This window comes from Photobacterium alginatilyticum (assembly GCF_009910675.1).
GTDB lineage: Bacteria > Pseudomonadota > Gammaproteobacteria > Enterobacterales > Vibrionaceae > Photobacterium > Photobacterium alginatilyticum.
On the sequence record NZ_RSEJ01000004.1, the window covers coordinates 114314 to 229656 of the forward strand.

At 45.1% G+C, this 115343-nt stretch carries 109 protein-coding genes, 1 pseudogene and 1 riboswitch (2 of these 111 running past the window's edge); of the genes and pseudogenes, 47 read left to right on the forward strand and 63 right to left on the reverse strand.

Translation table 11 applies throughout. The annotated features are described in order from the left end of the window. Positions 1 to 108, forward strand: partial view of a cation-transporting P-type ATPase gene (locus EIZ48_RS05760; protein WP_160649175.1) — the 3' end only. 2610 nt of this gene lie to the left of the window's left edge; 108 of the gene's 2718 nt are visible here — the last part of the coding sequence; its start codon lies beyond the left edge, outside the window; its stop codon occupies positions 106 to 108. A 156-nt stretch (positions 109 to 264) separates the two neighbouring features. Then, on the forward strand, positions 265 to 486 hold the full coding sequence (locus EIZ48_RS05765; RefSeq protein ID WP_160649176.1) for a hypothetical protein: 222 nt from the start codon (positions 265 to 267) through the stop codon (positions 484 to 486). 92 nt (positions 487 to 578) lie between these two features. Here the strand turns inward: EIZ48_RS05765 and EIZ48_RS05770 are convergent, their stop codons facing one another. The 4 genes from EIZ48_RS05770 to EIZ48_RS05785 form a co-directional block, all read right to left on the reverse strand. Then, positions 579 to 1523 (reverse strand): YeiH family protein, encoded by a 945-nt coding sequence (locus tag EIZ48_RS05770; RefSeq protein ID WP_205298576.1) that lies wholly within the window; start codon positions 1521 to 1523, stop codon positions 579 to 581. 117 nt (positions 1524 to 1640) lie between these two features. Next, positions 1641 to 1964: a YdbL family probable chaperone protein gene (locus tag EIZ48_RS05775; RefSeq protein ID WP_160649180.1), complete on the reverse strand. Its 324-nt coding sequence runs from the start codon at positions 1962 to 1964 to the stop codon at positions 1641 to 1643. An 18-nt stretch (positions 1965 to 1982) separates the two neighbouring features. Next, complete coding sequence (locus EIZ48_RS05780) at positions 1983 to 2198, reverse strand: YnbE family lipoprotein (RefSeq protein WP_160649182.1); 216 nt, start codon at positions 2196 to 2198, stop codon at positions 1983 to 1985. Positions 2199 to 2246: 48 nt separating this feature from the next. Further along, positions 2247 to 5525, reverse strand: a complete 3279-nt coding sequence (locus EIZ48_RS05785) for an intermembrane phospholipid transport protein YdbH family protein (protein ID WP_160649184.1) — start codon at positions 5523 to 5525, stop codon at positions 2247 to 2249. A gap of 454 nt (positions 5526 to 5979) precedes the next feature. On the opposite strand from EIZ48_RS05785, the gene EIZ48_RS05790 reads away from it, so the two are divergent. Continuing rightward, positions 5980 to 7257, forward strand: a complete 1278-nt coding sequence (locus EIZ48_RS05790) for an NRAMP family divalent metal transporter (protein ID WP_160649186.1) — start codon at positions 5980 to 5982, stop codon at positions 7255 to 7257. Positions 7258 to 7335: 78 nt separating this feature from the next. Here the strand turns inward: EIZ48_RS05790 and EIZ48_RS05795 are convergent, their stop codons facing one another. Beyond that, a complete protein-coding gene (locus EIZ48_RS05795) occupies positions 7336 to 7683 on the reverse strand; it encodes a hypothetical protein (protein ID WP_160649188.1) in 348 nt (115 codons plus the stop codon). Positions 7684 to 8004: 321 nt separating this feature from the next. Here EIZ48_RS05795 and EIZ48_RS05800 point away from each other — a divergent pair, with 321 nt between their 5' ends. Together EIZ48_RS05800 and EIZ48_RS05805 are read left to right on the forward strand one after the other, a co-directional pair. Beyond that, positions 8005 to 8658 carry a hypothetical protein gene (locus tag EIZ48_RS05800; protein WP_160649190.1) on the forward strand — a complete coding sequence of 218 codons (654 nt, stop codon included), beginning with the start codon at positions 8005 to 8007 and terminating at the stop codon, positions 8656 to 8658. A 261-nt stretch (positions 8659 to 8919) separates the two neighbouring features. Then, a complete protein-coding gene (locus tag EIZ48_RS05805) occupies positions 8920 to 9813 on the forward strand; it encodes a LysR substrate-binding domain-containing protein (RefSeq protein WP_160649192.1) in 894 nt (297 codons plus the stop codon). A 66-nt stretch (positions 9814 to 9879) separates the two neighbouring features. Here EIZ48_RS05805 and EIZ48_RS05810 read toward each other — a convergent pair whose 3' ends face one another. Further along, positions 9880 to 12582 carry a bifunctional acetate--CoA ligase family protein/GNAT family N-acetyltransferase gene (locus EIZ48_RS05810; protein WP_160649194.1) on the reverse strand — a complete coding sequence of 901 codons (2703 nt, stop codon included), beginning with the start codon at positions 12580 to 12582 and terminating at the stop codon, positions 9880 to 9882. Between the two features lie 168 nt (positions 12583 to 12750). Further along, positions 12751 to 13260: a DUF2301 domain-containing membrane protein gene (locus tag EIZ48_RS05815; RefSeq protein WP_160649196.1), complete on the reverse strand. Its 510-nt coding sequence runs from the start codon at positions 13258 to 13260 to the stop codon at positions 12751 to 12753. 150 nt (positions 13261 to 13410) lie between these two features. Between EIZ48_RS05815 and EIZ48_RS05820 the strand changes: the two genes are divergently transcribed. The 4 genes from EIZ48_RS05820 (at position 13411) to EIZ48_RS05835 (ending at position 16209) form a co-directional block, all read left to right on the forward strand. Next, the gene (locus tag EIZ48_RS05820; RefSeq protein WP_160649197.1) at positions 13411 to 13992 is read left to right on the forward strand and encodes an SPOR domain-containing protein; all 582 of its coding nucleotides are present in this window, start codon (positions 13411 to 13413) and stop codon (positions 13990 to 13992) included. Between the two features lie 326 nt (positions 13993 to 14318). Further along, positions 14319 to 15311 carry a D-alanine--D-alanine ligase gene (locus tag EIZ48_RS05825; protein ID WP_160649199.1) on the forward strand — a complete coding sequence of 331 codons (993 nt, stop codon included), beginning with the start codon at positions 14319 to 14321 and terminating at the stop codon, positions 15309 to 15311. Between the two features lie 93 nt (positions 15312 to 15404). Continuing rightward, complete coding sequence (locus tag EIZ48_RS30065) at positions 15405 to 15578, forward strand: YhfG family protein (RefSeq protein ID WP_160649201.1); 174 nt, start codon at positions 15405 to 15407, stop codon at positions 15576 to 15578. Beyond that, positions 15568 to 16209, forward strand: coding sequence for a putative adenosine monophosphate-protein transferase Fic (locus EIZ48_RS05835; protein ID WP_160649203.1), 642 nt, complete (start codon positions 15568 to 15570; stop codon positions 16207 to 16209). Before EIZ48_RS30065 ends, EIZ48_RS05835 begins: the two co-directional genes overlap by 11 nt. A 65-nt stretch (positions 16210 to 16274) precedes the next feature. Here the strand turns inward: EIZ48_RS05835 and EIZ48_RS05840 are convergent, their stop codons facing one another. Then, a complete protein-coding gene (locus tag EIZ48_RS05840; protein WP_160649204.1) occupies positions 16275 to 17246 on the reverse strand; it encodes a tyrosine-type recombinase/integrase in 972 nt (323 codons plus the stop codon). 250 nt (positions 17247 to 17496) lie between these two features. Between EIZ48_RS05840 and EIZ48_RS05845 the strand changes: the two genes are divergently transcribed. Next, the gene (locus EIZ48_RS05845) at positions 17497 to 17862 is read left to right on the forward strand and encodes a DUF3319 domain-containing protein (RefSeq protein ID WP_075767478.1); all 366 of its coding nucleotides are present in this window, start codon (positions 17497 to 17499) and stop codon (positions 17860 to 17862) included. Between the two features lie 63 nt (positions 17863 to 17925). On the opposite strand, the gene EIZ48_RS05850 is transcribed toward EIZ48_RS05845, so the two are convergent. Both EIZ48_RS05850 and EIZ48_RS05855 read right to left on the reverse strand, forming a co-directional pair. After that, on the reverse strand, positions 17926 to 18441 hold the full coding sequence (locus tag EIZ48_RS05850; protein WP_160649206.1) for a putative ATP-dependent zinc protease: 516 nt from the start codon (positions 18439 to 18441) through the stop codon (positions 17926 to 17928). 108 nt (positions 18442 to 18549) lie between these two features. Further along, positions 18550 to 19155 carry an HAD family hydrolase gene (locus EIZ48_RS05855; RefSeq protein WP_160649208.1) on the reverse strand — a complete coding sequence of 202 codons (606 nt, stop codon included), beginning with the start codon at positions 19153 to 19155 and terminating at the stop codon, positions 18550 to 18552. Positions 19156 to 19275: 120 nt separating this feature from the next. Between EIZ48_RS05855 and yciH the strand changes: the two genes are divergently transcribed. The 3 genes from yciH (at position 19276) to EIZ48_RS05865 (ending at position 20509) form a co-directional block, all read left to right on the forward strand. After that, positions 19276 to 19599 carry a stress response translation initiation inhibitor YciH gene (yciH, locus tag EIZ48_RS05860; RefSeq protein WP_160649210.1) on the forward strand — a complete coding sequence of 108 codons (324 nt, stop codon included), beginning with the start codon at positions 19276 to 19278 and terminating at the stop codon, positions 19597 to 19599. A 417-nt stretch (positions 19600 to 20016) separates the two neighbouring features. Beyond that, positions 20017 to 20199 (forward strand): hypothetical protein, encoded by a 183-nt coding sequence (locus EIZ48_RS29905; protein ID WP_338046899.1) that lies wholly within the window; start codon positions 20017 to 20019, stop codon positions 20197 to 20199. A 7-nt stretch (positions 20200 to 20206) separates the two neighbouring features. Further along, positions 20207 to 20509 (forward strand): phage protein, encoded by a 303-nt coding sequence (locus tag EIZ48_RS05865; protein ID WP_338046900.1) that lies wholly within the window; start codon positions 20207 to 20209, stop codon positions 20507 to 20509. Between the two features lie 37 nt (positions 20510 to 20546). On the opposite strand, the gene EIZ48_RS05870 is transcribed toward EIZ48_RS05865, so the two are convergent. The 3 genes from EIZ48_RS05870 to EIZ48_RS05880 form a co-directional block, all read right to left on the reverse strand. Continuing rightward, a complete protein-coding gene (locus tag EIZ48_RS05870) occupies positions 20547 to 21125 on the reverse strand; it encodes a hypothetical protein (RefSeq protein WP_160649212.1) in 579 nt (192 codons plus the stop codon). Further along, positions 21122 to 22198 (reverse strand): hypothetical protein, encoded by a 1077-nt coding sequence (locus EIZ48_RS05875; protein WP_160649213.1) that lies wholly within the window; start codon positions 22196 to 22198, stop codon positions 21122 to 21124. Before EIZ48_RS05875 ends, EIZ48_RS05870 begins: the two co-directional genes overlap by 4 nt. A 283-nt stretch (positions 22199 to 22481) precedes the next feature. Continuing rightward, positions 22482 to 22679: a hypothetical protein gene (locus EIZ48_RS05880; protein ID WP_160649230.1), complete on the reverse strand. Its 198-nt coding sequence runs from the start codon at positions 22677 to 22679 to the stop codon at positions 22482 to 22484. Positions 22680 to 22818: 139 nt separating this feature from the next. Here EIZ48_RS05880 and EIZ48_RS05885 point away from each other — a divergent pair, with 139 nt between their 5' ends. Continuing rightward, positions 22819 to 23034 carry a hypothetical protein gene (locus EIZ48_RS05885; protein WP_160649231.1) on the forward strand — a complete coding sequence of 72 codons (216 nt, stop codon included), beginning with the start codon at positions 22819 to 22821 and terminating at the stop codon, positions 23032 to 23034. 338 nt (positions 23035 to 23372) lie between these two features. Then, the gene (locus EIZ48_RS05890) at positions 23373 to 24071 is read left to right on the forward strand and encodes a hypothetical protein (RefSeq protein ID WP_160649233.1); all 699 of its coding nucleotides are present in this window, start codon (positions 23373 to 23375) and stop codon (positions 24069 to 24071) included. Positions 24072 to 24094: 23 nt separating this feature from the next. Here the strand turns inward: EIZ48_RS05890 and EIZ48_RS05895 are convergent, their stop codons facing one another. Beyond that, the gene (locus EIZ48_RS05895; RefSeq protein ID WP_160649235.1) at positions 24095 to 24682 is read right to left on the reverse strand and encodes a GNAT family N-acetyltransferase; all 588 of its coding nucleotides are present in this window, start codon (positions 24680 to 24682) and stop codon (positions 24095 to 24097) included. A gap of 745 nt (positions 24683 to 25427) precedes the next feature. Here EIZ48_RS05895 and rpoS point away from each other — a divergent pair. Together rpoS and EIZ48_RS05905 are read left to right on the forward strand one after the other, a co-directional pair. After that, complete coding sequence (gene rpoS / locus EIZ48_RS05900) at positions 25428 to 26303, forward strand: RNA polymerase sigma factor RpoS (RefSeq protein ID WP_075767512.1); 876 nt, start codon at positions 25428 to 25430, stop codon at positions 26301 to 26303. A 492-nt stretch (positions 26304 to 26795) separates the two neighbouring features. Further along, positions 26796 to 27335 carry a DUF1439 domain-containing protein gene (locus EIZ48_RS05905; RefSeq protein ID WP_160649236.1) on the forward strand — a complete coding sequence of 180 codons (540 nt, stop codon included), beginning with the start codon at positions 26796 to 26798 and terminating at the stop codon, positions 27333 to 27335. Between the two features lie 75 nt (positions 27336 to 27410). Here the strand turns inward: EIZ48_RS05905 and EIZ48_RS05910 are convergent, their stop codons facing one another. Then, positions 27411 to 27710 carry a hypothetical protein gene (locus tag EIZ48_RS05910; protein ID WP_160649238.1) on the reverse strand — a complete coding sequence of 100 codons (300 nt, stop codon included), beginning with the start codon at positions 27708 to 27710 and terminating at the stop codon, positions 27411 to 27413. Positions 27711 to 27940: 230 nt separating this feature from the next. Beyond that, positions 27941 to 29089, reverse strand: a complete 1149-nt coding sequence (chrA, locus tag EIZ48_RS05915) for a chromate efflux transporter (RefSeq protein ID WP_160649240.1) — start codon at positions 29087 to 29089, stop codon at positions 27941 to 27943. Positions 29090 to 29580: 491 nt separating this feature from the next. Here chrA and EIZ48_RS05920 point away from each other — a divergent pair, with 491 nt between their 5' ends. Together EIZ48_RS05920 and EIZ48_RS05925 are read left to right on the forward strand one after the other, a co-directional pair. Further along, positions 29581 to 30510, forward strand: a complete 930-nt coding sequence (locus EIZ48_RS05920) for a LysR family transcriptional regulator (RefSeq protein ID WP_160649242.1) — start codon at positions 29581 to 29583, stop codon at positions 30508 to 30510. An 88-nt stretch (positions 30511 to 30598) separates the two neighbouring features. Next, positions 30599 to 31147 carry an OmpA family protein gene (locus tag EIZ48_RS05925; protein ID WP_160649243.1) on the forward strand — a complete coding sequence of 183 codons (549 nt, stop codon included), beginning with the start codon at positions 30599 to 30601 and terminating at the stop codon, positions 31145 to 31147. A gap of 38 nt (positions 31148 to 31185) precedes the next feature. Here the strand turns inward: EIZ48_RS05925 and EIZ48_RS05930 are convergent, their stop codons facing one another. Continuing rightward, the gene (locus tag EIZ48_RS05930; RefSeq protein WP_160649245.1) at positions 31186 to 32295 is read right to left on the reverse strand and encodes a 1-acyl-sn-glycerol-3-phosphate acyltransferase; all 1110 of its coding nucleotides are present in this window, start codon (positions 32293 to 32295) and stop codon (positions 31186 to 31188) included. 273 nt (positions 32296 to 32568) lie between these two features. On the opposite strand from EIZ48_RS05930, the gene EIZ48_RS05935 reads away from it, so the two are divergent. Then, the gene (locus EIZ48_RS05935) at positions 32569 to 33255 is read left to right on the forward strand and encodes an AraC family ligand binding domain-containing protein (protein WP_160649247.1); all 687 of its coding nucleotides are present in this window, start codon (positions 32569 to 32571) and stop codon (positions 33253 to 33255) included. 95 nt (positions 33256 to 33350) lie between these two features. Here the strand turns inward: EIZ48_RS05935 and EIZ48_RS05940 are convergent, their stop codons facing one another. Next, positions 33351 to 33809, reverse strand: a complete 459-nt coding sequence (locus EIZ48_RS05940) for a hypothetical protein (RefSeq protein ID WP_160649249.1) — start codon at positions 33807 to 33809, stop codon at positions 33351 to 33353. Between the two features lie 130 nt (positions 33810 to 33939). Continuing rightward, a complete protein-coding gene (locus EIZ48_RS05945; protein ID WP_160649251.1) occupies positions 33940 to 34485 on the reverse strand; it encodes a nicotinate-nicotinamide nucleotide adenylyltransferase in 546 nt (181 codons plus the stop codon). A gap of 183 nt (positions 34486 to 34668) precedes the next feature. On the opposite strand from EIZ48_RS05945, the gene nadE reads away from it, so the two are divergent. Continuing rightward, entirely contained in the window at positions 34669 to 35505 is an 837-nt protein-coding gene (gene nadE, locus EIZ48_RS05950; protein WP_160649253.1) for an NAD(+) synthase, read from the forward strand. An 85-nt stretch (positions 35506 to 35590) separates the two neighbouring features. Here nadE and EIZ48_RS05955 read toward each other — a convergent pair whose 3' ends face one another. The 10 genes from EIZ48_RS05955 to EIZ48_RS06000 all read right to left on the reverse strand — a co-directional run bounded on the left by EIZ48_RS05955 (position 35591) and on the right by EIZ48_RS06000 (position 45093). Further along, the gene (locus tag EIZ48_RS05955; RefSeq protein ID WP_160649255.1) at positions 35591 to 36106 is read right to left on the reverse strand and encodes an HD domain-containing protein; all 516 of its coding nucleotides are present in this window, start codon (positions 36104 to 36106) and stop codon (positions 35591 to 35593) included. A gap of 171 nt (positions 36107 to 36277) precedes the next feature. Further along, entirely contained in the window at positions 36278 to 36451 is a 174-nt protein-coding gene (locus EIZ48_RS05960; RefSeq protein WP_160649257.1) for a YoaH family protein, read from the reverse strand. Between the two features lie 67 nt (positions 36452 to 36518). After that, complete coding sequence (locus tag EIZ48_RS05965; RefSeq protein ID WP_192928472.1) at positions 36519 to 37724, reverse strand: NnrS family protein; 1206 nt, start codon at positions 37722 to 37724, stop codon at positions 36519 to 36521. A 158-nt stretch (positions 37725 to 37882) separates the two neighbouring features. Continuing rightward, positions 37883 to 38749: a DUF2861 family protein gene (locus EIZ48_RS05970; protein WP_160649259.1), complete on the reverse strand. Its 867-nt coding sequence runs from the start codon at positions 38747 to 38749 to the stop codon at positions 37883 to 37885. Then, on the reverse strand, positions 38749 to 39420 hold the full coding sequence (locus tag EIZ48_RS05975; RefSeq protein WP_160649261.1) for a winged helix-turn-helix domain-containing protein: 672 nt from the start codon (positions 39418 to 39420) through the stop codon (positions 38749 to 38751). The genes EIZ48_RS05970 and EIZ48_RS05975 overlap by 1 nt, the downstream gene beginning before the upstream one ends. Continuing rightward, entirely contained in the window at positions 39395 to 40837 is a 1443-nt protein-coding gene (gene vxrA / locus EIZ48_RS05980; protein ID WP_160649263.1) for a sensor histidine kinase VxrA, read from the reverse strand. Before vxrA ends, EIZ48_RS05975 begins: the two co-directional genes overlap by 26 nt. Before the next feature lie 177 nt (positions 40838 to 41014). After that, positions 41015 to 42388 (reverse strand): Re/Si-specific NAD(P)(+) transhydrogenase subunit beta, encoded by a 1374-nt coding sequence (gene pntB / locus EIZ48_RS05985; protein WP_160649265.1) that lies wholly within the window; start codon positions 42386 to 42388, stop codon positions 41015 to 41017. Between the two features lie 10 nt (positions 42389 to 42398). Continuing rightward, positions 42399 to 43955 carry a Re/Si-specific NAD(P)(+) transhydrogenase subunit alpha gene (gene pntA, locus EIZ48_RS05990; protein ID WP_075767528.1) on the reverse strand — a complete coding sequence of 519 codons (1557 nt, stop codon included), beginning with the start codon at positions 43953 to 43955 and terminating at the stop codon, positions 42399 to 42401. A 453-nt stretch (positions 43956 to 44408) separates the two neighbouring features. Next, complete coding sequence (locus EIZ48_RS05995) at positions 44409 to 44687, reverse strand: HlyU family transcriptional regulator (RefSeq protein ID WP_160649478.1); 279 nt, start codon at positions 44685 to 44687, stop codon at positions 44409 to 44411. A gap of 214 nt (positions 44688 to 44901) precedes the next feature. Further along, a complete protein-coding gene (locus EIZ48_RS06000) occupies positions 44902 to 45093 on the reverse strand; it encodes a hypothetical protein (protein ID WP_160649267.1) in 192 nt (63 codons plus the stop codon). A 268-nt stretch (positions 45094 to 45361) separates the two neighbouring features. Here EIZ48_RS06000 and EIZ48_RS06005 point away from each other — a divergent pair, with 268 nt between their 5' ends. Next, positions 45362 to 46315 carry a hypothetical protein gene (locus EIZ48_RS06005; RefSeq protein ID WP_160649269.1) on the forward strand — a complete coding sequence of 318 codons (954 nt, stop codon included), beginning with the start codon at positions 45362 to 45364 and terminating at the stop codon, positions 46313 to 46315. A 131-nt stretch (positions 46316 to 46446) separates the two neighbouring features. Further along, positions 46447 to 46640: riboswitch (FMN riboswitch) on the forward strand. Positions 46641 to 46789: 149 nt separating this feature from the next. Further along, complete coding sequence (ribB, locus tag EIZ48_RS06010) at positions 46790 to 47467, forward strand: 3,4-dihydroxy-2-butanone-4-phosphate synthase (RefSeq protein ID WP_160649271.1); 678 nt, start codon at positions 46790 to 46792, stop codon at positions 47465 to 47467. Between the two features lie 442 nt (positions 47468 to 47909). On the opposite strand, the gene EIZ48_RS06015 is transcribed toward ribB, so the two are convergent. Together EIZ48_RS06015 and EIZ48_RS06020 are read right to left on the reverse strand one after the other, a co-directional pair. Continuing rightward, the gene (locus tag EIZ48_RS06015; protein ID WP_160649480.1) at positions 47910 to 48551 is read right to left on the reverse strand and encodes a CatB-related O-acetyltransferase; all 642 of its coding nucleotides are present in this window, start codon (positions 48549 to 48551) and stop codon (positions 47910 to 47912) included. Positions 48552 to 48754: 203 nt separating this feature from the next. After that, positions 48755 to 50512, reverse strand: a complete 1758-nt coding sequence (locus tag EIZ48_RS06020) for a bifunctional metallophosphatase/5'-nucleotidase (protein WP_160649274.1) — start codon at positions 50510 to 50512, stop codon at positions 48755 to 48757. A gap of 262 nt (positions 50513 to 50774) precedes the next feature. Between EIZ48_RS06020 and EIZ48_RS06025 the strand changes: the two genes are divergently transcribed. After that, positions 50775 to 51713 carry a YeeE/YedE thiosulfate transporter family protein gene (locus EIZ48_RS06025; protein WP_240152885.1) on the forward strand — a complete coding sequence of 313 codons (939 nt, stop codon included), beginning with the start codon at positions 50775 to 50777 and terminating at the stop codon, positions 51711 to 51713. A 43-nt stretch (positions 51714 to 51756) separates the two neighbouring features. On the opposite strand, the gene EIZ48_RS06030 is transcribed toward EIZ48_RS06025, so the two are convergent. Then, positions 51757 to 52152 (reverse strand): VOC family protein, encoded by a 396-nt coding sequence (locus tag EIZ48_RS06030; RefSeq protein WP_160649276.1) that lies wholly within the window; start codon positions 52150 to 52152, stop codon positions 51757 to 51759. A 232-nt stretch (positions 52153 to 52384) separates the two neighbouring features. On the opposite strand from EIZ48_RS06030, the gene EIZ48_RS06035 reads away from it, so the two are divergent. Beyond that, the gene (locus tag EIZ48_RS06035) at positions 52385 to 54052 is read left to right on the forward strand and encodes an ATP-dependent endonuclease (protein WP_160649278.1); all 1668 of its coding nucleotides are present in this window, start codon (positions 52385 to 52387) and stop codon (positions 54050 to 54052) included. Between the two features lie 153 nt (positions 54053 to 54205). Continuing rightward, entirely contained in the window at positions 54206 to 55231 is a 1026-nt protein-coding gene (locus EIZ48_RS06040; protein WP_160649280.1) for a sensor domain-containing diguanylate cyclase, read from the forward strand. Positions 55232 to 55244: 13 nt separating this feature from the next. Here the strand turns inward: EIZ48_RS06040 and EIZ48_RS06045 are convergent, their stop codons facing one another. The 12 genes from EIZ48_RS06045 to rlmF all read right to left on the reverse strand — a co-directional run bounded on the left by EIZ48_RS06045 (position 55245) and on the right by rlmF (position 65939). Then, entirely contained in the window at positions 55245 to 55775 is a 531-nt protein-coding gene (locus EIZ48_RS06045) for a DUF3833 domain-containing protein (RefSeq protein ID WP_160649282.1), read from the reverse strand. Between the two features lie 97 nt (positions 55776 to 55872). Further along, on the reverse strand, positions 55873 to 56367 hold the full coding sequence (locus tag EIZ48_RS06050) for a chalcone isomerase family protein (RefSeq protein WP_160649284.1): 495 nt from the start codon (positions 56365 to 56367) through the stop codon (positions 55873 to 55875). Further along, the gene (locus EIZ48_RS06055) at positions 56364 to 56864 is read right to left on the reverse strand and encodes a DUF2878 domain-containing protein (protein WP_160649285.1); all 501 of its coding nucleotides are present in this window, start codon (positions 56862 to 56864) and stop codon (positions 56364 to 56366) included. The genes EIZ48_RS06050 and EIZ48_RS06055 overlap by 4 nt, the downstream gene beginning before the upstream one ends. A gap of 20 nt (positions 56865 to 56884) precedes the next feature. Continuing rightward, a complete protein-coding gene (locus EIZ48_RS06060) occupies positions 56885 to 58123 on the reverse strand; it encodes an SAM-dependent methyltransferase (protein WP_160649287.1) in 1239 nt (412 codons plus the stop codon). Between the two features lie 10 nt (positions 58124 to 58133). Then, entirely contained in the window at positions 58134 to 58928 is a 795-nt protein-coding gene (locus EIZ48_RS06065) for a DUF1365 domain-containing protein (protein ID WP_160649289.1), read from the reverse strand. Further along, on the reverse strand, positions 58921 to 60261 hold the full coding sequence (locus EIZ48_RS06070; RefSeq protein WP_160649291.1) for an NAD(P)/FAD-dependent oxidoreductase: 1341 nt from the start codon (positions 60259 to 60261) through the stop codon (positions 58921 to 58923). The genes EIZ48_RS06065 and EIZ48_RS06070 overlap by 8 nt, the downstream gene beginning before the upstream one ends. Continuing rightward, positions 60258 to 60989: an SDR family NAD(P)-dependent oxidoreductase gene (locus EIZ48_RS06075; RefSeq protein WP_160649484.1), complete on the reverse strand. Its 732-nt coding sequence runs from the start codon at positions 60987 to 60989 to the stop codon at positions 60258 to 60260. Before EIZ48_RS06075 ends, EIZ48_RS06070 begins: the two co-directional genes overlap by 4 nt. 2 nt (positions 60990 to 60991) lie before the next feature. Then, positions 60992 to 61423, reverse strand: a complete 432-nt coding sequence (locus EIZ48_RS06080) for a nuclear transport factor 2 family protein (protein WP_160649293.1) — start codon at positions 61421 to 61423, stop codon at positions 60992 to 60994. Positions 61424 to 61469: 46 nt separating this feature from the next. Then, positions 61470 to 62954 (reverse strand): deoxyribodipyrimidine photo-lyase, encoded by a 1485-nt coding sequence (gene phrB / locus EIZ48_RS06085; protein ID WP_160649295.1) that lies wholly within the window; start codon positions 62952 to 62954, stop codon positions 61470 to 61472. A gap of 31 nt (positions 62955 to 62985) precedes the next feature. After that, the gene (locus EIZ48_RS06090) at positions 62986 to 63798 is read right to left on the reverse strand and encodes a MerR family transcriptional regulator (protein ID WP_160649296.1); all 813 of its coding nucleotides are present in this window, start codon (positions 63796 to 63798) and stop codon (positions 62986 to 62988) included. After that, positions 63788 to 64735: a YbgA family protein gene (locus EIZ48_RS06095; RefSeq protein WP_160649298.1), complete on the reverse strand. Its 948-nt coding sequence runs from the start codon at positions 64733 to 64735 to the stop codon at positions 63788 to 63790. Before EIZ48_RS06095 ends, EIZ48_RS06090 begins: the two co-directional genes overlap by 11 nt. A gap of 199 nt (positions 64736 to 64934) precedes the next feature. Then, positions 64935 to 65939 (reverse strand): 23S rRNA (adenine(1618)-N(6))-methyltransferase RlmF, encoded by a 1005-nt coding sequence (gene rlmF / locus EIZ48_RS06100; protein WP_160649300.1) that lies wholly within the window; start codon positions 65937 to 65939, stop codon positions 64935 to 64937. 317 nt (positions 65940 to 66256) lie between these two features. Between rlmF and EIZ48_RS06105 the strand changes: the two genes are divergently transcribed. The 7 genes from EIZ48_RS06105 to pelG are packed head-to-tail and all read left to right on the forward strand — an operon-like array spanning position 66257 to position 78243. Further along, positions 66257 to 69007 (forward strand): endo alpha-1,4 polygalactosaminidase, encoded by a 2751-nt coding sequence (locus EIZ48_RS06105; protein ID WP_160649302.1) that lies wholly within the window; start codon positions 66257 to 66259, stop codon positions 69005 to 69007. Between the two features lie 13 nt (positions 69008 to 69020). Then, entirely contained in the window at positions 69021 to 72545 is a 3525-nt protein-coding gene (locus EIZ48_RS06110) for a tetratricopeptide repeat protein (protein WP_160649304.1), read from the forward strand. Positions 72546 to 72554: 9 nt separating this feature from the next. Next, on the forward strand, positions 72555 to 73076 hold the full coding sequence (locus tag EIZ48_RS06115) for a hypothetical protein (protein WP_160649306.1): 522 nt from the start codon (positions 72555 to 72557) through the stop codon (positions 73074 to 73076). Between the two features lie 27 nt (positions 73077 to 73103). Further along, positions 73104 to 74447 (forward strand): PelD GGDEF domain-containing protein, encoded by a 1344-nt coding sequence (locus tag EIZ48_RS06120; protein WP_160649308.1) that lies wholly within the window; start codon positions 73104 to 73106, stop codon positions 74445 to 74447. Next, positions 74410 to 75378 (forward strand): HEAT repeat domain-containing protein, encoded by a 969-nt coding sequence (locus EIZ48_RS06125; protein WP_160649310.1) that lies wholly within the window; start codon positions 74410 to 74412, stop codon positions 75376 to 75378. The genes EIZ48_RS06120 and EIZ48_RS06125 overlap by 38 nt, the downstream gene beginning before the upstream one ends. Next, positions 75375 to 76889: a GT4 family glycosyltransferase PelF gene (gene pelF / locus EIZ48_RS06130; RefSeq protein ID WP_160649312.1), complete on the forward strand. Its 1515-nt coding sequence runs from the start codon at positions 75375 to 75377 to the stop codon at positions 76887 to 76889. The genes EIZ48_RS06125 and pelF overlap by 4 nt, the downstream gene beginning before the upstream one ends. Next, the gene (gene pelG, locus EIZ48_RS06135; protein WP_160649314.1) at positions 76870 to 78243 is read left to right on the forward strand and encodes an exopolysaccharide Pel transporter PelG; all 1374 of its coding nucleotides are present in this window, start codon (positions 76870 to 76872) and stop codon (positions 78241 to 78243) included. Before pelF ends, pelG begins: the two co-directional genes overlap by 20 nt. A gap of 99 nt (positions 78244 to 78342) precedes the next feature. Here pelG and EIZ48_RS06140 read toward each other — a convergent pair whose 3' ends face one another. Beyond that, positions 78343 to 79137, reverse strand: coding sequence for a slipin family protein (locus tag EIZ48_RS06140; RefSeq protein WP_160649316.1), 795 nt, complete (start codon positions 79135 to 79137; stop codon positions 78343 to 78345). A gap of 3 nt (positions 79138 to 79140) precedes the next feature. Further along, complete coding sequence (locus EIZ48_RS06145; RefSeq protein ID WP_160649318.1) at positions 79141 to 80568, reverse strand: NfeD family protein; 1428 nt, start codon at positions 80566 to 80568, stop codon at positions 79141 to 79143. A 198-nt stretch (positions 80569 to 80766) separates the two neighbouring features. On the opposite strand from EIZ48_RS06145, the pseudogene EIZ48_RS06150 reads away from it, so the two are divergent. Then, positions 80767 to 81865 (forward strand): annotated as a pseudogene (locus EIZ48_RS06150) (substrate-binding periplasmic protein). A 94-nt stretch (positions 81866 to 81959) separates the two neighbouring features. On the opposite strand, the gene viaA reads toward EIZ48_RS06150, so the two are convergent. Both viaA and EIZ48_RS06160 read right to left on the reverse strand, forming a co-directional pair. After that, positions 81960 to 83408: an ATPase RavA stimulator ViaA gene (gene viaA, locus EIZ48_RS06155; RefSeq protein ID WP_160649320.1), complete on the reverse strand. Its 1449-nt coding sequence runs from the start codon at positions 83406 to 83408 to the stop codon at positions 81960 to 81962. Between the two features lie 14 nt (positions 83409 to 83422). Continuing rightward, positions 83423 to 85078 carry an ATPase RavA domain-containing protein gene (locus EIZ48_RS06160; protein WP_160649322.1) on the reverse strand — a complete coding sequence of 552 codons (1656 nt, stop codon included), beginning with the start codon at positions 85076 to 85078 and terminating at the stop codon, positions 83423 to 83425. Between the two features lie 579 nt (positions 85079 to 85657). Between EIZ48_RS06160 and EIZ48_RS06165 the strand changes: the two genes are divergently transcribed. Together EIZ48_RS06165 and EIZ48_RS06170 are read left to right on the forward strand one after the other, a co-directional pair. Further along, complete coding sequence (locus EIZ48_RS06165; protein WP_160649324.1) at positions 85658 to 86545, forward strand: GGDEF domain-containing protein; 888 nt, start codon at positions 85658 to 85660, stop codon at positions 86543 to 86545. A gap of 80 nt (positions 86546 to 86625) precedes the next feature. Then, positions 86626 to 87450 carry a phosphate ABC transporter substrate-binding protein gene (locus EIZ48_RS06170; RefSeq protein WP_160649326.1) on the forward strand — a complete coding sequence of 275 codons (825 nt, stop codon included), beginning with the start codon at positions 86626 to 86628 and terminating at the stop codon, positions 87448 to 87450. Between the two features lie 51 nt (positions 87451 to 87501). On the opposite strand, the gene EIZ48_RS06175 is transcribed toward EIZ48_RS06170, so the two are convergent. Continuing rightward, on the reverse strand, positions 87502 to 88353 hold the full coding sequence (locus EIZ48_RS06175) for a sulfurtransferase (RefSeq protein WP_160649328.1): 852 nt from the start codon (positions 88351 to 88353) through the stop codon (positions 87502 to 87504). Between the two features lie 205 nt (positions 88354 to 88558). On the opposite strand from EIZ48_RS06175, the gene EIZ48_RS06180 reads away from it, so the two are divergent. Continuing rightward, entirely contained in the window at positions 88559 to 89563 is a 1005-nt protein-coding gene (locus EIZ48_RS06180) for a lipid A deacylase LpxR family protein (protein WP_160649330.1), read from the forward strand. A 78-nt stretch (positions 89564 to 89641) separates the two neighbouring features. Here EIZ48_RS06180 and EIZ48_RS06185 read toward each other — a convergent pair whose 3' ends face one another. Further along, positions 89642 to 90190 carry a nucleotidyltransferase family protein gene (locus EIZ48_RS06185; protein ID WP_338046902.1) on the reverse strand — a complete coding sequence of 183 codons (549 nt, stop codon included), beginning with the start codon at positions 90188 to 90190 and terminating at the stop codon, positions 89642 to 89644. Between the two features lie 77 nt (positions 90191 to 90267). After that, the gene (locus EIZ48_RS06190) at positions 90268 to 91092 is read right to left on the reverse strand and encodes a DUF5718 family protein (RefSeq protein ID WP_160649332.1); all 825 of its coding nucleotides are present in this window, start codon (positions 91090 to 91092) and stop codon (positions 90268 to 90270) included. 266 nt (positions 91093 to 91358) lie between these two features. On the opposite strand from EIZ48_RS06190, the gene EIZ48_RS06195 reads away from it, so the two are divergent. Next, positions 91359 to 92429, forward strand: a complete 1071-nt coding sequence (locus EIZ48_RS06195; protein ID WP_160649334.1) for a serine protease — start codon at positions 91359 to 91361, stop codon at positions 92427 to 92429. 65 nt (positions 92430 to 92494) lie between these two features. On the opposite strand, the gene EIZ48_RS06200 is transcribed toward EIZ48_RS06195, so the two are convergent. Further along, positions 92495 to 95647 (reverse strand): efflux RND transporter permease subunit, encoded by a 3153-nt coding sequence (locus EIZ48_RS06200; protein ID WP_160649336.1) that lies wholly within the window; start codon positions 95645 to 95647, stop codon positions 92495 to 92497. A gap of 9 nt (positions 95648 to 95656) precedes the next feature. Beyond that, positions 95657 to 96772: an efflux RND transporter periplasmic adaptor subunit gene (locus EIZ48_RS06205; protein WP_160649338.1), complete on the reverse strand. Its 1116-nt coding sequence runs from the start codon at positions 96770 to 96772 to the stop codon at positions 95657 to 95659. 274 nt (positions 96773 to 97046) lie between these two features. Here EIZ48_RS06205 and EIZ48_RS06210 point away from each other — a divergent pair, with 274 nt between their 5' ends. Further along, complete coding sequence (locus EIZ48_RS06210; protein WP_160649340.1) at positions 97047 to 97985, forward strand: precorrin-2 dehydrogenase/sirohydrochlorin ferrochelatase family protein; 939 nt, start codon at positions 97047 to 97049, stop codon at positions 97983 to 97985. Between the two features lie 57 nt (positions 97986 to 98042). On the opposite strand, the gene EIZ48_RS06215 is transcribed toward EIZ48_RS06210, so the two are convergent. After that, positions 98043 to 98528 (reverse strand): DUF1097 domain-containing protein, encoded by a 486-nt coding sequence (locus tag EIZ48_RS06215; RefSeq protein WP_160649343.1) that lies wholly within the window; start codon positions 98526 to 98528, stop codon positions 98043 to 98045. A 355-nt stretch (positions 98529 to 98883) separates the two neighbouring features. On the opposite strand from EIZ48_RS06215, the gene nagZ reads away from it, so the two are divergent. After that, positions 98884 to 99888 (forward strand): beta-N-acetylhexosaminidase, encoded by a 1005-nt coding sequence (gene nagZ / locus EIZ48_RS06220; RefSeq protein WP_160649344.1) that lies wholly within the window; start codon positions 98884 to 98886, stop codon positions 99886 to 99888. Positions 99889 to 99926: 38 nt separating this feature from the next. Here nagZ and EIZ48_RS06225 read toward each other — a convergent pair whose 3' ends face one another. From EIZ48_RS06225 to EIZ48_RS06240, 4 genes are all read right to left on the reverse strand, one after another. Continuing rightward, positions 99927 to 101447, reverse strand: coding sequence for an EAL domain-containing protein (locus tag EIZ48_RS06225; protein ID WP_500690605.1), 1521 nt, complete (start codon positions 101445 to 101447; stop codon positions 99927 to 99929). 968 nt (positions 101448 to 102415) lie between these two features. Next, positions 102416 to 103330, reverse strand: a complete 915-nt coding sequence (locus tag EIZ48_RS06230; RefSeq protein WP_160649348.1) for a cation diffusion facilitator family transporter — start codon at positions 103328 to 103330, stop codon at positions 102416 to 102418. A gap of 138 nt (positions 103331 to 103468) precedes the next feature. Beyond that, positions 103469 to 103903 (reverse strand): thioredoxin TrxC, encoded by a 435-nt coding sequence (trxC, locus tag EIZ48_RS06235; protein ID WP_160649350.1) that lies wholly within the window; start codon positions 103901 to 103903, stop codon positions 103469 to 103471. A 93-nt stretch (positions 103904 to 103996) separates the two neighbouring features. Further along, positions 103997 to 104458: a hypothetical protein gene (locus tag EIZ48_RS06240; RefSeq protein ID WP_160649352.1), complete on the reverse strand. Its 462-nt coding sequence runs from the start codon at positions 104456 to 104458 to the stop codon at positions 103997 to 103999. A 423-nt stretch (positions 104459 to 104881) separates the two neighbouring features. Here EIZ48_RS06240 and pdhA point away from each other — a divergent pair, with 423 nt between their 5' ends. Genes pdhA through EIZ48_RS06255 form a run of 3 tightly spaced genes read left to right on the forward strand, consistent with a single transcriptional unit; the run spans position 104882 to position 108115 of the window. Beyond that, entirely contained in the window at positions 104882 to 105970 is a 1089-nt protein-coding gene (pdhA, locus tag EIZ48_RS06245; protein WP_160649353.1) for a pyruvate dehydrogenase (acetyl-transferring) E1 component subunit alpha, read from the forward strand. Then, positions 105963 to 106946, forward strand: a complete 984-nt coding sequence (locus EIZ48_RS06250) for a transketolase C-terminal domain-containing protein (RefSeq protein ID WP_160649356.1) — start codon at positions 105963 to 105965, stop codon at positions 106944 to 106946. Before pdhA ends, EIZ48_RS06250 begins: the two co-directional genes overlap by 8 nt. Beyond that, positions 106943 to 108115 carry a dihydrolipoamide acetyltransferase family protein gene (locus EIZ48_RS06255; RefSeq protein ID WP_160649358.1) on the forward strand — a complete coding sequence of 391 codons (1173 nt, stop codon included), beginning with the start codon at positions 106943 to 106945 and terminating at the stop codon, positions 108113 to 108115. Before EIZ48_RS06250 ends, EIZ48_RS06255 begins: the two co-directional genes overlap by 4 nt. An 89-nt stretch (positions 108116 to 108204) precedes the next feature. Here the strand turns inward: EIZ48_RS06255 and EIZ48_RS06260 are convergent, their stop codons facing one another. Next, positions 108205 to 109542, reverse strand: a complete 1338-nt coding sequence (locus tag EIZ48_RS06260; RefSeq protein WP_160649360.1) for a DEAD/DEAH box helicase — start codon at positions 109540 to 109542, stop codon at positions 108205 to 108207. Positions 109543 to 109717: 175 nt separating this feature from the next. After that, a complete protein-coding gene (locus EIZ48_RS06265) occupies positions 109718 to 110029 on the reverse strand; it encodes a hypothetical protein (RefSeq protein ID WP_160649361.1) in 312 nt (103 codons plus the stop codon). A gap of 234 nt (positions 110030 to 110263) precedes the next feature. On the opposite strand from EIZ48_RS06265, the gene EIZ48_RS06270 reads away from it, so the two are divergent. Then, on the forward strand, positions 110264 to 110875 hold the full coding sequence (locus EIZ48_RS06270) for a DUF2238 domain-containing protein (protein ID WP_160649363.1): 612 nt from the start codon (positions 110264 to 110266) through the stop codon (positions 110873 to 110875). A 69-nt stretch (positions 110876 to 110944) separates the two neighbouring features. On the opposite strand, the gene galE is transcribed toward EIZ48_RS06270, so the two are convergent. Beyond that, positions 110945 to 111961 (reverse strand): UDP-glucose 4-epimerase GalE, encoded by a 1017-nt coding sequence (gene galE, locus EIZ48_RS06275; RefSeq protein ID WP_160649365.1) that lies wholly within the window; start codon positions 111959 to 111961, stop codon positions 110945 to 110947. A 248-nt stretch (positions 111962 to 112209) separates the two neighbouring features. On the opposite strand from galE, the gene EIZ48_RS06280 reads away from it, so the two are divergent. The 3 genes from EIZ48_RS06280 to EIZ48_RS06290 all read left to right on the forward strand — a co-directional run bounded on the left by EIZ48_RS06280 (position 112210) and on the right by EIZ48_RS06290 (position 113934). Beyond that, the gene (locus EIZ48_RS06280; RefSeq protein ID WP_240152887.1) at positions 112210 to 113145 is read left to right on the forward strand and encodes an alpha/beta fold hydrolase; all 936 of its coding nucleotides are present in this window, start codon (positions 112210 to 112212) and stop codon (positions 113143 to 113145) included. A 41-nt stretch (positions 113146 to 113186) separates the two neighbouring features. Then, positions 113187 to 113702: an NUDIX hydrolase gene (locus EIZ48_RS06285; RefSeq protein WP_160649367.1), complete on the forward strand. Its 516-nt coding sequence runs from the start codon at positions 113187 to 113189 to the stop codon at positions 113700 to 113702. 124 nt (positions 113703 to 113826) lie between these two features. Then, positions 113827 to 113934 (forward strand): 3-ketoacyl-ACP reductase, encoded by a 108-nt coding sequence (locus tag EIZ48_RS06290; protein ID WP_160649368.1) that lies wholly within the window; start codon positions 113827 to 113829, stop codon positions 113932 to 113934. Positions 113935 to 114054: 120 nt separating this feature from the next. Here the strand turns inward: EIZ48_RS06290 and EIZ48_RS06295 are convergent, their stop codons facing one another. Then, complete coding sequence (locus EIZ48_RS06295) at positions 114055 to 114813, reverse strand: SDR family oxidoreductase (protein ID WP_160649370.1); 759 nt, start codon at positions 114811 to 114813, stop codon at positions 114055 to 114057. Positions 114814 to 114836: 23 nt separating this feature from the next. Continuing rightward, positions 114837 to 115343, reverse strand: the 3' portion of a protein-coding gene (gene mmsB, locus EIZ48_RS06300) for a 3-hydroxyisobutyrate dehydrogenase (RefSeq protein WP_160649372.1). The gene runs 411 nt beyond the window's last position; 507 of the gene's 918 nt are visible here — the last part of the coding sequence; its start codon lies beyond the right edge, outside the window; it ends in the stop codon at positions 114837 to 114839.

Below are 115343 nucleotides of genomic sequence, written 5' to 3' on the forward strand. Positions count from 1 at the left end.
CCTTTTTTCGACGGAGTGCTTATCGTTGGCGTGGGTGTCATGCTGTTCGCGATCATAGAAACCGAAAAGCAGCTTCGTTTGCGTTTGCATGAATTGCGAGCGATGTGAGATGAGTGTCATTACATACTTATAATAAAAGCGGTCATATTTTTATTAACTTATAACCATTTTGAATTTTATAGACATAAAGGGTATTTTTCTTTTCCCCTGAATCTTTCCGATAATGTAGTCAAATAGATATGCCTGAGTAGGAAAGATAAGCTGATGGTCAAATGGATAGGGGGAGTTCTCGCACTGGTAGGGCTGTCACTAATGACATCGGGACTGGTGAGTGCCTTGATAGACTTGGCGGCTTTTTTGCTTTTGCTGTTTGTGGTCGCGAGAAGGGCCATGAAGCGGAAGGCAGAATCGGCAGAAAAAGGGTTTTCGGATGATATATCAGGTGTCGAAGCCGAAAGCAAAGAGAGAATAGATATTACGCCGTAGGCAGAGTGCTACCTTGAAGTAAACAGTGAAGAATACAAAAGAGCGAGTGTCTGCAGGGCAGCAACACTCGCTCTTTTTGTTGACAGTATTCGTTATAGCCACTGAATGTAGGTTAGCGAACCTAATCCGATACTAAACCAAAGCAAGATCCCCAGTAACAGTGGTTGAAACCCGGATGAGCGAAGTTTTTGTACTGTGATCCCTGAGCCTATCAAGAACAGGCAGACAACCAATACCCGCTTGGAAACAGTAAATACCTGATCGTAGACAGGTTGCAGATCCGGAACGAAGTGGGCGAACAAAATAGCGACACAGTAAAAAACAATGAAGTAGGGAACGCCAATCTTTTTGCTGTCGCCTTTGAACATCAGCGCACTCAGAAAGGCAATCGGAATGATCCACAATGCCCGGGCCAGTTTCAATGTTGTGGCTGTCTTAAGCGCCTCATCGCCATAGGCCCCGGCGGCCCCTACAACAGAAGAAGTGTCATGAATGGCGATGGCTGCCCAGGTACCAAAGGCATGCTGGCTCATCTCAAGCAGGTGGCCAAGAGCCGGAAAAACAAATAGGGCGACAGAGTTCAGCACAAACACCGTTGCCAGCGCCAGGGAGGTCTGATCGTCTCTGGCATTGATGGCTGGTGCGACAGCGGCAATGGCACTTCCGCCGCAAATGGCTGTACCGGATGCAATCAGGTGCCCGGTCTTTTGTTCGATTTTTAAAAGCTTGGTCAGCAGGTAGCCAATTATAAGCGTGAAAAAAATCGAGGCGACAATAAGCCCCAGGCCCTGTTTGCTTGCTTCGATGGCCTGATCGAGATGGATGCCGAAGCCTAATCCAATAATGGAATACGACAGTAGTTTCTTGGTCAGAGAGGCCAGGTTGAAGTGTGTCGGAACCAATCCAAGGCTGGCAAGCGTGAAGCCCAAAATCAGTGCGACGGGTGAGCTTATAAAGGGAAGCAGGCAAAGCAGGGCGATAGCAAAGAAAAAATAGTCAGACGTCTGGGCGTTTTTGATGGTGTTAGAAAGCGACATCATTAGTGAGTAGTTAAGAAAATCAAAGATTAGGATGCAGCGAGTATACGCGAAATTTTAGTTAGTTAGATTTAAATATATTGATGCTAGGGTTAAGAAATACTGAACATGCTGATACTACTTCTTGACCCACCGACCTGATGCGTTTTGGTAATAATTACCAGATTTGGTTTTTTCTATGGCCTTTTGGTAAGCCAAGCGACCAACTTCCGAGCTCGTGAGGCCATGGGATACGGCAATTTTTTTATAGCGGGTCTGGCGATGGTTGTTAACGGAGGACACAAGCTGTCGTACTTCCTGCGACGCTGTTGAGGTAACAACGGCAATATAGCCAGTATTAGCTTCGCCAATCAAGCCCTGATCCTTGGCCTGCTGTAGGTCAAGGGCGTAGGCATTGGTGGATATGAAAACAGCAAAAAATAGGACTAGAAAATTCTTCATGGCAATCTCCCTGCCGTATCAGAATACATCGTCATCGCTGAACAAGTCATCAATTTCCTTATCAACTTTTATTCTAATTTCGTGTTCAATCTTTACATTGAGGTTAACTTCTATGGGCTTGTCTGAAGCTGTGACCTGTACTGTGGGAGTACAGCCGGAAATACCGAACATCCCAAACATTGCAACGAATGCAAGGATTGTGAGTATGCTGAAAAGTTTTAGCTGAATATCCATGAGCTACGACCATTCTTAGCTATCATGTTAAACAAAAGCGCAATAATGCTACTCATCTAAACCAAGCTGCTTTAAAAATTGACCTTCCAGCTTTGATGAATTTATCGCATTCAATGTCTTTATAAGTGCTGGAATGTCGTCTTCAATGTTCAGGTTTATATATATCGGCCGTCCATTTTGAAAATCAGGATTGTAGCCTTTAAACCGCGAACTAGCGTTTAATTGTCCTTCTTTAGAATAGTCTATATCAACGGCTAGCGAGTCATATTTATAATTTTTGAGAATCTTACTAATCACCATCAGGCTGTTTTCTCCGGCCGCCTCGACATTCCTGTCAATGGCTGAACCCTCCTTGTATCGCAGCACGCCTCCCGGGAATCGCGAATGAAGCTTACCGTTTTGAATGGCTGGCAGGCCGCTTTGGATCGACAGGGGAAGGCTGCCATCCAGAGTGCCAGTTAGCTCAACGTCATTAGGCTCAATAGCTTGTATGAGCTTCTCCAGGTCCAGCCGATGAACAAGAATAGGAATGTGGGGAATGTTCGTGAGCGAAGAGCTGGTTACACCGTGGGTGCTGATGGAGCCACCTAGCAAATAGGCACTGGCACGGTGGAGAGCATAGTGGTTATTTCCGGTATCAAACTCGATCAAGGCAAAGATGTTTTCGAGTAAAACACCGGCATGCAACAGGCCGGCATGAAGGCTGACAGGGTACGTTGAATGTATTCCTTCGGGAGTGAGCACAGCGTTAAAAGAAACATTGAGATCGGCAAAATGAAACCCGTGTATATACCCGCCCAAGCCATCAGCAAAAACAGCAAAATTACCGTTCAGCTTGCCCTTGTTAAGCAGCAAGTCAGCATTAAAACCCACTTTACCGCTGTTGAGGTCGTACTTGATGGGCAGCCGTGGCAAATAGTGTTTTTTTAAACTTCGCTTTGTATCAAAGGAAATGTCATTACGGTGTAACTTTATTTTGGTCTGATCGCGCTGCAAATCAGACTTTATAGAAAACTTTACTAATTGTGCGTTGATAGCACTGTTTAAGACTCCGGCAATACTGAATGTATCAGGCTCAAGAGTCAGCGTTCCCTGGCTGCTGAAAGGAGGCAGGCGCTGGTTGTTCTGCTTAAGATTGAGGCTGGTCTGGTAGTGGGTTGTTATATTCAACTGTCCGTTTGAATGTCGAAGCATGGCATCTTTGAGAGCGAGTGTAAGTTTGGCATCGTACTTCTGTACTGGCAGTTGCTTTTTGTTGCGCAGAAGCCGCTTTCGAAACTGGGCGGAAACAGCTTCCTCGGTGATCAGTTTTTCGCCGTAGAAGTCACTGGTAAGTAGGATTTCGGCATCAGGTGCTAGTTGTAGCTTAAGTTGAGGTGGAGAGTCGTGCTCGAAAGATTGTGACAACTCAATACTGCCAGCCTGAAGTGATAAGTCAGTAGCCTGAGAGTGGATAAATGAGGGATCAATTGTTGCACCAACAGGCAGTACCGCTTGGGCGACGTTGAATCGATTTTGCTGAAATTGCAATGTCAGGTTTGTCGAAGACCAGTTCAGATCAACGTCACTGGAAGCAGAAATTGTATCTAGCTGGCTATCGATAGTCGGGAAAAGCTGCTGAATTCGGGACTGAAAATGGGCTGAGCTGTTACATTGTAACGAGTTGGATGGATGGTGCCGGTCAAACTTGATAGAGCAATATAGCTTCTTGAAGAGTAAAGAAAAAAAGGTGTCATGCCGGGGGCTTTCCATCGCGATCTCTTCACTGGGTTCGCTGAGTTCAAATATCAGCTTTTCATCTTGATACAGTGCATCAAAGGTCAGTGTTCCGTCAGTGCTGAAGGACAGGGTCGAGACGGTAGCCTTTGTCTCTGGGCTGTCTGGCGAATTGTGCATAGGGTGCTGAAACGTATACTGGTTTAGATCTACCTTGATGTGACGAGGTAACGTAATTGTGATCTGATACTGCGCTTTAGTAATGCTGTCCAGGCTTCTTGAAAGCGTCTCTGTGGGAGAAAGTTCTTGATTAGAATTAGATGACTGGCTTGCTGGAGTGTCGGCTGTGGTTGTTATGGTGCTTGCGGAGTCTTGGCTGAACGCCGTCTGTGTGGCTTGGATAGTCAGCGGCTCACTAAGGCTCGCATTAGGCATACCGTAAAGCTTAAGCCTGTCGGTTAGCTCTTTGGTGTGTTGGAAGTCCGCGTGGCAATTAAGAGACGTTGGCAATGGACTGGAAAAATGGAGCTTAGCAAGGCATTGCAGCTTGTTTCCTTTCGGCCCGGCGATCGTGCCGGAAAAATGCGCGTCTTGTTCATTGATATGTTCGACAAGCACGTCAATGTCATAGGGGTCAGGCCCGAGCGCTTTTCCGACCAATTTTAGCCTGGCTTTTTTATCGGGTTTATTCATTCGCTTTTTTGGGGTCTCAAGTACCAGCAGAGAATGAATGATTAATTCACCGTAGTTGAAATCATGGATCTTAAGTTTACGTAGTGGGAGTAAAGAGAGTTTGGCGATAGCTCGCCCCAGATGAAGGCCCTGATTGGTGTTGTCAGGTTTTTCGATGAACTCTGGCAACTGGCTGGGTTGATCAAGCCAGAGGCTGTCTGCTGTCAGTTTAATCGTGTTTTGAGCATGTTTGAGATCCAATCCGAGGGCTATGTTCTTTCCCTGTTGGGTATAACTCTGTGTGGCAGTCGGCCATTTGGGCTTAAGTGTGGTGACATGGACAGAGAGCGGTGTATTGTATGGCTGCCAACTGATAGAAAAATTAGCCTTGTCGAACTCAAAAGGATATTGGTTAGCTGCTTTGTCGCCCGGGATCAGAAGGTTGAGAGCACCATGCCTGATATAGCCACTAATGACCACGGCAGGTTGCGTCGTTAAAACAAGGTCTATATCTTCAATCTGTTGTTTGACGGCTGTATTGTTGTTGTCGAAAAGAGATGCTTCGATCGAGTTTGCATGGGCGCTAAAAACATAAGGTTCAGACAGATCGGTGAAGTTAAAAGCGGTTTCTTTCAGGGTCAGGGCACTTAACCTAATGCCTTGCTGTTTCAGGGCGTCCAGCACATCGGGAGAGAGGCGAACTTCAGTTTGCTTAGAAAACAAGCGCCATGATGAGTTAGAGATAGCACTATCTGTGTCGACAAAGTGTTCGAGGGAAAGCTTGCGTAGCGTGAGCGCGTTTCGGTTGATAGAGATGGACACTTCATTGATAACCAGCCCCTGATTAAAATTGATGCCGGAAATTGCATTAATCTCAATGCCTTTTGAAGCTAACCATGGCGGAATGATAACGGCCGGAATGATGAGAATACAGAGCATCACAAATAAACCATAAAGAAAAAGACGCTTTCTTCGGCTTCGCATTCTTCTTTTGGAGATGGTCACGGAGGGCCGTGGGTTCTCTGTTTCATTCATGAATCATCAAAACTACCTGGTTTGAGAATATACACGAGCACATATGAACGATTGTATTCATATCGTCTACTTTCTCTAAGCATAAGCCGTAAAACAAAAAAGCGTGGAAAAATAATCACCTAACTGAACTAAAAAAATCACACTGAAATTCAACTTTTTTTTATTGTTTTTTTCGCTGCAAATGCCCGACAACCAATAAGTATTACAATTCTCGATAGAGATGATCCTCTGAAATTTTTATATCTTGTAGTGATAGTTGCTGATGGGTGGAGAGGCAGGCTTGATCATTGAGGATAAAACTGCGAGAAATTGGAGGGCAAAAATACTATTAGAACAATAAAATCATCAGGATGTGATTATGTCTGACACAGCGTCAATTCAAACCCCTGCCGAAGGCGGCAGTAGTATAAAACAACTTATCCAATCATTGGGCCCGGGTATCATGATGGCCACTGCGGCAGTGGGTGGTTCACACCTTGTCGCATCAACAAAAGCTGGCGCAATTTATGGCTGGCAGCTGGCTGGACTGATCCTATTGGTAAACCTCTTTAAATATCCATTTTTCCGGGCTGGCGTTCAATATACGATGGGAACCGGTAATAGCCTTATTCAGGGCTACGACAGCATGGGACGCAGCTACCTTTGGATTTTTACCGGGTTAAGCATTATCTCTGGGATTGTAAATACGGCAGCACTGTTGCTGTTTAGTGCCAGTCTGCTTGGCTACTTCCTGCCGGTTACGCTTTCCCTGCCGGTATTATCCGCTGTTGTTGCCACAGCCTGCCTGACTATTTTGTTTGCAGGTCATTACAAGGCGCTGGACGGCCTGTCAAAAGCGATTATGGCAGTACTTGTTATTGCTACCTTGTCTGCAGTGGTTATTGCAGCCGGTAATGGCAGTGCTGCACCAGCAGATTTTGAAGCACCTTCTGCCTGGTCAATCGCTTCTATTGGCTTTATCGTGATTATGATGGGCTGGATGCCGGCACCGATTGAAATTTCGTGTCTGACATCGCTTTGGCTTAAGAGTCAGCAAAAAGATCAGAAGGTGACGGCGCAATCGGCGTTGTTTGACTTTAACGTTGGCTATATCGGAACCGCGATTTTGGCCATTGTATTTCTGTCACTGGGAGCACTGGTTCTGCATGGTACAGGTACAGAACTAAAAAGCTCGGGCATTGGCTTCTCGCATCAACTTGTTGGTCTATATGCTTCGACGATTGGTGAGTGGTCTCGTTACCTCATTGCGGTTATTGCCTTTTTCTGCATCTTTGGTAGTACGATCACTGTTATCGATGGCTATTCACGGGCATTGGCTGAATCTCAATTATTGCTGCAGAAAAAGCCATTGGATCAGCGCCGCTATCACAATACCTGGATGGTTGTTGTCAGTGCCGCTGCAATGGGCATCATTGTGTTCTTTAGCTCGGCATTGATGCCGCTGCTTAATTTCGCCATGGTGTTGGCATTTATGACAACACCTGTATTTGCTTTGCTGAACTATCGTCTGGTTGCAAAAACAGCCTTACCGAAGGCGTTGCAGTGGAGCCGTACGATGAAGGTACTTTCTTGGGCTGGATTGACGTATCTGTTTGGTTTCCTGGCTGTGTTCATTTGGTGGAAGTGGCTGATGTAGAATAAACCAAATCAATGAAAGCAAGGACTAAAAAGCCCTCAAATTGAGGGCTTTTTAATGCGTAATGTCTACCTTGATTTAGCCTGCCAGAGCAGGATCACAAGCTAGTTTGTCAACCTTGTTCTCATCCTTGGATGCCGGCACGAGGATCTCACTGTTTAACTGATAAATGATATCAGAGAGGGCTTCTCTCACTGCGGCTTTATCACCACCATCTAGTGCATGAATTGCACGAAAAAGGTCTTTCTGGATACTGGTTACTTGCTTGGATGCACGATCGAGTTCGAGGTACTCAATGGAGGCAATTTCATGAATGCGCTGAACCGAGATACTGGCAGGAGAGATAGCGCGATTAGTCATAAGTTGCGATGAGCAGTGCTTGAGGTATGTAATAGTCTGTGAAAGCGATTGTGGGGGTTTTTCCATAATGATCAATCCTTAATCTTTGATTTTAAATCAATTCTAGTCTTCCCGGTCACTTGCCAGACACTGTAGAGTAAATCATTTTAATCAATATTAATGCAGATCAATTAAATGCTTATTCTATTGTGCTTAGAGGAAAACTCTGGATATGGATCGCATTGTGTAGGTGGTTATATTTGCCATGCAGTGGCTAAAATAACCATCAGGAAAAACGCTTATTTAGAAAGAATTATGTAAGCTATTGAAAATATAGACTAATATTTTTGGCATGTTACCTGCTATGAACTTAAGACAATAATCATATCGTAGGTTAAAGGAATCGACATGAAGAAAGGATTTGGCTTACTTATTGTTTTCATAGCGCTTTTCTCTTTAAGTAATATTGTAGTAGCCAAGGATAAGCGGACGTTTACGGGGAGCATCGATGCCAGCGAGCAGGCACTGCACAAGTTGGTATTGGAAGTCCCGGTTGGAATGGTTAATGTTCAGGTTGTTGATGACGGTGCTGTGACTTATCGTGTGGACGTCGAGGACAATTCATCGGGTTGGTCTTTCTTTGCCACAGATCTTGATGCTCTGGTGCTTTCAACGCAAGTCACCGACCAGACACTGCATTTAATGATTGATGAAGATGGGATAAGTCAGGATTGGACTCTGAATGTTCCTAAAGAACTCGCACTGCAGCTTCAACTTGGTGTCGGTAATGTGGATATTAATGGCTTCAGCCAGACACTCTCGGCCAACATCGGAGTCGGCTCGGCTTGGGTGGGAGTGAACGGCGCAGAGTATGGGCATGTTAGTGCTGCCGTGGGGGTTGGTGAAATTCAGGTTCACGGGTTTGAGCAGGGCAATCTGGTGAAGGAGCGAGTAATCGTTTCTGATCAGCTCACGATTACCGGAACGGGAAGTCATCACATTACTATTGAAATCGGTGTCGGTGATGTGAATCTCAGTCAGGATCTTGCTAGCAAGACTTAACAAATGTGCCGTATGCAATTTTCTGACTTAATTATCACTAAAGTCAGAAAATTCTCGGGGAAAATACTTTCATAATTGAGTGGCTATTCAATATTTTGAATAGCCACTTTTGTTTTTGTCATCCGGTCTAAATGCCTGCGAGTACCAGATACGATTACAGGTAATGTATAGCAATGTAAAACTCTTCTTTTTCATGGGAATGACGCTGAGATATGTGATAAAACGATAACAAGGATGTCAGGGTCACAACTGGGAGTAGATGTGAATAAATTATTGTCTTTCGAAGCGCTGTTAGTGCTCGATGCTATTGAGCGCCGGGGAAGTTTTGCTGCCGCTTCTGAAGAGCTGGGTCGAGCACCATCTTCTTTGAGTTATCAGGTTCAGAAACTAGAACAGGATCTGGATCTGGTGATTTTTGACCGTTCCGGCCACAAGGCTGCGTTTACCAAAGCCGGTCATTTATTGCTGGAAAGAGGTCGCCTGTTGCTAACAGCTGCGGATGAAATGATTTCTGATGCCAGTGCGTTGGCCCATGGCTGGGAATTGGATATTACTATTGCGTACGATGGTCTGGTCAAGCTCGATAATATGTTGCCGCTGGTGGACGGGTTGGGAAAAGTCAGCAAAACACGTATCCGCTTTCAGGAAGAAATTCTTGCCGGGTGTTGGGAGGCTCTCGCACAGGACAGAGCGGATCTCCTGATTGCGCCAGCACCGAGCGTCGCTCCGCCAGATGTAAAGATTCAGCCAATAGGTAAGCTTGATACCATCTGGGTTGCGCACCCGGATCATCCTATCCATAAACACAAGAACCCATTGGATCCTCAAGTCAGACAACAGTATCGTGGGATTGCCGTGGCAGATACTGCCAGAAATTTACCACCATTGACGCATAATATTTTAGATGAACAGCCGTTGCTGACGGTGAGCTCCATGCACGATAAATTTGTGGCGCTTAAAGCAGGGATGGGCATTGCGACAATGTCGACATGTTATGCGGAGGAAGCGATTAAAAATGGTGAACTGGTTGTGATCGGTGATGATCCGGTTTACGAATTGGATATGGTTTTAGCCTGGAATCGAAGCCGTATGGGCAAAGCAAAAACTTGGTGTATCAAACACATCGAGAGTTTGTGGAAAAAGCAGTTTAACTAGACAAAACTGTCTGATAAAGAAATGGCGCCAAATTTGGCGCCATTTGTGTAATAGGGCGAAATAACGTTAACTTGATGTCTTCAATGGCAGCAGCATTTCGACAATGCCGTCTTCCATTTGGATATCAATTTCAAAGCCGACTTTTTGCGCCAGCATAATCATCCCGCGGTTAGAAGGCATGGTCATTCCTGACATTCGCTGAAGCCCGCGCTGCTTGCAGTAGCTGATGATCTTGTCCATTAAAATACGCCCTAGTCCGATCCCTTTAAGATCCGAGCGGACCAAAATCGCGAACTCGGCTTCTTCATTTTCAGGATCCGACAAAGCGCGGGCTACCCCGATGATCACTTCGTCTTCTTCGCCATTATCCTGTGTGATCTGGCGGGTCGCGACAAAGGCCATCTCCCGGTCGTAATCAATTTGCGTCAGGTTGGCCAGTGCCTCATGGTTTAATTCACCGACATCAGAGAAAAAACGACGGTATAAATCATCGACGGAGACCTTCGATATAAAGGATTTATGCTTCGGTTCATCTTCGGGCAAAATTGGGCGAAGCAGAATTGAAGAACCATCTTTTAACGAAACTTCTTCTTCATATTCTATAGGGTAAGGGCGTATTGCCAGTCTTTTTTGCTTGTCGCCTGTAAATTGCTTAATGCTCATCGAAGCGTCAATCACGGTCATCTCATCGCCAGAAGCCAGCAGAGGATGGATATCGAAGCTAATAATTTCCGGGCAATCAATGATCAATTGGGAAATCTTAACCAGCAGCTTACACAATGCTGGTATATCGATACGTTCTGGCAGGCTACGTTGCTTTATCTTGCCGGTCTTAATGGCGTTGATAACCATATAACGAGCCAAGGCCATATTGAGCGGCGGAATAGCGACAGCGGCATCCTTGTGAATATCCCACTCGGCAGCGTCTTCTCCCATTAGAATAACCGGGCCAAATACGGAATCATTGTGAACCGAGATACGAAGCTCCTGGGCGCCGGAACGTTTTGCCATCCGCTGAACTAACAGGCCGTCAATTTGGGCGTTAGGGTAGTCGATAGAAACACGATCCAGAATGGCCTGGGCACCATTGGCGACTTCTGCTGCTGTTCTTAAGTGCAGCATTACCCCGTGTACTTCTGATTTGTGGCGAATATCCGGTGAGCGTAGTTTTACCGCCACCGGATAGCCAATTTGTTCGGCAATATGTGCTGCCTCTGAGGGATCTTCGGCAATCCATGTAGGCAGCGTGTTGAAGCCATAGCTTTCAAGTACCGGACGGACTTCATGAGTTTCAAGCTCAGAAACACCCTGGGCAAGCAGATGGTTTAATACGTCGTGAACGTGGCGAGGGTTGGCTTGGGTTTCCCCGAACGAAACCGGCGTTTCCATCAATTGCTTCTGGTTACGGCGGTATTCGACCAAATGCATGAAAGCCGATACCGCGCTTTCAGGCGTACGATAGGCAGGAAATCCAGCCTCGGTAAAAATTTGTCGAGAGGCCGCCGCCTCATTCTCGCCAGCCCAGTTAGTCAGAATGTTAAAGCGTTTGCTTCGGGGGTGGGACTGCAGAACATGAACAAGTCGTTTGGCGGTTTCGTGGCCGGGGGCGATAGCAGAAGGAGAATGCATGATAAGCAATGCATCAAAATCGTCGCTGTCGAGCAAAATTCGAACGGCTTTTTCATAACGGTTAATGTCGGCATCGCCGATAATATCGATTGGGTTGGAATTTGACCAGCAGGCAGGTAACACCTCAGACAGCTTGCTGGTGGTTTCTGCACTAAGCTCGGCCAACTTGCCGCCTCGGTCCGAAAGCGCGTCAACAGCCATAATTGCCGGGCCGCCGCCATTGGTAATGATGGCAAGGCGTTCGCCACGCAGAGGGACGGAGTGGGCAAGTGTCTCAACGGCAGCGAAAAGCTCATGGGTATTGTGTACCCTTAGCATACCTGAGCGTCGAATAGCCGCATCATAAACGGCATCCAGGCCAACCTCACCGCCGGTATGAAGATGCGCAGCCGCACCACCGGCCCGGGTTCGCCCACTCTTGAGTACCAGGATCCGCCGGTTACGTGCAGCGGCTCGTGCTGCTGACATAAAACGTCGGGCATCCTTGATTGAATCTACATATAAGAGAATGGCCTCGGTTTTACTGTCGCGGCAGAGTGAGTCGAGCAGCTCGGCAAAATTTATGTCACAGGCATCGCCAAGGGAGAGGAAAGTCGAGAAACCGATGCTCTTGTCTTTGGCCCAATCCAGGATGGTGGTGCAAACGGCGGCTGACTGGGAAACAAAAGCGATATTTCCCTTATTGGCCGCAATAGGCGAAAAGGAAGCATTGAGGTTGAGCCATGGCAGAATTAAGCCCATGCTGTTCGGGCCCACAATACGCATATCGAACTCTTTTGCTACCGCATACATTCGGGCTTCTTCGGTCTCGCCGTTACCGTCGAAATCGCTGTTCATACCAGCAGCGAGTACGATTGCTACCTTGACGCCTTTCTCACCAAGTTGGCGAATGATATCGACATTACGGTGGGCATTGGTACAGACAATGGCGAGATCCGGAACCCGGGGAAGACTGGCAATTGTCGGGTAGGCGAGAACACCGGCTACGGCATCATATTTGGGAGTGACAGGCATTATAGGCCCGTGAAAACTACCTGAGAGCAGGTTTCTGATAACAACATATCCTGCCCGGTTGGGGCTGTCTGATGCCCCAATCACTGTGATTGATTTCGGCTTGAGTAGTTTGTCCAGTCCATCCATAACTTCACCCGACATTAATGAGAGTTACACCAGAGTCTAACGGATGAAGATTGGAGTTTCCGACTAAAGTTTGCGAGCTGTGATCAATGGCAACTTGTTTGAATCAATAGCTTTTTAGTCAAGAAAATGGGCACTTCCTCGTTGTAATGAAAAGCAGTACCCAAATAGCTAGATTTGGTAGCGGCTTTTATCACCGATATCGTAGTGCAAAGGCATACGCCATTTTGCAATGGCGGCAATAGCTAACAGTACGGTGCCGACAAGGCTGAAAACAAAGCTAACCTGAACTAACCCGAAGACATAACAGAACCAGTAACCGGCCAGAACTAATGGCGTTAGTGTCAGTATTTTTAGCTGAAAGCAAAAATACTCTTTAATTGCGAGTGCACTGAAGGTAAATAAGGCTGCACCCAATGCAAGTGGTGACCATATATCAAGAATTAACCAAGCAGCGGCAAACATCCCGCTGCCGGCGATTAACCACCGAAAACGTTTATCGTAGATATGAACAGTGCTTGCAGCAATAAGTGCGCTAATAACAATGGCCGGGATAGCTAACTCAGTTTTCCAAGATATTATCAACAAGATAGCAGCAGCTGCGGTTAGGGCACAGCGATAGAGAATGACGGTTAATTTATCAAGGCTGTCGAGCTCGCTCTGAATATGAGGATCGGCCATTTGAAGCTCCGAATTATCAAGAATGACGTATTTTACATCAGAATCATGTGACGAATGACAGATAGTTATTGATCTAACGTAAAGTAAGGGTTGATTGGGCTTAGAAGCAACGGCAGAATGAAAGCAGAGATCTTATTTGGCAGAGTAATAATGAAGAAAATCGCCGTGTTCGCCGTAGTAACGGCACTAGCCGGGTGTGCGTCAGACAGTGAAAATATGCAAATTGTAACCTCTTCATCTGAAGAAAGTTACACGGCAGAGCAGCTTCGCTCACTAGAACAGATGCAAAAAGCAAAAACTGAACAGACAGTGATTGCCCTGACTGAAGAAACCGTTAAACCTAAACCGGTAAAGCAGGTTGTCAAAATATCACCTCAGCATCCTGAAGAGCAAATGGCTAAGAAACAAACGCCTAAGCCGAAGAAGCCTGTTTACAAATATTCCAAGGCAGCTTCTGGTGGATACACAATCCAAGTGCTGGCATTGAGCCATAATAGAGGTTTCCGACCTTATATGAATAAGCTGCCATCGGATCAGCCTGTCTGGATGAACAAAAAAGAGCTTGAAGGTCTACCTTGGTATACCTTGTTATACGGCCAGTTTGATACACGCGAACAGGCGAAAAGGGCTCTGGCGGCATTGCCACAAAACGTAAAAGATTACGGCCCATTTATCCGCAGCCTGAAAGAGATTAAGTCATCACCGACGCCTAAGCTGACAAAGCTGAACTAATCAATGGAAAAGAGAGCAAGCTTGCTCTCTTTTTTTATATCCGGAAGTTCCGACAGAAGCCATGATGTTCAATCTATACCACTCAAGCAGCTGAAAACGTTAACTTCAATCAGTTACCGCGACTTTTATGCTCAACCAATGTTAATTTAATGAAATATTTCACTGATAACTGATCTGTAAGGTGCAATATGCTCGTTTTTTTTATTACTATTGAGACAGAATGATAGCTTAAGCGTCGGATGGGCGGAGATACGCTTTGACGTTAGGCTGAACAAATAAATGGCTGGCAACACAAGATCTGCCGGTTTGTACTACAAGGGATGATAATGAGCTCAATCCATGTTTTATTACTGTGCGGCGGCGGAAGCGCCGAGCACGAAGTTTCTCTCGTTTCTGCTAACTTTGTTGAACAGCAGCTCCAGAAGATTGATGGCATTACCTACACCCGTGTTGAAATGAAAGAGAGCGGTTGGTTTGACAGCGAAGGCACTCACTGTCAGCTGAATCTTGACCGTTCATTGCAAGTTGGCGACCAGAAAACACAAGTTAATTACGTGATCCCATGTGTTCACGGCTATCCGGGTGAAACCGGCGATCTCCAGTCGTTTCTTGATATGGCAAAACTGCCATACTTTGGCTGTGGTGCAGAGGCCAGCACCAACTGCTTCAATAAAATCACCACCAAACTGTGGTTTGATGCGCTGAATATTCCAAATACGCCTTACGTTTTCCTGAGCGAAAATAGCGATGAGGCGCATGAACAAGCTGCTGCTGCTCTGGAAAAATGGGGAAAGGTCTTCATTAAAGCCGCTTGTCAGGGGTCTTCGGTCGGCTGCTACCATGTCGCGAATGTTGCTGAACTTGCCGATGCGGTAAATAAGGCGTTTACCTACTCAGAACAAGTTCTTATTGAAAAAGCGATCAAGCCACGTGAGCTTGAAATCGCAGCTTATCAATATGGCGATGAGCTGGTGATCACCAAGCCAGGCGAAGTGTCGTGTCCGGATGACAAGTTCTATACCTATGAAGAGAAGTACAGCTCCGACAGCCACTCAACAACAACTGTTGAAGCTCGTGATCTTACTGAAGAACAAGTTGAACAGATCCGTCACTATGCGCGTAAAGCGTTTGTACAAATGAAGCTGAAAGATCTGTCACGCATTGATTTCTTCCTCAGTGAAGATAATGAAGTGTTGCTCAACGAGATAAATACCTTCCCGGGTATGACGCCAATTTCTATGTTCCCTCAAATGCTGGAGCATAACGGCCACTCGTTTAGCGTATATCTGGAAAAAGCCATCAAAGCGGCTGCAGTATAAACTGCGCTTTGGCCGGAGGGGAGCTTTCCGACGGCCAAATTGGCGATTCTGTCTGGAGATGCAATACTGGGTATAGATATAGAAAGGAAAAGTATGCTGACAACGAAACAAAAACGTGAACGGTTTGAAGCTTTGCGAGCTCGAAATTACAGGGCGAGTCTACAGCTTGAAGGTTTCGATGTTGAGCCAACGAAGATGGATAGCGACAGAGATCAATCCACAGAATCCGTTAAAATTGCCAGATTAAAACAGCGCTATGCGAGATAAATATGGTGTAAACCAAGACCCGGACTGTTACCCCGGAACGACTATCCTCAAGAATCGCTTATCTATCATGGATGAAGACGAACTTGAGCTTGCAGAACGAGATTTTACCCGCGTTCGGGCAGAACACTTTGTGCCCGAGTTTGATCAATTCAATCTGGCTTATCTTCAAAAAATTCATCAACACCTGTTCCAGGATTTGTACTTATGGGCCGGCCAAATACGTCAGGTCGATATTACAAAAGGGCAAACGCGTTTCTGCCATATGGAGAATATTCAGCGTGAGGCCGAAAAGCTTTTCATCGAGCTGGAACAAGAAGAGTTTCTGTGCGGCTTGCCATTCGATACGTTTATCAAACGTATGGCGCACTATTACTGCGAGCTGAATATAATCCACCCATTTCGTGAAGGTAATGGCAGAGTGCAACGTATCTTTTTCGAAATCCTGGCGATTAATGCCGGCTATGAAGTGTGTTGGGAAGGCATCAACCTCAAAGAATGGGTCGACGCCAACCAAATGGGTTACTTTGGCGAGCTAAAGCCGTTGCAACGTCTGTTTGAGCGGATCACTGTGCTGATTGATATTCAACAAGGACCAAGAGAACATTGGGCTGACAGTCCTTCCGAGCAATAGCCCTGCAAATATAGTCCTACTAATGCACTATAACTTTTGAATTATCTCCGCTCTCTATACCATACTCATTTATCCCATGGCTTAGGCTTAACATACTTGGCGACTTCTTTATCGTGACGATCGGTATTGCCTACGTATTGAGCCGGCATTGCCGGGCTTTTCCAGCGTCCCTGTTCTTGAATTTCGCTAATTGAAAGGCCTGAATCAGCTAAATCCTTAGCGGCACCAACTCGTGGAGATTGTCCTGAGAATAGGGCGGATGACGGTATGTTCAGTTCATCGCTGGCACGCCGAAATACACGATAAATTGATGAGTGATCTAACGGCTTATCACCAATATTACTGTGGCGATCGATACGACGAAAAACAAAACCCTCACAAATCATGCTAATTACAAGCCATCGCTGTAATGCTTTAGATGATACCGAGCTAAGGGAAATGCATCTGCCGTTAACTAAAAGATCAATCAAACCATTTGTGTGTATCTCCAATGAATCAATAGTGAGTGCAGCAAGCTCGCTGCGTTTCAGCATTGCTTCGAATGAGACGGCCCAGATCGCCATGTCGCGAATATCTTTTACTTTGGTGGAAAGCTCAAATTGATAGAGAAGCTTTTGTAAGTGTTCGTCTCTAAATGCTGAGGCATTACGATAATCATCATGCTTCTTGAGTTGCTGCTTTTGCATCTCCAAGCGTATTTCGGTGTGGGAGCAAGGGTCGGTAAGATTATGGCAGCGATGCACCAAACTAATTGTTACCATGTAACGCTTTAAGCTGGCGAGTTTTCGAGAGCGGGACATGTGGTCGATGTACCTATGCACTGTATCTGACTTTGCAGGCAAACATGGCACTTTATTTTCAATGCAGAAAGCGACAAAATTATTCCAGTCATTTTTAAAAGCAACGAGCGTATTGTTAGCATATTGGCCGTGTGTGAGCTCCTCCCATGGATCTGTGGTTTCGATAAACCCAGAGAATGTTTTGATGCTGAGGCGCTGTTGTTCTTCATTATCGATAGGTGGAATTTTCTTGGTCATTTAGTGATAACCTTCTAGTGCACTATAATTATAAAGATATACCAAACATAAATTTGTACATAGTGAAGAATAAAAAAATCATACTGACAACAAATTTATAAGCTTAATTAGAAGACAAATGAGCAACTAAATGCTTCAATAACACTGGATTTAATGAGTTTTTGTAACAATACTTATTATCTCAAGAGATTATTTTTTTGATGCTTGTTTTTTGTACAGAGATTTGACTCAACTTTGTTGAGGAGTGTGGATGAAGAAAAGAATATTCCATCGAGGGCACAACATTGAAAATGCAACAGGTGACCCTGATGGCTGGAAAACCACAATTAATGGTCGTCCGGTATCAAGTAAACTAACATTGGTTAAGAAAAGCATCGACTGGTGGTGTGATATGAAAGCATTCATGCCGCCAGAGAAGTTTGCAACTGTTGGATCTCAAGCTCAGCAAGCAGATCAAAAGATTGAAGATTACAAAGGCTTTAAGCTGATGAATGACAGCGGGAAGCCTAATGAGTGGTATGTGATATTACGTGGGCGATTATTAAAAGGATCGCCCATCGCAATTAAAAAGCACTTAGATGCTGTTATTGAAAAGCTCAAACAACAACAGAAATAGAGTAGGGTAAGCTTACTATTTTCAATAAACTAAACGCCGCAAAGGCGTTTAGTTTATAAACGATTAATCGTCTTCATCAAGCTTATCAACATCGACTAAATAATCACCACTTAGCCAGTTGCGGCCGATGAGTAATTTGTAGTCGAGCTTGCTTCTGTCTCGTAAATTGACTGCAACGCGTTTGTGTTCGCCATTCCAGCTTAAGTCCATTTTTACAGCGTAGCGACGTTCAACACCCTGGGCATTGCGAATCTTGCTAACTTTGATGATTTTTCCTTTATATGTCGCTTCATCACCATTTTCATTTATCGAGGTAAACTCAACGGTTTCCCCAAGGTGATCTCGCATATCATCACTGTCGCTATCTTCGCCAGTAACTTTAATGTTGGTTGCATGTATCGATGTTGTTTTCGCACCGGTATCGATACGTGCTTTAAAGTCGAGTTCAAGCTCATAAACTTTGATTGTCTCAACTTGCCCGACAATCGACTTATCTCTACTAGCTTTACCGTCAGCCATTGCTAAGTTTGCACCGGTTACCGAAAACAGTATCAAGGCGGGTAGCAGAAGTTTCTTCACACAGGCTCCTAAAATCATTAGTCGTTTTCAATGTAGACACCAGATTAATAAGTATGTTCCAGCTTACTAAAACAGCATACTGAACTCACTCAATCTTTCTAAATAATACTAATTTATGTCCAAGATCTTGTTAATTTTATGAAAACATGACGCAGATAGCTCAAATTGTATGGTTTGGAAACCAAAAGCTTGTGCTGCGTTGACATTTTGCTCGTGGTCATCAATATAGAGCGTCTCGCTAGGCTCCAAATCATATCGCTCGATGAGTAGCTTATAGATATCCGGATCGGGTTTCATCATCAGCTCTTTGCCAGAGACAATTCCACCTTTAAAAAGAGAGATGAAATCGTTTCGTTCATTGAGTGTTTCAAAAAAAGCACTGCTCATATTGGTGAGATAATAAACGGAATAGTGATGATCCAGCAGTCGATACAAAAGCTCTTCGGTTTCTGTAATTTTCACCAGGCTATTGATAATATGTTCGAAAAAATCTTCCATACGTGAGACCGCTATTCCGGTTCTTGCCGCAAACTTAGGAATAACTTCAGCCATCAGCATGGTACCTCGATCTAGTGAGAGCCAGTCAGGATGATGAAAGACTTCTTCCAAAAGAAGGTGTTGCTCATCGGTAGAATCTGTAAAAGAAGCCACAATTTGGTGAGGATCCCAGTGGAAAAGAACAGCGCCAAAGTCAAAGATTACATTACGAATCATAAGAGTTTCCGTTTTACTACCATTTATTGATAATATTCGGTAACTGGTAATCTGCAACATTGAGCAACGAACTTATTACCAGGTTCACAAATCCCAGAAAGTAGACGAGATTTTTTCCCAATGAGTGATAACAGCCGTTTGGTATTTTCCACAGAGACAGGCCGAATCAAAGAAGATAAAGCTGCACCGCAACGCCCAAAAGGTGACGGTGTTGTTCGCATTCAACGTCAAACCAAAGGTAGAAAAGGCAAAGGAGTCTGCATCGTGACTGGCCTTGATCTTGAAGACGCTCAATTAAAGCTGCTGGCTGCAGAACTGAAGAAAGTTTGCGGCTGTGGTGGCTCCGTGAAAGATGGCAATATCGAGATCCAGGGCGACAAGCGTGACGTCATTAAAGCCACGCTTGAGAAAAAAGGCCACACAGTAAAACTAGCTGGCGGTTAATCGCAGAAGCTTAATGACAGAAGCCCGGGAAGTTCTCGGGTTTTTTCTTATCAGTTAACTGCATGAACTGTACAGCAGTTAACAGATAGCTCTTGTAATTCAAGCTAGCTTTGAAGCACCAGGCAAACTGACCATTTGCAGCAGAGCTTAAAAATAGGTGTAAATTACCTATTTTATGGTAAATCCGTAATACTGTTAAATTGTACAGTACTGGAACGCGTACCATACACACATTGAGAGAATAGGAGGAAAGATATAAAGAAAACATGTTCTTACCCTCAAATCCTATTTAACATAAGGTACATAATGCGCACTAATGGGTTATGATTTAACATCTTTGGGTCAGCGCCGATACCTTCGTCATTCCTCGTGAAAAAGTCATTGAAAACAGTTGTTTAAACCGAAACGTCGCCATTTTTGCCCGCTTGGTTTGCGGCTAGATTGGTCCGTGCCGAAACGCGGACTCTGTGGCGCTGGTGTCCGTACGCCGTGTTCCATCGTCGCCAGCAATCGTGTCTGCGGTATCCATCGGAAAAAGCCAAGAGCTTCAACCCGATGGCCGAGAAGCTGCTGATTATCTTGCCCGCGCAAATCTTATAAAAATCAGGTGCCGGACGATACCCGCTGGCGCGGTTTCCGGGTCGACGAGGATTACGCGGTCATCGTGACGCCCACCGGGCGCCGTTTCAGTCCCAAGGAGCTGGATTCGTGGGCCGAGCGCGTCGACGAGTACCATGCCCTGAAACGGATGTACGAGCTGGACTATGTCCCGGTGCGCTCCAGCGTGGTCACGCCGCTGCCGTTCCGCGGCGGCCGCCGAGTCAAGGAGGTACAAAGTGACACGGTCACCAAGGCCAAGAAAAAGGCATACAGGAAGATACAGGCCAAGCGGAACAAACAAGCTCCCTAGCCTGCGGGCATGAAAAAGCCCGCTATTGCGGGCTTTCTTAGCGTTTTGATTGCTTGATTGAAATTTTTTTATTGTGTTCTTTCAAATATGCTAATTCTTCTTCAGTATAAGATGGCTTTTTATCTAACTTTTCAATAGCATTTTTAATTTCTACACTCTTAATTTTCCTGTTCTTTACTTTGGCTTTTAGATTAATCACATCACGGCTGATTTTTATTAGCTTAAACACGGTAAAAAGGCACACATATATCAATGTGATGCCAAGTGATGTAAGAATTAATAAAACCTGAAAGTTATCGATAGTAATAAAAGTTATCGCTAAAACAAAAACACTTGAGATAATGTAGAATATTTGAAGATGCCACAGTTTTTTTGTGTAACTGTCAACAATCAGTTTTAACTTAGCATGCTCACTAGATTTAATATCTTCAATGTCGATAACACTCGAAACCTGGGTCATTATGGAGCTACACATGGTGGCGACAGGCGCCACAGCTGCCCATATAAAACGGAGAACAGGCTTCATTGTTGACATTGTTACAGGGTCACTAAGAGTGTACATCACACCAAGCAAAACAAATGCTGATGATACTAATAACCCTAAAAGTAGCTTCATGCTGCCTCTATAGACTCAAGATTAATTTGATCTTTTAACCATTCCCTAATTTTCAAGTGTAGATCGAGAATGTCAAGAACACCATCTCTATAAATGAGGTTTAGTTTTTTATTAATGCTTAATTTATTACCTTTAAGTTGACCAACTTTGTCATAGTCAATCTCAACTTCTATGTCATCGTCATTCATATGGCGTAAAGCACAAGATAACGAATTTATGATGTTTTGTGACTTTTTCTTTGCTTTTCGTTTGTATGTTACTTCAACAGAAACCTGAAGATCGCTACCTTCTAGTGCATCTGCTAATATTTCTTCATCTGTAATATTAAACCTATCTCTGACTTCAGAAGGAATCATGTCCTTAATAAAGCTTAAACCTCTTCCTGATGGTTTAAAATTAACCTTCTTTGTTTGAAGCATATCAACATATTCAGGTTCATTCTCCATTTCTTTGATTGGTTTATCATTTACCTTTTCTATAATTTGAGAACCAACTCGTAGTGTTTTTGTGTTTGCTTTCTCAATTTTCTCCCGTTGTTCCTTAGGAATCTCTTTGGTAAGCATAAAGCCTGCATCTTCAAGAACACTTGAACTATGTAGAAGCCAGTTAATATGCTTTTCTAAGTCACGGATTAACAGATATGATGATTGAATGATTACGACGTGATTTTCAAACACAGCAAAATACATTATTGAGTCTAAAAATTCTCTTCTCTTTCCATCTTCTGCCACGGGAGGTGCAACTTGCTCAATTGTTAAATGCTTAGCACCATCATCAACCTTAACCATTGATTTATAAGCACCATCTGAATAGCGAACAACCTCTCCAAATAAGATTCCAAAGCTCTCGCTCGTATGGTTTATGAAGATTTTAACCTGATCAAGGTCTTCATCATGTTGTGATGTATCTTCGGCCGCAACTAACTGATAACGGTCTTTAACATATGGCATGCTTTTTAAAGCAGCAGTTAAAAGACTCTGTAAAGTAGCAGCCGTTTTGTGATTACCAATCTTAGCCATTCGATAATGGAGCATTTTGTATTTATGCTCAACAACGCTTTCAACTTCTTTCATCATCAGCTCTTAGTATACTTGCCTAAAAATATAGACAAGATTATCACAACTGAAAATATTCAAACAAACAATAATTAAAAATAAATCACTTACTAATCATTCACTTCCCGTTCCCACTCTAACTTTAACAGTCTCTTGTCATGGCTATTCAGCACTTTTTTAGTTCATTTAGTACTGATTCGTGGGCTCTAACTGAACGAAAAAGTAAATAACACATAATAAGAGTTGGAGGTGTTACCCCCAACTCTGAAAACAGCTTGATGAGCTCTCCCATCCGGGCCCCCTAGCCTTTTTCTTTGCGGGCGACATCCCAGAGGCCGATAGTGGCAGCGGCTGCAACCGGAATGGCTCCGCCAATCTGAGCGCCAGACTCACCAAGGGTAACGGTGACCAGCTCGCTATTTCCGGTCAGCAAGCCGATAACAGCACTGCCGAGCAGCATCAGTCCGGTCTTGGTGCTGGATTCTTTCAGGTTAATCATAACAGTCCTTGTGAAGTGCGATAACCTAGGTCATATGAGAACTGTTTATATACAGTTCTCATATGCTCAACACTTGCCCCTACCCATTAATGGTTAAACCCATTTGCATAGTCTATGTTTAAGACGTGGGGAGATAGAGGTGGATATGAATGCAGCTGATTTAAATAAACATGTACAAACTTATCCTGATATGAAGTGTTCGGCTTGTGGTGAAATGTATAACTATGTTTTCTTACAATCAGCAACACTCGCTTTTTGTCCGACCTTGAATATGGTTGAGCTTGATGAAGCTCTCCTTCAGATAAAACAGGAACGACTCCAAGGTAGAGTTGATGTGACTTGTAAAGATCATTAAAGCCCCTTTCGGGGCTTTTTTTGTGGATGATAAAACAATTTGATCAATTTTCCTCTTTTGGATCCCATAGTCTTTTTCCTTTCAAGCAATGTCCCAGAAGCCGATAGTCGCATCAGCAGCAACGGAAATGGCCCCACTAAGTTGCGCACCGGACTCACAAGGGTGACGGTGACCAGAGCGCTATTCCCAGTCAGAAGGCCAAGGCAACAATGCCGTGTAATAGCGTGTAATAGAATCAATGATGATAAAGACCTATATTGACCTTGTTCCAGTTAGCGAAGTTTGCTTGAAGTAAATGGAACTTTCGCAATTAAACTTCAATAAAAGGAAACAAAGATATGTCTCAAAATTATCACGAGCTCCAAGAGTCACTTCTTGATCTAACTAGTTCAGTCAATTTGTGGACAAGTAGTTTAAACAACGCGATTGTAACCTCTTCAAATACGGTCACTATCAACGAGAAGACAGTATTGAACAGTGACTTGGGTGGCCTAGGAGCATTTGTTGGCGTCTGGGAAGGAACTGGTGCGCCAAATAGTATGAGCCAAATTGTCGGTAAAACCGACTTAGACGGTACTTCGCGTGGTCAGTTTGCATCAAAAACGATAGAAACAAGCGACCCCGGTGTGAACCTGATGAATGGAACCTATAGCATTGGCTTGTTCCTTCGTGCTGGTGATGTGCTTTCCTTAGTTGCAACTGCACTGCTAAATCAATCTAACCCATTGAATTATCAATCTACTTCAGTGTTTGTCACAAACGCAACAACTCAGAACATCAGCGTTAATTACCAAGTACCAAATAATATTGCACCGGGTTCACGATTAGACTGGATTTACCTATTTAAAGGTGATCAACCAGTTATGAACAATTCAAGTTACCTAAAACATGTTGCTGTAAGTTCCAATAACCCCGGCGGTATTGTAACTATTGACGTGAGTGGACTTACACTAACACCTGGCCATTACATTGTTCAGTATAACCCTGGTCACTCTCTTCAGACTGTAGGTGCAGCATACTCGTTCTACATTCAATAATACTCGGCAATACAGAACTCGCCTTACAAGTTTTGCTCATCACAAGTGAGGCGAGTTTCATCACGATGAAAACCATCCTTTAGAGCATGGAACCACTCCTCGCGAAGCACACCCAGTTTAACCGAGTCGTAATATTGCCCCTGAAAGTAGCGTACTTTCCTCAGTCTTGCCTCTAGTGTCATACCAATGGATTGTGCGCAAGCGACCATTCTTGGATTACCAGACCATGTCGTTAACCCAACACGTGCAATTTCAAGCGTATTGAACAGGTGTGTTATCCAAGGGATTAGAGCTTTTCTACCCACTCCCTTACTCCAGTAGCGGCTATCGTAAATGATGACGCCAACTTCTAGCCACCGTGTTCGCTGGTCTTCCCAGTAGTAAGAAACACTGCCAATCACTACTCCCTGGTACTCAATCAAAAGCGCGTCGATACCTTCACATAGCCGCTTAAACATACCAGCTTCGAATTCTTCCAGTGTCGGTGTTGAGTACGGAAAATATGGACCGTTAAACTTTGTCCACTCTTCATCTGTAGTCAGCAATGAATATAAAGGTAGTTTATCTTCACTAGTAGCAACTCTTAGCTTTATTTCATCAATATGGAGCATAGGAGGACCTTCTATTACTGTTGTTCAATCTTGTAAGAGTGACACTGTAACCCGATTGAAAAATCATACAATTTGAGCCATATATTAGATATAACTATTCTACCAATTAATAAACAGCAAAAAACCTGCTAGGAGCATGGAATACGCATTCCAACACAAATAAAAATTGAACTCACAGAAATGAATTTTAATGATTACTCTCTAGAAATAATCATTATTGAAAATCATATAATCGCTAAAGGAAATTTATAAAACATTCAGGCAAGTGATACCTATCGCAATATTCTTAAGCTAGCTGATGAATTTAGTTAAAGATAATTTTCTCAGCTATTATTAATAGAAATTAAGCGATTAAATTTTATGTAACTATATATAGCCATCATTGACGGGCGTCACAATAAAATAACCCAGACGCAACAAGTTACAGCGTCACAATGGCATTTTAGGCACATTAATCATGCGTAATATACATCCACTTAGATATCCCCCTTCTCCCAGAATGATTATATCCCATTGATATAAAAGCACTAACCTTTTTACTCATGTCAAAATACAGCATTAAATCATTTCTTAAAATGAAATTCATGATCCATTGCCCTACCTCTTCTAAATAACAAATGGTTATACCTATTTGCAATATTTGAGGTGTTATCGAATAGAATATGCAACATGTGTATGTTACTGTGGTTGTGTATAGGAAAATAAGTATAAAAATATTGTTGTACAATTTATTGAGGGAAATGGTATGGATATCAGACCGCAAGATGTACATGGATTTGAAACAGATGTCATACACCTATATCTACAGGATATAGCGCAGAAGCCACTGTTATCTAAACATGATGAAATTCAATATAGCCGTAAGAGCCTTTTAGGTGATGAGTATGCAAAAGCTACGATGATTGAAAGTAATCTTCGCCTTGTTGTGAGTATTGCGAAGAAATACCGTGGTAGCGGCATGTTATTAAGTGATCTAATCGATGAAGGAAACATCGGTTTAATTACTGCCGTTGAAAAATTCGATCCGGAACGCGGATTCCGATTTTCAACTTATGCAACATGGTGGATAAAACAGACCATTGAACGCTCTATACACAATCAAGCCCGTACGATTCGTCTTCCTGTGCATGTCTCTAAGGAAATAAATACGATTCTGCGAACTTATAAGCAGTTAATGAAAAGCTCCAACCAGGAGCCAAGCCATGAAGAAATTGCTGAGAAGCTTGAACGAAGTGTCGATGATGTCTCAAGCGTATTAGCGCTCGATGCTCCTGTTGTATCTATTGACCAGGCAATCACAGAAGACAGCAACTCACAGACAATTTCTGCATTTATTGCCGACAACACATCAACCCAACCCGATACCGTTATCAACAAGCAGGATATACGAAACTTGGCAATATCGATGTTGGACTGCCTCAATGAACGAGATCGAGAAATCATTTGTCGTCGTTTTGGTCTGCTAGGCCATGAAGTGCAGACATTACAACAGGTAGCAGATGAAGTGGGTTTAACCAGAGAGCGTATTCGACAGCTGCAAGTAAGCTCCTTGAATAAGCTAAAGAATACATTAAAACGTAACAATTATGATCTTGAACTACTCTTCTCTGAAATCGCTTAACAACACCCTATGATGAGTGTTCAGCCTAACTGGACACTCATCATGCTCTCCCCCTCTAACAGTGAGTAATTATGCTGTAACTTGCTAACTAAAACTGAGCTCAAACTCCAAATCATTACCACGTCAGCCCATCATGCAACTGTAATTCCCATATACTGCTGCTAACAAACAATTAACCAGGTACTTCGATGATTCGGAAATTAGTCAGTGCGACACTTATCATAACTCTGCTATCTAGCGCGTCTTATGTTTCTGCGAACAGCGAAAAGCATGAAAAATGCCTGAAGACACGCGCCAAAATAGAAAAGATTCACAATAAGATGCGGCAGAAATACACTAACAAACAAGCAGTGAAGTACCGTAAGCAACTGGATAAGCTGTATAAAGACGAATTTAAATTCTGTTTTTAGTGTTTCTTGTGTCTGAAGTGGCAGACAACAAATAGATTGCTGATACTTAAAGAATGTTTGAGTAAAACTTAGAAGGTCAGCAGTGAAGAAACTAGTCGCCTTACTCATTACTTTTGTATTGTCATCTTGCGCAAGTTACAGTGTAACTGAGGGTGAGATTCAAGATTATCTTGATAGTCGTGCTGCTTTTGAGAGAACTGTAGGAATAAAAGGGTTAGCCTACGCCAATGTTAAGTTCAGTGACATAAAAGTTGGCATAGGACGAGTGGCTGATGATCGAGTAAGTCTAGACGCCAAATCTCAGGCAAAACTCATGATATCGGGCCAACGGCAACAAGAGGTGGCCATAGATGTCAGCTTTAGTGCAGTGCCCTATTATGACAAGGATGAAGGCGCTATTTTCTTGAATGATCTTGAGGTTGAATCGCTAGAGTTCACACCTGATGAATTAACAAACTTTGCCAGCAAACAGTTACTGTCCTCAGTTGTTGAAATGGTTGGCCAGCTGATTCTGACCCAACCCGTTTACCGACTCGATGAAGAGGATACAAAACAGTCGCTGCTAAAAACGGCAAAGCCAGAGTTATTGATAAAGAACCATTCATTGGTAGTACAAATGTAGCCAAGGACTCCATCCTAGAGCCCCGAATATACCTGACTTCATACCTAGTTTGTAATTAGTTTCGTATCTACCTTCTTAGTTGGCGTCGTTCTTGGATTGGTCTAGAAAATTGGTGCCAGCAGCCTCATCAATAATGTGTACTGCCCGCTCAGCTTCGAAGGCTTTTTTCATGGCTTCTGCAGCATAATCTCGTACTGTTTTCCCTTGCGTGCTAATGGTGATAATTATGAATAGCAGTACCATTAATACCCCAGATGAGACAGCAACAATCACCTTTCTGACAATACGCTTCTCAGATTGACGAAGTTCTTCTTGAATTAGCTCAAGTACATCATAATTGGTAAGATTTGGTCGAACTTTTCTTTTTATCGTCATTTGTTGTGTTCAAGTGTGTATGTAATACCAAAACACTAGCAGGACTGACTTAACATTAGCTTAATCAACAAAATATCCCGATAGATTTCACTTATTAAGCCTGTTTTTACAGTGTTTATATTTATAACGTGAATGATGTATGGATATTTCATTTAGATACAAATTATAAAGTTATAGTGCGTTAGGGATAAGAAAAATAGCAGCCTTTTGGCTGCTATTTGAATATTGGCTTAGATGATAAATTTATACCCGGTGAACAAGATGATCAGTAGCCAGACAGGACAACTACGATACTTCAGTAGAAGGTAACCCACGACGACAGCAAGAACATCTAAAACTGATCCTATTGATGTCAGAAGCACAGGCTTAACAAATGCACTAGCCAACAAGCCTACAACACTGGCGTTAACAAGCATAATCGATGACTTCAACCGGCTATGGTTAACTAAAGCACTCCACGCAGGCAGGAAAGCAAACAGCAAAAGACTTCCTGGTAGGAAAACAGCAATGGTTGCAACCAAGCTGCCTAATACTGGGCTATCGGCAAATGCAGATGCACCGAGATAACTCGCCATCGTAAACATCGGGCCTGGTACAAGCTGCGCAGAGGCATAGGCACTCAGAAACGTATCCTGGCTGACCATTCCATCAAGCATTGGTTCCAACAGCGGCAGTACTACGTGCCCACCACCAAAGACAAAACTACCCGCCTGATAGAAGATATTAAACAAACCAAACAGTTCTAACTGCCCTGCGAGCATCGGCATGCCGACAAGTAACAGAGCAAAGAAACCCAGTATAAAGACGTTTGGCTTAATAAGCGTATTCTCACCCGAGTCTGACTGAGTGGCTCCGTCTTTAAATGAAAGTAAAAAGCCAAGTGTAGCAGCACAGAGAATAGGAAAGATCTGCCCTATCAATCCAGTGCTGAAATAGACTCCTACCGCCGCCAAACAGGCGACGCTGAAGGTCAACTTTCCGGTCAGATTCTTCCTGGCCATTCCCCAAAGCGCATCTGCGACCACAACAACAGCCAATAGCTTCGCAGCCTGTATAACAGTGTCGATGATAGCGACATCATTGTACTGCTGGTTACCAATAGCCAATAACGTCAGCAGCAAAAAAGATGGAAAGGTAAAGCCGATGAACGCCGAAGCTGCACCAAGATAACCCGCCTTCTTATAACCGATATACATACCAAGTTGGCTACTTGCCGGGCCAGGCAAAAACTGACACAAAGCGACTGCGTGAGTGAAGTCCTGATCACTCAGCCATTTTCTATTCTGAACGAACTCCCGCTGGAAATAACCGATGTGAGCGGCAGGCCCCCCAAAACTGTATAAACCCAAAACAAAGAATCGCCATAACACTTTAAACATACAACCTCCTAATGAGGCTTCATCATAGTCAACCACATTAAATTAATAAAATCGTTCAATTTGATGATCCACATCGATTAAATCAATAGTAAAAGACGCACATCCAAAGATCCTTGATGATCAGAATAAAAAACTGATCGGTAGTAATGGGTGTAATTTAGTTACAAAACTAGAGTTAGTATTGTTTACACACAAAAACTATAATGTAAGACACTGAAATGTCTAAAGTAAATATTTACTAACCTACTATCAGTAAGTGACTGCTACTCAAAGCAAACAAACGATTATTCTGTATGGGCTGGATTTATGAATATCTACAAGATCTTAGGCTTAATAGTGAGATCTTCTTCTTATTACAGAGATATATTGAGGAGCGTGCGTAAGGTACCGATAAATTTCACTGTGACATTGTCACAGACCATGACCTAGATTATTTACCGGTTTGTAATCAATGGTATACTTTTAATGTTGTCTCTTTATGGTTCTCCCCTATGCTAGAAAATCTTCAACAAATGGTCATCCTCGCTACTGTTGGTCACGAACAAAACTTCACTCGTGCAGCAGAGCGCCTTGGCATCTCGAAATCACAAGTCAGTAAGCAGATTCGTTTTCTTGAAGAACGATTAGGCTGTCAGTTGGTACAGCGTAGTACTCGCGCCGTAGCACTAACAGATATAGGTTTGCAGTATTCGGAGTACGGTCAGCAGTTACTGGATACAGTCAGTGAAGCTGAAGCAATGGTCGCAGGTTACCGTAATGAGATTAAAGGCGTGCTTCGCGTCGGTATTGCGCAGTCATTTGGTAATGCCAACATTACATCGGCACTGGCCGAGTTCCAAAAATCCCATCCAGATCTAGAGCTTGAAGTCAGTTTATTTGACCACCGCCCTAACCTGCTTGAAGAAGGCTTTGACTGTTGGGTTGCAATTCACGAACACCCACCTGAAGGTATGGTGGCACGTAAACTAGCCGACTGTAAGTTTGTTGTCGTTGCATCGCCAGACTATCTGAAAAATCATGGCACGCCATCATCACCAAGTGAATTGCGTAAACATAACTGCATTACTTACCAAAGTCGTGAACGAAAATACGTTAACTGGGAATTCACACGCGATGGTGTAAGACAATCAATTCGAGCAAGAGGCACTTATCGTATCGATAACGCGCCGGCGGTTCTCGATGCAGCATTGTCTGGATTGGGCATTGCCTACCTGGCTACCTACCTAATTAATGATGAAATCGAGACTGGTAGACTTGTTGAACTACTACCTGAGTGGAAAGCTGACGTAGAACTGCCGATTTATGCTGTGTACCCACGCCGCAAATATCTCGCGCCTAAGGTTCGTTCATTTATAGATTTCATGTCTGAAAGTATGGCAGTTCCGCCTTACCGTACCCCCAACCCCGCCATTAAACGCTAGACAGGCAAATTCCTTCTCAATTCTGTAGTTGTGATTCTAGAGAGATGTTCTAAACCTAAAGTAGTGCTTTACTGCTTTAGGTTGCCTAATGTCGTGCAAACAAAAACAATGCTATTCGTTGATTCCGTACTTACTGAGCGGCATCTTGCTGGCTGGTTGCGGAAATGGAAGTGACGCCGTCACTAATAGCCAGGGACAACAATCAACATCTCCATCCTCTGTAGTACCAAGCGCTAAGATCCTGCTAACTGAACTGCCCGAAATGCGTCAAACTGTGTATTTTGAAAAAGATAGCTACGAACTTGATGCAACCAACCAACGTGATCTTGATGCTATAGCAGTCAGGCTCAGGCAACATCCCGACAGTTTCATTGTCGTGGTTGGACACAGTGATGACAGTGGCAACGAAGAAGAAAATATTGTGCTTTCCTATGAACGTGCGTTTAGTGTCGCTATCTATATTTCATCTGTTTTTGGAGTCGAAGAGGAAAGAATCCAGATAGTTGCGGCGGGTTATAGCGAAAAGATCGCGAAGGGTTCATCAGAGGCAGAAAAAAGAAAAAACCGGCGGGTTGAAGTGTTGTCTCCTAAAGCGATAGTAAGAACCTTGAGTGCCACTCCCGATCCTAAATATTAAACTTGACAGCAGGTAGTTAATACCTGCTGCCAGTCATCTTATTGCTGTTTTTTCAGTGCAGGAAATGCGTACATCTTCTTCAAGATATCGACTACACCTGCTGGCAAATCAGATAGCTTTTCAGAGAATCGTGTTTTCTCTGCATCTGTAACAGACTCATGCGCCTGGTCTGCTGCAATATAGTTCGCCGGAAACAAGTGATAGTTTTCGGTGATCTGGCGATCAACTTCTTCAGCCAGTTCTTCTGGTGTTTCAAACGGTGCCTTGATCACATCGCCAAAGCTAACATGAATGCGGCGCTTTTGGCCCACAATGCCCTGGATAATACTTTCTATATCCTCGAGTTCGCCTTTCTCGTAGCTACCAGACGTTGCTTTCTCGTAAAGCTCTTTTGCTTTGGCTACATCACATGGATCATTTTCATAGGAGATGGCAACCGGAACGATATTCAGCCCCGCGATAAACTCACTGAAAGATTGCTTGCGCTTGCGTCCTTCCATGAAAAACATTTTCAGAATCGCCGGATCCGTTCTATCGTTTCCGTCTTTGGCTCGTCCCTCTTTCTGAGCGATCCAGATAGAATTGCCGGTTTCAAGAGAGTGAGAAATGTAGCTTGAAAGCTGACCAAGTGCCTTCATCATTTCGCGCGGCCCTTTCGCGGAACGCTTTACAATGAAGCTTTTGTTCAGGCGCATTAATTCTGTCGCACAAGGCTTCTTAAGCAGATTATCACCGATAGCGATGCGAACTGTTTTAAAGTTCTGCTTATAGAGACACCAGTTAACCATCGCAGGATCCATGGCGATATCACGATGGTTTGAAATAAACAGGTAAGACTGATTCGGGTCAAGCTTCTCCATACCACTATTTGTGACACCGTCACATGAGTGATCAATGGTAGCGTTCATATATTTGGCGACCTGGAACTGAACGTCTTCTACTGTCTTGACGCTAGACCATTTTTTAATCAGGAAGCGTTTGATCAACGGGATCAATAACCAGCCAAGTACGCCTGATAGTTGGGGAAAACGATAATTTAGGATTGCAGAAATGAATTCCTTATCGTTAACAAGGCGTTCAATTGCCTCACTTACTTCGTCATCGTTATACGGACGGATCTCTTTATATATATCGTTATCAGTTTGCACAGTTATGCTTCATATAAAATAAAAACCGCGACATTTTACGCAGATTTATCAGTTTGCCCAATGACATGACGCAACTACCTGCCTGGTTGGAGGTCATACCACATAAATATGGATAGATTTCAAACACATTACCGTAATTTAAGTGATGGTGTCTGTTGTTAGCGTAGCAATTCTTACTAAAAATGCATCAAATCACGGACTAATCCATGCCAATTATTGACGGTTTGCTTAAAACAGAACAATATGTGCGTGCTTTTTTGCTAGAGACTTACTATGAAACAGGCTATAGAATTTTCACACAACATTCAAAACTTCCTACACGTTGGCTCACGCCGCAAAAGTCATACTTCTTATATGATTGTTGTTCAGGAAGGCTCTGCGCTTGTCCGACTTGGTAAGCAAGAATTCTTAATCACGAAAGGTGCCGGTTTCTGGATCCCTTTTGACTGCCTACATGCACTCACCATTCTACCGGGAACTCAATATGACAAAGTCGAGTTTTCTGCCCGTTTAACAACGCCGGTATGTAAAGAAGCTGGCTTTTTCTCTGTCAGTAAGCTGTTAGCTGCACTGCTTGTCGAATTGCGGCAAGAATCCAAAACGCAGTCGCCTGATAGCCTTGACGGCCCGGCAGGCAATCTGCTGCGTGTAATAGCTGATCAAGCTGCTAAGTTAAAAGCTAAAACAAACTCACTCTGTCCTGCTTTGCGCAATGACTATAATGGCAAGCTCAGCCAGTTGCTAAAAGGTGACAAGGTAACGGATAAACCAGCACTAGCCGCCATTTCGGAGATCATTGGCTTTTCAAGCAGTGAGCTTGAAGCATGTATAGTAATGCGCGAGGCGCTTAAACTATCCCGCTCAGGCCGTAAACTTGAACAAATTGCGGATACGCTGAATACACCGAAGGACACGATTGCCGCACTAGCAAAACCGATTCTTGGACAAGAACTCGGTTAGCGTTCGAAATAAGCTAGACGAAATAAAGCGACGTGCCAACGTCGCTTTTAAAATAGAAGTGGTAAATTTGATGCGGTGACCGGTGGTGTATATGGTTACTGAAAAGGGATCTCGACTTGTAGCGAGATATCATCTAGGTTTTCACCATGCCAGCGATAGTCGACCCTGACGCGTGTTGAACGGCCGTCTTCCCCACCCACGCCAAAACTCATTTGTAATCCGTGGTTTTTAATCCACTCTTCGGCGTCTCTCATCGACTCGATATCGGGATCCTCGTACTTGGCCGGAACCCAAACACCAAGGCCGAAAAACTGTGAATTAGACTTTGATTTGGACGACACTACTGGCGAGCCATTGTTGCCTTGCCAGTCATCCCAGAAATCACTTTCAGTCTTTGACTCAGGCTTCCATGCTTGCTGGGTTTGTTGACGCTCGGCAGGAACATAAGAATCTGGTGGCGAATCGTTGATAACGCTGCAAGACGTCGAAAAGGTTTTTTGCTCTTCGACCGTCATGCCAGCTAGCTGACTTGCTGTAAATTGTTCACAAGGCATAGCCCAAGCATAAGCGCTTATTGAACTGGCTATGAAAGCATAGATATATGATCTTATCTTACAACTGCTCAAAACAAGCCTTCCGATACCATGGTGAAATAACAAGGTCACCCGATATCGTTATTGCTTGTCATTGATCCTTGGTGCTGGTCTCGTGAAAGCAATAACGCGTTCGGTCATCAAGCATTCTAGCCACTGTTGGAGTCGTTAAGTGTGAGATGGAACGCTTATTGACAATATTATCACGTAAATTTGTGCTTCGTATGCTAACCGTCTCCGGACATGCCAGGATTTGCCATTTTTTGACAATTTCCTGACAATTGTAAAACTTCGCAAAATTAAGAAAGTTATCCGGACCAAGCACAAATGTAAGCTCAGCATCTGGTATTTGCTGCTGCAACTTGCAAAGTACTGCATAGGTCGTTATAGGCTCGTTACCGACAGCCATCTCTTGCTCCAACCGTGATAGCTCCAGGTTTGGCAGGTTGAGATCATCGATAAAAGCATCAACCAATTCACAACGGGCATCATAGTCGATCATCACTTTTCCCCACGCATGCGCATAGCTTGGCAACAGTAATACGCGGTCGAAGCGCTGCAGCCTTTCTAGCACAGATTTATGCCCCAGACTGGGCGGATTAAATGCGCTACCAAACACGGCAATTGATGCTGTCATGACTAGAATGCCCCTTTTTTATACCGATTTATCATTAATTTGGATTTATTGTGAGTTCAGGATTGATCCTGCCTTAGAGTTATCGCATGATTTTGGTAAAGATTTAATGCAAACCTGAATTTTTTTGCATTCGGTTGAGCTAAATGATTAGAAACTGGGCAACGCCCTGAGGATTCATTCACTATGGAACAGCTTATTCGCGCAGAGATGCGTGTCCTGCCAGAAATTGATGTCGATTTCGAAATTCAACGCCGTGTCGGTTTTATTCAGCATAAACTGAAGCAGGCAAACTGCAAGTCTCTGGTTCTTGGGATCAGTGGCGGTATCGATTCCACACTTTGCGGTCGATTGGCTCAGCTTGCAATTAACAGACTGAATGACGAAACCAACACGCAAGATTATCAATTTATCGCAGTTCGTCTGCCTTACGGTGAACAACACGACGAAGACGAAGCACAGCTGGCTCTTTCATTTATTCAACCGACCCACTCCATCAGTATAAACATCAAAGACGGTGTAGACGGTAGCCATGCCAGAACCCTCGAGGCGTTGGAAGGTACGGAGCTTCTGCCTTCATGTCACAACAAAGTCGACTTTGTAAAAGGCAATGTAAAGGCACGTGCCCGCATGATTGCCCAGTATGAAGTGGCTGGCCTTGTCGGTGGTATGGTTCTGGGTACTGATCATTCAGCGGAAAATATTACCGGCTTCTATACCAAGTTTGGTGATGGTGCTTGCGATCTTGCCCCTCTATTTGGCTTGAACAAGCGTCAGGTACGTCAACTTGCTGCTGCACTGGGTGCGCCGGAACTTCTTGTGAAGAAAGTACCGACAGCGGATCTGGAAGAGCTTGCGCCGCAGAAACCCGATGAGCATGCACTACTGGTAACTTACGATCAAATTGATGACTTCCTGGAAGGAAAGCCGGTTGAGACAGAAGTTGCAGAGCGTTTAGTTGAAATCTACCAGGCTACACAACATAAGCGTCAGCCAATTCCGACAATTTACGACGAAGAATAATTCGACACAAATTCGCTAATAAACGTAAAAAGGGGCTAAGCCCCTTTTTACGTTGTGCTATATAGTTACGCTATATTATTCCTTGCTACGATGCTTCCGAATACTTGAGTAAGTTATCCAATTCCCACCAGATAGCCTCGCATAGGCCTTTTCGATAAACCGCTTGCTTAAAATCCGGGTGTTCTTGTTGGTATAAATGAAAGTATTTTTCGGTACTTTTTGAGCTTGCTCTGACATTAGCAAGACGGTCACACGCTTTAACGATCAAAGCAATCCTGGCCGCCTCCTCGTCGACATCCAGAGCGCCTAGGCGAAAATTAATATCGGCTTTTCTAGCTGCTCTGTCTTCAAGCTTACCGTCACTCATATAACCAACAGCATCGGCAACCAGGTAGCCAAAGTCAGCCGCCAGTTCATCAATACTCGTTGGAGTATCTTCAATAACATCATGTAACTGGGCGACTATCATCGCATCTGTACCAAATGGACTGGCTAACCGTGAAACCGCATCGAGATGGACATAATAAGGAACAGCACCGTACATTTGATCTTTGTGTTTAGCACGAGCAAGTGTACGAGCTTTCAGGTAACGGTTATTCATCCTGCCCCCTGTGCAAAAGTCCTTATAAAAGCTAACCTAATTATTCTATTTCAGCATCAGTCTGTTTGCTAAGGGTAGATATAGCTCTTGAGATTTATCGCACAGTTTGATGAAAAAATAGGCACCCAAAGGTGCCTATTTTTCATGAATGAATTAAATCAAAGCGATAAGTTATGATTCTGTTTCACTCTGCGCCGCTTGCTTCTTCGCGTCAGCTTCACGAATTTCATTGGCAACGATCATAATTGCCTCTCCACTGCTGATACCCTGAGCCATCAGTTCATGTATCTTATCTGCAGCCTTTTGCTGTTGTTCGTGGGTCAATGTCGGCACGTTGTTAAACATAACGGTTCATTCTTATCGATATAAAGGGAGCGTTATTTTAGGGATAATCATGGTACTTGTCACCTATTTATCCCGGACGACCATCCAATCGAGGCTTGGTTAATATCGGATAATACACAACAGTGAATATCGCAAAGGCAATTGCCCACAGAACCGCTGACAAGATATACCCATCAAGCATCACTGTAGGGAATAGCATCACGACTACAGTTCTAATTAGCGCTGATGCCATTAAGGTTACAAAAGCCGCCACCATGACGCGATTAATCTGCAAACTTCTTCCGGTATGGCCGAGAGAAACACGCGCTATCATCGCCAGAATCATACAACCAATACCACCGACGGTAATGAAATGAAGCGCTACACTGTAACTAATACCTTCAGTTTGGAAGTGAACAGCAAGTAGTAGCATCCCAAGAATCATAAACAAATAGGCAAAGTGCAACAGCCACAGCAGAGGTGTTTTCAGAGTAGAAAACGAACGCCAGCGTACAAAACGAATTAGGTTAAATATACCGGTTGCCGCTAACAACAGAGGCAAAGTGGAGGTACTTACCGCTTCTGGAATCGGCAGCAGTACATTTGCAAGTAGCAGCCAGCTTGGTATCAAGGCTCCTAGTTCAATCCACTTAACGCGGGTGATCTGCTCAGTATTGGTGCCTCGCCATGTAAAGAAGGGAATGACCCTGCCCCCGACGACGAGCACTATTACCGAAATTACAATCAGTGACATGAAGGATACTGAGCGCAGATCGGCTTCACCGACACCAAGCGCCAGCATATGAAAGCGAGCGTTAAGATACGTTAAGAGCAATATTAAAGGAGCGAAAAATAAGTTGTTCCATTGCTTACGTATAACAATCGGCTTTGCCAGGAAATAGGCAGCCAAAGGCATCCAAAGCAGATCAAGAATCATGATTGCAGTGCTTGGCATACCAACAAGAAGACCAATACGGGCAAGCAACCAAAGCATGAATATTGAAGCCAGCTTCCAGCCACGTACACCGGGGTTTCCGGTCCAGTTTTGAACGGCAGTCAGTAAGAAACCAATTATGACGGCACCAGAAAAACCAAATAACATCTCATGGCTATGCCACCACAACGGATTGCCATACATCAGCGCACTGAGATCAACAATCCCAGACCAGAATAGAGCCCACAGCAGCATTGAAATCACTGAAAATGCGCTCGCTCCAAGAAAAAAAGGACGAAAAGCTAAGCGAAAAACGGGGATAATACGTTGTTCTTTTTCGCTATCGAGGATCTGCATCATAGGTAAACCTAAACCCACATCTAAACATGCATTAATAATACACCTTAAAAGGTACAATTAAAATACATGTTTATAAATAAACATTTCCCGAAGAGGAACAGGTTTACCTTAATTATAGCTACTTTATGTAAAACAGGTACTTAGGTGTTTTGAGGATATCACAAGCCCGGATAATCAACAGGCCGAGTGATCGTTTGAATATCTAACACCGAGATGTCACCCTGCCAGCGGCTTTCTATCAGGCCAACACTCAACCAGTAACGCCCGTCCGGAACATCAATTTTGGGTAATGTTGTTGGCAACCGGCCATCAACATCTTCGGTCCAGAGCGGAGTCCACGTAGTGTCATTCAGATCATACAGACTCATAGACAGTACAGCCGACGGACAGGCAGGATCCGGTAAACGCCCTTGCTCGATACGCCAATTTTTACTGTCTTTCCAGCCTATTCGTTGCTTGACTGTGGGTTCGGTCAGCAAGATCCAATGATTGAAGCTATCTTCACCGTCAGTATTAATGGTTAATTGATACAAACCGGCTCCGATTGGTTTCTCAAGTCGACGGGTCTCAACAGAAAAATAACCACCTTCCTCTACGTTAGGTGTACTGGCGATGATGTTTTGATTTGGCCACTTAGTTAGCTTAACTTCGGCAATATTCGATTGAGTGACTCCCGCTATCGATAACTTAAGCATGGTTTGATTAAGATTTTGAATCACTTCACGCTCAATCGATAAATTAGGTATCCACGGCGGTAGTACTTTCTGCGCCAAGCTTCGTCCGCAATCTTCCGTAATTGCCAGTTTGAATAACGCATTGAGATTACTTCGTTGATCCTGATTCGGATCCTGTTGCCATGCCTGAACCATACTGTCAAAACTGTCAGACGTCTTACCTTCAAGCAGCCTTTGGTGGGCAACAGTGTATGCATCTTGCCCTGTAAACCAGTTTGCAGCCACACTCGGAGCAGCTAGCACCGAGTGCAGAATAAACAGTGAACAGGTATACGAAATCTTACTCTTCACTACGACGATTTCATCCGATAACCTACCCCACGCAGTGTTTCGATTTCGATACCTGCCAGCTTCTGGCGTAGCTGCAGAATATGCGTATCAACAGTACGTGTTGTAGGGTAATGATTGTAGCCCCAGACTTGGTCAAGAAGCTCGTCACGGGTGAACACTCGGCCAGAGTTCTTTGCCAGAAAGACCAAAAGCTCAAACTCAGTACGAGTCAATACAATAACGTCACTGCCCTTTCTAACCTCTCGGCTATCAAGATCAATATCTATATCACCAACAGAGATTACATTGGCAACAGGCGCTTCTTCTGTACTCGTACTGGCAGAACGCAGGTGTAAACGTATCCTTGCCAGCAGCTCTTCTTCTGCGAACGGTTTGGTCAAATAATCTTTCGCTCCCGAGTCCAACCCGACAACTTTGTCTGACACTGATACCATTGCAGTAAGCAGAATAACCGGCACATGCTTAATCAAGAGCCAGTCATTTAAATAATCCAGCGAGTCACCTTCCGGTAACTGGCGATCCAACACGACCAAATCAGCATTTGGCCATAAATCAGCAACCTTTGTCGCGCAATCGGCGTACAGGCATTCATAGCCAGCGTCTTTTAAGGCTTCGAGTAAACCATCGGCAAGGTTGCGGTCATCTTCAACCAGAAGCAGAGTTTGATTCACACGGTATCTCCAAAATAAATGTTGTAGGAGGGCCTTCAAGCTTCATGCGCCCTCCCATTCTACGAATCATCGATTCAACGATTGTAAGGCCAAGCCCCAAGCCTTTTTCACTTACAAAGGGCTTCCTTAATCTTGCCCAGTCCTTAGAACCGAGCGGTCCATTGTCTTTAACCCTTACAATTAGTTTTCCGTCACGAAACGATGAAGTTAATGTAACTGGCGCTGTGCCATATTTCTGAGCATTAGATAACAGATTGTCAATACATGTGCCCAGCCAATAAATGTTTACGTTTACGGATCTGTCTTCACTAAGTTCTAGAGACACATCCTCATACGGCTCACTTAGGTATTCAATCCATTCGTTGAATGAATCAACCTGCTGAACACTCAGCTCCTGCTGATTAGCCTGCAAATAGTCTTTGCTGGCTTCGGCAAGCTGTCGTAGTCGTCTTGAGTCTTCCGTCAAACGCCTGAACTCATCATATAGACTTTCGGGCAAAGCATCAAAGTGACGCCTAAACCCTTCGACAGTCAGTGCCAAGCTGGCGATCGGCGTTCTGAGCTCATGAGTCAGTATTTGCAATACCAGCATCCGTTCCTGCATGGCACGACGACGAATGCGTAATCGATATGCTCCCCAGCCAATCAATAATGCAACATTGGCAACAAGTAGACCAACCAGCAAATAAAATGTCAGATGGGATTTATCCACCTCCTGCCAACATAGGTTGCCGCTTTTAACCAAACAGAAGTCAGTCTGGTTCAATCGGCTAAAGCTAATATCATATTTATCAAGCGCGAAAGACCATGTTGGCTGGTCATAAATATGGTATTCGTTGCCATTCCTAATCCAGAGTTCGCCGTTAGAGATAAAGGTCTCAGCTCCAGCGATAAACACCTGAATTTCATTGCTACTCATGCGCTGCAAACGGCCAAGAATAGTATTGGTTGGTGCCAGATCCCTTTCCTGAATATGCAAGAAACCATCAAGCTGCTCAGCCGAGTCAGGGTGCTTTTCCAGGTACCGGTCGGCATAGCTTCCACCACCAGGATGAATATAGCCAGAGCGTACAAACCACCCCTTTGGCAATACTGTATTGTTACAAATGGCTCTGGTAAAAACGACAGGCTGAGTAACCAGTGGGCTGACAGGCCAAGGACCTTTGCAAGTTATTGCGTTGGTATAAAGCCTTTTCAGCGATTTGAGCGGGTATGCTGCCGATTGAGGTAACAAACTAGAAGGTAATAACAGCGAGTTTGGGAAGCGGCTTTGAAGCTGACGAAAGTCGTATGTCGCTAAAGGCTCACTATTAAGTAGCTCTGAGCGTACCGCGCTAAGTCGATCGGGTAAATTCTCAACTGAAGCCAGGCTAGGCCCTGAAACTAATAGCAAAATTAATAAGACATACTTTTTCATAAGCAAAGTGTATCACTCAATGCCCCCCTATTGTCAGAAAATTGTCATTAGTTTAAGACAGTTATGAAACGAGCACTTTCTTGCCATTAAAGTGATTGTTATTTCTGGCATAAAATTTTTTTAAAAAAAATGGGAGCCCCAAAGGCTCCCATTTTCGTCTATCTCAATATGCAAATATTAGATATGTTCAAGAATCTTATTACAAGAATCTTTTGCATCACCAAATAGCATTTGAGAGTTTTCTTTAAAGAACAATGGATTTTGTACACCGGCATAACCAGGGTTCATTGAACGTTTAAAGACGATAACGTGCTTGGCATTCCAAACTTCTAATACAGGCATACCTGCGATTGGGCTGTTCGGATCTTCCATCGCCGCTGGGTTAACAGTATCGTTCGCGCCGATTACCAGTACAACATCCGTCTCGGACAGATCATCGTTGATCTCATCCATCTCAAGAACGACGTCATAAGGTACTTTCGCTTCAGCGAGCAGTACGTTCATGTGTCCAGGCAGACGACCCGCTACAGGGTGAATACCGAAACGAACATTAATCCCTTTCTTGCGTAGCTTATCAGTGATCTCATGTACTGGGTACTGTGCCTGAGCAACGGCCATACCGTATCCAGGAGTGATCACAACAGACTTCGCATCACACAGCATTTCAGCGACTTCTTCAGCAGACGCTTCGCGGTGCTCGCCATAATCATGATCAGCTGATTCAACAACTTCAGTACCGAAACCACCGGCAATAACGCTGATGAACGAGCGGTTCATCGCCTTACACATGATGTATGAAAGGATTGCACCAGAAGAACCAACTAGAGCACCTGTTACGATTAGCAGGTCGTTCGCCAGCATGAAACCAGCTGCTGCCGCTGCCCAACCTGAGTAGGAGTTAAGCATTGAAACAACAACAGGCATATCCGCACCACCGATTGAAGCAACCAGGTGATAACCGAACGCAAATGCAATCAAGGTAACAAGAATAAGCGCGAATGTTGAACCTTCTACATTAACGAAGTAGAACATCAGAAGAACTGAAACAACAATCGCAGCCAAGTTTAGCTTGTGACGGTGTGGAAGCATCAGAGACTTAGAGTCAATAATGCCACGCAGTTTACCGAACGCTACAATCGAACCAGTAAAGGTTACCGCACCGATGAATACACCAAGGAACACTTCAACAAGGTGAATGTTCAATAGCGCACCAGTTAGATCACCATGGTCGATGTACGTGTTAAAGCCAACAAGAACAGCAGCCAGACCTACAAAGCTGTGAAGAATAGCAACCAGCTCTGGCATTTCAGTCATTTCAACTTTCTGCGCCAGACGGATACCAATAGCTCCACCAATTACCATCGCCAGAATAATCCAGCCGGTTCCCTGTGCTTCAGGACCGAAAATAGTGGCAATCAGCGCAATAGCCATACCCGCAATACCGTAATAGTTACCGGCACGTGCGGTTTCTTGCTTGGATAGACCCGCAAGAGACATGATAAAAAGTACCGCAGCAACAATATATGCTGCTTGTACGATTCCTGCAGACATGTGTTACTCCTTATTTGTCTTTACGGAACATTTCAAGCATCCGCTTGGTGACAAAGAAACCACCAAATATGTTGATACTTGCAATGAGTACGGCAATAAATGCTAAGAGAGTTACCAAACCGATACCTTGACCGATCTGCAATAGAGCACCAACGATGATGATGCCGGAAATTGCATTGGTAACAGACATTAGCGGTGTATGCAGTGCGTGCGTTACGTTCCATACAACGTAGTAACCCACAACACATGCCAGTACGAATACCGTAAAGTGAGAAAGGAATTCAGCAGGCGCGTAATTTGCGATCCAACCAAATGCTGCAATACCAGCAGCCATCAGTCCGTATTTCTTCGCCGGAGAAGCAGGCTCTTCTTTCACCTCTTCTGGCGCAGCAACTTCCTGAACAGGCTGTTGTGGCTGAGCAGATACCTTGATAGGTGGCGCAGGCCAGGTTACTTCACCTTCTTTGATAACAGTAAGACCGCGTAACACTTCGTCATCGAAGTTGATATCGATATTACCGTCTTTTTCTTTGCAAAGAAGTTTAAGCAGGTTAACCAGGTTTGTACCGTACAACTGAGAAGACTGCGTAGGCAGACGACCAACCATATCAGTGTAACCAATGATCTTGACACCATTCTCGGTAGTAATAACCTTGTCAGCCTCAGTGTAAGCACAGTTACCACCGTTTGCTGCGGCAAGGTCAACGATAACACTGCCCGACTTCATTGAATCAACCATCTCTTTGGTGATCAACTCAGGTGCCGGACGGCCAGGGATCAATGCAGTTGTAATGATGATATCAACGTCTTTGGCCTGCTCTGCGTATAGACGCTCGGCAGCTTTGTTGAACTCATCAGACATTTCTTTTGCGTAGCCATCACCAGTGCTGGTGTCTTCCTTGTAGTCGACTTCAAGGAATTCGGCTCCCATGGATTCAACCTGCTCTTTAACTTCAGGACGAACGTCAAAGGCACGAACGATAGCACCCAGGCTACCAGCAGCACCGATAGCAGCAAGACCGGCAACACCAGCACCCGCAACAAGTACTTTGGCAGGCGGTACTTTACCAGCTGCAGTAATTTGGCCCGTAAAGAAACGTCCAAACTCGTGAGCTGATTCAACAACAGCACGGTAACCGGCAATGTTAGCCATCGAACTCAAGGCATCAAGTGCCTGAGCACGAGAAATACGAGGCACTGAGTCCATTGCCATTACGTTGATGTTTTTGCCTGATAGCTTTTCGAGCAGCTCAGGATTCTGAGCAGGCCAAATGAAGCTGACAAGGCTTGCGCCTTCTTTAATCAAGTCAAATTCGTCAACGCCGGTTTCATCGTTTACCTGCGGTGCATTGACTTTCAGAATAAGGTCTGACTGCCATACTTCCTCAGTTGAAACGACTGTCGCACCCGCAGCTTCATAAGCTGCATTGTCGAAACTTGCGTGTATACCAGCGTTTTGCTCAATCGCAACGCTGAACCCCATTTTTATAAGCTGATCAACCGTTTTAGGTGTCGCAGCCACTCGCGTTTCATTGGCGAGTATTTCTTTTGGCACACCAATTTGCATTATTATTCCCTGAACATTGGCAAAGAAGTAACGATTTTGTATCCAACCCACTCAGTAATATCAAGTACTTTGTAGGAATAATACAAAACTTTCCAACATATGCGTTGTTATTTACAACGAATGTTACCTTCTAACAGAAATAAAAGAACGTTTATAACACCTGGACAGAGGTCAAACCACGAATAAAATTAACAAAATACGCACGAAAAGCTGCATAAATCGCCACGCTTACCGAGTTTAACCATTAAATCGTCCAAAACAGCACTCTGATTAAGCAGAATGCTTGTTTAAAACTCACCAGGAGAAGATACGCCTTGAAAGCTTAATTGGCATAACTTAAGCCTATCTATCCCTGATGAACTTGCGCAAAATTTACTACTTCCCAGTAGTACCACCTGCCGAACGAAAATAAAAAAAGCCAGTGGCAGGTACTGGCTTCTTCTAATCGAATAATCACTGAAACATGCTGTCGCCAGTTTGATCGATGAACATCTTCGCTTTGTTCAACATGAACTCTTCAGCATCTTGTTTAGATGCAAGTAAATCTGAGCGAATAAATGTATGAGTCTTCATCTCTCCATCAATTTGCTTGCAGATCCGGCCTGCAATACGGAATTGTCCGCCTTCGGCGATTGGTTCTGGATAGATAAGATAGCCCTCGTACTCTACAGGCTCCACCTCAGCAACCTTGCTTTCTTTATCTAACCCAAACAGTTTTGAGAAAAAACCCACTAAATTCATCTCCGTGGCTCATACACATACGGGACCATAATGCCATATTCTTTGAAAAAATAATTAAACCAAGATTAAAATATGGCAAAAAAGTTCAATAAAAATGCCGCCAACAGAAACAAATCTGCAACAATTCAGATAAGATAAATTAAAGAATAAAAAAACGCCGGCAAAAGCCGGCGTTTTTTTGATGTCCTTTGGTTCTGACTTGCTGCTATCGGTACAGACCGATGTCTTTTTGCAGGTGCGCAGGTAAATCAGAAACATTATATTGCTTAGGCGTTTTTGTTCCGCCAAACAAGATATCCAATGCGTGTGCAATCAATCCTTTGATATTAACCGCATAGGCTTTTTTGTCCATTGCGGCTGGGGTTGCGATGGTGTCAAAGTTCAATGCCTGTGCCATGATTGCCTCTCTTTAGTTGTATTTTTGAACTGAGGTAATCTTAACTGCTTATTTTTCCTTCCAAAAATGACAATATTTCCATGTCAAGATTAGTTTTTCTAATGTGTTAAGTAGCAGTTAAAAGGGCAAAAAAAGCCTAGTCTAAAGCTGCAAGTTTTATGCATAAATACCCGCAAAAACACTCTTCAATTGCTTGTTTGGCATAAGCTTGCATTCGCCTTACTTTTTGTATAACAATAATGCAACATATCATAAGAAAATAAAATTTATGCTGAGCTTCCTATCACGCCATTCGTCTCTATTACTTATCATTGCTGCAGTATGCGGCTTCGCATTTCCATCAGCTTCGGCAGCCGTATTTCCCTACCTTCCCTACATTTTATTTTGCTTAATGCTCTTTACACTGCTTGGCATGCAACAGCGCGAATTAATCAAAATGCTGGCACTGCGCTCTGTGTGGCTATATGCCGGCTTTCATTCCGTGTTCCTCTCACTCGTAAGCTGTTCTATAGCCCTTCTGGCCGGCGCCAGCGCCTCACTAACGCTTGCTATATCAGCTGTCGCTGCCACAGGCTCACTATTTGCCACGCCTGCCATAGCCCGCTCTGTGGGCCTTGAGCCCCTAAAAGCAATGGCCATAACCATCTCTTCGACACTGCTAATGCCTGTTGTGCTCTATGTGAACTTATTGCTTTTTCAGGACAGTAGCTTTTCACTGGATATGCAAAGCTATCTTCAGCGTTTGGTTATATTCATTTTCGGCCCAATGCTATTTTCTGCAGTCTGTTACCGTATTGTTCCTCGTAACCTGCTCAGCCGGGTACATGCAAAACTATCCCAGGTAACTATCTTATTAGTTCTGGCTTTTCCATTTGGCCTGATTGGCCCATTCAGGGAAGTATTCGATCAGTCATATTCAGCAGGTATCTTTTTCTTCTTTATTGGGCTTGCTATTTGCGCCTTGTACTTTCTTGCAGGCTATGTTGCCTACGCCAGGGCTGGTATCGATGAAGGATTACTGGCAGCGATTACCTCAGCTAATCGTAATGTACTGCTTACATTTACCGTTGCAGGCAGCTACCTGGGGCCCGATTTTTTGGTCCTGATGGGGGCAATTCAACTACCTACCTATTGTTTGCCTATGCTCGTAAAGTGGCTCAATCGCTATCTGAGAAAAAGTACTGTACTCAAGACATCACCGTCCTCCAATACTGATATCTAACAACCTTGGAAGCTGGTTGAAATCCACGCGAACTCTGATGATAAATCACTCAGCGAGCCATCCAGTTCAAACTTATGCGCCCAAATCGACACTTTCTCTTGCTTGTGTCGGTTGATTTCCCTAAGATTTCTTCGAATTCTCAGGGCGGGGTGAAATTCCCCACCGGCGGTAGTTCAAACAGCAGAGTTTGCCATTTGAAAAGCCCGCGAGCGCTTAACTGGTTTGTTACGCAACCAACCTGTTAAGGTCAGCAGATCTGGTCCAGTACTTACTATAAGTATCAATCCAGAGCCGACGGTTATAGTCCGGATGAAAGAGAATCGGTGATGGCCTTTGGCCATAGGCTTTTACAATACAATTGCCGATGTAAGTTGGCTTTGTTATATCTTTCTGTAAAGCTATTTTAGCATTTGCTAAAACGCTGACTTTTCACGCCCTGATTCTGGTATCTTTTTTATTTGGAGTACTTTTACCATGAATCAGTCACTACTATCCCCTTTTGGTACGCCGTTCGAGCGTGTTGAAGCTGGTCTTGATGCAATCCGCAACGGTCGCGGCGTCCTTGTTGTTGACGATGAAGATCGTGAAAATGAAGGTGACATCATTTTCTCTGCCGAAACACTTACCACAGAACAGATGGCAATTATGATCCGTGAATGTTCAGGCATTGTTTGCCTCTGCCTGACAGAAGAGCGCGTCGAGCAACTTGAACTGCCAATGATGGTTGAAAACAATACCAGTGCAAACCAGACCGGATTCACTGTTACTATCGAAGCGGCCCACGGCGTTACGACAGGCGTATCTGCAGCCGATCGTGTAACGACAATTAAAGCGGCAATTGCAGACGGAGCAAAACCTGCCGATTTAAGCCGCCCTGGTCATGTATTCCCACTTAAAGCGAATCCTGAAGGTGTACTGGCGCGTCGTGGTCATACCGAAGCAACTATTGATTTGATGAGGCTTTCAGGCTTGAAGCCTTACGGTGTACTTTGTGAGCTCACTAATCCAGATGGCACAATGGCCCGCCTGCCGGAAGTGATTAAGTTTGGTGAGAAATTTGATATGCCTGTACTGACAATCGAAGATTTAGCCGCCTATAGACTAGCAAAGGAAGTCGCTAACTCTGAGCAGCCAGAGGCTATTACCGCTTGATAAGCGAGAAATGATACTAAAAAGCCGCGACCAAGCGCGGCTTTTTACCGATCAACGCATTCATTATATTCACAGTAGGTATATCCAAATAGTGTTAAACCCCAGCGGCTGGGATAAAATAAATCAACACAGACCAAGCTGAAATCCACCCAGTTACCATTGCTACATCGACCCAATCACGACTCATACCGCATCTCCACAATTACTTACCTGACTACCTTTTATCGTCATAGGCTTATAAGTCTTTAGTTTTTTTTTACATCTTTCTATTAATTTACTGAATTAATTTTAACCTGCTCCCAAATATATTCCCTCTATGAATAAATAAAAATCGGAGTGCCATTTTTATGACACTCCGGACGGTGGTTTTCAATATTTTGACGAAACTTAACGGCAATAAAGCGCAATTTCGCTGAAGTTATTACGTTAAGGTTCTGAGACTTTAATCTTGATCATAGTCTTTGATTGCCCTTTCAAGGGCAGTCAAATCAGAGCTGCATAAATAAGGCTTCAGGGAATCAAACTTATCTTCAGGCCAGCTGTAGATATCAAATTCCACCAATTTATCTATCACCTCACGGGAGAAACGATAGCGTATATGCTTTGCCGGATTGCCCCCGACAATGCTATATGGTTCGACGTTCTTGGTAACGACACTATTGGCGGCTATTACCGCTCCCTCACCTACTCTAACGCCAGGCATAATCATTGCCCGCATACCAATCCAGCAGCCGTCACCTATATGAGTATCACCTTTTCCGATATAGGATTCTTCAATATGGTCCATAAATGGATACAGTGAGAACCAATCAACCCGGTGGTTGTGGTTTCCTCCCATCAAAATAACAACTTCAGCCGCAATACACACATAGTCGCCGATATAGAGTTTATCGACCTCCCATTGTGTGGGCGCATCACGGGTTAGCTCATCACCGAGCAGGTAACGAACCACGGATTGTTCAAAACCATCGTCCCAATAATCACTGTAATAACTGTGACTCCCCTTAACGATGATATTTTTATTAGTGACAACGTCACTTAGTAGTTGAGTTTTTGTCCAAGTTTTATTTATCTGGTTTTTCATGGCATCGCCTTTATCAGTCAATCTGGCTGACTGTTTCATTATTTGCTCTGCGCCATGGAACGTTACGGAATTTGTACCAAACAAATCCCATCGTCTATGGCGATAATTCTACGTCCGGAAAATTATCGCCGCCTTGCTTACCCTTGGCTGATTAAGCAACGGGCTAAAAAGGATATATTGATTCATCTTGTTAATTCATTCTGTCAGGCGACAACCTGAGAACACTCGCATGGAATATAGGAAATCAGCGTTTCTGTCGGTGCTGCCAACATCCCCATTTCTATTGCATAGGTTGAGAAAGCATCTGCCATCGTTACGTTGAGTGTCACTGGCTCAGAAACACAGTCCAGCAACGCACTGTAGCCTTCTTTACCTGTAGCCGTATAACCAGAAGAAACTGAGGTATACACCACCTCGTCTTCAATATCGATCCAGCTTCCATCCTTGAACGTTTGCAGACTTTCAATACGCAACCCTGGTGACGAACAGCAACGATAAGTGAAACGTAAATGTGATGTATAAGGAAAGCTCCCACTCCCCGTACCTTCAACACCGTTATCAATGGCATTGTTAATCGCCCCTTCCAGGGCAGCCCTGATCTGTTTGCCTTTTACCTGATAGACCATCAGTTCTATGGCGAAAGGTAACAGTTTACCGGCAATGTCAGCCGACGTAATCGGTCCAGGGTTAAGCGAGGCTCTAACCCCACCAGCATTATGAATGGCAAAATCAACGTCATGGCCCAGTTGTCGTCCCTTCCAGACAAAGCTATCAACCACCAGCGGTGCTATCTGGCTTCCGCCTTTGTGATCGGGGATCCTGACATGGCGTAAAGGCTCCACCGCTTCTGCAATATGCTGTGTTTGCAACTGGCGTACATCAGGACGATAGTCTGTGTTGAGAATGTTCTCTATAAACGGGTCTTTGGCACAAAGACGAACATTTGCTTGTGCCTTCAGATACTGTTTGACCGCATCATGGCTATTTTCGTCAAGGTGCTCGCTTCGTGTTGCATCCACAGTAAACTGCCTTCCCAACAAGAGCTGATTTACCCCGCTCGCACTGGCGACAGTTCCATCAGGATTAAAATCGAGTTCAAGCTGTCCCAGTGCCAATGCATTACAACCAGCCTGCACCACACAGGTACCGTTTACCATTTTCGCATAGGAATCAGTGACACCGTAACCGACATTAGAAAAGTCGCCCTGCATTGTGTGGGTATGTCCGCCGATAATTGCACCAATTCCATCAACCTGAGAAGCAAGCTCGAGATCCCGGTCATAACCAAGATGACTTAGCAAAACGATTTTGTTGATCCCTTGCAATCTTATAGCCGCAACGGTTTTTTCAGCCACGCTCACAACATTCAGAAAAGAGGTATCAGGATCAGGATTGGCAATACCCGCCATATTTTCAATGGCCAATCCAAAAATCGCGACCGGTTCACCTTCAACATCTTTAACGATATAGCGGCCATGATCATTGGTATTATCAAATGAATAAACATTGTTCTTGCTGCGAAGCGGATTAGGCTTGGACTGGTTTTCATCCGCCAGGTCCCAGTTGGCAACCAACAGAGGAAAGTTAGCCTGATCCATGAAATCAGCAACAACCCCATTACCCATGTCTAACTCGTGGTTACCCAACGCCATGGCTTCTACACCAATTGCATTGAGCAATTTAGCATTTGCCAGGCCTTTATATAGAGAGAAAAACAATGTGCCCTGAAAACAGTCACCAGCATGAACAAACATAAACTCACGCCCTTTCAGGTGTGCCTGCATTTTGACATCCTTAACCGCTGACGACACGCGGGAGAACCCACCACAGCTTGCATACACCGACGTCTCCGCGTCCAGTACTTGCTCGGGCAAACTGAGTGATATCGAAGAGGGTTCAAAGTGCGAGTGTGTGTCGTTGATATGCGCGATTGTTAAGTTCGCTGAGCGGTGCTTTGTCATATAGGCTTATTGCTCTCCATTTCTTTCTTTTCTCTGGTATGAGCCACATCATAATACAATATGACTCAAATCACATAATTTCCTGATACATTCTTTTGCACAAACTAAGTTTGTGACATTTGACAAGGTGTATGAGAGTTCTGGCAGTACTTCATTCGATAAGCCTTACCCCCCCGTAGGCATTAATCCTCGGCGATTCAGCCCAAGCCTGACGTATTATAGTTAAAAGATAATCACTACAAATTTATGACAAGGCGATATCATGGTTGGTTATCTGTTACCTATATTTCTTGCCTGCATAGTCGGTATTCTTGCTCAGAAAACAGGCCTTTGTATGGTTAGAGGAGTTCAGGAACTACTTGCCAAACGTCCCGGATTTCTTGCCACAATTCTATGTTGCGGGTTCTGGTTCTGGCTCGTCACCCCCTACGATATTGAAGACAGTGTCAGCCTCGCAATGAACCGCCATTCCGTCAGCACACCTTTTATCTTGGGGGGATTACTGTTCGGGCTAGGCGCGGCCATCAATAAGGGCTGCTCTATATCCACCATCACCAAGCTATCCAAGGGCCATTACCATATGTTTTCTACAGTGGGCGGATGGCTCATCGGATGGTGTTTACTTGCCTCTATCCCAACAGAACTTAACTACTCACCGCTCGCACCAATAACAAGCCCCTCCGTTACTGTGATTGTGGTGTTATTTGTTCTTGTTGCGATCATCATGTTTAGGATACCGCCGCAACGAAGACCGATTCTTCTTGGCATCATATTATTTGGTGTTATTGCAAGTATTCTTACTTACCAGGTACCTGAATGGTCGCCCAGCCAGCTGTTCAAAGACATCTCTGCCGCCAGTATTCACGGGGAAACAGAGAAGTGGCCACCTCTGCAACGTTACCTAATACTTGTCGCGCTTATCTTTGGGATGAGCATTAGCGCTAAAAAGCGACTATCCGTCCATGAATTTGAGTTAAGGCCAAGCCAGATTATTGTTCACTTAATTGCAGGAATAATTATGGGCATTGGTGCTTCACTGGCGTTAGGTGGCAATGACTCGCAGTTACTCATCGCTCTGCCATCTTTCTCACCCGCAGGTGCCATTACTATCTTCTGTATGATTGCGGGGATCACTGGCGGAATATTGATCAGAAAAGCTATCCAGCATTTTACTGACAGAGCGACGGATACTGACCAGTAAAACTGGCGAAAGCCCTATCGCTCATCGTTACGCATATAGCTGTTTACTGGTAACGGCCATGGCGCTGCAGGAACTCAACTTTATAACCATCAGGATCCTGAACAAAAAAGAACTTCGCCAGTAATACACCGTCACGGAAGAATTCTTTTATCTCAGCAGGCTCATACCCAAACGCCTCTAGTTTCTCATGTTCTGCTTCCAAATCATCAACCGCAACTGCGATATGACCATACCCTGTACCATGAGTGTACGGCTCTTCTGTACCTTCATTCCAGGTCAGCTCGAGTTCCATATCGTTTTCTTCATTGCGAAGATAGACAAGGCTAAAGCCTTCAAAATCCAATCGCTCAGCAATATCAAGATCAAGCGCCTGCTTGTAGAATTTCAATGATTTATCAAGATCCACAACACGGATCATAGAGTGGATTATCTTAGCCATCTGACAACTCCAGAAAATACTTATCTTTATCAATTACACCTAAGCAGTTGATGGTTAAGTCAAATGCCGGCAAATTCAGTTTTCCGGACTATATCAATCTGGCTGAATAACAACAAGCTTTCAGTTTAAATCGGCGATTGAGTCTTTAAAATCAATGAGTTCTTACTATTCTGTGAGCTTGACACGCACATATACGACAAAGGTGCTGTACTCTAAATATTAGAGGTGAACTATGCAGCTAAACCGAATTGAAGTTTCTGGATTCAGAGGGATCAAACGCCTATCACTGACTTTTGACGAGTTAACAGTGCTTATCGGTGAAAACGCCTGGGGTAAGTCTTCATTGCTCGATGCGTTAAGTATCGCCCTCTCTCCGGATACCAAGTTTTATAATTTTAAGTTCTCAGATTTTCATGTCGACTACACGGCAGGTCATACCAAGATGACCCAGTTGCAGATCGTTCTTCATTGGCAGGAAGACTATCCGGGAGAATATAAGTTACGTAAATACAAGTGCTTTGCTCCCCTTTGGGTTGAAGGTAACGATGATATCAAACACCTCTACTATCAACTCGACAGCATTGTCAAAGACGACAAAATCATTAACCACCGTGCATTCCTCAATCAAAACGGTCAAGTTATAGATTGCGACGACAATGACAAGCTCGCTCGTCAACTGATGATTTTACATCCTATTGTCAGAATACGAGATGCACGCAGGCTGCATACTGAACCTGTCAGCAGCAATGGTAACGGGAATGGTCATAGCAACGGCGACAAAGAAAAGACTGAAAACGCGCGTATCCAACGGCGGCTTGAAAACACCTGCGAACGGCTTATGACCCGACCGGGACATGTTAGTCCTGAAGAGATAAAAAGCAGTATTAATGCGTTAAGAACTCTGGTCGATCATTATTTTGCTTTTACGCCACACAATCGCTCTAAAGATTTTAACCGCGCCCACTTTCCGGTCAAAGCTCAGTACGCCGTCAACCCGTTGGAACAACTCACCCAGCCACAGATGACCAAACAAGGTCGGCTGGTGCTAATGGGCTTACTCAATGCCTTTATCCGAGCAAGAGGACCGGTTGAACTGAAGCGTATTTCACGCCCTATAATGATCCTCGAAGATCCAGAAGGCCGACTTCACCCAACCATTCTGCACCAAGCCTGGTCATTCATTATGAATATGCCAATGCAGAAGATCCTGACGACCAATAGCCCGGATTTAACGAGTGTTGTGCCGTTACACACAATCAAAAAGCTGATTCGAGAACCGGACCGTACCCATGTCTATTCGATACTGCCAAAAAGGCTCAGCCGTGACGAAGAAAGACGGGTAACATTCCATGTTCGGCTTCATCGCCCCAATGCGCTGTTTGCCCGTGCCTGGTTGTTAGTCGAAGGGGAAACCGAAGTCTGGTTATTCAACGAATTTGCCCGTATCTGCGGTTATAACCTGGCCGCTGAAGGCGTACAAATTATTGAGTTTGCTCAGAGTGGATTAAAACCGCTCATTAAGGTAGCAAGAAGCCTGGGAATTGAGTGGCACCTCGTCGCTGACGGTGATCTGGCCGGTAAAAAGTATGCCGACACGGTCCGAAATTTATTGGGCACCGAAGCCGAACGCCACCGATTAACCGTGCTGCCAAACCGGGATATCGAACACTTCCTGTTTAACAATGGTTACGAGCCTTTATTCCGTCGTCTGGCAAACATCCCACATGATAGCCAGGTTCCGCCCAAAAAGATTATATTAAGGGCCCTTAAACGTCATGCTAAGCCGGATGTCGCACTTGCCATGGTTGAATATACTGACGAAGATAACATTGAAGAGATCCCGCTCCTGCTTAGGTGGATACTCAAACGGATTGTTGCGATGTCGCGGGGAGTCAGTTAATCCCTATCGATATAAATATTATGAAGTTCACACTTTCACAATAAATATCAAAACTTCGATACCGTAGCTTTGTTGCTCAGATGTTATTAGATAAAATTAAAAGATAACTATTAAAAGCATCTCTAATAAACAATCAGCCTGGAAGGAAGTATTTTGATTAACGAACTTCTTCACGCGCACAGAGCTTTCAACAAAATCCTAAGGATGCTCGCCCTGGGACAACAAAAAGAGGAAATGCTCGAGCAGTTGATCGATGTAACCGAGAACATCTACACAGATCGGTTAACATCCATTTTGCTGCTCAATCCAAAAACAGACACCCTGCACTGTGCATATGCGCCAAATTTACCTGAATTTTATAATAAGGCAATTGAGGGCATTCATATCGGTCCAAATGTCGGCTCATGCGGAGCTGCCGCTTACCATAAACAAAAAGTTATTACCGAGAATATCAACGAGCACAGTAACTGGACAAACTTCAAAGCCGTTGCCTCAAAGGCCAACCTGGCATCTTGCTGGTCAGTTCCAATAATGTCCTCTAAAAATAAATTATTAGGCACTTTTGCTACATACAGTGGCGAACCCGCAAGGCCCACCCCCTTCGAACTGGAAATTTTGGAAATGGCAGCCTCGGTTTGTGCTGTTACATTAGAGAAATACGAAATCGAAGAAGAACTCATGCAGTCTGCAACCTATGATTTTTTGACCAATGCCTACAACCGCCGGGCATTTTGTCAGAAGTTGCAACAAGAGATAGATGACTACAACAAGCATGATGACTACGTGGCGTTGTTCTATATCGACATCAACAACTTCAAGACAATCAATGATCAATATGGTCATGCATTTGGCGATTTGGTACTGGTAGAGACAACGAAACGTTTAAATAAACTCAGCTGTGACACAGGCGTTGTCGGGCGATTAGGCGGTGATGAATTTGCGCTATTATCAACATTTGAAAACAAAGACGAATTTAAGCGCCAGCACCTTCAACTGCAAAATGATATCGGAAGTGGCCTTACTATTGATGATGTAAACTGCTCGGCATCAATTGGCTACACCCTGGTCAAACGGTGTGACATCGACGAACACGATATTCAATCACTCTTATGCCATGCTGATTCTGACATGTATAAAGCAAAGCAAAGATTTAAACGTCAGCTTATTGCCAGTTGCTAACCTGAGCCAACTATTATTGCTTTTCAAAAAACAATGTCAGTGTCCCGACCCTAACTCCCCATTTGGTCATTGTGGCGATATTAAATACCCGCTTGTGATCTTGCCGGTACATCCAGTCATCAATACTAATATCATAAGTCGTATCATCGACCGGAATGCGGAGAACATATTGCCAATTAAGCGCATTACCCACTGACTTGCCTGTTGCCAGCCCAACGACGTCACCAGCCCGGCCTGAATAATGTCCATCACTTGTACGCGTGATCACCCAGGTTCGCTGCTGCTTTTCGCCGTCATCGAAAATAAAGTCTTCATCGAGCGTTAACGTATTGCCCTGTACACGTCCCTGAATCACCACTTCAAAACGTCTGGTCTGCTTTCCGTCTCTGTCCTGTAACATTCCCCAGGCCATGACAGTACCGTCAAAATACTCAAACAGGTTAAAATCAGGTTCTGTTCCCTGATATTCATCAATCGATAGAGAGCATCCAGGAAGCAATAATACAATGGCCGCCATGACCAGCCCTTTCAACGTAAGTAACATATGCCTCTCCGCGTCTTCATACCTTCTCCAAGCTTACTTCCTAAGGCTGTTCTTTATGACTGTGTTCATCTCTGCCTTATGTTTGCAACTAATAAACCTAGGCTTGCCCAATCAGTTGACGACGAATATCCGGATAGGAAGTCCTTGGTGATAGCCAGATATGAAGAAACGACATTGACATTTCTTGGTCTGTCAGAACTCCAATTTGACGGTTATCCTGATAGAAAACACCTCCAGCTTGCTCAATGACAAAAATCAACCTGTCCCCCTTTTGTACATCCGGCCAGATTTCAGCCAAACGTGATAACCATGCCTGACGCTTGGAGACAGGGATCCCCAGATGCTTCCACTGTTTATCGGTGGCTTCCAGCAGATCCTCTTTATCAACGTTACGCTGATACTTGATCACTAAGGCAAGATCTTCAGTATCGTTGCGATAAATTCCCGTTGGCGTTCTCAGTTCGGAATCATAAATCACCCACGGTCCCCATTTTAGCCGAGCATCCCCGACAGTTGGCCAGCTTTGCCACGGTGTCTTGGCTGTTGCCGTCATTGCGGCCAACAGGAAAGTCAAAGCTATTACTACCTTCATACACCCTCCAACTGTTGCCTGTTACATCTATTGAGAAGTGCTAATACCAATACCGAAAAACATAACCAGCACACCAAAATACAGATAAGGGTAATTTCGATGCCTAACGGCCACATTACGGCCCCGAATCGGTAACCGGCAAAATAGCTCATGGTCCCGCCTATACCGCCCAGCATCACTATGATGTATGGCGAGTTAGCCACTATGGTCTGGCGCATTATCCAGACGAAGGATCCAAAACCGAGCCAAAGCAACACTAACCAAACTGGAAACGCATTGGCTGCAAACATGTAGAGACCCATCCAACTGAGCATCAAGTCCATCAGCACACCCGTTGCGCCCAACATCAGTCCAAACCACCACGTCCCCTGGTAACGCCACCAGCAGGCGAGCAACAACATAACCAGAAGCCAAACAAACTGTCCCTGACCTATCACCGCCAGAAACCAATAAACATTGAAGATCAAACCAATGATCAGTAATTGACGAGCAGGCATATAACCTCCAGTTTGAACGGCTATTCACGCCATCCCGAACGGCTGGCAACAAGCTGAACGGTACTGATACTGCGCTCTAAAAAGCCACCTTCGCAGTAGCAAAGATAAAACCGCCACATTCGGATGAATCTATTATCAAATCCTTGCTCTGTGAGCTTCTCGATACTGTCGTTAAAATTGTGATGCCAGTCTGCCAATGTCTTCGCATAGTCCATACCAATATCTTTAATATCGCGAATAATGAAATCACTATGTTCGGTCATTTGATTGGCGACTGTGGTCACTGACGGTAAGAAGCCTCCCGGAAAAATGTACTTCTGGATAAAGTCGACACCCTTGCTGTAGCTATCGTAGCGTTGGTCATTCATCGTAATCGCCTGAATAGCAAGCAAACCTTCGGGTTTCAGCAGCGACTGGCACTTTTTAATGTAGGTGGTCAGATACTCCTTACCGACAGCTTCTATCATTTCCACCGAGACAATCTTGTCATACTGGCCACTCAGTTCCCGGTAATCACTGAGCAACAGGGTTATTTGACCTGACAGCCCTTCCTGCTCGATTCGCTCCTTGGCCCATTGGTGCTGCGCATCGGAAATGGTCGTTGTTGTCACCTTACAGCCGTAGTACTTGGCCGCATGTATCGCTAACGCTCCCCATCCTGTACCTATTTCCAGCAGGTGGTCTGATTCAGTTAGATTCAACTTCCGGCAAAGCCTGTCCATCTTGTTGATCTGTGCCTGAAACAACTCCTGATGCTTGTCATCATAAATGGCCGCTGAATAAAGCATGTTCGGGTCTAAAAAGGTACGGTAGAAATTATTACCGAGATCATAATGGGCCAAAATATTTTGTTTGGCGGCTTCCTTGCTGTTGCGTCGGGTTCGGTGTACCCACTTATCTCTCAGCACACTCAGCCAGCTCATTTTTGCCTCAATCCGCTCCATGACTGGCAGGTTTTTAGCAATGACTCTAACAACTTGAGTCACATCGGGGGAATCCCACCAACCATCAATATAAGACTCACCAGCAGCAATACTGCCGCCAGACAATAACCGCTTATAGAACGCAGGATTTTGTACAATCAGCTGAGCCTGACAACTGGCCTGACGCTCTCCAAAAAAATACGTATCTCCACTCTGTTCGACGACGGTAAGCCCTGCGCCTTCTAGTAGTTCAAGTGCCTTGAAGATCACTTTGCGGGCAATATTCTCTGTTCCCGTCATCACCAACTCAGAACGACTTACATCACTTTTAAACATAATGAGCCCCTTATTTACTGTTCCACTCTTGATTTGACGGAATCTGTTTACTTGGCGAATGGTTGTAGAAAGGCGCACCTTTCAACCACAGTCGCAATGCCTGCCAATAAATACCAATCACTATTTTTATGGCTTGAACCGGTGTGGCGGTAATAAGTTGCCAGAGCACTTTTGTCGTAAAGGGTCGACGCTTCATTACCATGGTGGCATCCATGATGTTTTGGCCTCCATCACTTGAGCGAATATCTAAATGCACAACCAGTTGTTTTTCTGGAGCCTTGAGCCGCCAATGGTACTCCTGGCTCATCGGATTAAATGGCGAGACATGAAAAGCTTTAGGATTGTGATAGCTTGAGCCGGCTGGCACTGCGTAATAGTGCCTTTCGTTCCAAGGAGTGTTGCTTACCTCAGCCAATACCCAGCGCCAATTATCCTGTTCGTCGTAGAGGTAATACATATTCAGCGGACTGAAATACACGCCAGCATAACGCAGCTGACACAACATCATGACTCGTCCTTTGACTCGCTCACCCGTCAGGCTTTCAACCTTCGCAACCACAGCCTGTTTTAATGATTGAATATCGTTATCTGTAACTTGCTGCTCGGTGTTTGGAGCATTCATGAAATCCTGCGTTCTAAAACGGGCGAAATTCAATACGCTCTTACCAAACCCTTTCACAGTTTTTTGTAATTCTTCAAGCTCATCGAGATCTATCAAAGACATAAACATCGGGTAGCTAAAACTATGCTCTACCGGTGTGAACCGTCGATGCCTGACAGTGCCAACATACAGTCCGCTATTCATACCTTTCTCCCTCAACCTGCCAGGCTGCGGTATAAGAGCGGCTAGCCTGCAGTTTGTCTGTGGCTAACTCTGCGGCAAGTTTTGATATGCCATCTACCACATCTAGCGCGCTGTGTACTCCGTCTTCATGAAAGCCGTTATACCAATAGGCTCCGCAGTACCATGTGTTGTTAACACCGTTAATATCACTTCTTGCCTGCTGAGCCATCATGCTCGAAATGGTAAACACAGGATGAGCGTACGTAAACCGTCGGAGTATTTTTTCCGGAGATATCCGCTCTGTTTGGTTTAAGGTGACGCAAAACGTCTCAGGAGACACAATATTCTGAAGAATATTCATGTTGTAGGTTAGGCTGGCTAACTTATTGTCTCTTAGTTGCCCATTTTCGACGCTGGGACCAAGGTGATAATTCCAGGCAGCCCATGCTGCCCGAGATTGAGGGAGCATCTTGGTGTCGGTATGGAGCACAACTTCATTATCCTGATACTCCATGGCACCCAGCACCCGCTGCTCTTCAGCCGTGGCATCCCCCAACATCGATAACGCCTGATCACTGTGACTGGCAAATATCACCTGCTCATAAACTTCACGACTATGTTCGGTTTCGACGATGATTTTCCCTTGCTGACGAATTACTTTTCTAACCGGTTGGCTCAACAATATTTTATCCCTGAAAGGCACAATGAGTTTCTTAATATATTCTCGTGACCCTCCTGGGATAACGTACCACTGCGGGCGATTTGTCACTTCGAGAAGCCCGTGATTGCGGAAAAACCGAATAAAGAACGATAACGGAAACGCACGCATGTCTGACAAAGTCGAGGACCAGATAGCCGCTCCCATAGGCAAGATATAATTCTCGGCAAAATACTGACTGAAGTTGTGAAGCTGTAAAAACTCTCCCAGAGTACGGCTTGGCTCGTCACCCAAATCCACCGACATTGCCAACTTGTTAAACCGGAGAATGTCATAGATAAAGTATAAAAGCTTCGGATTAACCAAATTGCGCTTCTGAGCAAACATGGATGTCAGGCTATGGCCGTTATATTCCAGCCCGTTGCTATCATTGTGGATACTGAAGCTCATTTCTGTCGGATCACCACTAATACCAATTTCCGACAACAAACGCTCGAATCTCGGATAAGTACGATCATTGAAAACAATAAAACCAGTATCAATCGCGTAGTCTCCGCTGGCCACTGAAACATCAACCGTTGCAGTATGGCCCCCGATATAATCATTGGCTTCATAGACGGTAATATCGTGCTGACGATGCAGATGCCACGCACATGTTAATCCTGATATTCCAGTACCGATAATGGCTATTTTCATGATTGTTTTCCTGTCATTCGTTTAACCACAGCCAACTGAACCCGAGTCGGCAATAGCGCAATCGTTTTAAGAAATAAGCTGAATTTAAGTGGGAAATGAATTTCTGCTTTTCCGGCAGCAATCCCTTTTCGGATTGCTGCCGACGCATATTGCGTTGTCACCAGCATCGGCATAGCGAAATCATTTTTATCGGTTAACGGTGTTTTGACAAAACCGGGGCTGACCAATGTGACCTTGACGCCTTTATTCGCAAGATCAATTGCAAGCGTATTGGCGATATAGGCAACAGCCGCTTTCGATGCACCATATGCCTCAGCCCGGGGCAACGGAATATAAGATGCCGTTGAGCCAACAATTACCAGTTGGGTTTCTGCATCAAAACAATGCTGCAAAGCTTGAATACAATTGAGCAGTCCGTAGACATTGACATCAAAAACACGCCTGAATAGCTCGATATCAATTTGTCCGTGTTCAATATATTCACACGTACCAGCATTTAAAATGATCAGTTTCGGCACCTGCGGCAATGACGTCATAGCTTGGGTGACTTCATCCATATCGGTAACATCAAACTGAACAGGTTGAATATTTGCACTGTGCCGACAGAGTGAATCTAACCGCTGCTGCGATTGGCCGCAAGCATATACCTGGCAGCCATCTTCCGCGTAATCTATTGCAAGCTGTTCACCAATACCCGAACTTGCCCCGGTAATTAATACTTGTCCCATCATCACATGCTCACCTTTATCCGACGGATAACAGAGCCGAGAACCGGCACCCCCTCATAAACCATTTCGCCCATGTCGAAATAGTCCCGATGATAAATAACACGTTCATCTTTATACTCAAGCCGTGAACACCCCTGAACAGATCGTGGTTTTCCGCCCGCAATACGTGGATGGCTGAATGTCATTGTCCATTGAATATAGGCTTTGTTTTGTGATGATAAGGTGTCGTGTACTTCGAATTGACATTCGTTGACGGTCCGAAATAGCCGGGTGAAATAGTCATGTAAATTAGGCCAACCAACCATTTTGTGCGCAGGGTCTTCGAAGATCACATCAGAATGATAGAGTTCTTGAAGCTCAGTTAAATTATGCTTGGTAAGTTGATTATATGTTTCGACAAATTTAGCTGTCAAAACCCCTGACTGTTCAGCCATAGTTCACTCCTCAACATAATATATTTAATACCCAGCCCGGAACGGTTTATTGGGCTTCACCAATTAGAGTCTTGGCCGATTTAAATACTTCAATAGCTCTGAGCCTTGCACTTTTATGATCAACAATCGGCTTCGGATAATTCAAACTCTCCGCCTTGTCCCATAAAAACGGCTGATGAATATATTTATCTGGCACGTCTCGTAATTCATGTATCCAAGTACGGATAAAGCTACCATCTGGATCAAATCTTTCCCCCTGAACTGTCGGGTTAAACACCCTGAAATAGGGTTGGGCATCGGTGCCTGTCGAGGCAGCCCATTGCCAGCCGCCATTGTTTGAAGCCAAATCACCATCAATCAGCTGGGACATAAACCATTGTTCGCCAGCTTGCCAGTGAATGAGCAGATCTTTGGTCAGAAAACTGGCTGTAACCATCCTCAACCGATTGTGCATCCAGCCTGTCTGCCTGAGCTGTCTCATCGCTGCATCGACAATCGGATAGCCCGTCCTGCCTTGCTGCCAGGCACTCAGCATAGAGTCGGACTGCTGCCACATCACGTTGCGGGTCCAACCGAGAAAAGGTTGGTCCCGGCTTAATTTCGGCCAGGCTACAATTAAGTGACGATAGAACTCTCGCCAGATAATTTCATTTAACCAACAAAATGCGCCACTTTTCGAATCATCTAAACATTGCGGAAACTCAGCCAGCAATGCAGCCATACATTGACGAGCAGACAGTGCACCTATACTCAAATACGGTGACAAGCAACTGGTTCCATCTATGGCCGGAATATCCCTTTGCTGATGATAAACAACTGCTTTTTCTTCACAAAACGTGCGAAGCCGCTGCCTGATAGCTTCTTCATCGACTGGCCAGTGAATACTGTCTGCAGCCGGGTAAGTAAACGACATCACCGGCTCTGGTTGCACATCCAACATAAAACCATTTGCATGTCGCTTTTCAGGTTTAGGATAGACAGAAGGCACTTCAAAACGATAAACCTTTAGCCACTCACGCCTGAAGGGTGTGAATACCTTAAAAGGCTGATTATTTCTTGTCAGTACCTTCCCCGGCGTAATAATGCAGTCATCATCAAACGCGCTGAACCTGATATTGCGCTTATCTAACAACCTTGCGGTGAGTTCATCACGCTGACGCTCATTCCACTCATATTGCTGATTACAAAAAACATGACTGATATTGTGGGACACCGCCAAATCCGCAATTGCCTGCGCCTCTTTATCAAAGTAGTCTACCTCAACAACAACTAACGGAATACTGAGTTCGGCAAGTTGCTCCCTGAGTACATCAAGGCGGCGCCGAATAAAATCAACTTTCACCGGGGCAACATTATGCTCATGCCACTGCATTGGCGTTGAAATAAAGACTGCAAGTACATTGTTACTACAACGGGTTGCGGCCGCGAAAGCTGTATTATCGACCACCCTAAGATCTGAGCGAAACCATATTAAACTTGCACCTTCGGGAGTATCTGACGTCTCTTTCTTTTCTAATGATTGATTAACCATACTACAAACTCCCATTGATTATTTCGGGCCATTACGGCTGAGCTAACATATCCTGGTGTATCGTCCTGATACTGCCAACGAGTTCAACATGACACTGCGAATTCACAACCAACTTTTTTAATTGTTCCAGATTACTTACTGATATGCGCCTTTCACCAATCACGACCACTTTACTGACTTTCAATGCTTCCAATGCCGCTCCAAGGGAAGTTAACTTACCGTCTAACGAGCCAAGCACAGTGACGTTGTAACCCTCATCTGTTAGCTGCCATGCCTGCAACCACATGTGATAATCACCCGGCGTATCGAAGCTCAATAAATAACATAGGTTTGACGAACGCTTTTTGGCTTGAGTTATCAACGCAACACAGCGCTGCATCATGGCTGACTGCCACAGTGACATTTGAATGCTTGCCAACGGGTTCTCAGCTTTTTTTATCTCGCTTTCCACAGGACTGACGATATGCGTAACAAAGACTTCCAGTGGATACTCTTTCATTATCTGTATTAACAGCTTATCTAGCTTAGCACCATCACAATCAATCAGTGCCGATAATAATGAGTCGACAGATTTTTTATTTTCCGGTTGTTCACTTTCCTGTTCGGCATCTTGTACGCCTTCAATAAGAGGGCGCACTTTACCTATTGCGACCCCCTTATCCAACCAAGATAATATAAGACGTATCTTCTCAATATCTTGTTCAGAATATAAACGATGACCTTTTTCGGTTCTTTTCGGGTTTAACAAGCCATAACGTCTTTGCCACGCCCTCAGAGTTACCGAATTCACCCCCGTTATATCGGAGACTTCTTTTATTGCGTAATACTGTTGTTCACAATCCATAACGTAACTTCAACTCCTCAGGATATGGATTTAAAAATGTTTGTAGCTGTAAATACGGATCAGGATATTGCTTCAGGTAATGGTTAATAATTGCTAAAGGCACCAGTATTGGTTGGTTACCCTCACGATAACTCATTATCAGGTCGGCTAACTCTTGTTTTTGCTCCTTGGTTAATGAGCGTTTGAAATAACCTTGAAGATGCATTAATACATTGGTGTTATTTTTCTTGCTCGCCCTATTTTTTATGGCATCCATAAACTGCTGACGATATTCGATATAAAATTCCGCTAAATCCCACTCTTTTATTGAAGCCACCAACCGGCCAATTTCTTTGTAAGCTATCGGGCTATGCGCCATCAATACGAGCTTATAGCGTGAGTGAAATTTGACAAAGGCATCGTAGCTTAAGTTATCACCGATAGAATTATAAAAATCATTGAGCGAAAAAACACGAAATACAAAGTTTTCTCTCAGCACCGGATCTTGAAGGCGCCCATCTTCCTCCACGGGTAACCAGGGCATCTTGTCCATTAACTCTCGGGTGTATACCCCAACACTTCCACCGGGTACAGTGTTTCCGTTGGGTATGTGTAATTTGACCCTTTCCATGCCGCAGGTCGGTGACTTGGCACACACGACATAACCTCGCAAACCACCAAAATGGGGGATTTGCTGCTGCGCAAAATCTTGCATCTGAGAGGTAAAGTCGATGTCATTGTCTTTGCTATCCACCAAACGCTCATCGCCTGCTGGCAGTTGCAATAACCGAATCGCGCGTCTCGGAATCGTCATCCCAATGCCTACCTCAGGACAAACCGGCTTAAAATCAAAATACTTTGAAAGCTCATCGGCCGCAAAGCGGTTTTGCTTATGTCCGCCATCAAAGCGAACTTTTTGTCCGAGAACACATGCACTTATACCAACGGAAATAGTCATAGCCCCAACCTTGTACAAACCAGTAAACTTGTACAACTAAATCTAGCCTATGCTCTTAGGTTGTACAATATTTTTTTTTGTACATGTATAGATTCGGGCTTAGTTATATGATGAACAAAGAAAAAGCGGCCTTTGGCCGCTTTACTGTTCATGACTAATTCTAGAAACTTATTGAAGTGACGAGCTGAAAAGCGAACCTCTACTGCTCCCAACGCTGTTCACGCCAGGCTTGCTGCTGTTCATCATTCAAGAACGTCCACGCCACAACACGGGTAATTTTCTGGCCTTGTGCCATGTCTATGGTACGTACATCGACAGCACCTGCTTTCTTCAGGCTACGATAGATATCCGGCAGATTTTCTTTCTTCGACACTAACGTTGTAAACCAAAAACATTGAGCCTGATGGTCAACACTTTGCTTGATCATGCGCTTAATAAAGGCGGCCTCTCCTCCCGGGCACCAAAGCTCTGCCTTCTGGCCCCCAAAATTGAGAACAGGCTTCTTCCCTTTACCGGATTTTTGAAAGCTTTCCGTCCCCTTCTTTTGAGCATTGGCAGCAAGATTACGAACTTTGCGCTCACTGCCTGCGGTCGCTTCCGCCAATGAAGCGTGAAAAGGCGGATTGCACATCGTAAAATCAAAAACATCGTCTGCATTGATCATCCCGGTAAAGATATGGTCCGGATTTTTCTGCAAGCGACACTTAATTCCACCAGCCAACGTTGGATTAGACTCCACAATAAACTTCGCTGATTTAATTGAAAGCGGGTCAATATCAGCCCCGACGAAACGCCAGCCATAAACCCTATGCCCGACAATCGGATACGCACAATTCGCTCCGACTCCAACATCAAGGCCGGTTATGCGTTTCCCTTTGGGGATCTTGCCCTTGTTCGATTCAGCCAGCAAATCTGCAATATAGTGAAGATAGTCTGCTCGGCCGGGAATTGGCGGACACAAGTAACCCGCTGGAATATCCCAATGCTGAACCTGATAAAAATAACTTAACAATGCTTTATTCAGCATTTTGACTGCCTGAGGATCGGTAAAATCAACAGATAAGTCACCAAACTTGTTAGTTGCTACAAAGGGACTTAACGAAGGACAGCTCGCTATCAGGGCGTCAAAATCATAACGCTGACGGTGGGGGTTGCGAGGATGTAACCCTTTTTTGGTTACCTGAGTTTTCTTCTTTTGCGTCATTTAATTATCACTTTGCTTAATTAGCAGCTAAACAATACTGTTAACTGCAATTGATACACTGCATTTTACAGCATAAACCTTGTTGCAATAAGTCCACGGACAAACCATATAAAAAATATTTTCCAAGACACAAGCAAAACTAAACGCATACTCCGCGACAAAATGGTCAACAAATGGTCGATAAATGGTCAATTCACGCAAAGTTCGCTAAATATGAGACAAATTTGTAGAAAAAACATGTCTCAAATTTTACAGTGGAATTAACTGGCATAGCTGTGCAGTGCTATTTAGGCATTACAAGCAAAAGGAGTTGCATTATGCGTATATGGATCTTTGTGCTGTTCGTTTTGCCTTCTTTGGTGTCTGCACAGACACCTTCGTCAATCGCTTTTTATTACAACTCAATTGATTCCGTCAGGGAATTAATGAATTACGATCGTGTCGTTGTAACCGCGGACCTAATTACCCCAAAACAAATAGGGACATTACATAAAGCAAAAACGAAAGTTTTTGCCTATCTGAGTGTTGGGGAATTTGACGGTCAAATCTTACCCGACAACTTACGTACTTCCTCTCCTGCAAGAAATGAAAACTGGCAAAGTTATGCCATGGATTTAACCGATCCCCAATGGCAACTATATCTGACCCAAAAAGCTGAAGCTTATCTCTCTAAAGGGTTTGACGGTCTATTTCTCGATACTCTGGACAGCTATTACCTCTTTGCTAAAAGCGAGAAAAAACAATATCAGCAACAACAAGCTCTGGTTAGTATTATCGCCCGCCTGGATCAGTTAAAGGGCAAGCCTGAGTTGATCCTAAACCGTGGCTTTGAAATTATCGAGCAGCTACAGCATCCAGTTTCTGCCGTGCTCGCCGAGTCACTCTACAACAGCTACCACCCTGTCGATAATAGCTATAAGAAAGTCAAACCCTCTGATTCAGAATGGCTTACCGGCAAACTGAATCAAGTTAAAGCACGTGGCATCGAGGCGATTGTTATTGACTATATCCCGGCGAAAGACCGTGAAGCACAAATTGCAGCCGCGAAACGCTTGCTTAACGAAGACTATACGCCGTATGTCAGTGACGGAATGCTCTATGAGTTCGGCGTGAGTACAATCGAACCAGTGGCTAAGCGTATTCTCGGCTTTTTCGACAGCCAGTTCACTGACTTTTCGTCATCAGAGTGTCACCGGATGATCTCAATGCCTATCGAGTACATGGGTTACGTCCCTGAATGCAGGGATGTCCGGTCAACCAACATCGACAATATCGACCTAAGTCGCTACGCTGCCGTTTTGCTGTGGCTGGAAGAAGGTTCCTATCAAAGCAATGCCAAACTTCAGCAATGGCTTTTCCATACTATTGACGAACGCCCGGTCCTCTTTATCAAATCACTGCCTACGGATGAAACATTACGAGCCAAGCTCGGCATTACCGAAGCTGGTACACTTGAAGGCAAAGTCACTATCAGTCGTGGCAGAGAGTGGCTGGCCAATCGCTATCCTCCCACTTTCAGCGAATTTGAAGCTCATCCGCGTTGGGTTACCAAAAATGCCAGCATCGCTCCGCTCATTGAAGCAACCGATAAAAACGGCCATTCCTCAGGTCTCCTGTTCAAGGCTCCTTGGGGAGGCGCGGTTTTGGCCCCACTCCCTGTACTTAACCTGGCAAACAACACCGAAACATGGACAATTGATCCTTTCCGCCTAATCGACGAGACACTGGACCTTCCGGTTATTCCCGCCGCCGACGCCACGACGGAATCAGGCAGACGGATCATCACCAGCCATGTCGACGGTGACGGTTTCCCGTCCAAAGCCTGGTTCCCGGGAAAACCCTATACCGCAGAAGTATTGCTAAAGCATGTCTTTAATAAATACGACTTACCACAAACTGTTTCTGTAATTGAAGGCGAGGTTGGTAAACGCGGTTTATACCCTGACGAAAGTGAAGCCATGGAAGCTGTGGCCCGTGACATATTTGCATTACCAAATGTAGAGATTGCATCACATACTTTTAGCCATCCTTTTTTCTGGGATCAGACCAAGACATTTAAGAAAAAGCAGTATGGGGATCACCTGCCTATCCCCGGCTACACACTGGACTATCACAATGAGATCATCGGTAGTGTTGACTACATCAACAATAATCTCGCCCCCAAAGGGAAAAAAACAAAGCTGATACTGTGGTCAGGAAAAGCCGATCCCAAAGAAGATATTCTGACCATTGCTGAAAAAGCCAACCTGCTAAATGTTAACGGTGGTAATACCTATGTGGTAAAGGGAAATGACAACTATACCCAAGTCTCGCCCACTATTGCCTGGTATCCCTCGGCAGTCCAAGTCTATGCGCCGGTACTCAACGAAAATATATACACCAATCTCTGGACTGAACATCATGATGGTTACGGACGTGCCGTAGAAACATTCGAGTTACTTGGCAGTCCACGCCGACTGAAAACTATCGCTATCTACTACCACATGTACTCAGGCGCTTACCCAGCGTCGTTGAAAGGGCTTCTTAATGTCTATGACTGGGCAGTGAAGCAAAAGGCCACTCCCCTTTACCTCAGTGAATATGCCAAACGTGCTCGTACTCTGTATGAAACAGGCATAGCTAAAACCCTCGATGGCAATTGGCAAATCACCAGTTCAGGCGTTACAAGCATCCGCCTACCGGATTCAATGGGGTTTCCGGTTATCTCGAAGAGCAATATCGCAGGCTGGGACCAAGGGCCAGGAGGTAAGTTCCTGACTTTATCTGCGCCGCGCAGTGTAATTGTCATGGCTAACATTCAAAACCAAGGCGCCTATCTAAAAAATGCCAACGGCCAGCTTATACAATGGAAGAAAGATGGGAAAATCACGTACTGGACAATTAAGAGTCATACCCCGCTTGAGTTTGAAATCGCCAATGGCTCAGGGTGCAAACTCATCAGTAACTCGACACTAAAAGCAACTGTCATCGCGAATGGCGTGATCAGATATCGTGCATCAAAAGCAGGCACATTCACTGGCTCACTACACTGCAGTAGTCAATCTGCAACAACGAACAAGAACGACTAACGGTGAACTACGCATGGCAGTATTTTTAAAACGTCCCCACTCAGGTAAAAGGAAAAAGCCAAGAATACGCCTGGTCAACAAGCGAACCTTGGCAGTTCTTACGATTACCTCATTGTGGGCACTATGGTTGGTCTCGCCTAGCCAGAATATGCTGATCAAACTCGTTGCACGTTCTTCCTCACCCGATGTATCACTGGCCTTTTTACGTGAGCTCAATAGTCGGGAGCCAGACAACCGAGAAGTCATCAAACTGATGATCGAAACCTATATCCAGCTCGACCGCCGCAAAGAGGCGTTAGCATTGTCAGAAACCATCCTCACCGACGACGACGCCACCAGAGACTGGGATGCCTTTGCTGTCTACCTTCAGCTGTTACTGGATGTTTTTCATCAGAATGGCGCGAATAACGAAATAGAAAGCAGGATTAAGCGCATAATCAGTAGCACGGATTATGTTCCCGAGGCTGAACTGGCGCGTCAGTTTGCCGATGCTGCCATTGAACTCTCGATGCCGGAGAAAGGTTTGGCTCTATTGCTGCCACATCTACAGAGCGGCGAGACCAGCCACCAGGAACTGATCACTCTCGCACTACAGAACTCAGACTATGATAACTCGCTGAAGCTTCAACTGGATGCATTCAGGGAGTTCGAAAATCTCGACCAGGCAAAATCATTACTGGCACTGTTGGCCTCGTCTAATGAACCTGTATTAAGCAAACAATTTATTAGCAGCTATAACGGCAAGCTCAGCCAACAGCCTGACTTCTTGCGCATGACAATTGACCACTCCAGGCTAATGGGCAATTTCGACACCGCGCTGATGCAATCGAGAAAATTACTGGTCATCGAGCCTAACAACCAGCTAATGGCGAGCACGGTAGAGCTCGCTATCACCAATGGAGACCTGACTTTAGCAACCTCTCTTCAACAACAATTGGTAAGCAGTACAAACGCCTCTGTGCATATTGCCAAGCTACATGACCTTTATCGCTGGCAAGGCAATGTACCCAAAGCCTTTTCGCTAAGCAAAGAATTACTTAGCCGCTCGCCATCAGAAGTACAACTCAGAGCCGGCGTTGAAGAATCCCGTGCTCTCGGGGATATTTATCACGAAAGCGTTTTCTATAATCGGCTTGCCGCCAATAACCAAATCACCAGCAAGGAATATTCAAGCTGGCTGAATGCAATCGAAAAGGCTGAAGGCACCAATGCGGCCCTAAAGAGCATAAAACGGCTTTCTGCAATGCGTCCCAGGGATCCGGCTTTAGTCGTTCACACCGCGCGATTATACGACTATCAGAGTGACTATGCCCGGGTAATTAAGCAATGGAAGAAACTGCAGCGCTTGCGTAAACCAACGACGGCTGAAGCCCTGCGTTTTTCTAACGCCTACATCATGACCTATCAGCCTAAATTGGCATTGGCAGCCTTAACAGCCCCTGCTGACTGGCTGAACGCCGATGAGGATTACCTTGAAGCCGTTGCCACGCTAGCCTGGGAAACCAGCGTTCGCAAACTTGCACAACTTTCTCAAGACAGACTGTTAGTGCTGTCGAGCGACAACATAGACGTGTACCGCTATCTCAATACCAATTTACCCGTTCTGAACGAAAAAATAGACGAACTGGTGACCCTTTACACCAGTACAAACAATGAACAGCCGCTACTCGCCGCCATAAAGGCAGCGAAAGAAGCCAATGATCAAAACCAATTTATCCGTCTGCTTGAACTGGCCTCAAACGACCCGTCACTTGCCGATAATACGAATATCCAACTCTACCAGGCTCAGCTGGCGCTTGATGAAAACAACATAGAGAAAGCAAACACTCTGTTCAATGACATTCTTGAGCGGGAACCGAGCAATGTCAGTGCCATAGGCGGTTTGCTGTGGCTCGCCATTAACACTCAAGACAATGAGGCTATGGACAATCTATATAGTCGCTATAAATCAGCCCTTAAAGGTGAAAAAGACCTTTGGCTGGCTTTTGCCACCACGGCACAACTTCTCGGCCGTCCCAAAGAGGCAGAGCTGTGGTATCAACACCTGCTGGTGAATACAGAAAAACCCGATGTCTCCGTTATTATTAACTTTGCAGCCTTGCTCGAATTACAAGGGCGCTATGATACGGCTTATAAGCTTCGTCGTTATGTCGCGACAGAGCTCAGTGATTCATTGCTCAAACTAAAAGATGGCGATATTACCTATCGCTCGTTAGTTGCACTGTTTATGGGCGAGCAGTTTGCTTATGCCCAGGTCGCCGAAGCGGCTCTGGAACACCCCGACAACCGTAAGACTCAAGAGCTCTTTCAGTTTTTCCTTACACAAAATCGAGCCGACAACCTCCTGTTCTGGCATAAGAGAACTGCGCTCAAGCACTATCAGCTCCCTGACTGGCAACAGTTATCCCTCGCCATACAGAGCAAGAACAGAGATGAAATGGAAAGACTGCTCGCGGAATCAGTTAACCTGCCGGAAGCAGACAAAAACACGGCACTTCAGCTCACAGGTCAATATCAGAAAGCCTGGCAACATGGGCAGGAAAACCTTGGTCGTATGATAGACAAACCAGCAGAAAAGCAACTGAGACGGGTGCATGTCAATCAACATCCGGATAAAACACACAGTATTCGATCGCAGGTTACTCAGAACAGCCAATGGGATATCACCAAGTTCAGTCTGGATTACTTTACGCCGCACCATAACGGCAGCTGGTGGTTGGGAAGCGACTACCAAATCGCAGATGCTCCAGTCCAGTTTCAAGGTAATGACATCGACAATGAGACCAGACTCCGAGGCCAGTATCTGCACAAACAGTTAGATACTGCATTAAAGTTTAATCTTGATATAGCCGACGGTCTTGGTGACCAGCGACTAGGCGCATCTGTCACTTACCAAACTCCGCTGGACGCGTACTGGGCAGCCTCTTTCAAGCTGGGGCTTAATAATGCAATTGAAGCAAGCCAGCTGCTCACACTTTCTGGCCAGGATAATATTGCAGGTATGAGCCTAAACTACCAACCGACAGCACGTGAATCTGTTGCTTTCCAATTCAACCTGCATGATATCTCGACCCGATTTGATGATGAAATCGGCAAGGGCTGGGACCTTAACTTCCGCGTTTCTGAACAGTTTTTCTTTGCGGATCCGGCATGGCAAGTCTATGGCGATTACAGTATGCAGCGCGTTAATCTGAGCGATGATCCGCTTGACGGTGTCAATGAATGGCGCGAAGGAAGGTCGACATTAACCAGTGCAGATTTTATTGAAGACGAATATCAACGTGTCGCTATCGGTCAGCGCGTCTGGCATGGGAACCCGGGTCAGCCCGGAGCCATGGTTCCCTCTCCGAGATACTGGTTTGACAGCTCACTAGGTTACAACGTCACCACCAGCCGAGTTGATATGACAGTGAGCTCCGGCCTCGGTTGGCGCGTCGTCGGTAACGATGAGCTTTTCTTGTCCGTCGACTGGCAGAGCCAGGACAGAAATGGCGATGAGTCTATGAAGCTCTCGCTGGGATACTTTTACAGTTTTTAAAGGATTACAATGATGAAATATAAACTGTTGCTTGCAACCACCCTTGCCTTGAGTGCCTGCACAAGCTATCAGGTGCCGGAAAGCCCCACATTTGCCGCTGGGAGTCGCTGGGCAGTGATGCCTATGATCAATAACTCCAATACCCCGCTGGCGGCAGAGAAAGCCGAACAAATTCTCAACGCGCAACTGTATGCAAAAGGTATTAATGCCGTAATGTACCCGGCGAGCGAAACCAATGACCTGGCAAGTATTTTAGATAACTCAGCGAGAAGAAAAAATGCCCAGGCGTGGCTGGCCTCCCAAAACGTCGATTACGTAATCACAGGATCGATTGAAGAGTGGCACTATAAGAGCGGTCTTGATGGAGAGCCCGCCGTAGGTATTACCCTGGAAGTACAGTCAGCCAAGAGCAAGAACACCTACTGGCGAGCAACAGGTACACGTGGCGGTTGGGGAAGAGAAAGTGTCAGTGGCACCGGCCATATCGTTATCGAGACCCTTCTCGATGGCCTGAACGTCGGACAAAAATAACAAGTAGTAAGTGAAATAAGGTTGCCAATGAACAACATCTGGAATCGCTTTATTATCGGATTCAAACAGGATGGCTTCGCCTGGCTTGAAACTATCGTGGTTTCAGTGCTTTCAATATACATATGGACGCAGTCAGACTCCCTTGCTCCGTCATCCACCGAGCATAATTTCTTCTGGCCACTTTTTGGTCCGCTGCTCATTGCATTGCGATACGGGTTTGCCAAGGGTTTGATTAGCGGGTTGCTTACGACAGCAGGGTTGGCAAGCATAATGAATGCAACTGGGCTGCTGGAGTATTACCCTCTATCGTTGGCTGTCGGATTGATTTTGGCCGCAATGATTGCAGGCGAATTCCATGACTATTGGCACAGCATTAACCAGAAGCACATATTAGATCATACCTATATGGCGCAAAAGCTGGATAGCTTTACCCAAAACTACCACTTGCTGAAAGTCTCCCATGATCAGCTGGAGCAGCGCACTGCCGGGCAGACGGTGAGCCTCAGAGCGAGTATCAGTGCATTACATAAAATCGCATCGAAACACAGCTCGCACCGGCTAGAACATCTTGGCCACCCGTTTCTCAACCTTCTGGCTGAAATTGGCGGACTGGAAGTCGCCGGTATTTACCGGGTAAATGATGGGAAGGTCGATCCACAGGTACAGGCAACGCTCGGTGATCATCACAGACTGGTGCTGAGCGATCCTATGCTACAAGACATGCTGGAAACTCAGAAGCTTCTTTCACCAGCTAAGCTAGATGAAAATCAAGTCCATAAATCACGTTACCAGCTATGTATCCCGCTACTTGATACCCATAAGACACTACAAGGCTTTGTCATTGCCGAGCATGCCAAATTCTTTATGCTGACGCCGGCCAATGTCGCTCTTCTGTCTTTGGTCTCAAACCATGCAGCCGATCTTCTCAGTGATGCGATTGTCACCCCTATTCTGCAAGCTCACCAGAGTACGCTGTTTCTTAGTTACCTTGACAGGGCCGAGTACAACAAACGTCACTACGGTGCCGATAGCACCCTCGTCGTATGTATTGATACCGTCGGTGCTCATAACAAAAGCCTGGATTCGATCGTCAATTACCGCCGGGGGGCTGATGTTTACTGGTCTTGTCAGACCAAAAGCGGCCAGCACGCACTTGTTGTCCTGCTACCGCTGACATCCGTTTATGATGCCCAGCAATACATAAAGCGCCTGAAGGAACTTCTGTCTCTTACAATTGGCAATCACATTGACGTTATCGATATTCTTGGACCGTTATCGTTAGAGCAAGATCAAAAACAAATACAAACGCTTATGAATGAATTTGGAGCTTATGATGAAAGCCTGGCTATTTATTCAGACGATCTCATTTGAAAGCCTCAGCTTCTATATCGTCTTCAATCATGAAATGACGTCTGCCGAATGGGCGTCATTTGCCGCCTCACATGCTATCGCATGTGCCAGCTTTGCCGCGCTAAGCTGGCTGCTGTTACCGCGAAAGTTTAAGTTTCCTTTGATTAGCTCACTGAGCTTTTTGTTTCTATTTAACTTTTTACTTCCGCTCGTCGGCATGATTGGCACTGCCTGCTCGTTGTTAATAGCGCTATACCTGCCCAGAAAACAAAGCCAGATCACCTGGCAGGAATGTGAGGAACACCCCCTGCCACAAAACCCGGGAGAAGTATTAGGCAACCAGTATGGCGCCGGTGCACTGCGCGAAATACTGATCCATAGTGATGATCCTGACCGCCGGTCACTTGCTGTCAATGCCGTATGTCATCTTCCCCGTCAACAGTCTGTCCCCTTGTTACAGCTCGCACTGAAAGATCTATCCGATGACGTCCGCCTGCTAGCCTACGCAGCTTTGGAAGGTATCGAAAGTCAGATTAACGAGTTGATATCTCTGTTCAAGAAGCAATATGAAAACACAGCCCAACCAACCAAAGCCTTCGAAATCGCGCAACAATACTGGGAGCTCTGTTATCTCGGTATTGCCGAAGGAGTGCTAAAAAAACACTACCTCGAGCAGGCCGAGCATTACCTCAAGATTTCCATCGAAAAAGAACAGCGCGCGTCAAACAACCTGTTGCTAGGGCGCATACTGCTTGAGCAGCAACGTCCCGATCAGGCCATCATCTACTTAACAGCTGCGCTACACGGTGGTTTGCGCGTCAAACAGGTGGCTCCTTATTTAGCCGAAGCCGCCTATATAACCGGTGATTATCAAAAGGTTAAGCAATATATTGACTACTTCCCTGATCAAAAAGGTGAGCGCCTCAGCCAAATCAAGGAGTATTGGTCATGACCAAAGATGTCGATATCTGCCTGCTGCTAGAGGGCACCTACCCTTATGTACGAGGAGGTGTCTCGAGCTGGGTACACCAAATCATCAGCGGCTTGCCAGAATATACTTTTCACCTGATCTTTTTGGGCGGACACCCTGATTTTTATGGTGAACCGGCCTATGAATTTCCAGACAATGTCGTCGGATTTGAAGTCCACTATTTGTTATCTTCACCAGGAAAAACGAAACCATCGCCACGCTCGGGGAAAAGTAAACTATTTCAAGCCTGGGGACACTTTCTGTCTTTTTTTGAGAGAGAAAAAACACCGATTCCCGGTGACTTGCTTGGACAGATCTCAGAGTTTTTAGGACAGAAAAACAAACTTAGCCTGACTGATTTCTTATATAGCCGTGCATCTTGGGATGTACTGACAGAGCGTTATCTTGAGTCCGCCGAAAACCAGTCCTTCGTTGACTATTTCTGGACCTATAGAGGCATTTACCAACCGCTTTTTATTCTGTCGCAAATTTCTCAGAACCTTCCGAGTGCAAAAGCCTTCCATAGCGTATCGACAGGGTATGCCGGCTTTCTTGGCGCGCTTTGCCGACAAGAGACTGGACGCCCGTTTCTGATTTCAGAGCACGGCATATACACCAAAGAGCGTAAAATCGACCTGTCGCAGGCCAACTGGATAAAAGACAGACACAGCCTGATTGATATCAGTATGCACAAAGACATGGATTTGACCCGCAAAACCTGGATCCGCTTTTTCGAACAACTTGGCCTGACGGCCTATCACCAGGCTGATGAAATCGTGGCCCTTTTTGAGGGCAACAGGCAACGACAGCATAGAGATGGCGCACCTGAACATAAGACCCAGGTTATCGTGAACGGTATTAATACTCAGCGTTTTCATACTGCCTACGAAAAACGTCCGGCCAAGCCCCCCCTTGTTGTCGGCCTGGTTGGGCGTGTTGTGCCAATTAAAGATATCAAAACCTTCATTCGTACCATTCGTGGCGCCATTGAAGAGCTGCCCGAACTAGAAGGCTGGATCATTGGCCCGACCGAAGAAGATCCTGGCTATGTGCATGAGTGCGAGTTGCTGATAGAGAGCCTCGGCCTCACCAATAATGTCAAAATGCTCGGCAGCCAGAATGTAGCGGAAATTATGCCCAAACTTGGCGTAATGATGCTGACCTCTATCAGTGAGGCCCAGCCGCTTGTCCTGCTTGAAGCGATGGCGGCGGGTATCCCTTGTATTTCAACCGAAGTCGGCGCTTGTCGGGAGATTATTGACGGTGCCGCCGGAGAAGATGCAGCCCTTGGCTCTTGTGGTGTCATTATCCCGATAGCCAGCCCAATTGAGGGGGCAGAAGCCATTATCAACGTATTAAATGATACAGATAATTGGATCAAAACAGGCGATGTCGGCAAGGCGCGCGTCACCCGTTACTACGATGAGAAACTGATGTACGATTCGTATCGACATTTATATGAGGAGGCCATCGGTGGCAGGGATTGGCTTTGAATTAAGGAAGATACTTAAAAAGAACTCGTTGCTGTCTATGCTTGAGGCCTATGGGTTAGCTGGCTTGATCAGTTCAGGTCCGTGGGTGATTTCAATTCTGGCCCTGCTGGCTATCGGCATGCTCAGTATCGGAATTGTCTTTCCAACGAATGTGATAGTTCAATTTCTGGTTATTGTGACCTATTTAATGGCCGGATCGCTGATCATTAGCGGCCTGTTCCAGCTATTATTAACGCGTTTTATTTCTGACCTTCTATTTGCCGAGGAAGAACATCGGATTATCCCTAACCTGCTCGGCTCAATGTTAGTCACGAGCTTAATCGCCGCTGCAGTGGGTGGTGGTGTTATGGCGTTATCTCCCCAGTTAGAGCCCGCAGTCAAAATCGCCATATTTACTTGCCTCGTGCTCCTTTGTAATCAATGGCTAATCATCATTTTCCTCAGTGGGATGAAAGAGTACTACCGTATCTTTTTCACCATAATGCTCAGCTACGGGTTGATGATTGTATTAAGCGTCACATTACCGCCTTTCGGTTTGCTGGGACTGATGGTGATTTTCTGCGGTTGCCAAGCAGTACTGACATTTGCGTTTCTTTATCACGTTATTCGCGACTTCCCTGCCAAGCAGCTAATTTCCTTTGAGTTTCTTAACCCTAACAAGGTCTTTTACTCGCTACTGTTGTGCGGTTTTTTATACAACCTAGGGGTATGGCTGGATAAATTTGCTTTTTGGTTCAGAGACGAAACCTCCCATCAGGTCATAGACCTGTTCAGAGCATCGTACATCTACGACCTGCCGATATTTGTCGCCTATCTGGCGATTATTCCAGGTATGGCCGTTTTTATGCTTCGTATGGAAACGGATTTTGCCGATGCCTGTCTCAAGTTCTACGATGCCGTCCGAGAAGGTGCAACGCTGGATTCTATCTTCCTGCTTAAAGATAAAATGATCCTTGCCTGCCAGCAAAGTATCTACGAAATCTTCAAAGTTCAGGGGATGACACTCGCCCTGTTGCTATTGTGGGCCGAAGATATACTGGTGGCATTAAACATTGACTTGGCTTACTTACACCTACTCTATGTCGATCTTGTTGGCGTCAGCCTTCAGGTACTGGTGATGTCAATACTGAACGTGATGTTCTACCTCGACAAACGCTACTCAGCACTAATTCTGACAGCACTCATGGCTGCAGGTAACTTTATTCTGGCCCATCTGAGTATCGACCTTGGACCTGTGTATTATGGTTATGGGTTTGCGATTACCATGCTGGTTACAACAATCATTGGGCTCATCATGCTCGACAGACAATTTGATGATCTCGAGTATCAGACCTTTATGCTTCAGCGTTCCTGATCGTGTTCTATATTCTTCGAAGATAAAGAAAACTGATCTTCAGACAATTTAGGCTCCTGCATTGGGAGCCTAAATGTTAGATACTAACTGGCTTAGTCATCAAGGGTAATCGATCTTATGCTCCGTATCCGGGGAAACCGAAGAAGCCTTCATAAAGCCCCCCATTTTGTCAACTAAATCAATTGGCATCGGGAACAGAATTGTTGTAGTACGATCGTTTGAGATTTCAGTTAGCGTCTGCATATAACGAAGCTGAACAGCATTGGGGGCTTCATTTAACACCATAGCGGCATCTTTCAACTTCTTCGAGGCTTCAAGCTCACCAACAGCGTGAATTACCTTGGCTCGACGAGCACGCTCCGCTTCTGCTTGCCTTGCCAGAGCGCGAACCATACTTTCATCTAAATCCACATGCTTAATTTCGACATTCGCAATTTTAATACCCCAGTTGTCGGTATGCTGGTCAAGAATCAACTGCAAATCTTTATTGAGCTCTTCCCGAGCCGACAGTAGTTCATCAAGCTCATGCTGACCGAGTACCGAGCGCAAGGTTGTTTGCGATAACTGGCTGGTCGCTTCGAGATAGTTTTCCACATTATTGATTGCCATCTTTGGGTCAACAACCCGAAAATAGACAACCGCATTTACCCGTACGGATACATTATCTCTGGTGATCAGATCTTGTGTGGGGACATCCAATACAATAGTCCTCAAATCAACCCGCACCATTTGCTGGATTATCGGTACAATGATGATCAGGCCAGGCCCCTTTACTTCATAAAACCGCCCCAAAAAGAAAACGACGGCACGTTCATACTCTCGTAAAATTTTAAACATGCTGACGATTAAGACCACCACCAGCACGATTATCGTCGCTAACGAATAAGTAACCATATGTTATTCCTTATTACTTGAGGGATCACTGTAGCCGTCTTCTACAACAAGATATAAACCCGAAACTCTTCTCACTACGACGCTCTGCCCTTTAGCCAGTGGCTGGTCGCATTTCGCCTGCCATATCTCACCATCAACCAATACACGACCATCGCCTGGGAAGCCGCTAACAACCTTGGCACTTTGTCCCAGTAGGACTTCTACACCGGTTGTGACAGGCTTGCGCCGCGCCTTTAGCAACAAGGCAAGGATAACGAAGGTAAAGAGAGCTGATACCACGGTCAGACCAACAATAAGCGGGATGGCGATTTGATAGCCTGGTGTTTCGGTGTCCATTAGCATAATTGAACCCAGAACAAAGGACACGATTCCGCCCAGGCCGAGTATGCCGAAACTCGGACTAAACGCTTCCGCTATCATCAGTGCGATACCCAGCAGCAACAACCCTAGCCCTGCATAGCTAACGGGTAACAATTGCAGTGAATACATTGCCAGCAACAGACATATTCCACCGAGAACGCCAGGCAAGCCGACCCCCGGGTTATAAAACTCCAACAGCAAGCCATAGATCCCGATTAACATCAGAATATAGGCCACATTAGGGTTGGTGATTACGGAAAGCAGCTTAAAGCGCCAGTCCTGCTCTCTTTCGACAAAAGCAATATTGTCCAGCTCAATTTGTTGCTCTAAGCCGTTAATGGTAATGGTTCGCCCATTTGACTGCATCATCAGGCTATCCAGATCAGCGGCAATAAAATCAATGACATTTTCTTTCAGAGCACTTTCGGCATCTAGACTCGCCGCTTCAGTTACCGCTTTCGCCGCCCATTCTTCATTTCTGCCGTGTAACTTGGCCAGCCCCTTAATATAGGCAGTGGCATCATTAATGACCTTTTTCTCCATGGCGGTTTTAGCCTTCACGCGGTCATCTTCAGGTTTGGCCTCACTGTCACCTTCAGCAGCGCTTGCTTCCTCGTCTTTAGGTTCTTGTTTTTCTTCCTTAGGCGCAAAAGGATTACTACTGCTGTCATCATCTTTTCCTGACGGAGCCGTTAAATTGACAGGCGTCGCCGCCCCCAAATTGGTTCCGGGAGCCATCGCTGCAACATGACTTGCAAGCAAAATATAGGTCCCGGCACTCGCCGCTCTTGCCCCTGACGGTCCTACCCAGGTTGCGACAGGCACTGAGGATGTCGTGACTGCACGGATAATATCCCGCATGGAGGTGTCCAGCCCTCCCGGCGTATCCATCTTCAACACAATGAATGATGCCTGCGCCTCTCTGGCATCGTCGATTTCACGGGCCACATAGTCACTCGTCGCCGGGCCAATTCCACCTCTAATTTCGATGACCCACACATTATCGGCAGAAGCTGACAATGCAGTAAACAACAAGGTCAATACCAGCGCACAATAAGAGAAAAGCCTCATCTAACTTCCTCCCCCAAGAAAAATAGCGACTTACTCAATAGTCTTGCTAAGTTTCTGAGTTGCCATTAACTGCTATAAGCATAGCCTAAGTCATTAAGCACACTGTTTTTATGGCTTATTACATTCAAAAATAAGACAGCAACATGAAAGAAAAATGACACTTATACTTAGGCAAGTGTGGGCAAAAGAGCAGCCAATATGTCAAAACCTAACCCAACACAACACCTATTCCTCCTGTTGTTACCGGTACTCTTTTTCTGCCAAAGCGCAGTTGCCGTAACAACAGCCAAACCTGTTATTGAGGTGGGAAGTTACCATTGTCCGCCTTTTGTCATTAAACACGACGACGGTACCTATTCAGGTCTTAGCATTCTGTTGTGGGAGAGAATTGCCGAGCAGCTTGGGCTTCAATACGAAATCAAAGAACTTAGCCTGAAAGAGTTGCTAGAGGCTGTATCGACGCGACAAATCAACATCGGAATTTCTTGTTTATCTATTACACCCGAACGCGAGCTCATCCTGGACTTTTCGCACTCATTTTACGAAACACATTTGGCGATCGCCGTGAAAAAACAAGGCTATTTGGCCTCGGTGAAGAATATTGCTACTAACAAACATTTATTGACCGTTCTTGGTTTTGTTCTTGCTGCAGCGGCTTTCGTCGGCGCTATCTTTTACCTACTTGAGCACCGGGTAAACGAGAAGCTGTACTCGACATCCTCTCGCTTCGCACAGTTGATAGAAGGCTTCATTCTCGGGCTACTTTTTATCACCAAGGGCCCTTTCAATTATTTCGAGTTCAAAACCCTGACCGGCAGAGTCATCACGGTATTTTTGGCTATAGCGACCACGTTATTTATTGCCAGTATTACTGCCGTACTGGCAAGCACCTTCACGCTTGGACTGTTAAGCTCAGACATTAAGGGGGCCAAATGATCTTGCCAATATTCCCGTCGGGGCGAAAGAAGCATCAACGTCATCCGAGTTTCTCACCAACCATAGTGTTGTTCACCGCACCTATACCGATACAAACCAACTACTCGAAGCGTTGGAAGCCAATGAAGTCCAGGCCATTGTCGCGGACGATGCCGTATTGAAATACCTGATTAAAAAGTCCAAGGAGAAAGGTGAATACCAAGATCTCATTGTGCTGCCCTACCAATTTGAAAAACAGAACTACGGGTTTGCGATAGAAGACAAAAGCCAATATGCAGAAACACTCAACCGCGCCTTGCTCAGGGTAAGAAGAAGTACAGAATGGCGGCAGGCACTACACGAGTATTTTGCCGAACGTTGATGTGAACCAAGATAAAAAATGGCGACCAATAGGTCGCCAAAGCCAAGTAATTCTCGCTGAAACGAGCATCTTGAGGTAGCTTGGGTATACCGTGTTATTTCCACTTAAGCAGGCGCCCTAATTGTGACGGATGATAAGACCAACAGTGGTCAAAGATTGTCATCAGCTCAGGGTTGCCATATTTCGAGAGATTGACGGCATGGAAGCGATTTTTCTGCTCTTTGAGCTTGTTAATTCGCTTCATCATTGCATCAGGTTGAGACGGCGCGATAAAGTCTGACAACACAACCAAATCAGCATTTTTGTATTTTCCACTACTCATCAGCTCTATAGACTGATCAAGTACCGGACCTAAATCTGTTCCACCATGAAAAGAGTACGAAAGAAAGTTAAGCACTTCACTGAGACCGTCTTTCTTGGTGAGCTCATAGGTAATTTGCTGTGTCGAAAACATAATGACATAGCAATCCCGCTCCTCGGCCAATGCAATTTGCATCAACCCGTAGGCCAATGCCTTGGCGCATTGCTCGGGAAAGCCATTCATCGATCCGGAAGCATCGATACAAACAATAAATGGCCCTTTTTCTTGATCTACCTGCTTAGTCTGGCGTTTGTATGCCTTAACCTTTCTCAGCTTACGTTGCGCACCTTGCACACGGTAGTTCAACAGGCGCTTATCGACCAAGTGCTTGTAGAACACGACTTCAAGCTCCGGATAAGCCAAAAACATCGCCTCGTTCGGCAAGAGCCTTGAAAGATCATCACTTTCGTGTACACCAACAATATCATCAGTGACGCTGTCACAACGCTCTTCGACCATTTTGAGATCTTCTGAACGAACACGCTCCTTATCCAGATCATCTACTTCACTGGCCATTCGACCCAGCTTTTCGGCAATCTCCTGAAGCCCGTTATTCTTTTTCAAAAAACCAGCTATTGATTTTAAGCTGTCTACATCACTGCGTGTCAGCTTGGCCTTGGCCATATCCCAGAGGCGGCCGGCCTTCTTCTCGTCACCGGCCTCAGTGACCTCTTCCATCTGCTGCATCGTTTCAATGCGTTGATACAGATCCGCCAGCAGCTTGTCTTTGTGCTGCTCCAGCTCAGTTTGTTGAGCCTCGGTCAATGACTTCGCCAATGCCTGATACCACAGGTTACAAAAATAGCTTTGAAACATTGGGTTATGCTTCTGGTGCTCTCTGTCTACCAGGGTTTTCGCTTTAAAATAGAAGGATGAATGGCCTTCGAGCTTTTTAACAATCGACTCCGCATGTTCGACAAAGTATTCAGGTTCCCAGTTACTCACCTCATGGTAGAGATCTATCTCCTGCTGAAACCGAGCCTCAATACTGACCTTGGTAACACGATGCTGTACTTGTCCCCGCCATTTCATGATTTGGTTTTTCATCGCCGCTTTGATGCCGGGATTTGACTCAGCTGCGACTATCAGTTGCGGCCGCATCATCAGCTCATGAACAGCATTATCAATAATGCCTGACTCAGCAAGCATCATTGCAATATTTACACTTTCAGTAACTGGCATAAAAGTTCTCCAGCTTAAGCAAAGTACTCAGACATCTGAGAGATCCGAAATGCGCTCTTCTCTATCACAATCTTTAGGTCAGTAACGGAATCTGAGGCCGATGAAATACTTTGCTCTATCAAAGCCGGAAGCTCGGCATCGACAAAGTTATGAGGTAGTGCGCCGTGGAAGCTGCTACGGGACACCTTAAGGCTATGCTCGGCATCAGAAATTTTACCTGATGCCTTCTCTGCCTCGATCTGCCACAGTTGCTGTTGGGCATCAGTCATACCATCTGCACCGGCAACACCAACCAATACAGAACGATTAGCAATATCTTTAATGACCAAACGATGCTGGGCGTCAACCTCAAACTGTAATCGACAAAGGTGGGTATTCTTGTTGACGAAGCCGTAGATATCGCATTGGCCAGTTTTAATCTTCTTCTCAAACTCATCGCCATCAACATACACCCAACGGCTGTCTCCGGTTTCTTGTTCGGAAACAGACGGATTTTGCTGCAGCATGACCAGTTTGATCATTCGCGGATTATGGTTCACGTTATAACGTCGAGCGGTAGAGAAATCACACTTGAACCTCTCTTTACGCATCATAGTTTCGTGCTCAAAGGTGATACACAACTCAGAGGCAATATCATCATGGACATCATCGATAATGCTCTGTGCCTCATTGGCATTTAGTTGCGCAGTCTCCTGGTTGAAGGCTTTCTGAGTCGCAAACTCGCTGATGATGGAGCGAACGACATTGCGAGATTCAGGGCTATGCCATAAACAGTCTTGCAGCAGCAACAAATCAAGCGGGTTGATGGCTTCTCGTCCGTTAAAGAATGCACTCGTCTTCAGCAGACGTACTGACTTTTTCCAACGGCGATCAGAAATATACAGCTCACTATCTTCAGAGGCAAAATCCTCGCCAGCCTCGGCGCGCTGCTCTACCATCGATTTCAGTTCATAGATTTTTTCAAAGATCTCATCATTCAGATGGATCTCGTCGATATGCTGCTGCCAGCTTTCATATTCTTCATCGGTAATTGCCAGCCCTGGCTCTAATTCTTTTACCGACGGTCCGTCTCCCATCAGCATGGCTTTAAAGTTCTGCTTTTCTTGGATCCGATTAACAAACACGCGTACTAGCATTCGGTCAAACAACGCTTCCAGTCCGCTGTCTTCTTCGGGTAATTCATTGGATGCAGTAACCAAAAGGCGCATGGGTACCGGGAGGATGTCCTGACCGTTTTTAAATGTGCGCTCATTGACGACAGTCAACAAGGTATTAAGAATTGCAGGACCGGCTTTCCAGATTTCATCAAGAAACACGACCTGCGCAGTCGGCAAATAACCGTCCACCAGCCTGACATACTTACCGTTATCTTTTAGCTCTTGAATCGAGAGTGGGCCAAACACTTCTTCAGGGGTAGAAAAGCGCGTCATCAGATAATCAAAAAACTGGCTATTATCAAATGCTTGAATCAAGCGCTTGGCAATAAGGCTTTTGGCAATACCCGGAGGGCCCAGCAGAAATACACTCTCACCCGCTAAGGCTGCAAGTAAGCACAGCTTAATCGTTTCTTCACGCTCATAGACACCATTAGACAGAGCCTTAACAAGCTTTTGGATCCTTTCAGACACCAACGCTTTATTTGGTTGTGCTTGTCTTGCCATTGTTAGCATATTACGACCTCTCTAATTGTTATGTCCATGTGCCTGTAGCACAACAATTCTAGTCTTCTATAGAATAGACATAAAACCCGTCATGTTACAATAATGTTAACTGAAATAATTTGTTACATTCATTGTATATCAGACACTTCGTTCTACAGCCAGAAGTGAAACTATGATTGCATTATTGAGATCTTGCTTAGTAAGTGTGATTCAGTTATATAAAATAATCAGTCTCGGAATAATCATTTAATATTCATACAGTTAATAGTAATACCGCTTTTTCTGTTGTTTTTTTGCACGATGACGAATAAATGATATATTTCACAGTTTTTAAATGAGCTCTCTATCAAAATAGTTATTTCATCTCCGAAACCATTGTTTGTTTTTGGACTAAGGTTTTAAGTTTGTGATCAAAATAACAAATCCGAGTCAATAGCAACTCAAATAATGAACCCCTATTTCACCTAAAAAGATCAACGTTGGATTTCATTTGTTCATTCAGCAAATAGCTTGTGTGTAGTTTCATACTCTGACACTATATTTAGCTCTTAACGTCATACAATTACTTCGCCTTTTCTTTGGTAATAAATGAACAGCCTATCTCAACTCCCTAAGCGGTTAGCCATTGTCGTTACCGCTGGCATCTGCCTATCTCTATTAGTTCCGTCAGGAGGTGCGCTAGACGTCATACTGTCTATTTTTTCTCTCGTATTGATTATTATTTTATTACGTGAAGACTTCGGCAATGAAATGCGTGGTTGGCTATTCCTCGCATTAGGAACATACGGGCTTGGCGTTCTGGCTGATTTGCTTGATGAAATCCCTGAGTTAAGGAAACATTGGCTGCTTGATAGTACCGATGACATTTTCATGCATATTGGCGTTTTCTTAATCTGTTTTTGCTTTAATAAAATGCTTCGCCAACGATTTAACCTTATCGGTAAGCTCAATATTCAAATAGCCAAAGCACGTACCCTGGAGGCACAACTAAGCCGTTTAGCACTACAAGATGACCTAACCGGGTTGAATAACCGACGCGCGTTATTTCGCCGCTTCGACAACATGGCAATTCACCTTGAAAGAGGGATCCTTGCTTATATTGACCTCGATAATTTCAAGCAGGTCAACGATCGTCTGGGACATAATCATGGTGACCAACTACTGATCAATATCGCCTCGTACTTGTTGAAAACTGTCCCGACCGGCAGCCAAATATATCGCATTGGAGGAGATGAGTTTGTCGTTTTGCTCCCTGACGAAGATCAGAAAAAATGTTATCAATGGATTGATACTTTGTATGAAGTTACAGCTGAAACTCGAGAGCATTACAATATCGACATCAGTATCGGACTGGCACCATACTACCCTGGAAACCTGAGCGAGCCTGACGCTATTTTAGCGAAAGCGGATCAGGCAATGTACAAAAACAAACTCAACAAGGAGCGGACAAACCAGTCTTTATCCGTTGTATCTTAACCCCAGCTCTTCACATTACTGTCATATACCCGTAATAAGATGTCCGGCGATATTATTCTGGTTTATTTTGGAGAAATGTAATGTTATCCAGGGCTACTACCTTATGTGCCTTTTTCGCCGGCCTTGCCTTCAATGTACAAGCTAAAGAGACTGTTACGGTTACAGGCTCCACATCCGTTAGCCATGTCGTTGAGGTGCTAGCAGAAACCTACTCCCAATCCAATAAGGAAACATTTATTGCCGTTCAGGGGGTTGGCTCATCAGCCGGGATTAACGCAGTCAAACAAGATGCTGCTGATATAGGTATGAGCTCTCGATATTTGAAGGTCGCTGAAATTAACCCTGATGTGCAGACTGTCGCCATTGCCCATGACGGTATTGCCCTAGTTGTAAACAAAAGCAATCCGGTTACAAACCTCACCAAAGAACAAGTATCCAAAATCTACCACGGCGAAATTACCAACTGGAACCAAGTGGGCGGAGCTGATCTAAAAATGGCTGTCGTAAGCCGCGAAAATGCATCAGGCTCTCGCTTCTCTTTCGAGGATTTCATGGGACTGACCCAGCAAGTCGCCGGTCAGACGGTCTCTGATATCAACCCGCAAGTACTGGTGGTCAATACCAACGGAACAGTAAAAAGTTTAGTCTCGCGCAATGCCCACGCGATTGGCTATATTTCCCTCGGTTCAGTTGATGACTCTGTAAAAGCACTGGCATTCGACGGTGTTGAACCTAATTTGGCTAACCTGGAATCCGGTCAATACAAAATATCGCGTCCATTTCTGATGCTTTATAAAGAAAAGAAAATTGCTGATAACGCCAAAGCATTTATCGATTATGTTATCTCCGACAATGGCCAGACAATCATCGAAAAACGCGGTTATCTTGCAGCAAATCCACAGTAACAATGATAATAACAAGGCCAGCATATGCTGGCCTTTTAACTGCCTGCGAGCTTATTGAACGACAGGATATTTAAGTACCCGCCCCCACTCTGTCCACGAGCCATCGTAGACCGTCAGTTTGTCTCTCCCGGCCAGCTCGGCCGCAAGAGCAAGCACACATGCTGTTACCCCAGAACCACAGCTAAAAATCAAGCGCTGCTCAGGTGCACTGACCGCATCAAAACGCTTTGTTAGTTGCTCGACACTGATGAAATGGCCATCTTTTACCAGCTGAGAAAATGGCAGGCTTTTGGCGTTCGGCATATGCCCACTCCGAACCCCTTCCCTTGGCTCGGGTTGAGTGCCATAGAAACGCGCTGCTGGCCGGGCATCAAGAACCACAGTATCCAATGCATCTAACTGAGTGCTTAACGTGTCAGCATCAATAACCCACTGAGGTTGATAATCCCCCTTGTAGTCGGTCTGTGCCACTTGCTCAGGCTCTTGAGATTCAATTGGCAAGCCTACTTTTTCCCATGCAGGCAACCCGCCATCAAGCACAGCCACAGATTGATGCCCCATCACCCTGAACATCCACCAAACTCTCGGGGCAGAAAACAGCCCCTGACTGTCGTAAACAACAATGTTATCGCTCGTCTTTATCCCAAGCTCGGAGCACGCCTGAGAGAACAGCGTTGATGACGGTAACATATGCGGTAATTCGGTATCCGGCGCGGCTATTTTCTTATCAAAATCAAAAAAACGAGCACCAGGTATACGCTTTTCCGACCACTCCTGTTCCGGATTGCGCTCTACTCCAGGTAAAAACCAACTGGCATCAAGTACCACGATGTCAGATCTTTCAATTTGCTCTGCCAGCCATTGGACTGACACAAGCGGGGACGGGAATATTTTTTCCGACATATTGCATTCCTTTCGCTAGGTACTTCTATCTTTATATAGCGCCAACATCTGATCGTTCTTAACTGCAAAAGTCCGATCACCTACTTATTCGATTGGCATAAACACATTTTCTTACGGTTATAACAATAATACTAATAGCTATAAATCATTGTCGTTAGGTATGATTGTTATGATCCAGAAAGCTTAGTTTTTCCGAGGGCTATCGATGAAACATTTTTTCACCGGGCTTATTGCCTTCAGTATGTTTTTATCACCTGATGCTGTGGCTTACAACTCAGGAAGTGTTTCTTTTACTATTGATAATGATGGTATTGTCGGCACCGATAAAAACTATACCAATGGCATTTTTCTGGCCTATCATTCAGCCTCCTCACAGTTACTGAGTGACATAACTCCCGGGCCGATTTACCAAATTGCAAAATATCTGCCTTTGGACAAAGAGAGCGCTAAAGGCTGGAATGTCGTCTTTGGTCAACAAATTTGGACCCCGGAAGATATAGAAAGTACCGAGCCTGTCGAAGACGAACGACCTTATGCAGGATTGCTATTTCTTGAAACAGGTGTCTATCAATACTCATCCAACCGAACTGATCAATACAATTTCATGCTCGGCACAGTTGGACCCAACTCTCTTGCCGAACAAGGACAAAGGTTTATCCATGACATTATCGGTTCGGATGAACCGATGGGCTGGGACTATCAGATCGAGAATCAAATCGTATTTAATCTTGGCTATCAAGGCCATCGATTAATAAGCCGGCATAATACCGAACCGTCAAACAGCAGCTTGTCACAATATGACTTTAGTGGTGTTGGCCGTATCAACGCAGGCAACTATCAAAGCGAACTGGCCATTGGCTCGGTTGCACGCTGGGGAAACAATCTTGCCCATAACTTCGGGACCACCGGATTCAGCCCGGGGAAATTTGTTGATATCGGCATGCTATCTTCCAGCCCGACAGGTTATTTTTTGTTTACCGGCATCGAGGGCCGATATCGGATAAATGACATAACCGTAGAGGGCGATCGCCCGAGTGAGGTTCCCGATAGCAATGTAGAACACTGGCAGGCAACGGCCGTTATCGGCGGCATTTATTACCAACCCAAATGGGGAGTTAGCCTAAGCTTTGCAATCACTACACCTGAATTTGAAGAAGATATGCATTCTTCAAGTTCAATTGGCTCGTTAGAAGTGTTCTGGCGTCTGTAATCGCACATACACCAATAGCCAAACAATAGTAGTTAATAGATAGCGACGGTATCACCGCTATCTACGATCAGTTTATGGTTAGTCAAGTATTTGCAGCTCCGGCCAAAGTGTTAACCACTGCTTATCTTCTACACGCTGTTGGAAAATGGTAGGTCTTGCATTATTAGGGTTAACGCGTACCTTAAGCGACCAGTTTTCACCTAGACCAAAAGGTGCAGTAAAGGTAAAGTTTTGATCAAACTCTAGCCTCACCCCGACACAGGTCGGCACCTCAATCCACTGCGCTATCCCGTCTGTTGTACTGGAATAAGGCTGATGCCCATGGCGAACATGCATTCGGGCCTGATTTCGAACCTCCCATTCAACATCGGGAAGCAATTTTCTGAGCCTTGCTTCGATTTCCCTCTCTGTCTCGAGGGAGGTATCCCCTGCATCAAAATAGACGACATCCACATCGTTAAGCGGTGTCATACTTTTTTTGGCATGCAGGTGATCCCAAATAGCATTTCTCAGAAAACCGGCCCCTAGATACCAATCAGGCAAATTAAGCGTACGCGCCGCCTGTAAACAGGCCATCCGTAGCGCATCCTTAACCAATAGCTGGCTGGTCTGTTCTTCAACACTCACCTTTCACGAACACCCTTGCTTTCATTCACCATTCATTTCAACACGGCTAACACACCGGCGCGCAGAGAAATACGAGACTAAATAACTTTCTGCACTAGCGACGAAATACCCTCATGCGGAAACTCTGCCTTTTCAGCCATTGCCGCAATATCTCGTGATGAGTATTTCTGGCCATCATACACAACGACCATGCTTGTATCACCGGACTGCAAAAACGTGGTTTCACCGTACTCGGTATATCGGGTTGCACCAATACTGATCAATGCCTGCTCGGGATAGCTTGCGTTCGCGAGGTGTTCGGCGATATTTTCAGTCGGACCGACATCCAACTGGTTGTTCATACGATCGACAATCCAGCTCAACAGCTTTTCATGAAAATAGCTATACCCAACCACCGGGCTGTCTTCACCGTATCGTTCAACCTGATCAGCTCGCTGGTGAAAACTAGCAATTCGATAGCGATCAAGCTCGCCACCTTCCGTCAACCCGTCCAGCTCGAACATCTGGCTGGCGATACCTTTTGTACTCGCTCCCCAGTTTTTCTTTTCACTGATTTTGTTGGCATTAGGTTTGCGAATTGAACAATCGTTATACGCTGCAAACTTAACCGGCTTTAACCCAACCACTTTGTTGTCCTGATATTGAATATCACAAAGCAACGCAACTTCTGGCTCAATCTGTAAATTATCCGCTTCATTCGGTGGGGTAATTGTGTCCGAGGATAATGGGTAAGTCGCCAAGAACCCAGCTTTGTCGGAAGGAACATAAAATGGAAAAATAGCTTTTGGCTGAACAGCTTCCTTCACCTCAACCGTCAAAAAGTCACTTGCTTCGCCTGCTTGCTCAAGGTGGCCGGCAAAATTACCGGCAACGCCAAAGCCAATTACATGTCTAAATACCATAACTGCCTAATTCATAGTGAAAAACTTGGAACATAATAACGAGATAACCAACTAGGTTCACCCTACATTGACTCACTCTTTGTGCCAGTTCAAGGATTGCATTTTCCTTTGAACACAAATAATACAGTTTTCGATTAATATAGCCATTAACCAGATATATTTCATGCAACAACATACAGCACATAACGAGCCAATCCATATAGACATATTCGCCTTGCCTATATATAGTTAGCTGCAATAAAAAACGACGTTCACTAGGTAACAGGATGTATAAAACAACCATTGGGGCGACAGCTATTCTTCTTGCGATAGCTTCAACACCAAGTAGTGCTGCCACCCCGGAGACAAAAGCAATCAACGGTAACGATGCCTCCTCCTATGGCAGTTTATTACTGCCTTGGCAAGCTGCTATAAAGCAAACGTTTAATGACAATACCGGTTGTGGCGCTGTTGTTATCAGTGAAAACTGGGTGGTAACGGCTGCTCACTGTGTCGTTCCCCAGATTGGTAATATTGTAATTGCGGGTACCTCGAATATTCCGCAGGGCGATTTCAGTACACTGGATAGTAAATATCAATTTAACGTCGTCAAACGTATACCGCATCCTAACTATGATGATACTAACATCAACCATGATGTGGCCCTGTTCCGTGTTGAACGCTCGCTATATAGCGTCGCCCAGCCTATTAAAATTGCTACCGCAGCCGAACAAGTGGCAGCCGATCAGGACTTTGCCAACACCTGGGTGGCAGGGGCTGATTCCAGGGGAAATCTAATCGCTTCCGGGTGGGGTGACACTGTCACCAAAGGGACCTATCCATCAGAGCTTCAGGTAGTCAGGCTTGGCGGTATCCCTGATGACCAGTGTAATAACACGATGACGGACAACGACAATTTTGTCTGTGCTGACACCAATATTGCAGGCTTGATCAAGGACGTATGTGCTGGGGATTCTGGCGGGCCAATCATTTGGCAGAACCCAAGTTCGATCGCAGATACTGACAAGGGCTTACGCCTTGTCGGTGTCACGAGTAATGGTGCTAAATGTAGCGACAAAAATGACAATGCAGATAACCCGGCTTTCCAGCTTAACGGGCAGTATTCACAGTTGGCCTCGTACCGTAGCTGGATAGAAACGACGATTCAGTCAGAAGACAGCAATCCATCTTTCAGTCTTTCGGCAATTGCAACCCCAACCTTCAGCCAGGATCCATTTGCTGTTGTTGATGACCGGCCGAAAAGCTCAAGCTCTTCCGGCGGCTCATCAGGTGGTTCTGTGCCGTTATGGGGGCTTAGCCTGCTATCACTAATTGGCTTTATACGCCGTCGTCGCTAACAACACAGCTTCCTATAAATAAGGGCTCCATTAGGAGCCCTTTTGCTTTATAAGTTTATAAGAAATTATGCATCTTCAAGTACAACAATTTTTGTAGAACCGCCATGGAATTTCTCCCGGCGACGCTGGACCAGCGCGAAGAAGCCAGGGATCAGGAAGGTACCTGCCAGCAATACGCATAACAGTCCGCCTGTTAGTGAAATACCCAAAGAATTCTGGCTAATATGACCAGCGCCCGAAGCAAATATCAGTGGAGTGATGCCGAGAATAAATGACCAAGATGTCATATTAACCGCACGGAAACGTAATTTACCACCTCGGACCGACGCCTGCTCAATGTCCAGCTCTTTTTCTTCCCGCTCGATTTTCGCAAATTCAACAATCAATATTGCATTCTTTGCGGCCAGCGCAATCAAGAGTACAAGACCAATCTGGGCATACAAGTTAAGCGGTGTCCCTGTCGCAGCCAAAGCAAGGAAAGAGCCCAGCGTCGCAACCGGCACCACCAGGATAATTGCTAATGGAATACTCCAGCTTTCATATTGCGCGACCATGAACAAGTAAATAAAGATCAATGCCAACGCAAAAGCATAGATAGCCTGGTTACCGGCCTTAACTTCTTGATAGGCCATCCCCGTCCACTCGTACTGGTAACCCTGCGGCAATACTTCGGCAGCGACACGCTCCATGGCAGCAATCGCATCACCACTCGAATAACCGGCAGCAGCACTACCCTGTATTACAGCAGAACGGTACATGTTATATCGCCATGCTACATCCGGCTCAAACACCTGCTCAATTGTCGCCAAAGTACTAAGCGGGATCATCTCTCCACTCGATGAGCGAACATGGAAACGCTCAAGCGAGTCAAGATCGTTTCGGTATTCGCTATCCGCCTGAACAGTCACACGGAAGTTCTTGCCATACAGTGTGAAGTCATTGATGTACATGGAACCGAGGTTACCCTGTAGCGTCTGGAACACCTCCGTCAATGGAATACCCAGTTGCTTGGCTTTAACCCTGTCAACATCCACATAATAATGCGGTACATTGGCGCGAAATGTACTGAAGGTAAACTGAATTTCAGGCTGGGCATTGGCTTTTTGGATCAATTCACCCATCACATAGGCCAAGTCAGTTCGGTTCCGGCCAAGCGTATCTTCCAGAACAAACTCAAACCCCGATGCTGCACCCATCCCCGGAACGGCTGGTGGGCCCATAGCAAACACAATCGCTTCCGGCAATTCGGCTGCTGCGCGTGCGTTGATACGGTTGGTAATGGCAAACGACGAGTGATCCCCTTCCATGGCATTGCGCTCGTCCCACTCTTTCAGCTTGATAAACAGTGACGCTCCATTGGAGGCCGCTGCACCAGTCAGAAACGCATAACCATTGGCAACGGTGATCCCTTCGATACCCGGCTCTTGCTCGACAATCTCCTGAAGCTTAATGGTTGTTTCTTCTGTACGTGAGAGCGAGGCTGCATCTGGCAACTGGACATTTACCAGCAAGATCCCTTTATCTTCCTGCGGAACAAATGCTGTCGATGTGGTTTTCGACAAGAAGCTAACAGCCAGCACAGCAACAATAAAGAAGCTAACCAGCATACCAACTTTTCGTACCAGAAAACCGGCGATGGCACCGTATTTCAGTGTGATCTTATCCAGTCCACGATTAAATGCCTGGAACCAGCGAGAGGTATTCTCCCCGCCTTGCTTAAGTACAAGCGAACATAATGCCGGTGATAATGTCAGTGCATTAATCGACGAAATAACAACAGAAATACAGATTGTCAGCGCGAACTGGCGATACATGATCCCGGTAATACCCGGCAGCATAGCAACAGGCAGGAATACTGCCAGCAGAACCAGTGTCGAGGTGATAATCGGCCCCGTTACCTCTTTCATCGCAATCAACGTCGCTTGACGAGGCGTCAGGCTCGGATCCCGCTTCATGTTGGTATCGACGTTTTCGATAACCAAGATCGCATCATCCACGACAATACCAATCGCCAGTATCAAGCCGAACAAGGTAACCGTGTTGATGGTAAAACCTGTTGCCAGCATAATGGCAAAAGTACCAATAAGAGACACAGGAATAGCAACAACCGGAATCAAGGTCGAACGCATGCTACCCAGGAACATATACGTTACGGCAATAACCAGAATGATGGCTTCAATCAGCGTTTTAACAACCCCTTTGATGGACTCCGCAACAAATAAGGTGGTGTCATAACTGGTTTCATACGCCATACCTTCTGGCATGTTGGCTTTCAAATTATCGAGAAGAGCCATCACCGCCTTGCCACTTTCCAGCGCATTGGCATCAGACTGAAGTGACAATGTCACAATAGAAGCAGGTTGTCCCCTAAAGGTACCGTTTCCGTCATAGAACTTTTTACCCAGCTCTACACGGGCAATATCTTTCAGGTAAACAACCGAGCCATCCGGGTTGGCTCGAAGCACAACATTTTCAAACTCACTAACCGACTCCAAGCGACCTTTGGTCACCAGGTTAAACTGTACTTCCTGAGCATTATTGAATGGCGGTGCCCCCACCTTACCAGCAGCTACCTGAACGTTCTGTTCTGCGAGAGCAGCATTGACATCAGAGGTCGTCAATCCCAGGTTGGCCATCTTCTCGGGGTTCAGCCAAACACGCATCGCATATTCGCCGCCACCAAGAACATTTACCTCACTGATACCCTGTACCCGTGCAAGCTGATCTTTAACATTCAGGTTAATGTAGTTAATCAGAAACTGATCATCATATTTACCATCCGGCGAATAGAAGTTCAGTACCATCAACAGATCCGGCGAGCGTTTCTTCACCGTCACACCAACCATGCGGACTTCCGCCGGCAGCTTCGACTCAATTTGAGAAACTCGGTTCTGAACGTTAACCTGTGCCATATCCGGATCCGTTCCGACATCAAACGTCACGTTGAGGTTATAGGAACCGTCGTTGGCACTTTTGGAGGACATGTAAATCATGTTCTCAACACCGTTTACCGACGCTTCAATGGGATCAGCAATTGCCTCTTCGACCACTTCTGCACTCGCTCCCGAGTAATAAGCAGTCACGCTCACCGAAGGCGGGCTGATTTTTGGGTACTCAGCGATCGGCAGGTTCATCAGTGCGATGGCCCCGGCCAAAGTCAAGATAATGGAGATCACCAACGCAAATTTAGGACGCTGGATAAAAAAGCGACTAAGCATGATTATTCCTTACGCATCCGACTGTTCGAAACGAACAGTCATACCATTACGAACACGCTGAAGGCCCTTGGTCAGCACGACATCTTTTGAGTCCAGGCCCTTGCGAATAATCACGCCCTGTTCTGTTTGCGCACCTAACACAACATTCCGGCGCTCAGCCACATTGCCGTCTTTCAATACCATAACAAAATCCCCCTCAAGGTCGCTCTGTACCGCGCGGCGTGGGATCACCGTCATTTTGACCGGTTCTTTTTCTCGCAGAAAGACTTGCACATGCTGTCCCGGCAACAGTCGCTGCTCAGGATTATCAAACTTGGCTCGCATCGCAATAGTGCCGGTGTTCAGATCAATTCGATTGCCAATGAAGTCAACTTCACCAAGGTGCTCATACTCTTTACCATTATTTAGCGTCAGCAGAACCTCGACATCACCTTGCCCCTCACCGCTTCCGTCAAGGCCGTCAATACCCAAGTCGAGGCGCTGACGTTCGCTGATATTAAATGAAGTCTGAATAGGGTCGAGGCTCACCAAAGTCGTTAATACCCCAGAATTGGGGGAAACAAGATCACCAATGCTGACTTTGCTATCGCTAATCCGACCGGTAAAAGGTGCAACAATCCGGGTAAATGACAAATCGACCTCAGCTGACATCAACTGAGCTTTCGCGGATTTTAACTGGGCTTCGGCATTCATTTTGTCTGCAGTCGCTTTATCAAAATCAGACTGGCTAATACTACCCTTAGGTAACAGGTTTTTACTCCTTTCCCAATCAAGATTGGCGCGTTTCAATGTCGCCTCGGCCTGAGCAATTGAAGCTTTGGCACTCGCTACTTTTGCCTCATAAGCAGTGGGTTCCACCTGAAATAACAGTTGGCCTTTTTCAACGAGTTCCCCCTCATCAAAAAATCGCTCTTTGAGGTACCCGGATACCTGTGCGGTAATTGCAACATCTTCTATCGCTTCGGTCCTGCCAACAAACTGCTTACCTTGCTGATAATCAATAATTGAAACAGGCTGCGCAGTTACCAATGGACTGACCGGTGCAGGTTTGCCCGATACCTTATCGCCACACCCAGCCAACAAGCTGGCAGTTATCAGTGTTGCAATAATATGTTTTTTATTCATTTGCCGACCATATGTAATATGTGTATAACAAGAAATTGCCGAAGCAATTACCGAAAAATTGATAAATTATTCAGATATTTTTGTAGTCTGATAAACTTAACATCGCGCCTTTAATGAAAGCTGAACAATAAAAAATAGTAACGGTTTTTTGCTGCTTAAGTGTTTCAAAATATTTCAAGACTTTATTTGATTAGATCATCAATAACTCAAAAGTCATTTGCCATTTAAATACAAAACGTTACAAATAATCACCAAACCAAGGAATATTATCTATATGGACTTTTTCCCTGTTTTTTTAAAACTTAGCAATAAGAAAGTACTGGTTATTGGCGGAGGGGAAGTTGCATGTAGAAAAGTCGATCTTTTGTTGCGAGCAGATGCATCAATCACAGTGATCTCACCTCAGCTACACCCTCACCTTGCCGGTCTTGCCGATAGCAGCCAGCTAACCTGGATAGAAAAAGAATATGAATCCGATGATGTAACAGGATTTCATCAAGTATGGGCAACAACCGATATACCATCGTTAAACCATCAAATATTCAAGGATGCATACGCGCGACGCATTTGGACCAATGTCGTCGATGATCCCGGCCACTGCGACTTTATAACGCCATCAATGATTGACCGTACCCCGATTCAAGTTGCAGTATCCAGCGGCGGAGCTTCTCCTGTTCTGGTTCGCTTTATCAGAGAAAAGCTGGAGACCCAACTCCCGCAAAACCTTAGCCTGCTTGCAAGCTACTCAGGCAAACAGCGCCAGCGGATCAAGCAACATTTCTCTACGGTCGACGAGCGCCGTAAGTTCTGGGAGCGTTACTTCCGCCTGCCCGAAGTTGAGAATGCCATATCAGATGAGCAACTTGAGAAAGCATTCCAACGCCTGCTAAATCAACCTGATAGCCCATCAGGAAGCCTATACGTTATCGAAACCGGTGGCGATCCGGAACTCCTAACACTAAAAGCATTACGGTTGATGCAACAAGCAGAATACGTACTATATCCCAAAGGAAACAATGACATATTCGTTGATTTGTGCCGGCGTGATGCGGAACGGGAAATGTACGAGGAATCAAGTGTTAGGCTGCAGGTAGCCGAACTATTGGCTAAGAACTTACGAGTTTGTATGCTGGTTCCCAAACACGCAGCCCCATGCGGTCTAGACACTCTCTGTAGGGAATATAACAGCTCGCTTATTCCTTGCTTAGGCTAAGCGAGTTTGAATACAAAAATGCCGCGCAATTGCGCGGCATTTTTTAAATGATATAGATTAATCAAGTTCCGCGACAGCAAAATCTTCTTCTGGTTGGCTCAGCTTCTTCTGCAGCCATACACCAGACGCTTTCATGCTATAACCGAACAGTACGCCAACGATAAGTGATGGGATCACCAACTGCCAGTCACCATTTGCTGCAAACGTCGCACATGAACCAATAAACGTTCCTGGAATAAAACTCAGCCAAGACTTCTTGGCTTGTACACACATCAGAAACGCAACAACGGCGGTTACAACGTAGCCAATAATTTCAATGCCAACCATAGTTGATAGGTGAATAATCACCATAGCCCAGAAGACGCCGCTAAGGTTTGTCGCAATACTTAAACCCAAGCCTTTAATCCCGTCTTTCGGAGAGGCAAAGTACGTTGTACAACCTAAAAACCCTGCCCAACTTAGCAAGCCAAGCGAAACGGCAACCCATCCCCAGATACCAGAAAGAATTCCCGTTGTGATAGCAATGGCGACAAGAACTGACATGTGAAATCTCTTATTAATACGCTTAGGGAAACAGTCTAATTGAGTTCCCATCGCATTTGAGTGACAAAGATCACACAAAGAATGAAACTTACATACACCAAAATCAACAAATAAGAGCTGCATCACTATAATAACGATTTCATCAACACTTTATGGCTTTCAGTTCTGTTTACACTAGTTAGTAGCAAGCCAAGAGTAAACTCACTGTTTACCACCATAAACAAACAAAATTTCACAAGAGTGATATGTCTCCAATACTATGAATCCGGTCTATTAGTCATGTTTGTCTTGAATTGACTGTGGTAACGTATCTACCCTCGCTTTCAGTCTGTTCATTGTTTTCTGCGGAGTTTTCATGGGACCTTTAATGCTTGACGTATCTGGCTACGAGCTAGATGCTGAAGAACGCGAAATCATTCAACACCCTACCGTTGGCGGAATTATCTTTTTTGCCCGAAACTATCATGACCGCCAGCAGCTCAGGGCGCTAACCAAAGATATCCGAAAAACAGCCAACCGCCCTTTACTTATCGCTGTTGACCAAGAAGGTGGAAGAGTACAGCGATTCCGTGAAGGCTTTACCTTATTACCGCCAGCCAAAGCTTTTGCAAGCCAGCAAAACGGGCTTGAACTTGCCAAACAAGGCGGATGGCTCATGGCCGCCGAGTTGCTGGCTATGGATATCGATTTAAGCCTGGCACCGGTGCTGGATCTCGGCTTCGATTGCAAAGCCATTGGAGATCGTGCCTTTTCTGATGATCCCGAGCAAATTATAAAATATGCCAGTCAATTCATTATTGGAATGAAACAAGCCGGTATGGCGACAACAGGCAAGCACTTTCCTGGTCATGGCGGTGTCATTGAAGACTCACACCTCGAAACACCTGTAGATCCACGCAGTAACATTAAACAGCATGATATGACAGTATTTAGTCAGCTAATTAATGATGGCTTGCTCGATGCTATGATGCCAGCACATGTCGTCTTTGATGCTTACGACAACCAACCTGCCAGCGGTTCTGAATATTGGTTAAAGAACGTGTTGCGTAACGATCTCAACTTCAAAGGGGTTATTTTCTCAGATGACCTGAATATGAAAGGGGCCGATGTGCTTGGGAGCTATAGCGAGCGGGCCATTGCCGCCCAGCAAGCCGGTTGTGATATGGTCATGCTCTGTAACAACCGAGCCGGAGCTGTTCAGGCACTTGATGGCCTTCCCCAAACACAGGTTGCTTGCTTGGAAGCACTATGTAAGAAACCGACTGGTGAGTACAAAGATTTGGTCAAAACCAGGATGTGGCAGGAGAATCAACAAGCAATTAGTAAGCTTGCTCAATCTTGGCGGGAACAGCAATCTTAATTCTTCTCGTCGGCGGGATAAGAACAATCCCGCCGCTATCAAGCTACACAGGCCATCTTTTGTTCCTGAGGTTGAGAAGCCATACTCTTACAGAAGTACGCAAAATCACGAAATATCATTGGCTTACCAAAGAAGTACCCCTGCTGTAAGTAGACCCCCTGCTCGGCAAGATACTTTGATTGCTCTTCAGTCTCGACACCTTCGGCTATCATCTCCATCCCAGCCTCCTTGCCAAAAGCGATTATCGAATCAAGCAAGGATAATTTGATATCAGCTGTACCAATATTTTCCACAAACATCTTATCAATTTTTAAGCTTCTGATATTAAGCTGCTGGATATAGCTAAAACCGCCATAACCGGTCCCGGCATCATCAAGTTTGACACCTATACCCCGCATTCTCAGCTGCTCAATAACATCTGAAGCCATGGTTAAGTCTGTAAACTGCTTTCGCTCAGTGACTTCAAAAGCAATTTGTTCGGGCGTTATCTCTGAGTGTTGTAGCAGCTTGAGAGATTTTTCCAGCACATCCAGACTCTCTAGCTGATCAGGAACCACATTGATACTGATAACCTGTTTCGTCATCTGCCAATTCAGTTTGCTGATCTCATAAATTGCCTTTTCTATAAGCTGCTCGGTAATGGGTAAGATCTGGCCGCTCTTCTCAACGTAAGGGATAAACTCCATCGGTGAAATAACATCTTGTCCTGGTCGCTGCCAGCGAGCAAGCATTTCACAGCCGTAAAGAGAATTGCTGGATACATCAACAATGGGTTGGTAATAAGGAACAAACTCTTGCTTCGCCAAGCCCTGTTCAACCAGTGAATGAAGAGACATTTTTCTGCGGATAAACATACGATATAAGGAAAGACAGATAGCCCCAAGCCCACCGCCAAACAAAAACAATGGCAACCATAGCTCTTCCTTATACTGAGTAAGTAGCTCTTGCTTTACAAACGTATTGATCCTGAGCCCTTCAGAAAATTCAGAGGTAAACAGCGGCTCATTAATAAGTAATGCTGCGTCTCCACGCCAATAAGACACGGTTGGACTATCAATAGAAGAAATCGAGCTTAATACACAGTCATCACAGTACTTGTTTCTTAGAGTCTCCGAAACAAGGGGCTCCATATGAACCAATAATCTCCCCTTCTCACCCTTCCATTCTGCTACCAGAAGGTTCTGTTCGCTTCTCGACTCTGATGCTACCCACAATGAAACGTCAGGCGTCATGTTGTTGAGCAAAGGAACCAACCTTGATTCTGTGTCAGCGCCTTGAAAGCTAGAGCACTGTGCGCCACTCTTCGTTTTAATGGTAATCCGCCGAATGACATAATCGTTATATGCAATGTGCTGAAGCTGATGCTGATCAAGGGGGCCACAATCAAACTGAAAATTTCGGCTTAGCGAACTGAGCACTTCAGGGAAACGTTCCACCTTCATTGAATAGGTATTCAATAGCTCTTTTGAATCTGAACTAATAATGTATGACAGTTGAAGCTGTGAAAAAAAGCCACTTAGCAATGAAAAAAGAAACGATAGGCCTAGAACAAATGCAATAGATGATAAGTTATGCTTTTTTAGAACCCCACGCTTGAATACACTCGCCTCTGTATTCCGAGCTCGATTATCGAATAACATAACCTGAAAAAGAACCTTTCCCTAGTAGCCGTCCATGGATTGCAACAGTATATGTCACAATAAAAACAACGATATTGAGTTACAACAATATACAACAATATTCATTAATGAGATGATTCTCAAGCATTACATTTTCATCTCTACGACTGAGATCACGACTTGGTAAAAAACGAAAAAAATGTATTACAAGATCAAGATTAAACCTGGCCTTGATCAAAATTGAATGCAGAGGAAATGAGGTTCTAAAGAAAAAACAACAGGAGGTTGCTTAGACAGGAATAGTCAAACAATAGTAATTACTATTCACATTGAATAGATAAATAAAACAAAAGCGCCATATGGCGCCCGAGTTTTATAGCGAGTCTCGTGAATAGTCTATACCCTTCGTGCATTTTTTCTCTTTTACGATAATGAATGCAGCGCCGAATATGAAGGCAATGACTAGCAGAGTTTCCATAATAACCTGTAAACCTTTGATTTAAGCCATGGTGCTCAATCCGAGAATAAAGACACCAAAAAAAGGGTTAAACTACGGTCTAAAGATTGCCTCTTGGCAAAAGCAATTTTTAGACTAAAAATAAGATACCTTATTTACGTTTAATTTGCACTAGCTAGTTACAAAAATGTGATGAATAATCATATCCATCAAACAGGCATTATATCGTAGATTAATTTATTAACCCATAATCAATAAGCTAATCTATACAGCAGCCAGAATAGCAATCTAAATCGCTATTCCTTATAAATATTCGGTTTCTTATTTGTAGCCCGTATATTTTGCGCTCAATTGGACAAGATCGCCAGCACTTTACTGCTGAGATTTATTAGATTTCAAAATTAGAAAAACTAATAGCAAAAGAACGACTGGGGGCGTTCTTCTGTGTTTGTTATAACCAACGCTTCTGACCAGTAAAGGTAACAGAAAGCCAGGTATCACCTAGCTCATCGGCTAACTCATCCCAAAGTAACTGTCGGATATAATCTTGCCGAGTAGTTGTCCAATAGGCATCGTCTGTAACTAGAATGTTTACTTCAAGATCGTACTGACGCCCTGTTTTGGCAAAGTGATGGGTGTAATCAGCAAAACGATACTGTCGCGACAACCTCGCAATCACCCGATCAACTTGCCGTTGTACATTATCTTGAGGCGCAACAAGCAGCACCTCACGGAGGTTACGTCGCAATACTTTAATCGGAAGTACTGAGGCAGCAATAGCCAGTGTCGAGACTAAGATTGGGTCAACATAAGCATTCCAGCGTGAATAACCTAACTGATCCAATAAGACCACAATAATAAAGCCAACCAATATTGCGGCACTCAGAATGCCATCAACTAGCCATTCCTGGGAGTCAACGCGTACCAGTTCGGACTCCACACTGCGCGCGATATACGTTTCAATGCAATAAATGGCAAAACAACACACGGTGGAAATGATCGCATAAACAATTGCATGTTCCAGAACTATATCATGTCCACCTTTGACAATGGTTTGCACACCACTGAGAAATGCAAATAAGCAAGTTATAAGGATGAGCAAGCCATTGACGACATTGATAAGAGGTTCGATGTGCGCGTAACCGAACTGAAACTGCTTGTCATCAGGCTTTGAAACCAGGTAGGCGGTATAAAGGCTCAAGCCTGTCATACCCATGCTGAGGAACGAAAACATGCCGTCAAGTAAAATGGCATTGGATCCGACATACAACCCATAGCCAATCCCCAAGCCAGCCAATACGACAGTTCCGGCCAGGGATAGTTTCAATGCCAAACGTTCTTTACTGATTTTACGGCAAATAGCCATACAATCCTCCTTATTCACATAATTGAAAGTTGCTACATTCACCTTAGCACTAATTATAAACCAATGAAAAGAAATATATTTTTACTGAACATACTGCAATAACCAGTCATCTGACGGCTGCTAAATCATTACCCGAGGTTATGAATTTAATGTGTCGTTAAGCCAATCGACAAACTCTTTTTTACGCAAGGCGGTGTTCAACACGGATTGCTGTTTGCCTTTTTTGAAAACCATTAAGGTTGGAACACCACGTATACGATACCTGCTCGCCAGTGCTTTATTTCGTTGGACATTTACACGCAAGAAGCGAAGCTGCTTTTTCTTCTCAGAGGCCACCTTTTCAAATATCGGCTTGAAAGAGTTGCAAGGCGAGCAATTTGCTCCCCAAAAAGTCACAACAACAGGCTTAGGGCCTTTGATTAACATATCAAAGTTACCGACATCTGCCTCTATCGGTTTGCCATCTAATACGGGTTTATTGCAATGTTCACACTGGACCGTATTCGACAAGGACTGGGGAGAAATAGACACCGACTTTTGACAATGAGGACATAAAACACTGATTAACTTCATGGGGCTTCCGGACGACTTACAGCACATACTTAATGTGCACAAGGATACCAGATCCCCAATCATAGGATCATCTGTATATATTCAGTGAATTCATTACTGCTGAGCTGAACGCTGTAGCTGCAACCGTTCGATATCATTGAAAAAATGAATCATTTTGGCACGACTAACATTGTACTCGAAGTCTGTGCCGTCACAGAATTCTCGGTTGTAAGCCTGAGAGTCATAGTTTTTCAGCCTGATAAATTCACAGGTCGCATGCTCTTCACAAGCCTGATCTCGCTCCTGCCTGAGTTGCGTCCAGTAAGTTGTAAAATGCCTCAGAGCATAATCCAACTGTTCATAGTTTTCCGAGGTGAGTTCCGGGCGCAAGATTTTCAGTTCTTGCTGTCGCTCATCGATGAACTCATCAAATGTTTCAGTCAGGCTATAGGTTGAGGAGTCATAGCACTCCCCTTGTATGTAGGTTGTTTTCTGTCCGGCCACATCTGTCACTGCTTCCTGCGACGTACAGGCGGAAACAAAGAATGTAAAAAATAAACTACTGTATAACTTCATAGCGCACCACAAGGAGTCAAGAACAGCATCAAAGTCCACACCTAATTATGAGCGAATTCTCTCGAAGCAAACGGCGGATCCCCAGATAGTCTCAACACTGAGACTATCTGGCCTGTACAAGCGAAACACAAACAAGATGAAATACCACGCCAGAACCAAACACCCATATTTTTTTCTAACTTCAGGAAACGCAATTACGAAAAAACGACATTTTAGTCTGTATTGTATTCTTTACTGACTAATAACTCATTGATGGAGGCGGTATTTTAACATTTTGCTTACACTTATATTTATCTGGTTATACCAAGACTTATCTTGAGATAAGCCATTTTTAGGTAAAGCAGCGCAACACCCATTTGTCGGTATAGCCATTTTTTGATTTGCTGTCCGCCTCTTCCGAGGCAGCAACAGAAGGAGCTTGAGATGAATGTTCAGGCCTTACCAATGCATCGCTTCATTGATCAGCATGGTAACCTCGTCGATCAACTTCCCGCGTGGGCCGATCAATCTACGTTGAAAGGGTTTTACTGCGATATGGTACTAACCCGCATCTATGATAACAAAGCAATTGCGCTACAACGTACCGGTAAACTCGGTACCTACCCTTCACATTTGGGCTCCGAGGCCATCGGCATTGCCATCGGTCGGGCACTGAAAGCTGAAGATGTGTTTATTCCATACTATCGTGACATGCCTGCTATGTGGGCCCGTGGGATCGGTATGGAGAAAAACCTCCAATACTGGGGCGGTGACGAACGAGGCAGCGATTTTTCACCCGACGACAGTCATTGTCGTGATCTACCATTTTGTGTCCCGATTGCCACCCAGTGTACTCATGCAGTCGGTGTTGCTGCAGCATTAAAAATCCAAGGCAATCATCAGGCGGCACTGGTGACTTGTGGTGACGGCGCCACTTCCAAAGGTGACTTCCTCGAATCATTAAACTGTGCCGGGGCCTGGAACATTCCGTTAGTCTTTGTGATCAACAACAACCAGTGGGCAATATCCGTCCCAAGAGCAATTCAATGTGGTGCCGAATTCCTCTCGGACAAAGCCAAAGGCGCCGGTCTTGAAGGACTATCGGTGGACGGTAACGATATTGTCGCTATGTACGACGCTGTCATTACCAGTCTGGATAAAGCCCGAAAAGGCAAAGGCGCGACGCTCATAGAGGCAATTAGCTATCGACTGAGCGATCATACAACCGCGGATGATGCCAGCCGCTACCGTAACGAAGACGAATTGCAGCAAGCCTGGGAGTTTGAACCCATCATTCGTTTGAAAAAATTCCTGATAAGCCAGAACTGGTGGTCTGAAGCAGATGACAAGCATTGGCAGGAACACTGCCGGGAACTGGTCGAAAAAGCGGTTGAGAAATACCAGTCATTAACGCCTCAGCCACCAGAATCTGCTTTTGACTTCCTCTATGAGTCTTTAGATAGCGATCTTCATAAGCAACGTGACTTGATTATCAACAAAGCTATGCGAATGCAGGGAGGTGATCGTGGCTGAATTATCACTACTAGAGTCGGTCAATCTTGCCCTTCACCACGAGATGACCGAAGACTCCAATGTCATCGTATTAGGCGAAGATGTCGGTGACAACGGTGGCGTTTTCCGGGCAACTGTCGGGTTAAAAGAGAAATTTGGTTGCAAGCGCGTTATTGATTCTCCGTTGGCCGAGGCCCTGATTGGCGGTGTTGCTGTCGGTATGGCCAGCCAGGGATTGCGTCCAGTCGCCGAGTTCCAGTTCCAGGGCTTTGTTTTTCCAGCCATGGAACATCTCGTTTGCCATGCTGCCCGTATGCGAAATCGTACCAGGGGACGGCTCACCTGCCCTGCCGTTTTCAGGGCGCCATTTGGCGGTGGTATTCATGCACCTGAGCATCACTCTGAGAGTGTTGAAGCCTTATTTGCCCATATTCCGGGGTTAAAGGTCGTTATTCCATCATCACCTCAACGCGCCTATGGGTTATTGCTGGCTTCCATTAGAAGCAATGATCCTGTGATGTTCTTTGAGCCTAAACGAATATACCGAACTGTAAAATCCGAGGTTACTGACGATGGCAAGGCATTGCCTCTGGACACTTGCTTCACCCTAAGAAAAGGACGGGACATAACTTTGGTCACATGGGGAGCCTGCGTGGTTGAATCACTTCAGGCTGCCACAGAGCTGTCACATCAGGGTATCGAAGTGGAAGTTATCGATGTCGCCTCAATCAAACCACTAGATATGGCAACCATCTATTCATCCTTAGAAAAAACCGGCCGCTTACTGGTTGTCCATGAAGCTTCCCAGACCTGTGGAGTTGGAGCCGAAATACTTGCCAGAACCGCCGAACATGCTATGTGTTTGCTTAAAGCGCCACCCAGACGTATTACGGGTATGGATACTGTGATGCCCTATTACCGCAACGAAGAGTACTTCATGGTTCAGGAAGAAGACATCATCAGAGCAGCGAAAGAGCTTACGGAGGGATGGAAATGAAGTCATTTACCTTGCCAGATCTAGGGGAAGGCCTCGCTGAGTCAGAAATCATTGAGTGGCATGTCGAGATAGGCGACACCGTTGAGCTTGATCAGGTTGTTCTGACAGTTGAAACAGCCAAAGCAACCGTGGAGGTACCAGCCCCATATAGCGGAACAATCATTAAACGGTTCGGTAATCCTGGAGATGTCGTCAGTATAGGTAGCCTGTTACTGGAAATAGAAGAATCATCCACCACAGCTCCCAAACAAAAGAAAACGAATCAAACAGAAACCAAGCAGAAAAATGTTTCAGCAAATGATGCCGCAACCGTTGTAGGTACAGTATCCAACCATGATCATGATGTAAATGTCGATGAATTTTGGGTCGGTCAACACCAGCCAATCAAGCCAGCTGATAGCCTAACCGCCATGCCGTCAGCACGCTTACTGGCTAAAAAGTTGGGGGTTGATTTGAATGACGTTACCGGCAGCGGACCTAGCGGCGTTATTCTCGACACCGATGTCTACAATGCCTGTGACAAGTTGCTCCCTGGTACAGAGGTGCTAAAGGGAGCCCGCAGAACCATGGTACGTACCATGGCAGAATCACACCACAACGTTGCTTCCGTGACTATCACTGAAGAGGCCATGCTTGAAAATTGGAGTCCAGGTGAAGACATCACCAGCCGCCTGGTCTTGGCAATCATAGAAGCCTGCCATCAGGAACCCGCTCTCAATGCTTGGTTTGATGCCGAAACCATGACTCGCTGTGTTCACAGTACCGTGAACATCGGAATCGCCGTTGATAGCCCCCATGGCCTATATGTCCCCGTTCTCCGCAATGCAGATGAATACAGCGCGCGTGGGATCCGGCAATGGGTCGATAGAACCGTAACAGGTATTAAGGAAAGAAAGATTGGCCGTGAACAGCTTCAGCATGCCACTATCACATTGACTAATTTCGGGGCGATCGCCGGTATTTTTGCCACTCCTGTTGTTTCCCCTCCTCAAGTAGCTATCGTCGGGGCCGGCCGTATTATCGAAAAACTCATCCTGCGTGATAATAAGCCCGTATCAATAAAGATAATGCCGCTTTCAATGACCTTCGATCACCGGGCATGTACCGGTGGCGAAGCTGCACGATTTATGAAGATCCTTGTCAACCATTTACAGCAAGGGAGCAGTTAACCAGATCGATGACAGTTTCTCCAATAACAAAAGTGCCAGCTCGAAAGCTGGCACTTTTTGACTAACCGTTATAACAGTACAGAGGGCTATCAATCTTCCTTCGCTGGATCAACCGGCTTTTTCTTTTTAGGAACGAATACGTTATCACCCACTGCCATATTGTCGTAGAAGCGTTTATCCATTTTCTTCTTCGGTTTGGCTGAATCTGTTTTCTTCGCAACAGGTTTCTTGCTGGTAGGTTTCTTCTTAACAAACTTTTTCTTCGGTGCCGGTTTCAAGCCTTTAAATTTACCTTCCAGGCCTTCAATGGTACTGAAGCTGATTTCTTGCTTGAGGAAAGCTTCGACGTTCTTAAAGCTCTTCCAGTCTTTCGGGCCGACCAGCGAAATCGCATCACCTTTGTTACCCGCACGGCCAGTACGGCCAATACGGTGAACATATTCCTCGGCATGCTTTGGCATATCAAAGTTAATCACATGGGATACTTTGTCGATATCGAGGCCGCGAGAAGCAACATCTGTTGTCACAAGGATTTTATGGCAGTCACGCTCAAACTGGCTCATGATGCTGTTTCGCTGAGTCTGATTCAGGTTACCGCTCAATGCGACAGCTTTCATCTTACGCTCATTCAGCTCTTTGGTCAGGCGATCTGTATCCGCACGCGTTGCGGTAAAAATAATCACCTGGTTGTAGTCTTCTGTTTCCAGCACTTTATCAAGCAACGCCTGCTTGTGATCTAAATGATCGCACAAGATAAAGCGTTGAGTAATATCTGTGTGCTCTTCAGCTGAGTGACCAATAGAAATGCGCTTCGGAGCATTCAGCATATCCGAGGCAATATCAATAACATCAGCGTGATCCAGCGTAGCCGAGAACATCAAAGTTTGACGGCGACGATGGCTGGCAGCTTCATGAATTCGACGTAGCTGTGCTTCAAAACCCAGGTCGAGCATACGATCTGCTTCATCAAGGATCAGCATTTCGAGCCCATCAAGATGAGTACTGCGATGCTCAAGGTGGTCAGCCAATCGGCCGGGAGTCGCGATCACGAACATTGGGTCATTACGAAGAGCTTTCACCTGATCGTTGAAGTTCTCACCGCCTACAATCAGCGTACCATCATAGGGTGTACCCGCATTCAAAGTACGTAATTGAGCAAATACCTGCTTGGCAAGCTCACGAGTCGGAGTCAGTACCAGGACGCGCGGATCGCGTCTTGTGAAAGGCTTGCTGCGGTACATACGCTGCATAGCCGGAAGCAAGAAAGCCAGTGTTTTACCGGAGCCCGTCTTCGACGAAGCCAATACATCCTTACCCAGGATGCCAACAGGAATAGCCGTTTGTTGAATTTCAGTTGGTTTATTGAACGCCAGGTGATTCAGTTTCTTAAGTAGGCGCTGGTCTAATCCAAGGTCTTTAAAATGCAAAATGGTGCTCCGGTAAAATGCTCAGTGATGAGCAGATAATTATTACAGCTCTACCTTACGTGAGCCAACTCACACTAAGGTAGAAAATGTTAGCCGAGGATTATATCACAATTATTGATGCTGACATCTACTTAAAACGCTGTATTTTTTGTTATTCAAGAACGGGATACTGATACTAAGACTTCCTTGGATATTGCTGCTCGTAACGGGTGCCTACAAATGATAAAGCAACATACTCATCAATATCCGGACGCTGGAGAAATTCTTCAAACTGAAGGCGGGCAACTGGACAATCGATAAGCGCTGCATAACCTGATGATGAATTGTAAAAACACAACGGAGAGTTATTTCGCATGTGGATAAAGCCCACACTTTCTTCTCCATATGCATGATAATCTGGAAATTGCTCAAGGTATTTCGTGAAGCCTGCAATCAACCGCTGCTGGTGTAATGCTGTTACACCTTCATCTAACGCCACTGTGTGCATATCTTCTCCTTGTAAAACACGTCCGTAAGCACTTATACCAAAACGAACTCAGGTGCTTGAATATAAATACTATCGCCTTCAACTCCACCAGCATAGTACTTGGTTAACGTATTATGAAATTTGACGGGACTAATCTATCAATATCTCATTAATCACACACTGGTGTTTCTACAAGAAATAAAACAGTGTATTATATTTTACAGTTACCTCTATCCGGATAAGGGTTTACCCACAATGACAGTAAACAAAGACAAGACATTGCCATTAATCCTTGCCATTGTCATAAGCTCGACAATCATATGGTCTGGAATTAATCCGGCTTTTCCTGAAGTATGGATCGCAGAAATTGTTCCGATCATTCTAATTTTCTTACCATTACTGATTACCTACAAACACTTCAGGTTCTCAAACGCAGCATACCTGTTTATGTCTTGCTGGCTGATATTGCACACCGTTGGCGCGCATTATACTTTCGCCAATGTACCTTTTGAGTGGTTTAGCGAACTGATCGGCTCCGAGCGAAACCACTTCGATCGCTTTGCCCATTTCTCTATTGGATTCTACGCCTACCCGATAGCTGAATATCTCTCACGCAAAGGCCACTGTTCTCCGTTTCTTGCCGGATTATTTGGCCTATGCGCAATAATGGCTATTGCTGCCGGTTACGAGATCATCGAGTGGTGGTACGCTGTACTGGCAGGTGGAGAAGCTGGCATCGAATTTTTAGGTTCACAAGGCGATATCTGGGATGCTCAGCAAGATATGCTCGCCGATACCTTTGGCGCTGTCACAAGCCTGGTTTTTTTCTACTTAAACAAGCCCTACCAAACCCACACAAACGCCTAATGATGCAAAGGCCGCTGAATATTTTCAGTGGCCTTTGTCACTCGAATTAAATAAATGTCGAGTATCAAATTACGCGTCAGGATAACCTGTTGGATTATTAGATTGCCAGCGCCAGAGATCTGCTGTCATATCCTCAATTGTCCGGCTTGCCTCCCAGTGAAGCTCAGTCTTCGCTTTACTCGGATCGGCCCAACATTCAGCGATATCACCCGCCCTGCGAGGTGCTACTTGATAGGCAACGTCTACCCCAGCCGTCTTCGAAAAAGCATCAATCATCTGCAAAACACTAAGCCCATTGCCTGTACCTAAGTTATAGATATGCAGACCAGCTTTTTTGCCCCTATGATTCAGCGCAGCCAAATGTCCGTCAGCAAGGTCAAGAACATGAATGTAGTCTCGCACACCGGTTCCATCAACTGTCGGATAATCATTCCCGAACACGGATAAATACTCACGGCGACCCACCGCAACCTGAGCGATAAACGGCATCAGGTTATTTGGAATACCTTGCGGGTCTTCGCCCATTTCACCAGATTGATGGGAACCAACAGGATTAAAATAGCGCAACAAGGTGACACTCATTTCCGGATGGGCTTTTTGAATGTCAGCCAGGCACTCTTCTACCATCAGCTTACTACGCCCATACGGGTTAGTTGCGCTCGTCGGGAAATCTTCAGTAATTGGCACTGTTGCCGGATCACCATAAACCGTTGCCGAAGAACTGAAAACCAAACTATTTACACCAGCCGATCTCATTGCCTCAACAAGAACCAGGGTGCCATGAACATTGTTATCATAGTATTCCAGCGGCTTTTCAACAGACTCACCAACCGCTTTCAAGCCGGCAAAATGAATCACAGATTCCACTTTTTCCTGTGCCAGCACGCTGTCCAAGAAGCCACGATCTCGAATATCACCTTCATAAAATGCAGGCTGGACCCCAGTTAGCTTCTCTATTCTGGCTAACACCGTTTTCTTACTGTTATATAAGTTATCAACGATAATTGGCGTCATACCGGCTTCAATCATTTGCACACAGGTGTGGCTACCTATATAGCCCATACCGCCAGTTACTAAAACACGCATGGTGTCTCCCTGTGAAAATTCACATTAATTAAGTTAGCTACTCCTATTTAGCTATAGTACATTTTTCAAACATAACAACCATCTGCGTATCAACAATTACATATCTATAGCTCTGATATTGAAGACAAATCACCAACACCATCCCGGCCTCTAGTATGTGAGCCTCTAGATACCATAGGCGATAACTTAGAGAAGACATGTACAATAATACAATGTAAAATTAAGTTTTATCTGCCTGGCATTTATTGATGATTAGATTGACTGACTTCACCGCTATTCGCCAATTTGGCATGCTTTGTATCCTGCTATTTGCCTTAACAGGCTGTGAGATTGTTGGCTGGAAAGCAGAGCAAGACAAACTCAGCCTTCAAGAAGCAGGCTACACCGAAAACACTCTCACCCTTGCCGACGGTGGCAAGATGAGATACTGGGTAGGAGGCACTGGAAAGCCTTTACTGCTGCTCCACGGTTTTGGAGGCACGGCAATTTCAACCTGGAAAAAAGAGATGTTAGAACTGAATAAAGACTACATGGTGATTGCGCCTGATCTTGCTTGGTTCGGCGACTCGCACAGTAACGGCACACCTAACCTCACTACCCAGACCGATGCCGTATGGCAGATCATTGATTCGTTGAACATTGAAAAAATCAATGTTGCTGGTATCTCCTATGGTGGCTTTGTTACTTACAATATGATGCTGTCACCAGAGAGAATTGATAAATCAGTCATCATCGCCAGCCCCGGGCCTCTTTTCAATGATGATGATTTAAGTCAGCTCTGTATGCGTGCAAATGTCGAGAAACCGGAGGACTTGTTTGTACCGCAAAATAGCAATGAAGTTCGCCGTTTGTTTGACTATGTATTTGTTGATAAAAAACGTATGCCAGACTTTGTTGCCGACCAGATTTACCTAAGCTATTTCGCACCATGGCGTTCCGAAAAGAAACAACTAATCCAGAGCCTAGTTAGCGACAGAGAACGGATCAGCAAATATCCAGCCAATCAACTGCCACAGAGCATGTTAATTTGGGGCGACAGTGACCAGATTTTCCCCCTTGATAACGGAATTAAACTCAGTGAGTACATGAGTTCATCGCTGGTTGTGATCCCCAATACCGGTCACGGTGTTACTAACGAGCAACCAGAACTAGTAACTAAATTGTTGAAATCATTCTTATCCTAAATCAAGTCGCAGTGGGATCCTAAACTATCAAGATGAGCATTATGAAGACTAAAACCTTATGCCAATGGAAATGTTTCTCTGTTGAACAGGCGACACACAGCTTACCAGATGGCCGACAGATTGACTTTACAACAGTTAAGCACCCCGGAGCTGTGGTGATTGTACCGTTAACAAATAACGGCGAGCTTGTTATGGTTCGCCAGTACCGGCCGGCAATTCAAAAATGGATTCTGGAGTTTCCGGCTGGGACTCTCGAAAGTCAGGAAGATATCCTTTCCTGTGCAAAACGGGAACTGGCCGAAGAAGTTCAGCTTAAAGCAGAGCATTGGCAAGACCTTGGTGAGTTACTACCTGTCCCCGGCTTCTGTGATGAAGTCCAATATCTCTTCTTCGCAAAAGAACTTTCAGCTTGTAGTGGCGAGTTGGATGATGATGAAATCATTGAAGTCATTACCCTCACCGTTGATGACTTCGAAATGAATGTGACGAGCGGCGAAATACAAGATGCCAAAACCCTGTCTGCGTTCTTCAAAGCACGTTTGTTGAAATTACTCTAAACGAGCCAGCACATAAGGCGTATGGAATACTTTGTTACTAATTCGGTATCTTCTGGTAACACAAACACTCGAATTAGGGTGCCAGTTATGGCATCTTGCCCGTCAACTAACGAGGACGACTCTGATGGACAAACTTTTTTCGATGCTAAATAAGGCTGCGGCATTGCTGGCTATGCTCATGTTTGTTGCTGGCGGCGGTATGGCGCTGTTTGTCATGTTTTACGGCAATTAATACAGTCAACGCCACACAGCCATCAAGCTAACAGGCAAGCTCTTTAACAAACGGTAACGCCTGGACATTGTGTCAGGCGTTACCGTGATACATCGCGCCTAAGGTCTACTTAGGAATTGACTACATTCGCATACCGCCATCAACTTCAAGTACCCGACCAGTGTAATAATCGTTTTCCAGAATGAATTTCACAGCGTGCGCAATCTCACTGGCTTCTCCCATCCTGCCAACCGGGACCATTTTCTTCAGTCGCTCGATGGCCTCCGGCTTTAGCTGATCTGCCATTGCCGTCTGCACAATCCCGGGAGCAACCGCTGCTGCACGAATACCATACCTTCCAAGCTCTTTCGCCCAGCACACTGCCATGGTTGCGACGGCGGCTTTTGAGGCCGAATAATTAGTCTGACCGATATTACCGGCTCGGGAGACACTTGAGATGTTAATGATTGCTCCTTGGCTACCGGAATCAACCATCTGTAACGCAGCCTCTCGGCCACACAAGAAAGTCCCCATCACATTCACATCCATCACAGTCTTGAATTGCTCCAGTGACATCTTGTTGATCTCACCTTCTTTTTGCTTAACCAGTAAGCCATCGCGTAACAGCCCGGCGTTATTGACCAACCCGTTTAGCTGACCAAAATCATCAATCACACTCGAGAAAACATCTTCAACATCCTTCTCGCTGGTGACATCGGCTGTATATATCAACGCTTTGGTACTGAGCATCTGGCACTGCGACTGGGTTTGCTTCAAGCCATCTTCATTGACATCAATAAGAGCCAGTTCCGCACCAGCCTGTGCCAAAGTAACCGCCATCATTTGACCAAGCCCCTGCCCGGCCCCTGTAATTGCAATGACACTCTGCTTCAAATCCATATGTCTGCCTCCCCGAATAGAATTTAGGCGCAATCGTCACTTTTCTTGTCACGGTAGAACTCATACATGCTGGAGAAATCCAGTAACTCATTGCCTTTTGCGTTATGAAGTGCATAAAGGTTTCTAGCCAAAGCCCCCATCGGAATGGCCGACTGGCTATGCAGGGCGGCATCCATCCCCAAACCGAGATCTTTGAGCATTAACTTACTCATAAACCCCGGCTGATAAGCGTTGCTAGCAGGCGCTTTATCCATCACGCCAGGGCACGGGTTATACAGCTCCAGAGCCCAATTACGCCCAGAACTCTGCAGCATAATATCTGAAAGGACTTTGGGGTCGAGGCCGTTATCAATGCCCAGGCTTAATGCTTCACACGTCCCCGACATCAAAATACCTAACATCAGGTTATTGCATATTTTGGCCATTTGTCCGTCACCAGCCTTACCGGCATGAAAGATGTTCTTTCCGACATGTTTAAGAGTCTCTTGTGCTTTTTCAAATCCGCTGTCAGTACCGCCAACAATAAACGT

Excerpts from the sequence above, each read along its gene's own strand:
- EIZ48_RS05955 (WP_160649255.1), bottom strand. The coding sequence starts at position 36,106 with ATGAATAACCGTTACCTGAAAGCTCGTACACTTGCTCGTGCTAAACAC.
- EIZ48_RS05790 (WP_160649186.1), top strand. The coding sequence starts at position 5,980 with ATGTCTGACACAGCGTCAATTCAAACCCCTGCCGAAGGCGGCAGTAGT.
- EIZ48_RS05820 (WP_160649197.1), top strand. The coding sequence starts at position 13,411 with ATGAAGAAAATCGCCGTGTTCGCCGTAGTAACGGCACTAGCCGGGTGT.
- pntA (WP_075767528.1), bottom strand. The coding sequence starts at position 43,955 with ATGCAAATTGGTGTGCCAAAAGAAATACTCGCCAATGAAACGCGAGTG.
- EIZ48_RS06175 (WP_160649328.1), bottom strand. The coding sequence starts at position 88,353 with ATGTCGGAAAAAATATTCCCGTCCCCGCTTGTGTCAGTCCAATGGCTG.
- EIZ48_RS06070 (WP_160649291.1), bottom strand. The coding sequence starts at position 60,261 with ATGAAAATAGCCATTATCGGTACTGGAATATCAGGATTAACATGTGCG.
- EIZ48_RS06285 (WP_160649367.1), top strand. The coding sequence starts at position 113,187 with ATGAAGACTAAAACCTTATGCCAATGGAAATGTTTCTCTGTTGAACAG.
- EIZ48_RS06215 (WP_160649343.1), bottom strand. The coding sequence starts at position 98,528 with ATGTCAGTTCTTGTCGCCATTGCTATCACAACGGGAATTCTTTCTGGT.
- EIZ48_RS06015 (WP_160649480.1), bottom strand. The coding sequence starts at position 48,551 with ATGAAAAACCAGATAAATAAAACTTGGACAAAAACTCAACTACTAAGT.
- EIZ48_RS06255 (WP_160649358.1), top strand. The coding sequence starts at position 106,943 with ATGAAGTCATTTACCTTGCCAGATCTAGGGGAAGGCCTCGCTGAGTCA.
- EIZ48_RS05815 (WP_160649196.1), bottom strand. The coding sequence starts at position 13,260 with ATGGCCGATCCTCATATTCAGAGCGAGCTCGACAGCCTTGATAAATTA.
- galE (WP_160649365.1), bottom strand. The coding sequence starts at position 111,961 with ATGCGTGTTTTAGTAACTGGCGGTATGGGCTATATAGGTAGCCACACC.
- EIZ48_RS06145 (WP_160649318.1), bottom strand. The coding sequence starts at position 80,568 with ATGAGGCTTTTCTCTTATTGTGCGCTGGTATTGACCTTGTTGTTTACT.
- EIZ48_RS06160 (WP_160649322.1), bottom strand. The coding sequence starts at position 85,078 with ATGCTAACAATGGCAAGACAAGCACAACCAAATAAAGCGTTGGTGTCT.
- EIZ48_RS05940 (WP_160649249.1), bottom strand. The coding sequence starts at position 33,809 with ATGCCTTGTGAACAATTTACAGCAAGTCAGCTAGCTGGCATGACGGTC.
- EIZ48_RS05775 (WP_160649180.1), bottom strand. The coding sequence starts at position 1,964 with ATGAAGAATTTTCTAGTCCTATTTTTTGCTGTTTTCATATCCACCAAT.
- EIZ48_RS05800 (WP_160649190.1), top strand. The coding sequence starts at position 8,005 with ATGAAGAAAGGATTTGGCTTACTTATTGTTTTCATAGCGCTTTTCTCT.
- EIZ48_RS06120 (WP_160649308.1), top strand. The coding sequence starts at position 73,104 with ATGAACAACATCTGGAATCGCTTTATTATCGGATTCAAACAGGATGGC.
- EIZ48_RS06065 (WP_160649289.1), bottom strand. The coding sequence starts at position 58,928 with ATGAATAGCGGACTGTATGTTGGCACTGTCAGGCATCGACGGTTCACA.
- EIZ48_RS06005 (WP_160649269.1), top strand. The coding sequence starts at position 45,362 with ATGCTGAGCTTCCTATCACGCCATTCGTCTCTATTACTTATCATTGCT.
- viaA (WP_160649320.1), bottom strand. The coding sequence starts at position 83,408 with ATGCCAGTTACTGAAAGTGTAAATATTGCAATGATGCTTGCTGAGTCA.
- yciH (WP_160649210.1), top strand. The coding sequence starts at position 19,276 with ATGAGTGATAACAGCCGTTTGGTATTTTCCACAGAGACAGGCCGAATC.
- EIZ48_RS06110 (WP_160649304.1), top strand. The coding sequence starts at position 69,021 with ATGGCAGTATTTTTAAAACGTCCCCACTCAGGTAAAAGGAAAAAGCCA.
- EIZ48_RS06115 (WP_160649306.1), top strand. The coding sequence starts at position 72,555 with ATGATGAAATATAAACTGTTGCTTGCAACCACCCTTGCCTTGAGTGCC.
- EIZ48_RS06170 (WP_160649326.1), top strand. The coding sequence starts at position 86,626 with ATGTTATCCAGGGCTACTACCTTATGTGCCTTTTTCGCCGGCCTTGCC.
- EIZ48_RS06195 (WP_160649334.1), top strand. The coding sequence starts at position 91,359 with ATGTATAAAACAACCATTGGGGCGACAGCTATTCTTCTTGCGATAGCT.
- EIZ48_RS05890 (WP_160649233.1), top strand. The coding sequence starts at position 23,373 with ATGTCTCAAAATTATCACGAGCTCCAAGAGTCACTTCTTGATCTAACT.
- EIZ48_RS05920 (WP_160649242.1), top strand. The coding sequence starts at position 29,581 with ATGCTAGAAAATCTTCAACAAATGGTCATCCTCGCTACTGTTGGTCAC.
- EIZ48_RS06205 (WP_160649338.1), bottom strand. The coding sequence starts at position 96,772 with ATGAATAAAAAACATATTATTGCAACACTGATAACTGCCAGCTTGTTG.
- EIZ48_RS06000 (WP_160649267.1), bottom strand. The coding sequence starts at position 45,093 with ATGGCACAGGCATTGAACTTTGACACCATCGCAACCCCAGCCGCAATG.
- pntB (WP_160649265.1), bottom strand. The coding sequence starts at position 42,388 with ATGTCTGCAGGAATCGTACAAGCAGCATATATTGTTGCTGCGGTACTT.
- EIZ48_RS06060 (WP_160649287.1), bottom strand. The coding sequence starts at position 58,123 with ATGTTTAAAAGTGATGTAAGTCGTTCTGAGTTGGTGATGACGGGAACA.
- EIZ48_RS06280 (WP_240152887.1), top strand. The coding sequence starts at position 112,210 with ATGATTAGATTGACTGACTTCACCGCTATTCGCCAATTTGGCATGCTT.
- EIZ48_RS06210 (WP_160649340.1), top strand. The coding sequence starts at position 97,047 with ATGGACTTTTTCCCTGTTTTTTTAAAACTTAGCAATAAGAAAGTACTG.
- EIZ48_RS06025 (WP_240152885.1), top strand. The coding sequence starts at position 50,775 with ATGGTTGGTTATCTGTTACCTATATTTCTTGCCTGCATAGTCGGTATT.
- vxrA (WP_160649263.1), bottom strand. The coding sequence starts at position 40,837 with ATGAAAAAGTATGTCTTATTAATTTTGCTATTAGTTTCAGGGCCTAGC.
- EIZ48_RS06265 (WP_160649361.1), bottom strand. The coding sequence starts at position 110,029 with ATGCACACAGTGGCGTTAGATGAAGGTGTAACAGCATTACACCAGCAG.
- EIZ48_RS06270 (WP_160649363.1), top strand. The coding sequence starts at position 110,264 with ATGACAGTAAACAAAGACAAGACATTGCCATTAATCCTTGCCATTGTC.
- EIZ48_RS06075 (WP_160649484.1), bottom strand. The coding sequence starts at position 60,989 with ATGGGACAAGTATTAATTACCGGGGCAAGTTCGGGTATTGGTGAACAG.
- EIZ48_RS30065 (WP_160649201.1), top strand. The coding sequence starts at position 15,405 with ATGCTGACAACGAAACAAAAACGTGAACGGTTTGAAGCTTTGCGAGCT.
- EIZ48_RS05825 (WP_160649199.1), top strand. The coding sequence starts at position 14,319 with ATGAGCTCAATCCATGTTTTATTACTGTGCGGCGGCGGAAGCGCCGAG.
- EIZ48_RS05895 (WP_160649235.1), bottom strand. The coding sequence starts at position 24,682 with ATGCTCCATATTGATGAAATAAAGCTAAGAGTTGCTACTAGTGAAGAT.
- EIZ48_RS05795 (WP_160649188.1), bottom strand. The coding sequence starts at position 7,683 with ATGGAAAAACCCCCACAATCGCTTTCACAGACTATTACATACCTCAAG.
- EIZ48_RS05870 (WP_160649212.1), bottom strand. The coding sequence starts at position 21,125 with ATGAAGCTACTTTTAGGGTTATTAGTATCATCAGCATTTGTTTTGCTT.
- EIZ48_RS05780 (WP_160649182.1), bottom strand. The coding sequence starts at position 2,198 with ATGGATATTCAGCTAAAACTTTTCAGCATACTCACAATCCTTGCATTC.
- EIZ48_RS05785 (WP_160649184.1), bottom strand. The coding sequence starts at position 5,525 with ATGCTCTGTATTCTCATCATTCCGGCCGTTATCATTCCGCCATGGTTA.
- EIZ48_RS05910 (WP_160649238.1), bottom strand. The coding sequence starts at position 27,710 with ATGACGATAAAAAGAAAAGTTCGACCAAATCTTACCAATTATGATGTA.
- EIZ48_RS06165 (WP_160649324.1), top strand. The coding sequence starts at position 85,658 with ATGAACAGCCTATCTCAACTCCCTAAGCGGTTAGCCATTGTCGTTACC.
- rlmF (WP_160649300.1), bottom strand. The coding sequence starts at position 65,939 with ATGACGCAAAAGAAGAAAACTCAGGTAACCAAAAAAGGGTTACATCCT.
- phrB (WP_160649295.1), bottom strand. The coding sequence starts at position 62,954 with ATGGTTAATCAATCATTAGAAAAGAAAGAGACGTCAGATACTCCCGAA.
- EIZ48_RS05880 (WP_160649230.1), bottom strand. The coding sequence starts at position 22,679 with ATGATTAACCTGAAAGAATCCAGCACCAAGACCGGACTGATGCTGCTC.
- EIZ48_RS06295 (WP_160649370.1), bottom strand. The coding sequence starts at position 114,813 with ATGGATTTGAAGCAGAGTGTCATTGCAATTACAGGGGCCGGGCAGGGG.
- nagZ (WP_160649344.1), top strand. The coding sequence starts at position 98,884 with ATGGGACCTTTAATGCTTGACGTATCTGGCTACGAGCTAGATGCTGAA.
- EIZ48_RS06140 (WP_160649316.1), bottom strand. The coding sequence starts at position 79,137 with ATGGTTACTTATTCGTTAGCGACGATAATCGTGCTGGTGGTGGTCTTA.
- EIZ48_RS05875 (WP_160649213.1), bottom strand. The coding sequence starts at position 22,198 with ATGAAAGAAGTTGAAAGCGTTGTTGAGCATAAATACAAAATGCTCCAT.
- EIZ48_RS05835 (WP_160649203.1), top strand. The coding sequence starts at position 15,568 with ATGCGAGATAAATATGGTGTAAACCAAGACCCGGACTGTTACCCCGGA.
- chrA (WP_160649240.1), bottom strand. The coding sequence starts at position 29,089 with ATGTTTAAAGTGTTATGGCGATTCTTTGTTTTGGGTTTATACAGTTTT.
- pdhA (WP_160649353.1), top strand. The coding sequence starts at position 104,882 with ATGAATGTTCAGGCCTTACCAATGCATCGCTTCATTGATCAGCATGGT.
- EIZ48_RS05945 (WP_160649251.1), bottom strand. The coding sequence starts at position 34,485 with ATGACAGCATCAATTGCCGTGTTTGGTAGCGCATTTAATCCGCCCAGT.
- EIZ48_RS06190 (WP_160649332.1), bottom strand. The coding sequence starts at position 91,092 with ATGGTATTTAGACATGTAATTGGCTTTGGCGTTGCCGGTAATTTTGCC.
- EIZ48_RS06045 (WP_160649282.1), bottom strand. The coding sequence starts at position 55,775 with ATGTTACTTACGTTGAAAGGGCTGGTCATGGCGGCCATTGTATTATTG.
- EIZ48_RS06050 (WP_160649284.1), bottom strand. The coding sequence starts at position 56,367 with ATGAAGGTAGTAATAGCTTTGACTTTCCTGTTGGCCGCAATGACGGCA.
- EIZ48_RS06055 (WP_160649285.1), bottom strand. The coding sequence starts at position 56,864 with ATGCCTGCTCGTCAATTACTGATCATTGGTTTGATCTTCAATGTTTAT.
- EIZ48_RS06090 (WP_160649296.1), bottom strand. The coding sequence starts at position 63,798 with ATGGATTGTGAACAACAGTATTACGCAATAAAAGAAGTCTCCGATATA.
- trxC (WP_160649350.1), bottom strand. The coding sequence starts at position 103,903 with ATGAAGTTAATCAGTGTTTTATGTCCTCATTGTCAAAAGTCGGTGTCT.
- EIZ48_RS05925 (WP_160649243.1), top strand. The coding sequence starts at position 30,599 with ATGTCGTGCAAACAAAAACAATGCTATTCGTTGATTCCGTACTTACTG.
- EIZ48_RS06020 (WP_160649274.1), bottom strand. The coding sequence starts at position 50,512 with ATGACAAAGCACCGCTCAGCGAACTTAACAATCGCGCATATCAACGAC.
- EIZ48_RS05770 (WP_205298576.1), bottom strand. The coding sequence starts at position 1,523 with ATGTCGCTTTCTAACACCATCAAAAACGCCCAGACGTCTGACTATTTT.
- EIZ48_RS06180 (WP_160649330.1), top strand. The coding sequence starts at position 88,559 with ATGAAACATTTTTTCACCGGGCTTATTGCCTTCAGTATGTTTTTATCA.
- EIZ48_RS05855 (WP_160649208.1), bottom strand. The coding sequence starts at position 19,155 with ATGATTCGTAATGTAATCTTTGACTTTGGCGCTGTTCTTTTCCACTGG.
- EIZ48_RS06035 (WP_160649278.1), top strand. The coding sequence starts at position 52,385 with ATGCAGCTAAACCGAATTGAAGTTTCTGGATTCAGAGGGATCAAACGC.
- EIZ48_RS06030 (WP_160649276.1), bottom strand. The coding sequence starts at position 52,152 with ATGGCTAAGATAATCCACTCTATGATCCGTGTTGTGGATCTTGATAAA.
- EIZ48_RS06080 (WP_160649293.1), bottom strand. The coding sequence starts at position 61,423 with ATGGCTGAACAGTCAGGGGTTTTGACAGCTAAATTTGTCGAAACATAT.
- EIZ48_RS05935 (WP_160649247.1), top strand. The coding sequence starts at position 32,569 with ATGAAACAGGCTATAGAATTTTCACACAACATTCAAAACTTCCTACAC.
- EIZ48_RS06095 (WP_160649298.1), bottom strand. The coding sequence starts at position 64,735 with ATGACTATTTCCGTTGGTATAAGTGCATGTGTTCTCGGACAAAAAGTT.
- EIZ48_RS05960 (WP_160649257.1), bottom strand. The coding sequence starts at position 36,451 with ATGTTTAACAACGTGCCGACATTGACCCACGAACAACAGCAAAAGGCT.
- pelF (WP_160649312.1), top strand. The coding sequence starts at position 75,375 with ATGACCAAAGATGTCGATATCTGCCTGCTGCTAGAGGGCACCTACCCT.
- EIZ48_RS05845 (WP_075767478.1), top strand. The coding sequence starts at position 17,497 with ATGAAGAAAAGAATATTCCATCGAGGGCACAACATTGAAAATGCAACA.
- EIZ48_RS06200 (WP_160649336.1), bottom strand. The coding sequence starts at position 95,647 with ATGCTTAGTCGCTTTTTTATCCAGCGTCCTAAATTTGCGTTGGTGATC.
- EIZ48_RS06290 (WP_160649368.1), top strand. The coding sequence starts at position 113,827 with ATGGACAAACTTTTTTCGATGCTAAATAAGGCTGCGGCATTGCTGGCT.
- rpoS (WP_075767512.1), top strand. The coding sequence starts at position 25,428 with ATGGATATCAGACCGCAAGATGTACATGGATTTGAAACAGATGTCATA.
- EIZ48_RS05765 (WP_160649176.1), top strand. The coding sequence starts at position 265 with ATGGTCAAATGGATAGGGGGAGTTCTCGCACTGGTAGGGCTGTCACTA.
- EIZ48_RS05810 (WP_160649194.1), bottom strand. The coding sequence starts at position 12,582 with ATGGATGGACTGGACAAACTACTCAAGCCGAAATCAATCACAGTGATT.
- EIZ48_RS06230 (WP_160649348.1), bottom strand. The coding sequence starts at position 103,330 with ATGGCTATTTGCCGTAAAATCAGTAAAGAACGTTTGGCATTGAAACTA.
- EIZ48_RS06105 (WP_160649302.1), top strand. The coding sequence starts at position 66,257 with ATGCGTATATGGATCTTTGTGCTGTTCGTTTTGCCTTCTTTGGTGTCT.
- EIZ48_RS06240 (WP_160649352.1), bottom strand. The coding sequence starts at position 104,458 with ATGAAGTTATACAGTAGTTTATTTTTTACATTCTTTGTTTCCGCCTGT.
- nadE (WP_160649253.1), top strand. The coding sequence starts at position 34,669 with ATGGAACAGCTTATTCGCGCAGAGATGCGTGTCCTGCCAGAAATTGAT.
- EIZ48_RS05840 (WP_160649204.1), bottom strand. The coding sequence starts at position 17,246 with ATGACCAAGAAAATTCCACCTATCGATAATGAAGAACAACAGCGCCTC.
- EIZ48_RS06125 (WP_160649310.1), top strand. The coding sequence starts at position 74,410 with ATGAAAGCCTGGCTATTTATTCAGACGATCTCATTTGAAAGCCTCAGC.
- EIZ48_RS05965 (WP_192928472.1), bottom strand. The coding sequence starts at position 37,724 with ATGATGCAGATCCTCGATAGCGAAAAAGAACAACGTATTATCCCCGTT.
- ribB (WP_160649271.1), top strand. The coding sequence starts at position 46,790 with ATGAATCAGTCACTACTATCCCCTTTTGGTACGCCGTTCGAGCGTGTT.